We start from the raw sequence: 108,155 nt of genomic DNA, 5'->3' as shown, positions 1-108,155 counted from the left end.
CGGCGCCTCATGGATCGCGGAGTACGGCGACCCGGAACTGCCCGACGAGTGGGAATTCATCCGGACCTTCTCGCCCTACGAGAACGCCCGGGCCGGCACGCCCTACCCGCCCGCCCTTTTCACCACCTCCACGCGCGACGACCGCGTGGGGCCCGTGCATGCGCGCAAGATGCACGCGAAGCTGCTCGCACAAGGGCACGACAGCAGCTTCTACGAAAACATGGAAGGCGGCCACAGCGCCGCCGCGGACAACAAGGCGTCCGCCTTCATGGATGCGCTCGGCTACGCCTACCTCTGGCACCACATCGGGAGACCGACATGAACAGCAGCAGCACCGGGACAACCACCCTCGAACTGATCGGCGCGCCGACCGACATCGGCGCCAGCGTGCGCGGCGCGGGCATGGGCCCCGACGCGCTGCGCGTGGCCGGCCTGGCCGAGGCGCTGGCGGGCCAGGGCTTCACGGTGCTCGACCGCGGCAACCTCGCGGGCCCGGCCACGCCGTGGGCACCACCGGCCAACGGGCTGCGCCACCTCACCGAGGTAATCGCGTGGAACCGCTCGGTCTACGCCGCCGTCGACACCGCGCTGGGCGCCGGCCACGTGCCGGTGATGCTGGGCGGCGACCATTGCCTGGCGATCGGCTCGATCAGCGCCGTGGCCTGGCATGCGCGCCAACGCGGCAAGAAGCTGCGCGTGCTGTGGCTCGACGCGCATTCCGACGTCAACACCGAGACCACGAGCCCCAGCGGCAACCTGCACGGCATGCCGGTGTCGTGCCTGCTGGGCCACGGGCCGGCGGACCTCACGGGCTGGAGCGGCGAGCCCGCGGCACTGGCGCACGACGCCATCCGCTTCATCGGCATCCGCAGCGTCGACGCCGACGAGAAGGAAGCGATCCGCACACTCGGTCTGCACGTGTTCGACATGCGTCACATCGACGAGAACGGCATGCGCACCACCATGACCGAGGCGCTGCAGGACGTGGACGAAGACACCCACCTGCACGTGAGCTTCGACCTCGATTGCCTCGACCCGGCCGACGCGCCCGGCGTGGGCACGGGCGTGCGCGGCGGGCCGACCTACCGCGAGATGCAGCTGTGCATGGAAATGATCGCCGACACGGGCCGGCTCGGCTCGGTCGACGTGGTGGAACTCAACCCCGCGCTCGACGTGCGCAACCAGACGGCCGAGGTGGCGGTGGAGCTGATCGAGAGCCTGTTCGGCAAGTCGACGCTGGTGCGCTGAGCGCGAAGCCTGTTCAGCCGCGGTTGGGCGACGGCGCCACCGGGAAGGTGGTGGCCGCGGGGCGCGTGGCGGGCTTCGGTGCGTCCTCAGCATCGGCCGGCATGTCGGGGCCGCCGCCCTGCAGGAAGCGCTCGACCAGTGTGAAGAAGCGGTCGTAGAAACGTTCGTCGCTGAGCGTCTCGCTCGCCACCTTGACCATCGCCTCGTTGCTGCCGCCGAAGGGCAGCGAGAGCGAGCCGATGGCGCCCACGCCCAGGCTGGCCGAGTTGCTGCCCTTCTTCAGGCCGTAGCGGTCCTGCAGCGCGGTCGCGAAGGCCACGGTGCTGCGTCCGGCCGAGGCGCTGCCAGTACCCATTTCTCTCGCGCAGACCACGCGGAACTCGACCTCGACGTGCGTCTCGGCCGCGGGCTGGAAGCTCTTGCGCGCGGTCACCAGGTCGGCGTTGGCGGCCGTGACCATGTAGCCCTGGCTCAGCAGCGCGCGGCGCGCCGCCTCGCAGGTCTGGGCCTCGCTGGCGGCGTAGTTGCGCGTGTGGGTGGTGGTCGAGTCGAAGTCTTCGGGCTCGTAGGTCTGGCGCGTGCCCAAGGTGCCGCAGCCGGCCAGCACGAGCACCGACAGCAGGCTCGGGAACAGAAACGCCGGCACGCGGGCCGGCGAAGAGAAGAAGGCAGCAGAAGAGGTGAGGGGCATGGCAGGGCGGGAAGGACACCGGATGCTAACCAACCGGCGGCCTCGCTTCGAGCCCCCGGCAGGCCGGGGGTTCCCGAAAGGCCCTGCAAGCCCCGGAGATCGCGTCAGGGGTACAGACCGCGTTCCTGGCGCGCCATCAGGATGCGCTCGCAGGCGACCGCGTAGGTGGCGGTGCGCAGCGGGATCTTGTGCTTGTCGGCCGTGTCCCAGATCTGGTTGAGCGCGTTCATCATGATGCGATCGAGGCGCACGTTGATCTCGTCCTCGTCCCAGAAGAAAGACGAGAAGTCCTGCACCCATTCGAAGTACGAGACCGTCACGCCGCCGGCGTTGCAGATCACGTCGGGCACGACCAGCACGCCGCGCTCGGCCAGGATGTCGTCGGCCTCGGGCACCGTCGGACCGTTGGCGCCTTCGAGCACCAGCTTGGCGGTGGTCTTCTTGGCGCGTTCGGCCGTGAGCTGGCCTTCGAGGGCGGCCGGGATCAGGATGTCGCAGGCCACGTCCCAGAAGTCTTCGTTCGGCACGATGTCGCCGCCGGCCTTGAAGCCGACCACGCCGTCGGTGCGCGAGATGGGCACCAGCTGGGTCAGATCGAGGCCGTTGGTGTTCACGATGGTGCCGGTGTGGTCCTGCACCGCGACGATCTTGGCGCCTGCTTCGACGAAGAGTTCGGCCGCGACCGAGCCCACGTTGCCGAAGCCCTGCACCGCGATGCGCGCGCCGCGCAGGTCCATGCCCAGGCGGCGGGCCGCTTCACGGCCGGTGACGAACACGCCGCGGCCGGTGGCCTTCACGCGGCCCAGCGATCCGCCCAGGTGCAACGGCTTGCCGGTGACCACGCCGGTGGCGGTGCCGCCGACGTTCATCGAGTAGGTGTCCATCATCCACGCCATGATCTGCGCGTTGGTGTTCACGTCGGGCGCGGGGATGTCGGTGTGCGGGCCGATGATGATGCCGATCTCGCTGGTGTAGCGGCGCGTGACCTTCTCCAGCTCTTGCAGCGACAGCTTCTTCGGGTCGACGCGGATGCCGCCCTTGGCACCGCCGTACGGCAGGTTGACGGCGGCGGTCTTGATGGTCATCCAGGCCGACAGCGCCATCACTTCTTCCAGCGTGACGTCGGGGTGGAAGCGCACGCCGCCCTTGCCCGGGCCGCGGCTCATGTTGTGCTGCACGCGGTAGCCCTCGAAGTGGGCGATGGTGCCGTTGTCCATCTCGATCGGCACGTCGACGATCAGCGCACGCTTGGGGCGCTTGAGGGTTTCGACCCAGCGCGCCAGCGGGCCGAGGTACGGCACGACGCGATCGACCTGCGACAGGTAGGTGCCCCAGGGGCTGTTGGCCGTCGGATTGACGAAGGAGAGTTTCTCGTTCATGGAAGATTCCCTTGGTTGGAATGGATGGGCGCAACGATATTCCGACTGAGGGCCGCGCGCCATGGCTTATGCATGCCGCGATGGCGGTTATGCAAGAGAAGTTGGAAGGCCCCTTGCGGTCCCTCTCGGCGCGGCCCGATGCAGGTGGATACGCACATGACAAAACCGTCATCCAGACGTTATCGGTCGCGTGGATGCGCTTCGTACAGTCGTTCTCACCAACCAAGCAACCACCTCAAGGAGTGAACGAACATGAAGCTGTCTGCCACCACCCGCCTGCTGAACACCGCCGCCGTCGCCGCCCTGCTGGGCCTGGCCGCCGCGCCGAGCTTTGCCGGCAACTACGCCGAAGGCGACCCGCGTCCCGCGCCCTTCGCGTCGTCGACGACGCGCGCCGCCGTGACGGCCGACGCCCAGCAGTGGCTGAAGACCGCGCCCACCCAGGGCTACAACGAGAACATGGGCCAGGAGCCGGTCGTGGTGTCGGCCAACAGCCGCGCCGCCGTGGCCGCCGACACGCAGCTGTGGATCCGCTCGGGCCTGGCCGCCCAGCAGTCGGGCGAAGCCGGCGCCGACACGTCGCGCCCCGGCTACCGCGAAGCCCAGGCTGCGTACACCAAGCTGCGCGAAGGCCCGGCCTACGGCGCGCTGGTCGACCAGCTCTCGGGCCGCCAGGCTGCCGCACCGGGCTCGACCACGTTGCGTTGAATGCGGTGACCCACGGCTTTCGGTAGTTCAAACGACTGCGAAAGGGTAGTCCAACGGCATTTCCTTGGTTCTATCTCCTATGGCCGTGGCAAATAGGCCGCATTTCTTGCAGCCGATCGATGTGTGCGCCGGATAATTCTCGAATGCTTGATCTGGACCGCATCGATCTGCGCCTGCTGAAGATCCTTCAGGAAGACGGCCGCATCACCAACCTCAAGCTGGCGGAGGCGGTCGCGCTGTCCCCCACCGCCGTGCTGGCGCGCGTGCAGCGCCTCACGCGCGACGGCTTCATCCTGGGCTACGAGGCCCGCCTCGACCCCTACAAGCTGGGTCGCGGCTTCACCGTGTTCGTCGAGGTCCTGCTCGACCGCACCACCGCCAACGTCTTCGACCAGTTCAAGGCCGCCGTGCAGGTGCGCGACGAGATCATGGAATGCCACATGGTCGCCGGCGGCTTCGACTACCTCCTCAAGACCCGCATGGCCGACATGGCCGCCTACCGCGAGTTCGCGGGCACGGTGCTGTGGCAGCTGCCCGGGGTGCGCGAGACGCGCACGTATGCGGTGATGGAAGAGGTCAAGAGCAGCGCGCGCTTGCCGCTGGGGGTCTGAGGCGCACGCCCGCCTGGGGCGTTTGGGTCGGCGGTATTGCATGCGACAATTAAATTTTGTCGACAATATGTCGTCCCACGCCACGTGGGCGGCACGCCCCCGAAGAAGCAAACCATGGAAAACGAGCCTGGAAAAACGCTGTCCCAGACCATCTCGGACCGCCTGGCCGAGGAAATCGTGCTGCGCCGTTTCCAACCGGGCGAGCGCCTGGACGAACAGACGATCGCGACACGCTTCGGCGTCTCGCGCAGCCCGGTGCGCGATGCACTGCGCCAGCTGGCCTCGACCCGGCTGATCGAGCACCTGCCGCGCCGCGGCTTCTCGGTGGCGACGATGGCGCCCGCCGACCTCGACGGCCTGTTCGAAGCCTCCGGCGAACTGGAAGCCCTGTGCGCCAAGCTGTGTGCGCTGCGCGCCGCGCCGTCGGAGCGCAAGCGCATCGAGTTCGTTCATCAGCAAGCCGGACGCGCCGCGGCAGAGGGCGACGCGAAAGCGTACGCCGCGCTGAACGAGGAATTCCACGCGCTGATCTACGCCGGCGCCCGCAACAAGACGCTGCAGGACCTCGCACTGAGCCTGCGGCAGCGCCTCGCCCCCTTCCGCTCGCAAGGCTTCTTCACGACGGAAAACCGCCTGCAGCATTCCCATGTCGAGCACGAGGCCCTCGTTGCCGCCCTGCTGGCGCACGACGGTGACGCCGCCGCCGCCGCCATGCACAGCCATGCGGCCAACTCGGCGATGAACGTGCTGCAGCACTTCGACGGCAGCGCCTCCCGCACCCCGTCTTCCAGCGCCGCCGCCTGACGCGGCTGCCGCGCCCTCTCCCTCCCTCCCGTTTCCGCTGCCCGCCCCGGCCCGCCGCTCCCGGCGCAGGCCGGCCGCGGCATGCGTCCGCACGCCCGTTTCAGGCATGCCGCGACAAACCCTTGACGTTCGTGAACACCAAAACATAAAATTGCACACAATTCGCAGACACTGAATGCAAAACACCCGTCGCGGATTCCAACCCACCTACAAAAGAGGAGTCAATCGAATGTCTTGGATCGCGCTCGCCACTTACCGCCGCGCCGGCGGGCTTGCCCCCGCCCTGGTGATCGACAGCCAGCTGTACGACCTGGAGGCGGCCCGCGCGGCCGGCCTGCCACCGCTGCCCGAAACCTGGGTCACGCAAGGCGTCGAAGCCATGCTGCGCGACTGGGCGAACGCGCAGACCTGGCTGCGCGACGCCACGCCCATCGCCGCCGCGCTGGCCGCCTCGGGCGCGATCCGGCCGGTGGCCGACGGCGCCGCGGCCGTGGCTGCGCCCTTCGTGCCCAGCCGCATCTTCTGCGCCGCCTCGAACTACGCCTCGCACGCCAACGAGATGGGCACGGTGCTGGCGGCCAAGTCGCAGAGCAAGCCGTACATGTTCCTGAAGCTCTCGAACACGGTGATCGGCAACGGCGAGACGATCCAGATGCCGCCCGAGACCAGCAAGCTCGACTGGGAGGTCGAACTCGCCGCCGTGATCGGCAAGCGCTGCCGCCGCATCTCGGTCGAAGACGCGCTGGACGCCGTGGCCTGCTACACGATCGTCAACGACATCTCCGCGCGCGACCTCAACATCCGCGGCGACTACCCGTTCAAGCACGACTGGTTCCAGGGCAAGTGCCACGACACCTTCGCGCCCATCGGCCCGTGGCTGGTGCCCGCCTGGCAGATCCCCGACCCGCAGGCCGTGCAGATGCGCCTGGACGTGAACGACGAGCCCATGCAGCAGGACAGCACGGCCAACATGATCTGGACGGTGCGCGAGCAGATCGCCTACCTGTCGACCATCGTCACGCTCGAACCCGGCGACGTGATCGCCACCGGCACGCCCACCGGCGTGGGCATGGGTCGGGGTATCTACCTGAACGCAGGCGACCGGCTGGTGGCGAGCATCGAAGGCATCGGACGGCTGTCCAACCAGGTGCAGGCAGAGCGCCTCTGAGCGTCCGCACGGCGGGGCCACGGCCCCGTTCTTTCGAATCACGAACAACAAGGTATGGAGACAAAGACATGCAACCCACCCGCAGAGGATTGGCCGCACTCGCGCGCGCGCTGACCGGCATCGCCTGTTGCAGCGCGCTGCTGCTGCCCGCGGCGCCCGCGCTCGCCCAGCAGAAGGTCACCTACAACATGGCCTGGCTGCCGCAGGGCAGCTCGGTGGGCGTGATCGTCGCGCAGGCGCAGGGCTTCTTCCGCGAGCTGGGCCTGGACACCGCCATCGTGCGCGGCTACGGCGGCAACCGCACCGCCAACGAGCTGGACCAGGGCCAGTTCGAGTTCGGCTACGTCGACCCGATCAGCCTCGTGCTCAACCGCGCCAACGGCGGCAAGATCCGCATGATCGGCGCCATCAACACGCGCTGGCCCGCGGGCATCTGCTTCGACACCAAGCGCCACCAGCCGAAGACGCCGGCCGACATGAAAGGCCTGCGCCTGGGCGGCGGCTCGGCCTCGCCGGTGCACAACGTCGTGCCCGCCTGGCTGGAGCTGAACCGCCAGCCCAAGGACAGCATCCGCCTCCTGCGCATGGACCCCGCCGTGGTCGACGCCTCGCTGATCGAAGGCAAGGTCGACCTGGCCGAATGCTGGCGTGGGAGCAACCGCGCCGTCACGCAGAAGCAGGCCCAGGCCGCGGGCGTGACGCTCGGCTGGATCGAGTACAGCGACTTCGGCCTGGACGCCTACGGCAGCGGCTTCGCGGCCAGCGAAGACCTGATCAGGAAGCGCCCCGAGGTGGTGAAGAAGTTCCTGCGCGCCTCGTACCGCGGCTACGAGTTCGCCATGGCCAACCCCGAGCAGGCGGCCGACCTCATGGTGAAGATGTTTCCCACCACCGACCGCGCCGTGGCGCTGGCGCAGATCAAGGACGTGAACGACCTGCTGGTCGACCCGGCGGCCAAGGCCAAGGGGCTGGGCCATCTGCGCGATGACCGCATGCGCGCCACCGTGCAGTTCGTCGACAAGGCCTTCGGCCTCGGCGGCAAGGTGAAGCCGCAGGACGCGTACAGCAACGACCTGCTCGCACCATGAGCGCGGGAGCAACACCGATGGTTCAACGCCCCCGTCCCCAGCGCCTCGGGCACGTCGTGCTCAACGTGCGCGACCTCAAGGCCTCCGTGCGCTTCTACACCGAGATCGTCGGCCTCGAGGTGTCCGACCACATCGAGGACCAGATGGCTTTCCTGCGCTGCGGGAACGACCACCACGACCTGGCGCTGGCGCAGATTGCGCCCGGCGACCCGCAGCATGCTGCCACCTACGTGCCGGGACGGCCCGGGCTGGAGCACTTCGCCTACCAGCTCGGCTCGCTGGCCGAGATCGAGGACGCCGCGCGCTACCTGCAGGCGCAGGGCATCGACATCGTGCGCGGCATCGGCAAGCACGGGCCCGGCGAGAACCTGTTCCTCGTGTTCAAGGACCCCGACGGCAACTACTGCGAGTTCTACGCGGAGATGGTGCAGATCACGCCCGCGCAGCCCTACACGCCCCGCGTCTGGAAGAACGACCTCGCGGCCTTCGACCAGTGGCATTTCGACCGGTTCGTGGTGCCGCCGCCCGAGTGGGGGCCGCGCAGGGCACAGGACACCAAAGGCGAAGACAGCGACGACCCGAAGCGCTGAACGCCCACCACGCGACAAGACAAGACACGACACAAAAAAAGATCCGGAGACAAGACACATGCACCCCGCCCCTTCCTCGCGCGCCGAATCGTGGCGCCGCTTCACCGACCCCGCCCTGCTGTTCCTCGCACTGGGCCTGCTGTGGGAAAAATCGGTCGACGTGTTCGGCATCAAGCGCTACCTGCTGCCGCCGCTGTCGCAGGTGCTCGACAGCCTGTGGACGAACCGCATGGCGCTGCTCGTGCAGTCGTGGGTCACGACGCAGGAGGTGCTGGCCGGCTTCGCGCTGGCGGCCATCGGCGGCGTGCTGCTCGGGCTCGCGATCCACGCCGTCCCGGTGGTGCGGCGGTCGCTGTACCCGCTCATCGTGGTGTTCCAGGGCCTGCCCAAGATCGCACTGGCGCCGCTCATGGTGATCTGGTTCGGCTACGGCGACACCTCCAAGGTGCTGATGGCTTTTCTCTTCGCCTTCTTCCCGGTGGTGATCGCCACCATGGGCGGACTGGCGGGAACGCCGGCGCACCTGGTCGAACACTTCCGCGCCATCCGCGCCTCGTCGTGGACCACGTTCCGCCGCCTCTACGTGCCCTCGGCCTTGCCGTCGATCATGGACGGCCTGCGCTCGGCGATGCCGCTGGCCGTGATCGGCGCGATCGTGGGCGAGTTCGTCGGCTCCGAGCGCGGGCTCGGCCACCTCATCCTCGAGGCCAATGCCAACGCGCGCACCGACTACCTGTTCGCCGCGCTGGTGGTGATCTCGGTGGTCGCCGGCCTGCTGTACCTGCTGGTCGAGCTGGCCGCCAAGCGCATCTGGTGGCGCGGGCTCTGAGCCTTCACCCCTCTTTCTCTTTCGTCCTTTCAAAGATTTCAACTCAGGAGACATCCCCATGGCCAAACTGCGTCACATCGCCCTTGCCGTTCCCGATCCCCAGAAGGCGGCCAAGTTCTACAGCGAGGTCTTCGACCTCACCATCGTCGAGCCCACGCACTCGCCCATCGCCGACGGCGTGTACCTCACGGACGGCACCATCTGCCTGGCGCTGCTGAACTACAAGACCGACGAGGCGGCAGGCATTGAAAAGGGCAAGGACTGGATCGGCACGCATCACTTCGGCTTCTGGGTCGACGACCTGGACGCGCAGCGCAAGGCCATCGAGGACAACGGCGGCACCTTCTTCATGGACCTGCCGCACGACAAGAAGAGCCTGTACTACGAGATGAAATTCCGCGACCTCGACGGCGTGGTCTTCGACATCTCCGAAGGCGGCTGGGTGGGGGCCCGCAAGTGAAGCCTGGGACTGTGGCCACCGGCGAGGCGACGGTGCGCGCCCCCGGAGCCATCGACACAGCGATCGGCGTCAGCCGCGTCGCCAAGACCTTCGACGCGCGCCACAGCGTGCGCGCGCTGGAGCAGGTCGACTTCACGGTGCAGCGCGGCGAGTTCGTCTCGATCCTCGGACCGAGCGGCTGCGGCAAGAGCACCCTGCTGCGCATCGTGGCCGGGCTGATCCAGCCCGACGCGGGCGGCGAGGTGCGCGTGCTCGACCACCTGCAGACGCGGATGTCCGACGACGTGGGCGTGGTGTTCCAGACCCACAACATGCTGCCGTGGGAAACCGTGGAAGCCAACATCCGCCTCGCGGCCGAGGTGCGCAAGCTGCCGAAGAAGGACATCGACGAACGCGTGGAAGCGCTGCTGCCGATCCTCAAGCTGGAGAAGTTCCGCCGCAACTACCCGCACGAGCTCTCGGGCGGCATGCGCCAGCGCGCGGCGCTCGGGCAGATCCTCGTGATGCGGCCCCAGGTGCTGCTGCTGGACGAGCCCTTCGGCGCGCTCGACGCGCTCACGCGCGACCAGCTCAACGTCGAGCTGTTGCGCCTGTGGCAGGAGATGCGCCAGACGGTGATCCTCATCACCCACAGCATCTCGGAAGCCGTCTTTCTTTCGGACCGCGTGCTCGTGATGTCCGAGCGGCCGGGGCGCATCGTCGAGGACATCCGCATCGACCTGCCGCGCCCGCGCGACCCGCGCACCACCAAGGAAGCGGCCGCCTTCGGCCACTACGTGGTGCAGCTGGGCCACCTGATGGGCGTCGACTGACGCCGCCCGTCGCCCCCTCTTCGTTCTTCTTCCGGAGCTCTCTTTGAACCTCTCGAAATTCCACGGCGTGGTGCCCGCCATGGCCACGCCTTTCACCGCCGACCACCGGCTCGACGAAGCCCGCGTCGGCGAGCTGATCGACAGCTACATCCACGCCGGCGTGCACGGCATTTCCGTCGCCGGCAGCCAGGGCGAGTTCTTCGCCCTGGAGCGCGACGAGCACATCCGCCTGCTGGAGCTGTCGATGCGCGCCATCGACGGCCGCGTACCGTTGTATGCCGGCACCGGCGGCGCCACCACGCGCGACGCCATCGCGCTCACGCAGGCCGCCGAAGCCCTGGGCGCCGATCTGGCGCTGGTGATCACGCCGTACTTCGTGCAGCCCACGCAGGACGAGCTGGTGGCCCACTACACCGCCGTGGCGCGCGCGACGAAGCTGCCGGTGATGCTCTACAACAACCCGCCGCGCACCGCCGTCAATGTGCTGCCCGCCACGCTCGCGCGCTGCATGCAGGCGGCCGACAACATCGTGGGCATGAAGGACTCGGGCGGCGACCTCACGCAGTCCATCGAGTACCTGCTGACCGCGCCGCGCCCCGCGCTGCTGTTCTCGGGCCGCGACACCATAGCGCTGTCGATGATGTTCCACGGCGCGCAAGGCACCATCTCGCCCGCCGCCAACGTGTTCCCCGAGCTCATGGTGCGCATGTACGACGCGCTGCGCGCCGGCCGCCACGACGAGGCGCTGCGCGTGTCGAACATCTTCGCGCCGCTGCGCGCGGCTTGGGCCTGGGGCTCGTTCCCGGTCGTCATCAAGGAAGCGATGACGCTCGCGGGCCGCAGCGCCGGGCCGACGCGCCCACCGGTCGCGGCGCTGCCGGAGAAGGTGCGCGCCGACCTGCGGGCCGTGGTCGAGCGCATCGGCGCCAGCGCGTAACCCGCCATGCCGCCGAACCCCACGGCCGGCGACGGCGAGCGCCGCTACAACGCGCGCCTGGCCGTCCCGCACTACCAGGACATCTTCGACGGCTGGGCACGCGCGTCCGCCGCGGTGCGCGAGCGCGCCCGCGCGCGGCTCGACATCGCCTGCGGGCCGCACGCGGCCGAGCGCCTCGACCTGTTCCTGCCCGAGGGCCGCCCGCGCGGCACGCTGATGTACATCCATGGCGGCTACTGGCGCTCGCTCGACAAGAGCGACGCCTCGCTGGTTGCACCGCCCTTCACCGCCGCGGGCTACGCGGTGGCGGTGGTCAACTACGCGCTGTGCCCCGCAGTGAGCGTGGAGACCATCGTCGCGCAGATGCGCAGCGCGGCAGCCTGGCTCGCCGCGCACCACGCGCAGTGGGACGCACCGCCCGGACGCCTGTTCGCCTGCGGCCATTCGGCCGGCGGGCACCTGGCAGCGATGCTGCTGGCCACCGAACCCGAAGTGAAAGCCGCCGTCTGCATCAGCGCGTTGTACGACCTGCGCCCGCTGCTCGACGTGCCGTCGGTGATGGAGGCCACGCGCTTCACGCCGCACAGCGCAGCAGTCCTGAGCCCAGCCCTGTTGCGACCGGTCTCTGCCGCACCCCTGCTCACCGCGCTGGGCAGCGAGGAGAACGCCGGCTTTCACGAACAATGCGGGATCATCCAGCGCCAGTGGCACGACGTGCACGCTGGCCACATCGACTGCCCCGGCCACGATCACTTCTCGATCCTCGACGCATTGACGCAGGCCGACGGCGCCATCGCCATCGCGGCGCTTCGCCTGATGCGGTCCTTCGACGACACACCTTCCCCATGATTCCAGACAGCGCCCTCGACACCCTTTTCCGCCAGGCCCGCTCCCACAACGGCTGGCTGCCCCGACCGGTCAGCGAAGCGCAACTGCGCCAGATCCACGAGCTCGTGAAATGGGGGCCGACCTCGGCCAACTGCTCGCCGATGCGCGTGGTCTTCGTGCGCACCGACGAAGGCCGCGAACGCCTGCGGCCCCTGCTCTCGCCCGGCAACGTCAACAAGACGATGACGGCGCCCGTCACCGCGATCCTCGGTTTCGACACGGCCTTCTACCGCGAGCTGCCACGGCTCTTTCCGCACCGGCCGTCGATGCAGGACGACTTCACGGGGCCCGACAAGGAGGCGCACGCGATGCGCACGGCCTTCCGCAACGCGAGCCTGCAGGCGGCCTACTTCATGCTCGCAGCCCGCGCCATCGGGCTGGACTGCGGGCCGATGTCGGGCTTCGACGCGGACGGCATGGACGCCGCCTTCTGGCACGGCACCTCGGTGCGCACCAACTTCCTGTGCAACCTCGGCCACGGCGACCCCGCCAAGCTGTTCGAGCGCCATCCGAGACTCGCGTTCGAAGAAGCCTGCCGCTTCGCCTGAGGGTCGCGCAATGCTTGTCGATGCGACGTTGATCGCCGCAGCCTTCGTGGCGGGCGCCCTGAACGCAGTGGCCGGGGGCGGCAGCTTCCTGACGCTGCCGGCACTGGTGTTCGCCGGCGTGCCAGCCGTCAGCGCCAACGCCACGGGCACGCTCGCGCTTCTGCCCGGCTACCTGTCGGCGGCCTGGGGCTTGCGCGGCGACACCCAACCGCCGCCCGGGCTGTCCATGCGGACGCTCGTGGTGCTTTCGCTGATCGGCGGCAGTACCGGCGCGCTGCTGCTCCTGCTGACGCCCGATGCCACCTTCCGCCGCGTCGTGCCCTGGCTGCTGCTGCTCGCCACCTTGCTGTTCGTGCTGGCACCGCGCCTCACGGCGTCTCGACAGTCGGGCGCGCACCGGCCGGCGGTCGCGATGGTCTCGGTGCTCGCCGTCACGGTCTACGGCGGCTACTTCAACGGCGGGCTGGGCATCCTGCTGCTGGCACTGTTCGGCTTGCTCGGCCAGACCCGCCTGCTGGCGGCCAACGGGCTCAAGAACCAGGTGTCGGCGCTGCTCACGCTGATCGCGGTCGCCCTCTATGCCTGGGGCGGCCTGATCGCCTGGCGCGAGGCCGCGATCATGGCGGGCGCCGCGCTGCTCGGCGGCTACCTCGGCGCCCGGGGCGCGCGGCGCCTGCCGCCGGCCTGGCTGCGCGCGGGCATCGTTGCCACGGGGCTGACGATGAGCTTGCTGTTCTTCCTGCGCTAGGGGCCTATGACTTCAGGCGGGCTTGCGCGCCCGCCCGCCGAAGATCGCCGTACCGACCCGCACCATCGTGCTGCCGGCGCTGACCGCCGCTTCGAGGTCGCCACTCATGCCCAACGACAGCGTGTCCAGCGCGATGCCCGCCGCGCGGATCGATTCGAACAGCGCGTGCGCGCGCAGGCACAGTTCGCGCTGCGCCGCGAAATCCGCCGCCGGTTCGGGGATCGCCATGAGCCCGCGCAGCGTCAGCTGTGGCAAGACCGCCACAGCGCGCGCGAGCACCAAGGCCTCTTCCGGCGGCACGCCAGACTTGTTTGCACCGCCGTCCACGTTGACCTGCAGGCACACCTGCAGCGGCGGCAGATGGGCCGGCCGCTGGGCCGACAGGCGCTCGGCGATCTTCAGGCGGTCGATGCTGTGGACCCAGTCGAACTGCTCGGCCACGGGCCGCGTCTTGTTGCTCTGCAGAGGGCCGATGCAGTGCCATTCGAGCCCCGCGCGCAGATCGGCCAGCGCGGCGATCTTGTCCAGGCCCTCCTGCACGTAGTTCTCGCCGAAGGCCGCCTGGCCGGCCGCGTGCGCCTCGCGCACGGCCTCCGGCCCGAAGGTCTTGGACACCGCCAGCAGGCGCACCGCCGACGGGTCGCGCCCGGCGTCTGCACAGGCCTGGTCGATCCGGGCCCTTACTTGCTGGAGGTCGTCGCCAATCATCGTCATAATCTTCCGAATTCGTATCAAAACGTCACTAAAGCCTGCCCGAGGAGCCCCGTGGACATCACCCAACTGCTGGCGTTCAGCGTCAAGAACAAAGCCTCCGACCTGCACCTGTCGGCCGGCCTGCCGCCGATGATCCGCGTGAACGGCGACGTGCGCCGCATCAACGTCGATGCGCTGGACCACAAGGCCGTGCATGCCATGGTGTACGACATCATGAGCGACACGCACCGCAAGCACTACGAAGAGTTCCTGGAGGTCGACTTCTCGTTCGAGATCGACGGCCTCGCGCGCTTTCGCGTGAACGCCTTCAACCAGGCGCGCGGCGCGGCCGCGGTGTTCCGGACCATTCCCTCGAAGATCCTCACGCTCGAGCAGCTCAACGCCCCGAAGATTTTCGGCGAACTCGCGCTCAAGCCGCGCGGCCTCGTGCTGGTGACCGGCCCCACGGGCTCGGGCAAGTCGACCACGCTGGCCGCGATGGTGAACTACCTCAACGAGAACGAGTACGGCCACATCCTCACGGTGGAAGACCCGATCGAGTTCGTGCACGAATCCAAGAAGTGCCTGATCAACCAGCGCGAAGTGGGGCCCATGACGCTGTCGTTCGCGAACGCGCTGCGCTCCGCCCTGCGCGAAGACCCGGACGCGATTCTGGTGGGCGAGTTGCGCGACCTCGAAACGATCCGCCTCGCGATGACCGCGGCCGAAACGGGCCACCTGGTGTTCGGCACGCTGCACACCTCGTCGGCCGCCAAGACCATCGACCGGATCATCGACGTGTTCCCGGGCGAAGAGAAAGAAATGATCCGCGCGATGCTGTCGGAGTCTTTGCAGGCCGTGATCTCGCAGACGCTGTGCAAGACCAAGGACGGCCAGGGCCGCGTGGCGGCGCACGAGATCATGCTGGGCACGCCGGCCATCCGCAACCTGATCCGCGAGGCCAAGGTCGCGCAGATGTACTCCACCATCCAGACCGGCCAGGGCTCGGGCATGCAGACGCTCGACCAGAACCTGACAGAGCTGGTGCGCCGCAATACGATCTCTGCCGCCGAAGCGCGCGGCAAGGCCAAGATCCCAGAAAACTTCCCCGGCTGATTCGAACAGCCACCCGGAGCACAGACATCATGGAACGCGATCAAGCCAGCCAGTTCATCAACGACCTGCTCAAGCTCATGGTGAGCCGCAACGGCAGCGACCTGTTCATCACCGCCGACTTCCCGCCGGCCATCAAGGTCGACGGCAAGGTCACCAAGGTGTCGCAGCAGGCACTGGGTGCGCAGCACACGCTGGCGCTCACGCGCTCGATCATGAACGACCGCCAGACGGCCGAGTTCGAGCGCACCAAGGAGTGCAACTTCGCGATCTCGCCGACGGGCATCGGGCGCTTTCGCGTCAACGCGTTCGTGCAGCAGGGCAAGGTCGGCATGGTGCTGCGGACCATTCCCGCCAAGGTGCCGACCATCGACGGCCTGGGCATGCCGCAGGTGCTGAAAGACGTGGCGATGACCAAGCGCGGCCTGACCATCCTGGTGGGCGCCACGGGCTCGGGCAAGTCGACCACGCTGGCCGCGATGATCGACTGGCGCAACGAGAACTCCTACGGCCACATCGTCACGGTGGAAGACCCGGTCGAGTTCGTGCACCCGCACAAGAACTGCGTGGTGACGCAGCGCGAAGTGGGCATCGACACCGACAGCTGGGAGGCGGCGCTGAAGAACACGCTGCGCCAGGCGCCCGACGTGATCCTGATGGGTGAAATCCGCGACCGCGAAACCATGGAGCACGCCGTGGCCTTCGCCGAAACCGGCCACCTGTGCATGGCCACGCTGCACGCCAACAGCGCCAACCAGGCGCTGGACCGCATCATCAACTTCTTCCCCGAAGAGCGCCGCGCGCAGCTCCTGATGGACCTGTCGCTGAACCTGCGCTCGCTGGTCTCGCAGCGCCTGGTGCCCACCGAAGACGGCCAGGGCCGCGTGGCGGCGGTCGAGGTGCTGCTGAACACGCCGCTGATCTCCGACCTCATCTTCAAGGGCGAAGTGGGCGAGATCAAGGAAATCATGAAGAAGAGCCGCAACCTGGGCATGCAGACCTTCGACCAGGCCCTCTTCGACCTGTTCGAAAGCCATTCGATCACCTTCGAGGACGCCATCCGCAACGCCGACTCGGCCAACGATCTGCGTCTGCAGATCAAGCTCAACAGCCAGCGCGCGCGCAGCACCGACCTCGCAGCGGGCACGGAGCACTTCGCGATCGTCTGAGCGGGCTGCGGGGTGGTTCCGGGGGCTCGTCGCGAGTCCTGGGCCAATGGCTTTAAGCTCTCGCCCCATGAGCAGCATCAACACCCGCACCTACGAATCCATCCCCGCCCAGACGGTGGCCTTTCTCGGCCTCGGCGTCATGGGCGGGCCGATGGCCGGCCACCTGGCCAAGGCCGGCCACAGGGTCACGGTCTACAACCGCACAGCCGTCAAGGCAGAGGCCTGGGCCGCCGAATTCGGCCCGCCGGGCCGCCATGCCGCCACCCCACGCGAAGCGGCGGCGGGTGCCGACATCGTTTTCTGCTGCGTCGGCAACGACGAGGACCTGCGCTCGGTGGTGCTGGGCGACGACGGCGCCTTTGCCGGCATGAAGAAGGGCGCGGTGCTCGTCGACCACACGACCGCCTCTGCCGACGTGGCGCGCGAGCTGTCCAAGGCGGCCCAGGCGCTGGGCCTGCACTTCATCGATGCGCCGGTGTCCGGCGGCCAGGCCGGCGCGCAGAACGGCGCACTCACCGTGATGTGCGGCGGCGACGCAACTGTCTTCGAACGCATCAAGCCGGTGGCCGCGGCGTTCTCACGCGCGGTCACGCTGCTGGGCGAAAGCGGTGCCGGCCAGCTCGCAAAGATGGTCAACCAGATCGCCATCGCAGGCCTGGTGCAAGGCCTTTCGGAGGCCATCGCCTTCGGCCAGCGCGCGGGCCTGGACATGGAAGCCGTGCTCGGCGTCATCGGCAAGGGCGCGGCCCAGAGCTGGCAGATGGACAACCGCGGCAAGACCATGATCGAGGGCAAGTTCGACTACGGCTTCGCCGTCGACTGGATGCGCAAGGACCTGGGCCTGGTGCTTGACGAGGCCAAGCGCAACGGGGCGCGGGTGCCGGTGACGGCGCTGGTCGACCAGTTCTATGCCGACGTGCAGCAGGCCGGCGGCAGGCGATGGGACACCTCGAGCCTGATCATCAGGCTCAAATGAAAAAAGCCCGCGGAAGCGGGCTTTTTGGTTTCAGCGGACCGGCGAGGTCGTTGCACCGCCGGCCGGCGCGGGCAGCGGCTCCATCGGCGGCAGCGGCACGCGCGAACCCGAGGAGGAAGCACCCGGCGTCGATGGCGTCGCATTGCTCACCGGTGCGGGGCCCGTGCCGCCGCGCTGCGCGGCCGACTGGTTGGCCGCCTGGCTCGCGGCCAGGTCGGCTTCGCTCACCACCTCGACCACGCGCACGACCTTCGCCACGCCCGTCACGCCGCGCGTGATCTCGGTGGCGCGGTCGGTCTCGCGACGCGTGGCGATGCCCATCAGGTAGACCGTGCTGCGCTCGGTCACGACCTTGAAGGAGTTGGCGAAGATGTCCTTGGCGTCGAGCAGCGAGGCCTTCACCTTGCCGGTGATGTACAGGTCGTTCGAGCGGTCCTGGAAGGTGCTCGGGGCGCCGATGGTGAGTTCGTTCACCACCGAGCGCACGTTGACCACGCGGCTCACCTCGTCCTCGACGCGGCGGCGGTCGGCGTCGTTGCCGACGGCGCCGGTCAGCAGCACCTGGCGGTTGAAGCTGGTGACGCTCACGTACATGTTGTCGTTGGCGATGTCGCGCACGCGGGCCGCGGCGCGCAGCTCGATGCCCTGGTCGTCGAGCTGGGCGCCCGAGCTGCGGCGGTCGGTCGCCACCATGCCCACGCCCACCACCGCGGCGCCGCCCACGACGAGCGGCACGCAGGCGGACAGTCCGGCCACCAGGGCCGCGCCCAGGGTGAGCGCCAGGGCGAAACGTTGGGTCGAGGCCTTGGTCAGGGTCGTCATGGTCATGAGGAAACTTCCTGTTCTCCGAGTAACTGGGCATCCACGCCGTCGCACAGGCAATGCAGCGCGAGCAGGTGGATTTCGTGAATGCGCGCCGCACGCTCGTGCGGCACGCTGATCTGTACATCGGTTTCGCGCAGCGCGCGGCCGATGGCGCCGCCGGTGCCGCCGACGCCGGGCGCCGCGGTGGCCAGCCCCGTGGCGGCGTTGCCGAGCAGCGCCACCACCGTCATGTCGCGCTCATGCGCGGAAAGCACGGCAGCCAGCACCGCGGATGACTGCCCGCTGGCGCTGAGCACCAGCAGCACGTCGCCGGCCTGGCCGAGCGCGCGCACCTGGCGCGCGAAGCGGTCGGCATCGGCGGCCTGCGGGCTGTCGGCCGCCGGGTCGGTGGTGTCGCCGGGCAGCGCGATCGCGCCCAGCTCGGGCCGCTCGCGTTCGAAGCGGCCCACGAAGTTCGACGCGAACTGCGCGGCCAGCAGGCCCGACACGCCGGCCCCGCAGGCCAGCACCTTGCCGCCGCTGGTCACGCAGGCCAGCAGGGCCTGCATCGCTTGAGAGATGGGTTTGCTGAGGACCGGGCCGGTCTGGTATTTGAGGTCGGCACTGTCGATGAAGTGCTGCTGAATCCGTTGCTCGAGCATGGGGCGCGATGATAACTGGGGGTCGTGAAACAAGACGTTTGAGTGGTGGAGCCTTCAGCAAGGCTTCAGTTCCCTGGCGGGTGCGTCAGCCGGCGTCGAAGGCGGCTTTCAGCCAGGTGATTTTCTCCTCGATCAGCACCACATCGAAACGGCACGGCGGCAGCGACCGCAACCGGCCCAGATAATGCCGCGCGGCCAGCACGATGCGCTGCTGCTTGCCCGCCGTGATGCTGCCGCCCGCGCCGCCATGCGAGCCCGCGCTGCGCTGTCGCACCTCGACGAACACCAGCGTGCCGTCGCGCGGATCGCGCATGATCAGGTCGACCTCGCCGCCGCCGCGCCCCGGCGTCCGATAATTGCGCGCGACCGGCACGAGGCCGGCCTGGCGCAGGTGGTCGAGCGCGGCGTCTTCCGCCGCATCGCCGCGATGCTTCGTCGTCGTGGTGCTTGTCGTCATGGCTCCCTGCCCTGTTTTTTGTTTTCGCTGCCCTACGGAGAAACCCCTTGGCTTCACTCGCCCCTGCTTCCTTCGGCGCGGCCCTGCCGGCCGCGCTCGACGCCGCGGGCGCGCAGCATTATCCGCAGGGCACGCTGTATGTCGTCGCCACGCCGATCGGCAACCTGGCCGACATCACGCTGCGCGCGCTGCATGTGCTGCAACTGGTGGACGTGATCGCCTGCGAGGACACGCGCCACACACAGACGCTGCTGCGCGCCTACGGCATCGACCGCCCCGGCGCACGGCTGCTCGCGGTGCACCAGCACAACGAGGCCGAGGCCGCACAGGCCGTGGTCGCGCGGCTCGCGCAGGGCGAGCGCATCGCCTACGTGAGCGACGCCGGCACGCCCGGCGTGAGCGACCCCGGCGCGCGCCTGGCCGCCGCCGTGCGCGCCGCCGGCCAGCGCGTGCTGCCGCTGCCGGGCGCCAGCAGCGTCGTCACGCTCGTGAGCGCGGCGGGGCTGGTGGCCGACGGCGGCGAGAGCAATGCGCACAACAGCAGCGCCTTCGTGTTCGCGGGCTTCCTGCCGAGCAAGGCCGGCGAGCGCGACACCGCCGTCCAGGCCCTCGCGCAGGAGCCGCGCGCCGTGGTGCTGCTGGAAGCGCCGCACCGCATCGAAACCCTGGCCCGCGCACTCGCCGTGCTGGGCGAGCGCCGCATCACCGTGGGCCGCGAGCTCACCAAGCAGTTCGAAGAGATCGCCACCGTGGCCGCCAGCGCGCTGCCCGACTGGTTCGGCGCCGACCGCGACCGCACGCGCGGCGAGTTCGCATTGGTGCTGCACCCCGTGGCGGTGAGCGGCGACGGCGGCGCGGAAGGCGAGCGCGTGCTGCGCCTGCTGCTGGCGGAACTGCCGGTGAAGACCGCCGTGAAGCTGGCCGCCGAGATCAGCGGCGCGCCGCGCAACACGCTGTACGAGCTGGCGCTGCGCATCCGCAACGAAGCCGGCGACGACGAATAGCCCTCAGCCATCCAGCTCGGCATAGCGCCGAAAGATCCCATCCTCGTTGAACGCGATGCGGCGCGGACTGCGCAGGTAGTCGTGCACGCGCTGGCGTCGCCGGATGTTCGCGTGCAACTTCACGACCGCGGGCGTGGCGGCGAGCGCTCGCGCAGCGGCCTTGGGAAAGGCGTACTGCAGGCCCTCCACCAGCTGGAACAGCGACAGGTCGGCATAGGTCAGCACGTCGCCGACCAGGTGCAGGTCGCCCGAAGGGTTGCGCTGCAGCACCTGCTCGAACCAGTTCAGGAATTTCGGAATGCGCGCCTCGCGAAAGGCACGCGCACGCTGCAGGGCTGCGTCGCGCTGGTCTTCGTAGTAGTCGCCGGTCGAGATCGGGTGATGGGTGTCGTGCGCCTCGGCCACCGCGTCGGCGATGGTGAGCTGCAGCTGGTGGGTCCACAGCCCGTCGGATTCGCCGATGCCGGCCAGCCCGAGCTTGGGGCCGAGGTACAGCAGGATCGCGGCGGTCTGGCCGACCACGATGTCCCCGTCGACGAGGAACGGCGGTGCGAACGCGGCGCGCGGGTTGTCGGGATCGCCGAGCCGTCGGCCCAACGCGGACTCACCACCGCCTTGCGAGGCGGGCAGCCGCGCGACATCGACGTAGTCGGCGCCCGCGGCCTCGAGTGCGAGCCGCACGAATTCGCCGCGGCCCTGGATCGTGGGCCAGTAATGCAGTTGGTATGCCATGCGGCCATGGTGGCAGGGCCGGCGGGGCGCTGCAACCGGCGGCCGGCGGCGAGAAAGCTCAGATCAGGCGGCGAAGGCGCGCGGCCGGCTCACCAGAACTTCCACCACGGGCGCGGCGGCTGGCGCAGGGCCAAGGGGCGGGTGTCCAGGTCGGCGCTCTGGCTCGGCGGAATCGAATCGCCGAAGCGGCGGCGCATCTCGGCCTCCAGGGCATGTGCGATGCCGCGGGCCTGTTTCTCGCCGCGCAGCGCGCGCCGACGCCATTCGGCGGCGTGTGCTGCGAGGCTGGTTTCGTCCAGTTCGGAGAGCTCCATCATGCGGGGAATTTTTACATGCGTGCGTCCGGGTGACGGGGTGCAACGGCGTGTCACGGCCCGGTCGCGCGGATCTCCGGATCGGCCTTGTCTTGCAAGGCCGCGCCGGGTCGGGGAAGAAGTGAAAAAACCGGAAGCCCTTGCGGAATTTCCGGTCTTGAAGGTGGTCCCGCCGCCAGGAATCGAACCTGGATCTCAGCCTTCGGAGGGCCGAATTCTATCCGTTGAAATACAGCGAGAGAGGTGCTCCGCAAAGCACCGGAGCCACACATTATGGCCTATCAGGCCGCGGCGGTTTCCGCGTCGTGCGCCGTCGGGACGCCACCGGCCGGCGTGCGCGGGAAACCGAGCCCGGCCAGGTAGACGCGGAAGGTGCGCCGACCGGTCGACACGAGGTCGAAGGCCGCGGGATCGAGCAGCCAGTTCTGGATCAGCCCGCCCATCAGGGCGTGCATGCCCTGCGCCGCGACCGCGCCCGGCAACGGCAGCCGGATGCGGGCGCGCCGCGCGGCCAGCCGCAGGGCCTTTTCGAAATCGACCACGCAGGCGTTGCGCGCGTCCAGGTGGCGCTGCTGCACCGAAGCCATGTCGTGCGTGTACTCGACCTTGTGGGTCGCGATGTCGAACACGCGCCGCACCTGCGGGTCGGCGACCATGAGCGTCAGCGCGTGGATCAGGCCTTCCTCGATCTCGACCAGCGGGTCATCGCCGGGGATGTCGCTCTTGGGCGGCGTCTCCAGCGGCAGGATCACGCGCTCCATCATGGCGTTGAACAGATCGGCCTTGTCCTTGAAGTGCCAGTAGATGGCGCCCCGGGTCGCGCCGGCCTGCTGCGCGATCTGCTGCAGCGTGGTCTGCGAAACACCTTGCGCCTGAAACAGCAACTCCGCGGCATCGAGCAATCGATTCCGCGTCGCCAGTGCTTCTTCCTTCGTACGACGTGCCACCAAGTCTCCTGATTTGTAAAGCGAACGCCCTTTGCGTATCGTGGGGCCATTGCATGGCTGTCACTATACATCCATGAATGTATGTAAACTAGCGCGCTTCTCGGATGGCCCACCTGCCCGTGCTGGTTTACGGATCTCTCCCGCAAACGCGCCATCTCCCGTCTTCGCATCAAAGGAATCACATGCCTCTTCTGCATGTCTCGCGTCAACCGTCCTTGTCGTTTTCGCCGCGTCTCGCGACCGTGGCCCTCGTCTCCCTCCTGTTCCTGGCCGCCTGCGGCAAGGGCGAGGCCCCGGCCGGTCCGGGCGGCGGTGGCGGTGGCGCCCGTCCGGCGCCTGAAGTCGGCGTGGTGACGGTCAAGCCCACCGACGTGGGCCTCGTGACCGAGCTGCCCGGCCGCCTGGAAGCCTCGCGCATCGCCCAGGTGCGCGCCCGCACGCCGGGCATCCTGCTCAAGCGCGAGTTCCGCGAAGGCAGCGACGTGAAGGCCGGCCAGCTGCTGTTCCGCATCGACCCCGCACCGCTGGTGGCCGCCACGCAGAACGCCCAGGCCGCACTGGCGCGCGCCGAAGCCAACGCCGTGCAGGCCAAGGCGCTGGCCGACCGCTACAAGCCGCTGGTCGAAGCCAACGCCGTGAGCAAGCAGGAATACGCGACGGCCGTGGCCTCCGCCAAGACGGCCGACGCCGACGTGGCCGCCAACCGCGCGCTGCTGCAGACCGCCAAGATCAACCAGGGCTACGCCGATGTCACCTCGCCCATCGCGGGCCGCATCGGCCGCGCGCTGGTCACCGAAGGCGCACTGGTCGGCCAGGGCGACGCCACCGAGCTGGCCGTGGTGCAGCAGATCAACCCGCTGTACGTGAACTTCACGCAGTCGGCCTCCGACGTGCTCAAGCTGCGCCGCGCCGTGGCCGCCGGCCAGTACAAGCGTGCCAGCGGCGAAGAAGCCGCGAGCATCCGCGTGGTGCTCGAAGACGGCACCGACTACGGGCAGGACGGCAAGCTGCTGTTCTCCGACCTCACGGTCGACCCGACCACGGGCCAGGTCACGCTGCGCGCCGAGATCCCGAACCCCAAGGGCGAGCTGCTGCCCGGCCTGTACGTGCGCGTGAAGCTCGAGCAGGCCCAGGTGACGAACGCGATCACGGTGCCGCAACAGGCCGTCACGCGCACCCAGCAGGGCGACCACGTGACGGTGGTCAGCGCCGACGGCAAGCTGAGCCAGCGCACCGTGAAGATCAGCGCCGCCAAGGACAACCAGTGGGTGGTGCTCGACGGCCTGAAGGCCGGCGAACAGGTGATGGTCGACGGCTTCCAACGCCTGCAGATGATGCCGCCCGGCACGCCCGTGAAGGCGGTGCCGTGGCAGAAGCCGACGCCGAACGGCGCGGCTGCACCCGCGGCACCGGCAGCGTCTGCTGCCGCAGCGGCACCCGCCGCCAGCCCGGCTTCGGCCCCGGCTGACAAGAAGTAATCAGGAGCGCCTCGCATGGCCAAATTCTTTATCGACCGACCTATCTTCGCGTGGGTGATCGCACTGTTCATCATCGTGGTGGGCGGCGTCGCCATCACGCAGTTGCCGATCTCGCAGTACCCGCCGGTGGCCCCGCCGGCCATCGTGATCAACGTCGCGTACCCCGGTGCCTCCGCGCAGACCCTCGAGGACAGCGTGCTGTCCGTGATCGAGCGCGAGATGAACGGCTCGCCCGGCCTGATCTACATGGAATCGGTGGCCCAGGCCGACGGCACCGGCGCCATCACCATCAGCTTCGAGGCCGGCACCAACGAAGACCTTGCGCAGGTGGACGTGCAGAACCGGCTCTCGCGCGCCACGCCGCGGCTGCCCTCGGCCGTGACGCAGCAGGGCGTGCGCGTGGACAAGTCGCGCAACAACTTCCTGCTGTTCGCGATGCTGTCCTCGGACAACCCCGACTTCGACCCGGTGGCGCTCGGTGACTACGCCGCGCGCAACATCGTGCCGGAACTGCAGCGGATCGACGGCGTGGGCCAGGCCCAGCTGTTCGGCTCCGAGAACGCGATGCGCATCTGGATCGACCCGGCGAAGCTGCAAGGCTTCAACCTGTCGGCCAACGACGTCAATGCCGCGATCCGCGCGCAGAACGCCCAGGTGGCGTCGGGCACGCTCGGCGACCTGCCGAACATCCCCGGCCAGGCGATCTCCGCCACGGTCACGGTGAACGGCCAGCTCAACAGCGTCGAGCAGTTCCAGAACATCGTGCTGCGCGCCAACACCGACGGCTCGACCGTGCGCCTGAAGGACGTGGCGCGCGTCGAACTCGGTGGCCAGAACTACGCCACCTCCGCGCGCCTGAACGGCGTGCCCGCGGTCGGTATCGGCGTGCAGCCCACGCCCACCGGCAACGCGCTGAAGTCGGCCAAGGCCGTGCGCGCCAAGATGGCCGAGCTGGAGCGCTACTTCCCCAAGGGCGTGAAGTGGGACATTCCTTATGACAGCTCGCGCTTCGTGCAGATCTCGATCTCCGAAGTGGTGAAGACGCTGTTCGAGGCCATCGCGCTGGTGTTCCTGGTGATGTTCCTGTTCCTGCAGAACTGGCGCTACACGATCATCCCGACGATCGTGGTGCCCATTGCACTGCTGGGCACCTTCGCCACGCTGCTCGCATTGGGCTTCTCGATCAACGTGCTCACCATGTTCGGCATGGTGCTGGTGATCGGTATCGTGGTGGACGACGCCATCGTGGTGGTGGAGAACGTCGAGCGCATCATGAGCGAAGAGGGGCTGTCGCCGCTCGACGCCACGCGCAAGGCGATGCAGCAGATCTCGGGCGCCATCATCGGCGTGACCGTGGTGCTGATCTCGGTGTTCGTGCCGCTGGCCTTCTTCGCGGGTTCGACCGGCAACATCTACCGCCAGTTCTCGGCGGTGATGGTGGCCTCGATCGGCTTCTCGGCCTTCATGGCGCTGTCGCTCACGCCGGCGCTGTGCGCCACGCTGCTCAAGCCGGTGGAAGCCGGCCACCACCATGAGAAGCGCGGCTTCTTCGGCTGGTTCAACCGCGGCTTCTCGCGCACGGCCAAGGGTTACGAAGGCGTGGTCGCGCGCATCCTGCGCCGCGCCGCACGCTACCTCGTGATCTACGCCGCGATCATCGGCGCCGTCGCGTACTTTTATACGCACCTGCCGAGCTCGTTCCTGCCCGAGGAAGACCAGGGCAACATCATCGTGAACGTGCAGCTGCCCCCGGGCGCGACGCAGGAGCGTTCGCTGTCGGTGATGCAACAGGTCGAAGGCTTCATCCTGAAGCAGCCTGAAGTGCAGAGCATCGTGAGCGTGATGGGCTTCAGCTTCTCCGGCCAGGGCCAGAACGCGGGCCTTGCCTTCGTGACGCTGAAGGACTGGGAAGAACGCAAGGACCCGGCCAACTCGGCCAGCGCGCTGGCCGGCCGTGCCTTCGGTGCGCTGTCGGGCATCCGCGACGCCTTCATCTACCCGCTGAGCCCGCCGCCGATTCCCGAGCTGGGCAACGCCAGCGGCTTCAGCTTCCGCTTGCAAGACCGCGCGGGCGCGGGCCACGAGGCACTGATCAACGCGCGCAACCAGCTGCTGGGCATGGCCTCGCAGAGCAAGATCCTCGCGCAGGTGCGCCCTGACGGCCTGGAAGACGCGCCGCAGCTGGAGATCGACATCGACCGCGACAAGGCCAACGCCCTGGGCGTGAGCTTCGACGCGATCAACAGTGCGCTGTCGACCTCTCTGGGTTCGAGCTACATCAACGACTTCCCGAACCGCGGCCGCCTGCAGCGCGTGGTGGTGCAGGCCGATGCGCCGGCACGGATGCAGCCGGACGACCTGCTGCGCCTGAACGCCGTCAACACCAAGGGCCAACCGGTGCCGCTGTCGGCTTTCGCGACCACCAAGTGGGTCTCGGGCGCCACGCAGACCGTGCGCTACAACGGCTACCCTGCCATCCGCATCAGCGGTGACGCGGCGCCGGGCCAGAGCACGGGCGCGGCCATGGCCGAGATGGAAAAGCTCGCCGGCCAGCTGCCGCAAGGCTTCGGCTTCGAGTGGACCGGCCAGTCGCGTGAAGAAAAGCTCGCCGGCTCGCAGGCCATGATCCTGTACGGCTTCGCGATCCTGGCGGTGTTCCTGTGCCTGGCCGCGCTGTACGAGAGCTGGTCGATCCCGCTGTCGGTGATCCTGGTGGTGCCGCTGGGCGTGCTGGGTGTGCTGGTGGCGACGATGCTGCGCGCCTATTCCAACGACGTGTACTTCCAGGTGGGCCTGATCACGATCATCGGCTTGTCCGCGAAGAACGCGATCCTGATCATCGAGTTCGCGAAAGACCTGCAGGCGCAGGGCCGCGGCGTGGTCGAGGCCGCGCTCGAGGCCGCGCACCTGCGGTTCCGCCCCATCATCATGACCTCGCTGGCCTTCGGCCTGGGCGTGCTGCCGCTGGTCCTGGCTTCGGGCGCAGGCTCGGCGAGCCAGCGTGCCATCGGCACCGGCGTGCTCGGCGGCATGGTGACCGGCACGGTCCTGGCCGTGATCTTCGTGCCGGTGTTCTTCGTGGTGGTGCGCACGCTGTTCAAGGGCAGCGCGCGCCAGCACGAGGCCGACAAGCGGCATGCGGCAGCTGCCGGCATCACGGGAGATACCACACACCATGACTAAGAAACCTCTGATCCCCACCGTGCTGGCCGCCGCGATGCTGCTGGCAGGCTGCTCGCTGATTCCGACCTACGAGCGCCCCGCGGCGCCGGTGCCGACGACCTACCCGGGCGACCCGGCGCAGCCGTCGGGCCCCGCCGCGGCCGCCCTGCCCTGGCAGGACTTCTTCACCGACCCGCGCCTGGCGGGCCTGATCCAGACGGCGCTGGCGAACAACCGCGACCTGCGCGTGTCGGTGCTCAACATCGAGCAGGCGCGTGCGCAGTTCCAGATCGAACGCTCGGCGCTGTTCCCGGCGCTCGGCCTCACGGGCACGGGCTCGCGCTCGAGCCCCAACGCCTACCAGGCGATCGATCCCAGCCAGGGCAGCGTGGCCTCGCAGTACGCCGTCAACTTCGGCTTCACCGCGTGGGAGCTCGACTTCTTCGGCCGCATCCGCGCGCTGAAGGACCAGGCGCTGTCGCAGTACCTGGCCACCGAAGAGTCGCGCAAGGCCGCGCAGATCAGCCTGATCGCGGCCGTGGCCAGCGGCTGGCTCACGCTGCTGGCCGACGACGAGCTGCTCGAGATCACGCGCCAGACCATGGTCACGCGCGACGAATCGGTGCGCCTGACCAAGCTGCGCTTCGACAACGGCGTGTCGTCCGAGATCGACTTCCAGGCCGCGAACTCGCAGGCCGAGACCGCGCGCGCCGCCTATGCGCAGCAGCAGCGTGCCCGCCTGCAGGACGAGAACGCGCTCGCCCTGCTGCTGGGCGCGCCGGTGCCGGCCGAGGCCACCGCCGGTGGCACCAAGGGACTCGCGGGCATCCGCCCGATGCCCGACGTGCCGGCCGGCCTGCCCTCTGACCTGCTGACCGAGCGGCCTGACATCCGCGCGGCCGAGCAGCAGCTGATCGCGGCCAACGCCAACATCGGTGCGGCGCGCGCGAACTTCTTCCCGCGCGTGTCGCTCACGAGCTCGATCGGCACCGCGAGCAGCGAGTTCTCGAACCTGTTCGACCGCGGCACCAAGGCCTGGAGCTTCGCGCCCACGGTCACGCTGCCGATCTTCGATGCGGGCCGCAACATCGCGGGGCTCAACTCGGCCAAGGCCGGGCGCGAGATCGCGGTGGCGCAGTACGAGAAGTCGGTGCAGACGGCGTTCCGCGAAGTGGCCGACGCGCTCGCGGGCCGCGCCACGCTGGGCGAGCAGGCGCGCGCGCAGACCGCGCAGGCCGACGCCGAGGCGGTGCGCTACAAGCTGTCCGACCTGCGCTATCGCAACGGCATCGCCAGCGCGCTCGACCTGCTCGACGCACAGCGTTCGCTGTTCACGGCGCAGCAATCGGCGGTGGCCACGCGCCTGCTGCAGCTGCAGAACCAGGTCACGCTGTACAAGACGCTGGGTGGCGGCTGGGCCACACGCAACAACGGTTGAGACACCTGCGCGTCCGATATGGAGAGGTCAATTGCCCGCGCGGGCAAAGGGCCTCTCTATAATCGCCGGTTGGTTAGAAAAAGCCCCCGACGAGCCCCCCGTTATTGAGGACGCCATGAGCGCAGACCCGCACAACCAGGCCACAGAAGAAGCCCATACCGGCCCGATCAAGAACCCGAAGCAACTGCTGCTCGCGGTATTTTTCTCTTTCATCATTCCGATCCTGATCATCGTGGGCCTCGTGTCCTATGTGGTCTCGGGCACCAAGCCCGCCGGTACCGCGGAGGGCGACAACATGGCGCTCTACGGCGTGACCAAGGAATCGCGCGACCGTGAAGTGGCCGAGCGCCTCAAGAAGGTCGGCTCCATCGAGATCCGTGACGCCAACCGGCCGCTGGCCGCTGGCGACGCCGTGTTCAAGGCCCAGTGCGTGGCCTGCCACGGCGCACCCGGCATCCCCGGCGCCCCGCACCTGAACGACGCCGCAGCCTGGGGCCCGCGCATCGGCCAAGGCTACGCGACGCTGCTCGAGCACGCGCTCAAGGGCAAGGGCGCCATGCCCGCCCAGGGCGGTGGCGACTTCGAAGACATCGAAATCGGCCGTGCCGTGGTGTACCTGGCCAACGCCGGCGGCGCCAAGTTCCCGGTGCCGGACCGTCCGGCAGCGGCCGCCGCGCCGGCCGAAGGTGCATCGGCTGCGGCCAGCGCGCCTGCCAAGTAAGCGATCGACGGCGCCTCGCGCCCATGAAAAAACCGGCTCTCAGGCCGGTTTTTTTACGCCCGGACGATCCGAATTGCTATCTTTTCAGTAGCTATATAGCCACGCCTGCATGGCGTTCTACCGGGCTCAGCACATGGCCGAAGCGCCCCGGCAGGTCGGCCGCGCGCACCGGCTCCGGCGTCCAGACGCCCTGCTCCACGGCCTCGGCGGCGATGCCCACGTCCTGCGTGTGCACCAGCCCGAGCCCCGCCGGCGCGACCAGATAGAGCCGGCCCTCTTCGTCAAGCAGGCAGCCCGACACCTCGGCCGGCACGCCCGTGTGGGCCGTGACCGGGAACGTGCCCACGCCCTGCTGCGCCACGCGCCACACCAGCGGCGCCGCCTCCAGCTCGACATACACGCGCTGCGGCCCGTTCTGGAAGAACCACTGGCCGTCGGCGTCGTGCTCGTAGTTGCGGTGGATGAAGTCGATCAGCTTGTCGTGCCGCAGCATCGAGCCCTTGGCGCTGCGAAACGGGCCCTGCGCCTGCGTGCGGTCGTCGCGCATGTACCAGTTGCCGCGCGCGTCCAGGCCGAGCCAGCCGTAGCAGTGCGGCACGTTCGGCCACTTGGCCAATGCCTGTTTGACGATGTCATCCATGGGCCGTATTTTGCGCCCGCGTCGACGAGAGGTGGTGGGCCAGCCACCCTCCTACGCGCTCGGGCATTCCGCCCACATGCCCCGGCGGCAGGCCGAGCGGAAAGCCCACGTGGCCGCCACCCGCGGGCTGCCACAGCGTGACGTGCGACCCGACCTCGCTGGGCGCCGGCAGGCTGCGGGCCGGAATGAAGGGATCGTTGCGGGCGTTCACCACCAGCGCGGGCACGCGGATCGCGCCCAGCAGCGGCTTGGACGAGCCGCGCGCCCAGTAGTCGTCGGTGTTGCGAAAGCCGTGCAGCGGCGCGGTGAACACGTCGTCGAAGTCATACAGGTCGCGCGCGGCCATCAGCCGGTCGCGGTCGAACAGGCCCGGGAACTGCGCCAGCTTGGCCAGCGCCTTGGGCTTCATGGTCGCGAGGAACATGCGCGTGTAGACCAGCCGGTTGAAGCCGCGCCCGATCGCCTCGCCGCCCGCCGCCAGGTCGAGCGGCGCGCACACCGACGCCACCGCATCGACCGAGGCCCGCGCGCTCTCGCCCGCCTCGCAGGCCCAGCGCAGCAGCGCATTGCCGCCCAGCGAGACGCCGGCCGCCAGCACCGGCCCGCCGCCGCCCTGCACCACGTGCTGCGCGTGCATGCGCCGCAGGATCCAGTCGATCTCCTCGTGGTCGCCCGAGTGGTAGGCGCGCGGCGCGAGGTTCAGCTCGCCGCTGCAACCGCGAAAGTGCGGCACCGCGAAGGCCATGCCGCGCGCGGCGGCAAAGGCCGCGAAGGCCTCGGCGTAGTGGCTGCGCGACGAGCCCTCGAGCCCGTGGAACAGCACCAGCAGCGGCCGGGGGCCGGGCTGCGGCGCATCGGCGAAGTCGACGTCGATGAAGTCGCCGTCCGGCGCGGTCCAGCGCTCGCGGCGGTACACCGGCGCGGGCCCGTCGAAGCGGCGCGCGCACAGCGCGGCCCAGATGGTCTGCAGGTTGCCGCCGGGCAGCCAGCGCGGGGCGTCGTAGCCCATTGCGTCGTATGCAACGGGCGACGCGGAATCCGGTGAGAAAGAGGAAGAAGGAAAGGGAGAGGCCATCGCTCGAAGCAGGACTCAGTGCAGGACCTGCGGTGGATCGTTCGCGTCGTCCGGCTCGCGCGCGCTGCCCGGGCTCGCGTGGTGCGCCACCATGCGCCAGCCCTGCGCGGTCTTGTGATACACGTTGGTGGCCAGCACGAAGGCATGGCGCGGCCCCTCGGCCGTGAGCACCTCGATGCGCTCCAGCACGTTGTGCACGGCGCTCGCCAGCGACTCGATCTTGCGCACGCGCGCCGGCGTCGCATGGATGGCGCCGTTGGCGAACATCTGCTCGAAGGCCGCGCGGATCGCCACCGCGCCCACCAGCCGCGGGCCGCCCGGGTGGACGCAGAACACCTCGTCCTCGTCGGCCCAGCAGGCCATCAGCGCATCGACATCGCCGCGTTGCAGCGCTTCGTAGAAGGCGGCCTCGACATCGTCGGCAGTGCCGCCGATGGCCGCGGCGGCGCGGAAAGGGGTCTTGGGCATGGCGGTGAAGGGCGAGAGCGAAGGGGGTAGGCCGGATTTTGCCCTGCCCATGTCACGGCCATGTGGCAGCAGGCGACCCGGCCGTGGGTGCTTCGGGCGCGGACGCGGGAATCAGCCACGCGCGCGCCGCCGCCTCGGTGGCGCCCTGCGCGGCTTGCCACACCATCTCGGGCGCGGCCACGTGCACGCCGGGCGGCGCCACGCGCAGCGCCAAGTCGACCAGCTCGGCCATCTTGGGCGCGCGCACCGGCTGCTCGTTGGCCGGCACCATGAACCGCATGATCGACAGCATCCAGGCCGCGAGCCGCTCGCCGAGGTTGGCCAGGCGCACGTCGGCCGGCTTGCGCGCCGAGCGCAGCAGGATCAGGCGCTCGAAGTCGCAGGCGACCACGGCCTGCTCGTCCAGGCTGGCCAGCCCGCGCTTGAGCGCCTCGGGCAGCCGGCCGCGGTCGTGCGGCTGCACGATGGCCAGCGTGCGCACGCCGCTGGCGCGCAGCCAGCGCGCCAGTTCGGGCAGGTCGGCGGGCTCGGGGTGCCACAGCGCGCGCTCGCGGCCGTGGTACAGGCGCGGCGGATCGAAGGCGACCACCGCCACGTCGGCCGCCACCAGCGGCCACTGCGCGATCGGCAGCGCCGGGCACTGCACGGTCTCGACGCCCGGCAACCCGTCGTGCATGGGCTCGCGCGCCAGCACGCGCGTGTGCTGGAAGCGGTGGCGGCCCGCGAGCCGGTGCAGCAGCTCCTGGCCGAGCGCGCCGGTCGCGCCCGCGATCAGCAGCGTGCCGGCAGGCGGCGCGGCAGTGGGCGCCGCCGCGCGGTTCGCGGCCTGCAGGGCGTGGAGGGGATCGAGGGCCATGACCCCATCTATGCTAACTTCGGCCTCCTTCTGCGGAGGTAATGCAAATGATGATGAAGCGCTGGTTCCTGATTCTCGCGGCCGTCCTGTCCCTCAGCGGATGCGGCTACAACCAGTTCCAGTCCCTCGACGAGGCCAGCAAGTCGGCCTGGAGCGAGGTCCTCAACCAGTACCAGCGGCGTGCCGACCTCGTGCCGAACATCGTCGCCACCGTGAAGGGCGAGGCCAGCTTCGAGCAGGACACGCTCACCAAGGTGATCGAGGCGCGCGCCAAGGCCACCTCGATCCAGGTGACGCCCGAGACGCTCAACAACCCCGAGGCCTTCAACAAGTTCCAGCAGGCACAGGGCGAGCTGTCGTCGGCGCTGTCGCGGCTCATGGTGGTGGCCGAGCGCTACCCCGACCTCAAGGCCAACCAGGCCTTCCGCGACCTGCGCGTGACGCTCGAGGGCACCGAGAACCGCATCACCGTGGCGCGCAACCGCTACATCGAGAGCGTGCAGGAGTACAACGTGCTCGCGCGCAGCTTCCCGACCAACCTCACGGCCATGGTCTTCAGCTACAAGCCGAAGGCGAATTTCTCGGTGCAGAACGAAGCCCAGATCTCGACGCCGCCGACCGTCGACTTCAGCACTCCCAAGAAGTAAGAAGCGGCGCCGATGGCCGCAGCCCTGATCCGCCGCGCACTGGCAGCGATCTTCATCGCGGCCCTCGCATGGGCCGGCCTGCCCGCGCTGGCGCAGGGCCTGCTGCCGATCCCCACGCTCACGGCGCGCGTGATCGACCAGACCGGCACGCTCGACGCCGCGCAGCGCTCGGGCCTCGAAACCAAGCTCGCGGCCTTCGAGCAGCGCAAGGGCTCGCAGATCGTGGTGCTGATGGTGCCGACCACGGCGCCCGAAGACATCGCGAGCTACGCGCAGCGCGTGGGCGACGCCTGGAAGATCGGCCGCAAGGGCGTGGGCGACGGCCTCCTGGTCATCGTCGCCAAGGACGATCGCAAGATGCGCATCGCCACCGCCAAGACGCTCGAAGGCGCGGTGCCCGACCTCGCGGCGGTGCGCATCATCGACGAGGAGATGAAGCCGCGCTTTCGCAACAACGATTTCGCGGGCGGCCTGAACGCGGCGGTGGACCGGCTCATCGGCCTGGTCGACGGCGAGCCGCTGCCCGAGCCTTCGCGCGGCAACAGCGGCAGCTCAGGCGGCAATGACGGCTTCGACTGGGAGAACCTCGCGATCTTCCTGTTCGTCGGCGTCTTCGTCGGCGCCCCGATCGCGCGCGCCATCCTGGGCAAGACGATGGGCTCGGTCGCCATGGGCGGCGGCATCGGCGTGGTCGCGTTCTTCCTCACGACCAGCACGGTCATCGCGGTGATCGCCGGGCTGATCGCGCTCATGGTCTCGCTGTTCTCGGGCCTTGCCGGGTTCGGCCCCGGTCGCGGCGGCCGAGGCGGTGGCGGCGGGGGTGGCTGGAGCAGTGGTGGCGGTGGCGGCGGCTGGAGCAGCGGCGGCGGAGGTGGCGGCGGCGGATTCAGCTCCGGCGGCGGTGGCAATTTCGGCGGCGGCGGCGCTTCGGGAGACTGGTGAACCTCATGGCAACTGCAGACCCCACGCTCTTCTCGAAGCTGGGCCGCATCTGGCGGCATCGCTGGACCGACGAAGCCGCCGTGCGCCGCGTGCTGCCGGCCGACGCGATGCAGCGCCTGGCCGGCCGCGTGGCCGCGAGCGAACGCCGCCACAGCGGCGAGATCCGCATCTGCGTCGAGGCCGGCCTGCCGATGTCCTACCTGTGGCGCCACGCGCCGCCCCGGGAACGCGCCGTGACGCTGTTCGGCAAGCTGCGCGTGTGGGACACCGCGCACAACAACGGCGTGCTGATCTACCTGCTGCTGGCCGAGCACGCCATCGAGATCGTGGCCGACCGCGGCATCGACGCCCACGTGGGCTCCGCCGAATGGGCCGCCATGACGCAGCGCATGGCCGTGGCCTTCCGCGAAGGCCGCTTCGAAGACGGCATCACGCTGGCGCTGGAAGAGGTGTCGGCGCTGCTGATGGCCCACTTCCCACTGGCCGACGACCAGCCCGACACCAACGAGCTGCCCGACGCGCCCGTGGTGCTCTGAGGCGCGGCGCCCTCGGCGCGCGCGCCTTGCAATCCGCGCACACGGCCCCTATTTTTCGGGCATGACCGAATCCGAATCGCTGCACATCGTCTGCCCGCACTGCCACACGACCAACCGCGTGCGCACGGCGCAACTGGGCAGCGCGCCCGACTGCGGCAGCTGCCACCGCCCGCTGTTCACCGGCCACTCCACCGCACTGCCCGACGCGGCCACCTTCGATCGCCACATCGCGCGCAACGAGATCCCGGTGCTGGTCGATTTCTGGGCGCCCTGGTGCGGCCCCTGCCGCCAGATGGCGCCGGCCTACGAACAGGCGGCGGCCCAGCTCGAACCGCAGGTGCGGCTGGCCAAGGTCGACACCGAGGCGGTGCAGGCGCTGGGCGCGCGCTTCAACATCCGCAGCATCCCGACGCTGGCCCTGTTCAAGGGTGGTCGCGAGGTCGCGCGGCAGGCCGGTGCGATGGGCGCGGCCGACATCGTGCGCTGGGTCAAGGCCAACGGCGCGGGCTGATCCGACCACCGGCCGCGATCACTTCCGCGGCGGCATCTTCGCCATCGCGTCGAGCATGTTCATCTTCATGCCGTTGCCCATGACCATGTCGCCCGGCTTCTGGCCCGGCTTGCAGGGGCCGACCCACCTGGCGTCGACGACGCTCGTGCCCTCGGTCCGGCCCATCAGCGGCGGGCTGTAGGTCGACTTGCTTTCGACACGGTAGGCGCTGCTGAAGTCGCCGGTCATCACGGCACGCGAGGTCGCGGTGGTGGGGCCGATCTTGCAGACCGAGTCGATGACCAGCTTCACGCCTTCGAGGCGCAGGTCCTGCTTCGAGCACATGTCCTTGCCCATGCCCTGGCCCATCTCGCGCATCGCCTTGTCGGTGGCCGCGTCGATGCATTGCTGGATCGTCTGGCCCGGCGCCTTGGCCGTGGCCGCGCCGCCCTCGCCGGTCTGGATTTCCCACAGCCCCGGCTTGCGCGCCGGGTAGTCGATGGCCAACGCGGGGCCGGCGAGAAGACAGGCGACGGCAGCGAGGGAGAACAGGCGACAGGTCATGGCGGGCTCGGTGGACGGCGATGCCGCTTTGTACCGTCGGCGCCCGCGCGGCGGAATACCGCGATCGGTCTACGCCGCGCGCGCCGCGACCGGGGCCAAAGCCGCCGATGGGCGCTCGCGCAACGCGAAGCCCATCGCCAGGCCCAGCCCGAGGCCGCCCAGCACGTCGATCAGCACATGCTGGCGCACCGCCATCGTCGAGTACACGATGGCCACCGCCCACGCGAGGTTGAGCAGCCGCAGCCAGCCCGGCGCGCTGGCCTCGCGCAGCTGCCGCGCCAGCACCATGCAGGCGAACACCGAGAACGACACATGCAGCGACGGAAAGGCGTTGCCCGCCGCGTCGAAGGTCTTGAGGAAGTGCAACGACGAACCCGGCGCGGCCTCGATCGCGAAGTTCGGGATCGCCGTCGGCATCCACCAGAACACGGCCAATGCGATCGCCGTCATCACCGCGCAGCCGATGGCGATGGTGTTCAGCTCGCGCCGGTCCCTGGCCAGCAGCACCGGCAGTGCGATGTAGGCCCACAGCGTGAGGTACACCGGCAGCATCGCCGGCCAGAACGCGATCAGCCGGTCGACGGCCGTGAGCGGCAGCACCCACGCCGGCCCGGCGTGGTGCATGACCCAGAAGTACAGCGGGAAGAAACCCAGCGTGGCGACGGTGTTGCCGGCCAGCTTGAGCAGCCACAGCGTGCGGCAGCGCTGCCAGAGGGCGCGCGGCCATGAAGGCTGAGGCGAAGGGGCGTCGAAAGAAGATGAGGAGGAGTGCGTCATGGCGGCCGCTGGTGCCGCGGCCTCGCCTCGTTTCAACGAGGCCCGTGCGCGGCTACCAGGGCGTCCACTTTAATTCGCTTCCAGCCGACGCCACCGTGCGCTCGATGAAGCGCACGCCGCGCGCCCCGTCTTCCACGCGCGGATAGTCCGCCGCCAGCGGATCGGCCACCTGCCCCGCCAGCCGCGCGCGGATGTCCGCCGCCACGCCCGCATAAACGTTCGCAAACGCCTCGATGAAGCCTTCGGGATGACCGGCCGGCAGGCGGCTCGCGCGCCGCGCCGACTCGCACAGCCAGGGCGCGCCGCGCGTGAGCACGCGCCGGGGCCCGTCGTGCGGCAGGTGCACCAGCTGGCTCGGCTGCTCCTGGCGCCATTCGAGCGTGCCCAGCGTGCCGGAGACGCGCAGGCGCAGGTCGTTCTCCAGCCCGGTGTTGATCTGCGAGGCCACCAGCACGCCGCGCGCGCCGCCCTGGAAGCGCAGCAGCAGGCTGCCGTCGTCGTCGAGCAGGCGGCCCGGCACCAGCGCGCCGAGGTCGGCGCACAGGCTCTCGATCTCCAGGCCGGTGACGGTGGCCACGAGGTTCTCGGCATGCGAGCCGATGTCGCCGATGGCGCCGGCCGCGCCGCTGCGCGCGGGGTCGGTGCGCCAGTCGGCCTGCTTGTTGCCGCCCGCGGCTTCCACGTGGCTGGCGAGCCAGCCCTGGTTGTATTCGACGACGACCTTGCGGACCTCGCCGATCTGGCCCGTGCGCACCATCTCGCGCGCCTGCCGCACCATCGGGTAGCCGGTGTAGTTGTAGGTCACGCCGAACACCGTGCCCTGCTTCGCCACGGTGGCGACCAGCGCATCGGCCTGCGCGCGCGTGTGCACCAGCGGCTTGTCGCACACCACATGAAAGCCCGCCTCGGCGAAGGCCTGTGCCACCGGGTAGTGCACATGGTTGGGCGTGACGATCGAGACGAAGTCGATGCGCTCATCGGCCGGGCGCTTCAGTTCGTCGGCCAGCAGCGCCTGCCAGTCGCCGTGGTTGCGGTCGTCGGCCAGGCCGAGGTCGCGGCCCGAGGCGCGCGCCTTGTCCGGGCTCGACGACAGCGCGCCGGCGACCAGCGCGATCTGGCCGTCGAGCGCCATGGCCTTGCGGTGCACGGCGCCGATGAAGGCGTCGCGACCGCCGCCGACCATGGCGCAGCGCAGGGGACGTGAAGCGATCTCGGTCACCTTAGAACGGCGAATTGGGATGGTAGAAATCCTTGGCGTTTTCTTTGGTGATCAGCACCGACGGAATGATCGTGGTCGCCGGCAGCTTCTCGCCCTTCAGGCGTGCCTCGGCCGTGAGCTTGATTGCGTCGTAGATGAACTTGGGCGAGTAGCTCACGTCGGCCGTGATGCGCTTGTCCTTGCCGTCCATGATGGTCTTGACCATGTCCTTGGCGCCCGCGCCGCCGAACACGATCTTGATGTCGTCGCGCTTGGCCTGCGAGATGGCCTTGAGCACGCCCACGGCCATGTCGTCGTCGGCGGCCCAGATGGCGTCGATCTGCTTGAAGCGCGTCAGGTAGTCCTGCGTGACCTTGAAGGCGTCGTCGCGGTTCCAGTTGGCGTACTTGGCGTCGAGCAGCTTGATGTCGGGGCTGCCCTTGAGCACCGCGTTGAAGGCGTCCATGCGCTCGTTGTCGAGCGTGGTCGCGATGCCGCGCAGGGCGACCACGTTGCCCTTGCCGCCGAGCTGCTTGACGATGTACTCGGCCGGGATCTTGCCGAAGGCCGTGTTGTCGCCGGCCACATACGCATCTTGCGCGCTGGTGTCGGTCAGGCCGCGGTCGACCACGGTGACGTACGCGCCCTTGGCCTTGACCTGCGCGACCGGCTTGGTGAGCGCGGCCGATTCGAACGGGAACACGACGAGCGCGTTGATCCTGGTGACCGTCGACAGGTCCTGCAGCTGGTTGGCCTGCTCGGGCGCGTTGGCTGCGGTCTTGATCGTGATCTTCAGGTCCTTGTGCTGCTTCTCGAGGTCCTTCTTCGCCTGGTTGGCCCAGTAGTTGATGCCGCCCATGAAGCTGTGCGTGGCCGCGGGAATCGACACGCCGAGGTTGACCTTGTCCGCGGCAAGCGCGGGCAGGCTGGCGGCGAACGCTGCGGTGGCAACCGCCGTGAGCGCGAGGCGTCGGGTGAAAGTCGTCATGCTGGATGTCTCCTCTTTGGTGGTGGAACGGAACGAACGGAAAACTAGCGCCGGCCTCTTTGGAGGAACGCGACGACGATGATCACGAAGCCCTGGACGGCTGCGTTGAGGTACACGCTGATGATGCTGGTGAGGTTCAGGATGTTGCTGATGACCGAGAGCAGGATCGCGCCCACCACCGTGCCGGTGATGCTGCCCGCGCCGCCCTTCAACGCGGTGCCGCCGACGATCACCGCGGCAATGGCTTCGAGCTCCCACAGCAGGCCCGTGGTCGGCGAGGCCGAGCCCAGGCGCGGCACGTACAGCAGCGTGGCAATGCCGACGCACACGCCGAGCAGCACGTAGGTGAGGATCTTCACGCGGTCGACGTCCACGGCCGCATAGCGCGCCACCTGCTCGTTGGAACCGATGGCCTGCACGTAGCGCCCGTAGGCGGTGCGGTTGAGGATGACGCCGCCGATGACCGCGACGATCACGAACACCCACACCGGCACCGGGATGCCTGCGAGGCTCGCGTAGTACACGGGCGCATAGAGATCGGACAGCTCGTTGTCGAGCGTGAGCGCGCCGCCGTCGGCAAAGTACGTGAGGTACGCGCGGAAGATGCCCAGCGTGCCCAGCGTCACGATGAAGGGCTCGATGCGTCCCTTGGTGATGAGCAGGCCGTGCGCCAGGCCGAACAGCGCGCCCAGCACCACGGCGAGCACCGCGCCCATCATCACCGCCATCAGCGGCGAGCCCGAGGCGGGGCCGGCCCAGTTGATGAACATGATCACGCTGCCCGCGATGAGCGCGGCCATCGAGCCCACCGACAGGTCGATGCCGCCCGAGATGATCACGAAGCACATGCCCACCGCGATGATGCCGATGAAGGCGGTGCGCGTGAGCACGTTCATCGCGTTGTCGACGGTGGCGAAGTCGCCGTTGAGCAGCGTGCCCGCGATGCACAGCAGCACGAGGCCGATGACCGGGCCGAGGCCGTGCAGGCGCTCGGTCCAGCGCGGCTTGCCTTCGCTGCGGTGTGGCTGCTGAGCGGCGTCAGGCTGCGTGGGTGTCTGCGGTTCCGGTGGCATGAGCGATGAGCTCCTCTTCAGTCAGGTGGGTCGCGTCGAGCGTGGCAACGAGCCGGCCCGCACGCATCACCGCGACGCGGTGGCACAGGCCGATCAGCTCCATCAGTTCGGACGAGACGACGATCACCGCGAGGCCTTCGCGGGCGAGTCGCTGGATCAGGAAATAGATGTCGCGCTTGGCGCCGATGTCCACGCCGCGCGTGGGCTCGTCCAGCACCACCACCTTGGGCTGTGGCTGCAGCACCTTGGCGAGCGCGAGCTTCTGCTGGTTGCCGCCCGACAGCGACGAGGCCCGCACGTCGAGCGAGCCGGTGCGGATGCCGTAGTCCTTCACCGCCTCGCCGAGCGCCGCGCGCTCCGCGTCGGGCTTCAGCCAGGGCTGCGCGTAGCGCTCGAGCGCCATCAGCGTGAGGTTCTGGCGCAGGCCGAAGTGCACGTGCAGGCCCTTGCCCTTGCGGTCTTCGCTGAGGTAGGTGAGGCCGTGTTTCGCCGCGTCGCGCGGGTTGCGCCAGCCCTTGCCGTGCGGCACGGGCTCGCCACGCATCTCGACGGTGCCGCTGGCCGGGCGCAGCCCGAGCAGGCCTTCGAACAGCTCGGTGCGGCCGGCGCCGACGAGGCCCGCGAAGCCGAGGATCTCGCCGGGGCGCACCTCGAAGCTCGCGTCCTGCGCCCAGCCGGGCACGCTGAAGTTGCGCACGCGCAGGGCCGGCTTGTCGGCGGACACGACGAGGTCGCGCGGCGGGTACAGGTCGGCGAGTTCGCGGCCCACCATGAGGTTGGCCATCTGCTGGCGCGAGACCTCGGGCGTGGGTGCGCGCGCCACGAAGCGGCCGTCGCGCATCACGATCACCTCGTCGGTGACCTGCTCCACCTCGTCGAGCTTGTGCGAGATGTAGACGATGGTCACGCCGTCGGCGCGCAGTTGGGCGATGAGCTTGAACAGGCGCTCGGTCTCGCCGGGCGTGAGCGTGGCGGTGGGCTCGTCCATGACGAGCAGGCGCGCGCGACGGGCGATGGCCTTCGCGATCTCGACGAGCTGCTTCTCGGCGACGATGAGGCGACGCACCTTGGTGCGCGGGTCGATGGCCAGGCCCACGGCGGCGAGCGCGGCGGCGGCATCGCGCTCCATCGCGGCGTCGTCGAGCAGCCAGCCCTTCTTCTTTTCGTGGCCCAGGAAAATGTTCTGCGCCACGCTGAGGTCTTCGGCGAGGTTGAACTCCTGGTGGATCAGCACGATGCCCAGCGCCTCGGCATCGCGCGAGCTCGTGAAGCTTTGCGGCTGGCCGTTGACGCGCAAGGTGCCGCTGGTCAACGACTCGTAGCCCGACAGGATCTTCATCAGCGTGGACTTGCCCGCGCCGTTCTCGCCCAGCAGGCCGTACACGCGCCCCGGCGCGAGCGCAAAGCTCACGCCATGCAGCACCTGCACGGGACCGAAGGCCTTCACCACGCCGTCGAACTCGACGGCCACGCTGCCCTTGGTTGCCACGGTATTCGTCATGGCGCTACCCCTCGGGCCTTGAGCGTTTCCTGCATCGCCAGCACGCCCGCGCCGACGAGGCCGCCCTGCGTGCCCAGCGGCGTGTACTGGATTTCCAGGTGTCGCGTCGACAGCGCGAGCGAGCGCTGGTACACGCTCTGGCGCACCGCAGCAAGAAACAGCGGCCCGATGCGCGTGATGCCGCCGCCGATGAACACGTGCGAGGGATTGAAGAAGTTGACGACCGACGCGAGCATCTGCCCGATCAGGCTGCCCGCGCGCTGGATGATGGCGTTGGCCGCCGGGTCGCCGCCGCGGCTGGCCTGCCCCACGTCGAAGGCATCGATGCGCCCGCGTGTGCGCAGGCATTCGGCGAGCGTCGCGCTTTCGCCGGCTTCGGCCGCCTGCATCGCCATGCGCGTGATCGCGGGGCCGGCCGCCATCGCCTCGACGCAACCCAGGTTGCCGCAATGGCAGCGCGGGCCTTCCTGGTCGACGCAGATGTGACCCACGTCGCCGGCCGAGCCGGCCGCGCCGCGGTACACCTCGCCGTGGCAGACGATGCCGCAGCCGATGCCGGTGCCGATCTTGATCACGAGGAAATTGGAGAGCGAGCGCCGCAGCCGCCACAGCTCGCCGAGCGCCATCAGGTTGACGTCGTTGTCGACGAACACGGGCGCCGCGTAGTCCTCGCGCAGGTAGTCGCGGATCGAGAAGCTGTCCCAGGCCGGCATGAGCGGCGGGTTCACGAGCTGGCCGATCTCGAAGTTGACGGGGCCGGGCACGCCGATGCCGATGCCCAGGACGTTCCGTGGGCCCTGCCCGCAGCGGGCCAGCAGCTCGCGCATCAGCACGCGCACGCGCGCCAGCACCACGGCCGGGCCTTCGCGCACGTCGGCGGCTTCCTCGTGCTGGGCCAGCACCGTGAGGTCGGGACGCAGCACCGCGACATCGAGGCTGGTGGCGCCGATGTCGATGCCGACGAGCACGCCGAGTTCGGCATTGAGCTGGAGGTTTTCGGCGCGGCGTCCGCCCGAGGAGCGCTGCAGGCCGGCCTCGGCGAGCAGGCCCTGGTCGACGAGGCCGGCGATCAGGCCGTTGGCCTTGCTCTTGGAGAAGCCGAGCTGTTCGGCCATGGCATGGCGCGAGCCGCCGGCCGACCAGAAGGTCGATTCCAGCAACCGCATTTCGTCGGTCGTGATGCCGCTCCAGGGTGCCACGCGTTTGTCTCCGCTCTTCTTGTGGGAAAGGCGCCGGTCAAGAAAGCACCGGTCGCCGGGCGAAGGCGAATACTAGGAGGGCATCTTCAGCCGGGCAAGGCTTAACTTCGACCTATTTCAGATCGAACACACCTTCGTCCTGGCGAGGAGGGACGAAAAAAAGCCGCCCGGAGGCGGCTTTTTTCTTTGCTTCTGCCCGAAGGCAGCGGCATCGATTACTTCTTTTGGCGGTACTTGCGCAGCGCAGCGATCTGCGCAGCCATCACGGCCAGTTCCGACTGCGCCATCGCGATGTCGATGTCGCTCTTCGCGTTCTTCAGCGCTTCCTCGGCGGCCGCCTTGGCCTTGTTGGCCTTCTCGTCGTCGAGGTCCTTGCCGCGGATCGCGGTGTCGGACAGCACGGTGACGGCGTCGGGCTGCACTTCGAGGATGCCACCGGCCACGAAGACGAACTCTTCGCCGCCGTCGGCCGTCTCGATGCGCACGGCGCCGGGACGGATGCGCGTGATCAGCGGCGTGTGACGCGGATAGATGCCGAGCTCACCGGCTTCACCGGGCAGCGCGACGAACTTGGCTTCGCCCGAGAAGATCGACTCTTCCGCGCTGACCACGTCGACGTGAATGGTGTTTGCCATCTGAGTTCCCATGCCGCCTTAGGCGACCTTCTTGGCTTTTTCGAACGCTTCGTCGATGGTGCCGACCATGTAGAACGCTTGTTCCGGCAGGTGGTCGGCTTCGCCGTTCACGATCATCTTGAAGCCGCGGATAGTTTCCGACAGCGGCACGTACTTGCCCGGCGAACCCGTGAACACTTCGGCCACGTGGAACGGCTGCGACAGGAAACGCTGGATCTTGCGAGCGCGGGCCACGGCGAGCTTGTCGTCGGGAGCCAGTTCGTCCATGCCCAGAATCGCGATGATGTCGCGCAGTTCCTTGTAGCGCTGCAGCGTGCCTTGCACGGCGCGGGCCACGTTGTAGTGCTCTTCGCCGACCACGTTCGGGTCGAGCTGGCGCGAGGTCGAGTCCAGCGGGTCCACGGCGGGGTAGATACCCAGCGAAGCGATGTCACGCGACAGCACCACGGTCGAGTCCAAGTGGGCGAAGGTCGTGGCAGGCGACGGGTCGGTCAAGTCGTCCGCAGGGACGTACACGGCCTGGATCGAGGTGATCGAGCCGACCTTGGTCGAGGTGATCCGCTCTTGCAGGCGGCCCATTTCTTCGGCCAGCGTCGGCTGGTAGCCCACGGCGGAAGGCATGCGGCCCAGCAGAGCCGACACTTCGGTACCGGCCAGCGTGTAGCGGTAGATGTTGTCCACGAAGAACAGCACGTCACGGCCTTCGTCGCGGAACGACTCGGCGATGGTCAGGCCGGTCAGGGCCACGCGCAGACGGTTGCCCGGGGGCTCGTTCATCTGGCCGTAGACCATGGCGACCTTGGAGTCTTCGAGCTTCTCGAGGTTCACGACGCCGGAGTCGGCCATCTCGTGATAGAAGTCGTTGCCTTCACGGGTACGTTCGCCCACACCAGCGAACACCGACAGACCCGAGTGAGCCTTGGCGATGTTGTTGATGAGTTCCATCATGTTCACGGTCTTGCCCACGCCGGCACCACCGAACAGGCCCACCTTGCCGCCCTTGGCGAACGGGCACACCAAGTCGATCACCTTGATGCCGGTTTCCAGCAGGTCTTGCGACGGCGACAGTTCGTCGTACGCGGGAGCCTTGCGGTGGATGGAGGCGGTCAGCGTCTGGTCGACCGGACCACGCTCGTCGATGGGCGCGCCCAGCACGTCCATGATGCGGCCCAGCGTCGCCTTGCCCACGGGCACGGTGATGGGGGCTTGCGTGTTGGTCACGATCAGGCCGCGGCGCAGGCCGTCGGAAGAACCCAGCGCAATCGTGCGGACCACGCCGTCGCCGAGCTGCTGCTGGACTTCGAGCGTCAGTGCGCTGCCTTCGAACTTGAGGGCGTCGTAGATCTTGGGCATCTTGTCGCGCGGGAATTCCACGTCGACCACAGCGCCAATACACTGAACGATCTTGCCTTGAACTGCTTCTGCTTGAGCCATGTCTGCTCCGATAAAAATTTAAATCTGTTGAGGTCCGAAGGGCTCAGACACCGGCGGCCGCCGCAGCGCCCGAAACGATTTCCGAGAGCTCCTTGGTGATGCCGGCCTGGCGGGTCTTGTTGTAGACCAGCTTCAGCTCGCTGATCACATTGCCTGCGTTGTCGGTGGCAGCCTTCATGGCCACCATCCGCGCCGAATGCTCGGACGCCATGTTTTCTGCCACGCCCTGGTAGACCAGCGACTCGACATAGCGGACCAGCAGCTCGTCGATCACGCTTTGCGCATCGGGCTCGTAGATGTAGTCCCACGAGTGCTGGCCTTCCTCGACTTGCAGCGAGTCCGCGGCCAGCGGCAGCAGCTGCTCGACGAGCGGCTCCTGCTTGATCGTGTTGATGAACTTCGTGTAGCACAGGTACACGGCCGAGAGCTTGCCTTCCGCGTAAGCGTCCAGCAGCGTCTTGACCGGGCCGATGAGCTTGTCCAGATGCGGCGTGTCACCCAGGTGGGTGACGTGCGCCACCACGCGGGCACCGATGCGGTTCAGGAAGCCCAGGCCCTTGCTGCCGATGGCGACCGACTCGATGGCCACGCCGGCCGACTGCGCTTCGCGCAGCTTGGCCGTCACGGCGCGCAGCAGGTTGGTGTTCAAGCCACCGCACAGGCCCTTGTCGCTCGTCACGATGATGAAGCCGATCGCCTTGGCGTCGTTCTTCTTCATGAAGGCGTGCGTGTACTCGGGATTCGCCTTGCCAAGGTTCGCCGCGATGTTGCGGATCTTCTCGCTGTAGGGGCGTGCGGCACGCATGCGCTCTTGCGCCTTGCGCATCTTGGAAACCGAGACCATTTCCATGGCCTTGGTGATCTTCTTGGTGTTCTCCACCGATTTGATCTTGCCGCGGATTTCCTTACCAGCTGCCATATGAGCTCCTTCTTGCGTCGGTCAAAAGGTCGCTCAGGCGAACGACTTCTTGAACGAGGTGGCTGCTGCCAGCAGTTCGGCTTCGGCGTCCTGGCACACCTTCTTGAAGGCCTGCTTTTCCGCGCTGTCGTCCGGCTTGGCCGGCTTGACGTCCCACTTGGCACCATGCTTTTCCATGGTTTCGAGCAGGGCGGCGTGGCTCGTCTTCAGCAGCTGGTGGAAGCCGTGTTCGAACGGGAGCACCTTCTTGACGTCGATGTCGTCCATGAAGCCCTTGTTCACTGCGAACAGCGTGGCATTCATCAGCGAGATCGGCAGCGGGCTGTACTGGGTCTGCTTGAGCAGTTCCGTCACGCGCGCACCGCGGTCGAGTTGCTTGCGGGTCGCTTCGTCGAGGTCGGAAGCGAACTGCGCGAACGCGGCCAGTTCACGGTACTGGGCCAGGTCGGTACGGATACCGCCCGACTGGTTCTTGATCAGGTTGGTCTGCGCCGACGAACCCACGCGCGACACCGAGATACCGGCGTTGATGGCGGGACGGATGCCGGCGTTGAACAGGCTGGTTTCCAGGAAGATCTGGCCGTCGGTGATCGAGATCACGTTGGTCGGAACGAAGGCGGACACGTCGCCGGCTTGCGTTTCGATGATCGGCAGTGCCGTCAGCGAACCGGTCTTGCCCTTGACCTCACCCTTGGTGAAGGCTTCGACGTAGTCGGCGTTCACGCGGGCTGCGCGCTCGAGCAGACGGCTGTGGAGATAGAACACGTCGCCGGGGTAGGCTTCGCGGCCTGGCGGGCGGCGCAGCAGCAGCGACACCTGGCGATAAGCCACGGCTTGCTTGGACAGGTCGTCATAGACGATCAGGGCGTCCTGGCCGCGGTCGCGGAAGTACTCGCCCATCGTGCAGCCCGAGTAGGCCGACACGTACTGCATGGCAGCCGATTCGGAGGCCGAAGCAGCCACGACGATGGTGTAGTCCATCGCGCCGGCTTGTTCCAGCGAGCGCACCACGTTCTTGATCGACGAAGCCTTCTGGCCGATCGCAACGTAGACGCAGGTCATGTTCTGACCCTTCTGGTTGATGATCGCGTCGATCGCCACGGCGGTCTTGCCGGTCTGGCGGTCGCCGATGATCAGCTCGCGCTGGCCGCGGCCGACGGGCACCATGGAGTCGATCGACTTCAGGCCGGTCTGCATCGGCTGGTCGACGGACTTCCGTGCGATCACGCCAGGTGCAACCTTTTCGATCACGTCGGTCATCTTGGCGTTGATCGGACCCTTGCCGTCGATCGGCTGGCCCAGTGCGTTCACCACGCGGCCGATGAGCTCGGGGCCCACGGGCACTTCCAGGATGCGGCCCGTGCACTTGACGGTGTCGCCTTCGGAGATGTGCTCGTACTCGCCCAGAATCACGGCGCCGACCGAGTCGCGCTCGAGGTTCAGCGCCAGGCCGAACGACGGCGTGCCGTCAGCCGTGGGCGGGAATTCCAGCATTTCGCCTTGCATCGCGTCCGACAGGCCGTGCACGCGCACGATGCCGTCGGTCACCGAGACCACGGTGCCCTGGTTGCGGATGTCGGCGCTGACGCCAAGGCCTTCGATGCGGCTCTTGATCAGTTCGGAAATTTCTGCGGGATTGAGTTGCATGACTCTTTCCTTCTTTCAATAAATAGGGCCAACCGCGGCTCGCCGCCTCAGGCGGTGAGCGCTGCTTTCATTTGTTCGAGACGCGCCTTGACGGAGGTGTCGAGGACTTCGTCCCCCACCACCACACGGATGCCGCCGATCAGCGAAGGATCGGATTCCACACGCGTGTTCAGCGGGCGACCGAAACGGCGCTGCAGTGCCACGGCGACCTCGGCGAGGCTCGCCGCGTCGATCGGGAAGGCGCTGTAGATCACCGCGTCGGCCGTGCCGCCCTTGGCGTTCTTGAGCTCGCGGTACTGGGCCGCGACTTCAGGCAATGCAGCAAGCCGGCCGTTGTCGATCACCGTGCGCAGGAAGTTCTTGCCGGTGTCCGGCAAGGCTTGCGGCAGCAGACCGGAGATCAGATCGAAGATCTGTTCCGGCGACACCTTCGGGTCGGCAGCGAACTGCAGGAGCTGCGGATCGGCAGTGATGGCGGCCAGCTGGCCGATCCATCCGGCCGTGCCTTCGAGGTCGCTCGAAGTAGCCCCGAAGAGCGCGTCCGCGTAGGGGCGGGCAATGGTCGCAAGTTCGGCCATATCGTCCTCAGAGCTCGGTCTTCAGGCGCTGGAGCAGGTCGGCGTGGACACCGGCGTTGACTTCCTTGCGGAGAATCTGCTCGGCACCCTTGACGGCCAGTGCAGCAACCTGCTCACGCAGGGCTTCACGGGCACGCACGGACTGCTGTTCGGCTTCGGCGTGCGCGTCGGCCACGATCTTGTTGGCCTCCACCGTTGCACGGCCCTTGGCCTCTTCGATGATCTGCTGGGCGCGGCGCTCGGCATCGGCCAGGCGGCTGGTGGTCTCGTTGCGAGACTGAACCAGTTCCTGCTCGACGCGCTGGTTGGCGGAAGCGAGTTCAGCCTTGGCCTTCTCGGCGGCCGCCAGGCCCGCAGCGATCTTTTGTGCGCGTTCATCCAAAGCCTTCGCGATGGGCGGCCACACGAATTTCATCGTGAACAGCACCAGCAGCAGGAAGACGATGGCCTGAACGAACAGGGTCGCGTTGATACTCACGGCAACACCTTTCTGGAGTGGCGTTGAACCGGCTTACTTGGGCAGGTTGGCCAGCAGGGTCGCGGCGAACGGGTTGGCGAAGGCGAACAGCAGGGCGATGGCCACGCCGATCAGGAAGGCCGCGTCGATCAGACCAGCCAAGATGAACATCTTGGTCTGCAGGTCGTTCATGAGCTCAGGTTGACGGGCCGACGATTCCAGGAACTTGCCACCCATCAGCGCGATGCCGATGGAAGCACCGATGGCGCCGAGACCGACGATCAGACCACAAGCGAGAGCGACGAGACCGAGAATGTTTTCCATGATGACTCCTTAGAACAGATTTAAAGCAAACGAAAAGAAAAAGGGAAACTCAATGCGCCTCATGCGCCTGGCCCAGATAGATCAGGGTCAGCATCATGAAGATGAAAGCCTGCAGCGTGATCACCAGGATGTGGAAGATCGCCCAGACGGTGCCGGCAATGATGTGCCCGATGGGCAGCATCACACCGGAGAACGAGGCCGCCATGGCACCGCCCATGAGGGCGATGAGCATGAAGACGAGCTCGCCCGCATACATGTTGCCGAACAACCGCATGCCGTGCGAGACCGTCTTGGCCAGGTACTCGATGACCTGCATCAGCAGGTTGACGGGCCACAGCAGAGGGTGGGCACCGAAGGGCGCGGTGATCAGCTCGTGGCCCCAGCCGCCCAGGCCCTTGACCTTGACGCTGTAGAAGAGGCACAGGAGCAGCACGGAAGTCGAAAGACCGAGCGTGGTCGAGAGGTCGGCGGTCGGCACGGCGCGCATGTAGGCGTGGTGCGGATCGTGGCCCAGTGCCGAGTAGACCTGGGTCCAGATGGCCGGCAGCAGGTCGACCGGCAGCATGTCCATCGCGTTCAGCAGGAAGATCCAGACGAACACGGTGAGCGCCAGCGGGGCGATGAACTTGCGGCTCGCAGCGTTGTGCACGTTGGCCTTGGCCTGGTTGTCGACCATCTCGACCAGGATCTCGACCGCCGCCTGGAAACGGCCGGGCACGCCGGGCGTTGCCTTGCGGGCAGCCAGCCACAGCACGAAGCAGCCCAATGCGCCGATGATCAGCGCGTAGAGCACCGAGTCGAGGTTGATGACGTTGAAGTCAACAATGGCGGATTGAACGACGGGCTTGAGGCTCCAGTCGACTTGCCAGTGCTGGAGGTGGTGAACGATGTATTCACTCGCGGTCGGGGCGTGTCCTTCGGCGGCCATCTTTCAGCGTCTCTCTTCCAAAACAGTCAAATCCGGTTCAAAAATTTGGGCCGCACCAACAGTGCCACCCAGTACATCTTCATGGCGACCACCACGCCAGCCACCATGGCCAGCCAGACGAGCCCCCCGATCAGCCACGGCGCCGCGGCCAGCAAGGCAACGGTCAGCGCGATCTTGATCATCTCCCACACAAAAAACCTCAACATGACAGCCTGCGACGGCATGCCCGGTTTGCGCCGGACACCGCGGACAAACAAGGCCGCGGGGATCGCTACTGTCATGGCTCCGTAAAACGCCGAGATTGCAGCCTCGGATCGCGCCGTCCAGATCCACGCCAGGCAAGCTACCACCACGCCTGCAGCCACTTGGGCTGCGATCACCCACCAGGGTGACAGCTCGGGGTTTTGCTCGCGCAACTTCTGGGCCTCTTCGGCCGTGAGTGGCTTGAAATCGGATTCTTCGGCGTCAACCTCAGGGACAGGGGCGTTGGTTGTCATTCGAATGCACCCCGTGTTTGTCCCCGGAGAATTTTACAAAGCCATTGATTATAAGTAAAACCTAGCGGGGTCCCGCCATAACGTGACACTTCGTCGACAGTTCTGCACCGAGTGTGGCGTCCGCCCATAATTTGCGGATGCAAGACATCACCTCGGCACTGCCCGACACGCCGTGCTTTCTCAACGGCGAATTCACCCCCCTGCGCGACGCGAAGATCAGCGTCCTCGACCGCGGCTTCATCTTCGGCGACGGCATCTACGAAGTGATCCCCGTCTACTTCGGCGTGCCCTTCTGCTTCGACGAGCACATCGCGCGCCTCGAGCGTTCGCTGGCCGAGCTGCAGATCGACAACCCCTACTCGCGCGACGAGTGGCGCGCCATCGCGACGCAGCTGGCCGCACCGCAGGGCAAGGCACCGCAGGCGATCTACTTCCAGGTCTCGCGCGGCGTGGCGCCGCGCGACCACGTGATGGTGCGCGGCCTGCGCCCCACCGTGTTCGCGATGGTGAACCCCCTGCCGCCGGTGGCGGATGCGGTGCGCGCCAAGGGCGTGGCCTGCGTTACCGCCGACGACTTCCGCTGGCAGAAGGCCCACATCAAGAGCACCAGCCTGCTGGGCGCGGTGCTCGCGCGGCAGATCAGCGTCGAGGCCGGCGCCACCGAAACCGTGATGTTCCGCGGCGACTCGCTCAGCGAGGCCTCGTCGAGCAACGTGTGGATCGTGAAGGACGGCACGCTCATCGGCCCACCGAAAGACAACCTCGTGCTGACCGGCATCCGCTACGGCCTGCTCGAGCGCCTGTGCCAGGACAGCGGCATTCCCTTCGCGCTGCGGCGCGTGTCGCGCGACGAGGTGTTCGGCGCCGACGAGCTGCTGCTGTCCTCGGCCACCAAGGAAGTGTTGCCCGTTGTCACACTCGATGGCCAGGCCATTGGCAATGGCCGTCCCGGCCCCATCTACCAGAGCTTGTATGCCGCCTACCAACAGGCCAAGCAACGCAACGCCGACGCGCCAGGAGCCACCGCATGACCGACACCCCGACCCCTACCGACACCGCATCGATCCCCGATCCGCGCAAGGAATCGCTGATCGAGTACCCCTCGCAGTTCCCCATCAAGGTGATGGGCGCGAAGGTCGACGGCTTCGTGCACGCGATCACGCAGATCGCCGAGCGCTTCGACCCGGCCTTCGACGCCACCACGGTCGAGCTGCGCGACAGCAAGGCCGGCAACTACCTGGGCGTGACCATCACCGTCACCGCCACCAGCCGCGAGCAGCTCGACGACCTCTACCGCGCGCTGTCCGCGCACCCGATGGTGAAAGTCGTTCTTTGACGCCCCTCGAAGCGCAGTGGCTCGGCCGGGCCGACTACCTCGCCACGTACGCGGCGATGCAGCGCTTCACGCAGGAGCGCACGCCCGAGACGCCCGACGCGCTATGGATCTGCGAGCACGACCCCGTGTTCACGCAGGGGCTGGCGGGCAAGACCGACCACATCCTGGCCCCCGGCCCGATCCCGGTCGTGCAGACCGACCGGGGCGGGCAGGTCACCTTCCACGGCCCGGGCCAGGTGGTGGCCTACCCGCTCATCGACCTACGGCGCGCGGGCTACTACGTCAAGGAATACGTCTACCGCATCGAGGAATCGGTGCTGCGCACGCTCGCCCACTTCGGCGTGACGGGCCACCGCGTGGCGGGCGCGCCGGGCATCTACGTGCGCCTGGACGACCCGTTCTCGCACGCCGCCCTCACCGGCCCGATGCCCGGCGCCGACCCGTTCCGGGGCCTGGGCAAGATCGCCGCGCTGGGCATCAAGGTGAGCCGCCACGCCACTTACCACGGTGTGTCGCTCAATGTCGCGATGGACCTCGAACCCTTCTCGCGCATCAACCCTTGCGGCTACGCGGGGCTGCAAACGGTCGACCTTTCTACAATCGGCGTCCAAACCACATGGGAAGAAGCCGCCAAAGTGCTGAGCCAAAAGCTCGGCGCTTTCCTGGCTCCTTGACACACCAATGAGCACCACCGAAGTCGTCCGCGACGCCCAGAGCGCCGAAACCTACAACCCGCTGGCCAAGCAGAAGGCCGCGGCCAAGCTCTCGCGCATCCCCGTCAAGGTGGTGCAGACCGGCGAAGTGCTCAAGAAGCCGGAATGGATCCGCGTGAAGGCCGGCAGCCCCACCACGCGCTTCTACGAGATCAAGCAGATCCTGCGCGAAAGCAACCTGCACACGGTCTGCGAAGAAGCCTCGTGCCCGAACATCGGCGAATGCTTCGGCAACGGCACGGCCACCTTCATGATCATGGGCGACAAGTGCACGCGCCGCTGCCCGTTCTGCGACGTGGGCCACGGCCGCCCCGACCCGCTGGACAAGGACGAGCCGCTCAACCTGGCCAAGACCATCGCCAAGCTGCGCCTGAAGTACGTGGTGATCACCAGCGTCGACCGCGACGACCTGCGCGACGGCGGCAGCCAGCACTTCGTCGACTGCATCAGCAACATCCGCGAGCTCTCGCCGATGACGCAGATCGAAATCCTGGTGCCCGACTTCCGCGGCCGCGACGACCGCGCACTGGAAATCCTCAAGGCCGCGCCGCCCGACGTGATGAACCACAACCTGGAAACCGCGCCGCGCCTGTACAAGGAAGCGCGCCCGGGCAGCGACTACCAGTTCAGCCTGAACCTGCTGAAGAAGTTCAAGGCGTTGCACCCCAACGTGCCGACCAAGAGCGGCATCATGGTCGGCCTGGGTGAGACCGATGAAGAGATCCTGCAGGTGATGCGCGACATGCGCGCCCACGACATCGACATGCTGACCATCGGCCAGTACCTGTCGCCGTCGGGCTCGCACCTGCCGGTGCGCCGCTACGTGCACCCCGACACCTTCAAGATGTTCGAGGAAGAGGCCTACAAGATGGGCTTCAGCCACGCGGCCGTGGGCGCGATGGTGCGCTCCAGCTACCACGCCGACCAGCAGGCGCACGCCGCCGGCGTCTGACGGCACCGCCCGGCCGCCCGCCCTGCGCGGGCGTCGGCGCCCTCCCTCCTCTCCCCCCTGACCTCGCACCACGGCCGTTTTCGAACGGCCGCGGCGGTCGTGCGCGCGCGCCGCGCCATCCAAAAAACTGATTAAAACCTCGGGGGTAAATAACCTTGGGTATCAAAAAATTTGCAGCCGCATTCGCTTGCGTGCGCCAAATCCATCCCCTACGCTGACCTCCTGATTTCGCCCGACCCGGAACTAAAAACCCGGAGCCGACGCGCTTTCAGGTTCCCTCGGAGGCTTTGACAAGGAAATTGAACCATCAATTTCCAAGGCATTGTTTTGTCCGAAATTAGCCAGTACCGCATCGCATAAAGAATTCAGTCGCCACGGCCCGCGCGTTTCCATCTCACGGAGAAACCGGAATGCATGCCCTGCTCGAAGCCATCGATTCACCCCATTCGCTGCGCCAGCTCGGCATTGCGCAATTGCCGGGCCTTGCGGATGAATTGCGATCCTTCATCGTCGACAGCGTGTCCCGCACGGGCGGCCACTTCGCCTCCAACCTCGGCACGATCGAGCTGACGGTCGCCCTGCACTACGTGTTCGACACCCCGCGCGACCGCATCGTCTGGGATGTCGGCCACCAGAGCTACGCCCACAAGATCCTGACCGGCCGGCGCCAGGCCATGCCCACCTTGCGCCAATTCGGTGGAATTTCCGGATTTCCGAGGCGCGCCGAATCCGAACACGATCATTTCGGCACCGCGCATTCCAGCACCTCCATTTCCGCCGCCCTTGGATTTGCGCAGGCCGCCCGCATTTCCAATTCAACCGACCACGCCATTGCGGTGATCGGCGACGGTGCCTTGAGCGCCGGCATGGCCTTCGAGGCCATGAACAATACGCAGGCCTGCGGCCGCCTATTGGTGATATTGAACGACAACGACATGTCGATTTCGCCACCCGTCGGCATGCTTCGCCTTTATCTGGGCGGATTGATTTCAGAACGCGCCTATGCCAGCGCCAATGAAGCCAGCCGGCAAAGATTGCGCGCCATGCGCCCGACGCTGGCCCCCTGCGAGCCCTCGGAGCTCGGCCTGTCGCCCGCCACCCTGTTCGAGCAGTTCGGCTTCCACTACACCGGCCCCATCGACGGCCACGACCTGGGCGCATTGATTCCGGCCCTGCAGAAGCTGCAGGCGCAGCCAGGCCCGCAGCTGCTGCACATCGTCACCCAGAAGGGCCACGGCTACCGCCCGGCCGAGCAGGACCCGGTCCTGTACCACGGCCCCGGCAAGTTCGACCCCGCCGCAGGCATCAAGACCGCCCCCGCGTCAGCCCCCGCCAAGCCGACCTACGCCCAGGTCTTCGGCGACTGGCTCTGCGACGAGGCCGAGGCCGATGCGCGCGTGGTCGCCATCACGCCGGCCATGCGCGAGGGCTCGGCCCTGATGGACTTCGAGCGCCGCTTTCCCGAGCGCTACTTCGACGTCGGCATCGCCGAGCAGCACGCCGTGACCTTCGCCGCAGGCCTCGCGGCGGCGGGGATGCGGCCCGTGGTCGCCATCTACTCGACCTTCCTGCAGCGCGCCTACGACCAGCTGATCCACGACGTGGCCTTGCAGAACCTGCCGGTCGTGTTCGCGGTCGACCGCGCCGGCATCGTCGGCGCCGACGGCGCGACGCACATGGGCGCCTTCGACGTCGCCTACCTGCGCTGCATTCCGAACATGGTCGTGATGGCCGCGTCCGACGAAGACGAGTGCCGCCAGATGCTGCACACCGCCCTGCGCCACGACGGCCCGGCCGCCGTGCGCTACCCGCGCGGCGGCGGGCCCGGCGCGCTGCCCGTGCGCGCGCTGCAGCCGCTGCACATCGGCCGCGGCCAGGTGCGGCGCGAATCGACGCAGCCCATGGGCGCGCGCATCGCCATCCTGGCCTTCGGCACCATGGTCGCACCCAGCCTGGCCGCCGCCGAACGGCTCGACGCGACGGTCGCCAACATGCGCTTCGTCAAGCCACTCGATGCCGACCTGGTGCTGTCGCTCGCCGAGACGCACGACGTGCTCGTGACCGTCGAAGAAGGCTGCGTGATGGGCGGCGCCGGCGCGGCCTGCCTCGAATCGCTGGCCGCGCAGGGCGTGTTGATTCCGTCGCTGCACCTGGGCCTGCCCGACGAGTTCGTCGAGCACGGCGATTGCGCCCGATTGCTTGCGGCCCACGGCCTGGATGCCGACGGGCTGGTGCAGTCGATCCAGGCGTTCTTCGATGCCAACGCCCCCGCGTTCCGCACGGCTCGCATGAGCCTCGTTTCCTGAAACCCACCGTGACCGCCAGCCACAGGAGAACCCGATGAGCACAGCCACCGCACGCCGCATCGACGCGCCCGCCCCGCCTTCGCTTCAAGTGATCCGGGGTGCCGAGGCCAACCCGTACCACGCCAAGGTCGAGTACACCTACCAGGACGACCCCGAGGACTGGCGCAAGGCCATCGGCGAGGACCTGATGTTCCAGTTCGGCGTCTACGACGATCCGCGCTCGGTGCCGCCGATCTCGCTCAACGAGTCCGGCCTGCGCTACTTCGACCAGCAGATGGAGATCGCGGGCCTGGACCAGCCGCCGCCCTTCCCCATCCGGCGCATCCTCGACGTGGGCTGCGGTTGGGGCTTCGGCCTGCGCTACCTCGCGGAGCACTTTCCGCAATGCCGCCAGCTCGACGGCATCAACATCAGCGAGACGCAGCTCGCGCACTGCGCCCGCTACCACGCCCAGCAGCACCTGAGCGACCGCGTGAACCTGTACCTGTGCGATGCGCAGGACGTCGCCCTGCTGCCCAACCCCGACACGCCCTACGACCTGGTGACGATCCGCGGCGTCATCTCGCACTTTCCCAACGACCTGTACGAACGCTCGATGAAGCAGGTGGCCGCGCGCATGCGCCCGGGGGCCAAGGTCGTCATCTCCGACAACCTCTACAACATCCCGCTGGACAACTACCGCTCCGACATCGAGGACGAGGTCGACCGCCTCGCCTGCAAGCACCGCAAGACGCCGGCCTACTTCCGCCGCGTGCTCGAGGAGAGCGGCTTCGTGGTGGAAGACATGCGCGTGCTCCCGCGCAACATCGACGTGGCGCGCTGGTTCACCGACGTGAAGGAAAACATCGAGAAGAACTTCACGCCGGACACCATCCCGCCGCCGCTGGAAGAACTGCGCGTGATGGCGGTCAGCCTCTCGGTCGCGCTGATCAAGGACAAGTTCTCGACCTACAGCGTCATCGCGCGACGCCTCTGAATTCCCCCCACCAGGAGCGCCCACACCATGCAAGCATCCGCGCAAGCCGTCGGCATCGACGTCATCCACAGCCGCAGCCTCGACCACTACCAGGACAAGATCGAGCAGGTCTATGCCGACACGCCCGACCAGTGGCGCAAAGCGATCGGCAACGAGCTCTGGTACCAGTACGGCGTGTTCGACGACAAGATGGACCCGCACGACCTCCCGCTCGACGCCTCCGGCCGGCGCCACATGGAGCACCAGTTCGAGCTCGCCGAGCAGGCCGGCGCCGACCTCTCGCCGGCCACCGTGCGCCGCGCGATCGACATCGGCTGCGGCTGGGGCCCGGTGCTGAAGTTCATCGCGCAGCGCTACCCGCAGTGCGCGTGCATCGACGGCGTGAACGTGAGCCGCCCGCAGCTGGAGTGCGCGCGCGAGCTCATCGCGCACGAGGGCCTGGCCGACCGCGTGCGGCTGTACCAGTGCAACGCCAAGGACATCGGCGAGCTGCCCGACGCGCAGGTGCCCTACGACCTGGCCATCCTGCGCGGCAGCCTGATCCACTTCACGCCCGAGGTGCTGGAGCAGGCCATGGCTTCGCTGTCGGCGCGCATGCGCACGGGCGGCACGGTCATCATTTCGGAGAGCCTCTACAAGGTGGACCTGGCGACCTACAAGTCACACATCCCGGACAAGGTCGACCGCGCCGCGTCGGGCTACCGCAAGACGCCCGACGGCGTGAAGCAGGTGCTCGAGCGCCACGGCTTCGCGGTGCTCGACCAGCGCGTGCTGCCGTCGAACGCGGAGGTGATCCGCTGGTACGGGCTGGTCAAGGACAACCTGGACGCGCACCACCCGACCAGCAAGACCGCCACGTTCACCGAGCTGCGCGACATTGCGGTGAGCTTCTCGGACGCGCTGTTCAAGGACAAGGCCTCGTCGTTCAGCTTCATTGCGCGGCGGACCTGAGTCCCGCGCACCGACCCGACCCCACCCCGGGAAGACCTGAGTGAACCAAGAAGCTCCGTGGCAGGACGAGGCACGCGCGGTCCCGCGCACCGGCATCGAACCCGCCGGTGCCTTCGACGCGTGGATGCAGGGCACCACCCGCCGCATCGAAACTGCCCTCGGCCTGCACCTGCCGCCGCCCGACACCCGGCCCACGCGCCTGCACGAGGCATTGCGCTATGCCGCGCTCGGCGGCGGCAAGCGCATCCGCCCCTTGTTGTGCCAGGCGGCGGGCGCCCTCGCCGAAGCGCCGCCCGATGCGCTCGACGCCACGGGCGCCGCCATCGAGATGGTCCACGTCTACTCGCTCGTGCACGACGACCTGCCCGCGATGGACGACGACGACCTGCGCCGCGGCAAGCCCACCGTGCATGTGGCCTACGACGAAGCCACCGCGATCCTCGTGGGCGACGCGCTGCAGGCGCAGGCCTTCTTCACGCTGAGCGAACTGCCGCTGCCGGCCGAGCGTCGCATCGCGCTGGTGCGCGAGCTGGCGCAGGCCGCCGGCTCTCGCCACCTCGTGGGCGGCCAGGCCATCGACCTGCAAAGCGCGGGCCGGTCGCTGAGCCAGCCGGCGCTCGAACAGATGCACCGCATGAAGACCGGCGCGCTGATCCGCGCCGCCGTGCGCATGGGCGCGCTGTGCGGCCTGGCCGACGTGCCGGCCAACGCCGCGCTGTACCGCGCACTCGACGACTACAGCAGCGCCATCGGCCTGGCCTTCCAGGTGGTCGACGACATCCTCGACGCGACCGCCGACACGGCCACGCTGGGCAAGACCGCCGGCAAGGACGCCGACGACGACAAGCCGACCTGCGTGTCGATGCTCGGCCTGGCGGCCTCGCGCGCGCTGGCCGGCGAACTGCGCGAACGCGCCCACGCCGCGCTTGCACCGCTCGGGCCCGGGGCCCGGCGTCTCGGCCAGCTGGCCGACCTGGTCATCCAGCGCGCGCACTGAGCCGCCCGCGCACAGGTGCGTCCCCCCGCCTTCGAACAAGGAGCCTCGGCCATGACTGAACCCTCGACCCGCCTCATGACCGGCCCCCACGCCGGCGAGCACGCCCCGCGGCTCGTGAGTGCCCGCAAGCCGCTGCTGCACACGCGCAGCGCCTCGGGCGACACGCGCATGCCGCTGCCCTACACCAACGGATGGTTCGCCGTGTGCTTCAGCCACGAAGTCAGGCCGGGCGCATTGATCACCGTCCCGTTCATGGGACAGGACCTGGTCGTCTACCGCACGGCGTCGGGCCTGCTTCGCGTCATCGAGCCGTACTGCCCGCACCTGGGCGCCCACCTCGGGCACGGCGGCACGATCGACGGCGAGCACCTGACCTGCGCGTTCCACGGCCTGGTGTTCGGTCCCGATGGCGCGTGCGTGCGCGCCTGCCCGGGCCAGACCCCGCCGCGCACAGCGCTGACGAGCCGCTACGCCAAGGAAGCGAACGGCGTGGTCATGGTGTGGCGCCACAGCGAGGACATCCCGCCCGAATGGGACTTTCCGAGCCTCGACCTCGACGACCGCATCTACCCGCAGTACGGACAGCGGGAACTCGACGGCTACGGCGACGCCGTGGGAGAGAACAGCGTGGACATGATCCATTTCGGATCGCTTCACGGCCTCACCGAGGCCGCGATGACGCACGAGATGGAGCAGCACACGCTCACCGTCTCGATCAGCGCGCGCTGGAAGGGCAAGCGGCTGAACATGCGCCTGACCAACTTCGGCCTCGGGCACACCCGGGCGGAAAACGAGATGCCGGAGTTCGGCCTGCGGGTCACGACGCTGGTCTATGCCACGCCCATCGCACCGCTGCGCTGGACCTTCCGCTGGATCGACATCCCCAGCGTCGCGCGGTTCGACGGTTGGCCCTCGCCCGCCAGAAAGCTCGCCTACCGCGTGCTCAACCCCATGGCGCATCGCTGGCTGATCTCGTTCTCCAGCGAGGACATGCCGTTCTGGCGCACCCGCGCCTTCCTCAAGCGCCCCGCCCTCATGGCGGGCGACCGCTCCATCGCCGCCTTCCGCCGCTGGTCCGCGCAGTTCTATCCCGCCACCCCGCCCGGCGACGCGGACACCGAGCCGGTCCTGAGAGCGTCGGCGGAACGATGAACCACCCCCACCAGGAGCTCCCACCATGCGCGTCATCCTTGCCCAGCCCCGAGGCTTCTGCGCCGGCGTCGTGCGGGCCATCGACACGGTGGAGCACGCGCTGCGGCGCCACGGCACACCGGTGTACGTGCGCCACGAGATCGTCCACAACAAGCACGTCGTCGACGGCCTGAAGGCGCAGGGCGCGGTGTTCGTCGAAGAACTCGCCGAGGTGCCCACCGACGCGGTCGCGATCTTCAGCGCGCACGGCGTGAGCCGCGCGGTGGAAACAGAAGCCCGCGCGCGCGGCCTGCGCGCGATCGATGCCACCTGCCCGCTGGTCACCAAGGTGCACGAGCAGGGGCGCCGCTATGCCGCCAAGGGCTATGCGCTGATCCTCATCGGCCACGCCGGGCACCCCGAGGTGACCGGCACGCTGGGGCAGATTCCCGCGCCGGTCACGCTGGTGCAGACCGAGGCCGACGTGGACACACTGGTGCTCGATGCCGACACGCCGCTGGCCTACATCACGCAGACCACGCTGTCGGTGGACGACACGCGCGGCATCATCGACGCGCTGCAGCGGCGCTTTCCGCAGATCGTCGGGCCCGACACGCGCGACATCTGCTACGCCACGCAGAACCGGCAGACGGCCGTGCGCGAACTGAGCCAGCAGGTCGACGTGGTGCTGGTGGTCGGCGCGCAGAACAGCTCCAACTCGCAGCGCCTGCGCGAGATCGCGGCGCAGGCCGGCGTGCGCAGCTACCTCATCGCACAGGGCAGCGAGCTCAAGCCCGACTGGGTGCGCGACGCCGGCGCGGTGGGCGTCACCGCGGGCGCCTCGGCGCCCGAGACCATGGTGCAGGACGTGGTCGCCGCGCTGCGCCGGCTGGCCGAGGTGGAACTGCTGACGCTGCCCGGGCGCGAGGAGCACGTGGTGTTCCGGCTGCCGGCCGAACTCGCCGCGGAGGCCGCCGCCGCCGAGGTGGCCACGCCATGACGCCGGGTGCGCGCATCGCCGCGCCCGCGCACGCCCACCGTCAACGGAGAAGATGATGACGAGAACTGCAGCCCTCCCCCAGGCCACGGCCAGCGACGTCGCCCCGCCCGCATCCGGCGGCATGCCATCGAACAGGCGCAGCACCGTGGGTGAAACACGCGCACCGCTGCCCTACCCCGACGGCTGGTTCTCGGTCTGCTTCAGCCGGGACCTCCCACCGGGCACCGTGCGCACCGTGCCCTTCATGGGCCAGGACCTGGTGCTGTACCGGACGGCCGCGGGGCGCGCCTGCGCCATCGACCCCTACTGTCCGCACCTGGGGGCCCACCTCGGCGTGGGAGGCAAGGTGCAGGGCGAGGAACTGGTCTGCCCGTTCCATGGCCTGGCGTTCAGCCCCGAGGGCGGCTGCGTGCGCACCGGGCAGGGCACCACGCCTCCCGATGCATCGCTCACGCTGCGCTACACGAAGGAAGTCAACGGCGCGGTGATGGTGTGGGCGGACCACGAGAACCGGCCGCCGAACTGGGAGGTGCCCGAGCGCGACCTGAGCGCGTTCGCATCGCCGCCGCAGCACAGCAGCCACGAGATGCGCGGCTATCCCCAGGACACTGGCGAGAACAGCGTCGACCAGGTGCATTTCGGCTGGCTCCACGGACTGACGGACACCGCCGCGACCTACGAGGTGGGCGACTGCTGGATGGAAACGCTGCTGACCGCGCGCTGGCACGGGCAGCCGATGCGCATGCGCATGCGGCAGTTCGGCATGGGCCATGTGCAGGCGGAAAGCGAGATGTCCCGCATCGGTTTTCGCGTGATCACGATGCTGTACTCCACGCCCACCGCGCCCATGGAATGGACCATGAGCTGGATCGACACCTTTGAGCTCGCGCTCTTCGAACGCCTGCCCCGGCCGCTGCGACGGGCCGCCTATGCGCTGCTGGGTCCGGTGGCCAAGCGCTGGCTGGCCAGCTTTGCCCAGATCGACTTTCCGATCTGGAACGCCCGCGCCTTCCTCGGCCGTCCCAAGTTGCTCCGGGGCGACCGCGGGATTGCGGAGTTCCGGCGCTGGTCTGCCCGGTTCTATCCGCCGTCGTCCACCGACAAGCGCGTCTTTCCCATCCGCCCGGTGCCGCCGGTCTCGTCGGCGGCCTCGGGTGCGGGCGCAGCCGGTGCATCGGCAGAGCCCCTCGCGCCTGTTTCCTGACCCACGGCCCACCCCAAGACCACCGGAACCCCACCATGAACTACCCCGACCGCATCGTCTTTCCCGAAGTGAGCTTCCATATCCCGGAGATGTTCTGCAGCGTGCCCCCGAAGATCCACACCGACTACCCGGTGATCGACGAGCGCAATGCCGCCTGGGGCCGCGAGTTCCTGCCGTTTCCGGACGAAGCGACGCGGCTGAAATTCCTGCGCCTGCACCTTCCGATGTGGGATTGCCTGCTGTTTCCGATCGGCTCGGCCGACCGCATCTTCCTGACCTCGTGCGTGACGGGCCTCATCCTGGCCATCGACGACATGCCGCTGGGCCGGCACGCGGTGTGCGGCGACGGCGACGTCGCGCTGCTGGAAGGCCACCCGCTGGCACGCGCGGCCGCGGACATCTTCGGCCGGCTCAGGCAGTCCATGTCGCCGCAGGTCTACCGCCGCTATTGCCTGGAGTGGAAGGCCTGGTTCGACAGCGTGGAAGTGGAGGCCGGGCTGGTGGCCGAAGGCAAGGTGCTGCCGTACGACGAGTTTCTTGCGCTGCGCCATCCCAACACGGGGCTGCTGCCCTACTTCCCGGTCTCCGAGTTCATCTACGACCTGGACCTGACCGAGCTGCTGGCGCAGGACGCCGACCTGCAGCGCGCCATCCTGGCCACCAACGAGCACGTCGCGCTGGTCAACGACCTGCTCTCCCATCACAAGGAGCATGCCGTGGGCGTGACCCTCAACGCGATGGAAAGCCTGCGCATGGCGCACGGCCACAGCCCGCAGGAGGCCGCGGACATCCTCTGCCAGCGCATCCGCGAGGCCGACCGCACGCGCGTCGACGCCTGCGAGCTGCTGCGCCGCCGCTACGCCCATCGCCCCGACGCCGATCGCTTCGGCCTGTACCTGGACAGCTTCGGCCTGATGTGCGCCGGCAACCTGCGCTGGATCCTGGAGAACGACCGCTACGTGGACAGCCGCGGCAACGGCTGGGACTGGACGCGCTCGCGCCACGTCGTGCTCGACCGCCCGTAGCGCCAGGGTGCCGCCACGATGGACCAAGGAGCCTCGACCATGCTCGGATCATCAACGCGCGTCGGCAAGGCCACGCCATGAAACCGCCCGTCGCACGCCGCCGCTCGCGGCAGGTGCGCGTCGGCACCGTGCGCATCGGCGGCGACGCGCCCGTGGCCGTGCAGGCCATGACCAACACCGACACCGCCGACGCGGCCGCCACCGTGGCACAGGTCGCCGCGCTCGCGCGCGCGGGGGCCGAGCTGGTGCGCCTCACGGTCAACAACGAAGAGGCCGCCGCGCAGGTGGCGCCGATCCGCGACGCGCTCGCGCGCCAGCAGGTGCACGTGCCGCTGGTGGGCGACTTCCATTTCAACGGCCACCGCCTGCTCGCGCAGTACCCCGACTGCGCGCAGGCGCTGGCCAAGTACCGCATCAACCCCGGCAACGTCGGGCGGGGCGACAAGCGCGACGCGCAGTTCTGCCAGCTCATCGAGATCGCCTGCCGCCACGGCAAGCCGGTGCGCATCGGCGTGAACTGGGGCAGCCTCGACCCCGCGCTGCTGGCGCGCCTGATGGACGCGAATGCGCAGGCGGCGCAGCCGCAGCCGGCCGACGAGGTGATGCGCCAGGCGCTCATCGTCTCGGCGCTGGAGAACGCCGCGCGCGCCGAAGACGTCGGCCTGCCGCCCGATCGCATCGTGCTGTCGGCCAAGGTGAGCCAGGGGCAGGACCTGATCGCCGTGTACCGCGAGCTCGCCGCGCGCTGCGACTATCCGCTGCACCTGGGCCTGACCGAAGCGGGCATGGGCTCCAAGGGCATCGTGGCCTCGGCCACCGCGATGGGCGTGCTGCTGCAACAGGGCATCGGCGACACCATCCGCGTGTCGCTCACGCCCGAGCCGAACGGTGACCGCACGCGCGAGGTGCTGGTGGCGCAGCAGATCCTGCAGTCGATGGGCCTGCGCGCCTTCACGCCCAGCGTGACCGCCTGCCCCGGCTGCGGGCGCACCACGAGCACCTTCTTCCAGTCGCTGGCCAGCCAGATCGAAGGCTGGCTGCACGCGCAGGCGCCGGCCTGGCGCGTGCGCTTTCCGGGCGTGGAAGACATGCACGTGGCCGTGATGGGCTGCGTGGTCAACGGCCCCGGCGAGAGCCGCCTCGCGCACCTGGGCATCTCGCTGCCGGGCTCGGGCGAGCAGCCGGTGGCGCCGGTGTACATCGACGGCGAACGCGCGCTGACGCTCAAGGGCGAGCACATCGCCGACGACTTCACGCGACTGGTCGAGACCTACGTGGCCGCGCGCTACGGCGCCGATGCCGAAGCGCGCGAGCGGCTCGGTGCGTGGATGAAGCCGTCTTCGCGCGAGCGCGTCGTGCCGATCGCTGCCGTCTGAAGGCATCGCCATGGCCACGCAACGCCTCACGCTGCTCGGTGCCACCGGGTCGATCGGCGACAGCACGCTCGACCTCGTCGCGCGCCACCCCGACCGCTTCACGGTGCATGCGCTGACGGCGCACCGCAACCTCGACAAGCTGTTCACGCATTGCGTCGCCTTCCGCCCCGAGGTCGCGGTCGTCGGCGATGCGCAAGACGCCATGCAGTTGCAGAACCGTCTGCGCGCGGCCGGCCTGCGCACCGAGGTCATGCACGGCCCGCAGGCGCTGTGCGAGGTCGCGCAGTCGGCGGGCTGCGACACGGTGGTGGCGGCCATCGTCGGCGCGGCGGGGTTGCTGTCGTCATTGGCGGCGGCGCGCGCGGGCAAGAAGATCCTGCTGGCGAACAAGGAGGCGCTCGTGATGTCCGGCGCGCTGTTCATGCGCGCGGTGGCCGCGCACGGCGCCACACTGCTGCCGCTGGACAGCGAGCACAACGCGATCTTCCAGTGCCTGGCGGGCGCACCGGCCGGCGGCGCGGGCGTGCAGCGGCTGGTGCTGACCGCGTCGGGCGGGCCATTTCTGCATCGGCCGCTCGAGGCGCTGGACCGGGTGACGCCCGACGAGGCCTGCGCGCATCCCACCTGGCGCATGGGCCGCAAGATCTCGGTCGACTCCGCGACGATGATGAACAAGGGCCTCGAGACCATCGAGGCGCGCTGGCTGTTCGCGATGCCGCCCGAGCGCATCGAGGTGGTGATCCACCCGCAGAGCGTGATCCATTCGATGGTGGCCTATGCCGACCAGTCGGTGCTGGCGCAGCTGGGCCGCCCCGACATGCGCACGCCGATCGCGCACGCGCTGGCCTGGCCCGAGCGCATCGACTCGGGCGTGGCGCCGCTGGACTTCCTGCAGCTCGCCCACCTGAGCTTCGCCGCGCCCGAGCTGAAGCGCTTTCCCTGCCTGCGCCTGGCGCTGGAGGTGCTGCGCGAGGGGTGCGCGGCCAGCGTGACGCTCAATGCGGCGAACGAAGTGGCGGTCGATGCCTTCCTGAACGGGCGCCTGCGCTACACCGACATCGCGCACGTGGTGGAAGACTGCCTGCAGCACTCACCCTCGTCCGCGCACGAGAGCCTGGACGACATCCTCGCGGCCGATGCGCATGCGCGCGTGCTGGCGGGTCAGGCGATCCAGCGTGCGGCGTTGCGGTCTGCATCGCCTGCGGTCGCGCTGTCCGCGTCGGTCACCTTGGACGAAGGCACGGGCGCGCGGCTGTAGCGCGACAGCCATTTGGCCGCCACGGCCAACGCCATCGGCGGCGGGGTTTCACGCACGGCGCGCGACGCGCCATGCGCCTCGTGCGCCGCGCCGCTCACCATGGCAGCGAGTAGGTCTTGGTGTTGGTGAAGCTCTTCATGGCCTCGAGCACGCCTTCCTTGTAGCCCAGGCCCGAGTCCTTGATGCCGCCGAAGGGCGTGAGCTCCAGGCGGTAACCCGGCACCTCGCGCACATTGACGCTGCCCACGTTCAGCTCGCGGATGAAGCGCGTGATGTAGTCCAGGCGGTTGGTGCAGATCGAGGACGACAAGCCGTAGGCCGTGCCGTTGGAGATGCGGATCGCCTCGTCGATGTTCCTGAAGCGGATGACGGGCGACACGGGGCCGAAGGTCTCGTGCTTGGCGACGGTCATCTCGGGGTCGACGTGGTCGAGCACCGTCGGCGAGTACAGCGCGCCGCGGCGTTCGTTGCCGTACAGCAGCTTGGCACCGGCGGCGATGGCTTCGTTCACGACAGCCTCGAACTGCTTGGCAGCCGCCTCGTCGATCACGGTGCCCATGTCGGTGTCCGGGTCCATCGGGTCGCCGTACTTCAGCGCGCGGGTCTTCTCGAACAGCAGTTCGACGAAACGATCTGCGACCGACTCGTGCACCAGCATGCGCTTCACCGCCGTGCAGCGCTGGCCCGAGTTCTTGTAAGACCCGTTGGCGGCCAGCGTCGCCGCCTCCTCGATGTCCGCGTCTTCCATCACGATGATCGGGTCATTGCCGCCCAGCTCCAGAATCTGGCGCTTGTAGGTGGCCTTGCCCGCGATGTACTTGCCGATGGGCACGCCGCCGGTGAAGGTGACGAGGTCGACGTCGGCGTTGGTCAGCAGTTCGTCGGCGATCTCTTTCGGATCGCCCGTGAGCACCGACAGCATCTGCGGCGGCAGGCCGGCTTCGTACAGGATGTCGGCCAGCAGGAAGGCCGTGAGCGGTGTCTTCTCGCTGGGTTTCAACACGATGCGGTTGTTGGTCGCAATGGCCGGCGCCACCTTGTGGATCACCTGGTTCAGCGGATGGTTGAACGGCGTGATGGCGGTGATGGCGCCCAAGAGCGGCTCGCGCATCGTGTAGACCTTGCGACTCTTGCCGTGGTGCGTGAGGTCGCAGGAGAAGACCTGGCCGTCGTCCACCAGCGCCTGGTTGGCGGCGAACAGCAGCACGTCGGAGGCGCGGCCCACTTCGTACAGCGAGTCCTTGCGCGACAGGCCCGATTCGAGCGTGATGGTGCGCGACATCTCGTCCAGGCGAGAGGCGATGATCTCGCCGGCGCGCATGAGGATCTTGTAGCGCTCGTAGCGCGTGAGCGTGGGCTTGTAGTCGCGGGCGATGCGCAGGGCGTTGCGCACGTCGTCCAGCGTGGCCTTGGGCACGGTGGCGATCACCTCGCCGGTGTACGGGTAGGTGACCTCGATGGTGCGGTCGCGGTGGACTTTCTCGCCGGCGATGCGCAGGGCCTCGCGGTACACGGTGCCGGGCTTCAAAGCGGCGTGGTCAGACTTGCTCATGGAATGCTCCGTCAAATAAGTTCAGGCGACGGCCACCAGCGGGCCTTGGGCGTGGTTCAGTGCGAGGTCGAGTGCGTCGAAGTTGCGCAGCCGGCGCGTGCTCGCCACGCCCGCGACGGGGCGGTTGCAGATCAAGGGCACCTTCTGCTCCGACACACCCCCGTGCGAACGCAGCGGCACTTCGAGCGCCGTGAGGTCGTGGCGCGTGGCCGAGGTGCCGATGACGGTGCTCTGCTCGCTCACCACCACGATGTCGCCGATGCGGTCGGGTGGCAGCTCGAAGCGCTGCGCGGCCTCCTTGCGAGAGAGCACGAGTTGCATGCCGGGGATGCGCTGGATGCGGTCGATCCAGCCGGGCACCTCGTTCTCGTTCGGCACATACACGGTGGCGAACGAGCCGAGCGCGCCGTGGTGCACCACGTACGGATCGGTGATCGGCAGGATCACGCGCGCGCGGTCCGGGCCGTACCAGCCGTCGAGCACGTCCTGCAGGTAGATGACGTTCGGCGAACCGTCGGCACCATGCTTGTCGTTCATGCCGTGGTCGGCCGTGAGCACGATGGTGGCGCCCAATGCATCGAGCTGCGCGAGGTAGCCGTCCATCATCTTGTAGAAGGCATTCGCGGCGGGGCTTCCCGGCGCGGCCTTGTGCTGCACGTAGTCGGTGGTCGACAGGTACATCAGGTCGGGGCGGCGCGATTCCATGAGCTTCACGCCGGCGGCGAACACGAACTCCGACAGCTCCGCGCTGTACACCGAGGGCACCGGCATGCCGACCATGTCGAGCACGTTGTCGATGCCGTTCTCTTCCATCGTCACCTGGTCCGACTTCTCGGACGAGAAGCAGATGCCCTTCATCTTGTGCCCCAGCAGCTTGCGCAGCTTGTCTTTCGCCGTGACCACCGCGAGCTTGGCGCCGGCATCGGCAAACGCGGCCAGCACGGTGCCGGCGCGCAGGTACTTGGGGTCGTTCATCATCACTTCCTGGCCCAGCTCGCGGTCGAAGAAGTAGTTGCCGCAGATGCCGTGCACGGCCGGCGGCGCGCCGGTCACGATCGACAGGTTGTTGGGGTTGGTGAACGAGGGCACGACGCAATCGGCCAGCAGGTCGGCGCCGCCTTTGCGCATGGCCTCGAGGTACGGGGCCACGCCGGCGGCAATGGCCGCGTCGAGGTACGCGGGCTCGCAGCCGTCGACGCAGACGACGACCACCGGGCGGACCATCCAGCGGTAGCTGCGGCCGTTCACTTCGAGTCGATCGGATTTCATGAAGAGATGCTCCTTGGCAAGTTGGGTGTGTCGGTGCGCGGGCTTCAGCGGCGGATGAACAGCGCGATGAAGGCACTGATGAGGCAGCTGGCCGCGACGATGGGGAACACCACCGAGGTGCTGCCCGAGTGGTCCAGCATCCGGCCGATCAGCGGTTCGCCCAGGCCGGCCAGCAGGTACGAGAAGAAGTTCATGACACCGGTGGCGGTGCCGGCGCGCTTGGCGCCCACGAGGTCGGGGCACAGGGCCCAGAACGACGAGGCCGGGCCGTAGACGAAGAAGCCCGCCAGGAACAGCAGCCCCAGGCCGAGGATGCTGGTGGGCAGCAGGTACATGCCCATCGAGGCGATGGCGCCCAGCAGCATGTACAGCACGATGGCCTTGTAGCGCTTGGAGCCGAACACCTTGTCGGAGATCCAGCCGTTGGTGAGCGCGCCGAAGGCCATGCCCACGGGCAGCGCCACCGAGATCCAGGCCGGGTCGATCATGCCGTCGGCGGCCTTGGCCCAGTCCTTGCCCAGGAAGTGCACGGGCACCCAGACGATGAGGCCGTAGCGTGCGGCATTCTGGAAGCCGATGGCCAGCGCGGCGATCATCAGCTTGGGGTTGCTGAGCACGGCCTTGTAGCGCGACCAGGAGCTTTCCTGCGGCTCGCCGTCGGCCACGCCGGCCTTCTCGGCTTCCTGCGGGTTGTTGTTGGCCACGCCGGTGTCGGGCGACTTGAAGCCCAGGTCTTCCGGCCGCTCACGGGCGATCAGATAGAAGGCAATGCCGCCCACCAGCATCAGCAGCACGGGGAGCCGGAAGATCCAGCGCCAATCCAGGTGCAGCACGTTGACGACGATGATCGAGGTCACGAACGACAGCACCGAGGCGCAGCCGGCGGCGAACACATAGAAGCCGTAGACCTTGCCGCGCTCGCCCGCGCCCCACCAGTTCGACAGCAGCCGGCTGCCAGGCGCCCAGCCCAGGGCCTGGAAGTAGCCGTTGATGCCCCACGGAATGGCCAGGCTCTTGAAGCCGACCGCGAAGCTCACGACCCAGTTGGCGGCGCACGAGAGGATGGCGCCGGCGGTCATCACGCGGCGTCCGCCGAACTTGTCGCCCAGGTTGCCGTTGATGGCCTGCCCGACGGCATAGCACCACAGCAGCGAGGTCGAGGCCCAGCCGAGCATTTCCTTGGAGAGGCCGAACTCCTTCTGGATGCCGGGGATGGCGAAGCCGAAGGTCTGGCGCCCCGTGTAGAAGAAGAAGTAGCAGAACATGGCCGCCAGCAGCATCCGCCACTGCGCCTTGCGGAACGAATTGTCGAGGGGGCGGGCGTAGGTGCCCGCCTGCAGGATGGGATTGGCCGCTTGCATGGTATGTCTCCTTGTCTTGACGGGCGTGGGGCCCGTGGGGCCGGCTCGATGGCCGGCATGCTGTCTGTCTCGTCTGGCTGTCTCTGTCTTGTCTCGCTGCGCAGTCCCTGCCTGTCAGGCCAACGCCGCCGCGCCGATGAAGTTCTTGCCGCGCGCCCCGTCCATGGCGCGCGCGATCATGGCCGCCGCTTCGCTGTCCGCCACGCCATAGTCGGCAAACTCGGTCTTCACGCCAAGCCCCTGCAGGAAAGCCCGCAGTCGCTGCGTGGCGGTCGCCAGGTCGGCGCCGAACAGCAGCTGCAGCGTCCGGTCGCGGTCGGGCGAGCGGGCCCAGGCTTTCTCCAGCACGAGGGGCAGCGTGAACGAGCACGCGATGCCGTGGGCCAGGCCGTGGCGCAGCGTCATCTCGTAGGAGATGGAATGCGCCAGCGCCGTCTTGGTGTTGGAAAACGCCATGCCGGCCTTCAGCGCGGCCAGCGCCATGCGCTCGCGCAGGTCGAGGTTGCCCAGGTCTTTGAGCAGCGCCGGCAGGCAGTCGAAGATGTCGCGCACGGCCGAGACGGCGAAGGTGTCGGAGACCGGGTTGGCGTTGACGTTCCAGATGGCTTCGAGTGCATGCGACAGCGCATCGAGCCCCGTCGAGACGGTGGTGCCCGCCGGCACCGAGAGCATGAGCTCGGGGTCGACGATGGCGGCCTCGGGCCAGGTGGCGTCCAGGTGCAGCGAGTATTTCTTCTGGTTGCCGGCGTCCCAGATGGTGGCCCAGGGAGTCACCTCGCTGCCGGTGCCGGCGGTGGTCGGCACGGCGATCAGCGGCTTGACGCTGGCAGGCACGAAGGGCTTGCCGGTAGCCAGCAGCGCAACGAGTTCGTCGAACTGCCCGTTGGCCGTGCCCACCATCAGGGCCTTGGCCGTGTCGATGGCGCTGCCGCCGCCCACCGCCACGATGGCGTCGCAGGGCGCGTCCGATTGCCAGAAGGTGTTGTACAGGTCGCGCAGGTGGGCGACGTCGGGGTTGGGACGCACGTCGTCGATCACGGTGACGAGCGCGTCGCCCAGCAGCGCCTGCAGGCGATCGACCAGGCCGAGACCGCGGGCCTCGGGGAAGGTGACGAGCGCGACGCGGCGCCCCGCCAGGAGCGCGGGCAGCCGAGCGAGGCTGCCTCGCCCGGAATGAATGGACACGGGGTTGCGGTAGGCGTGGGGCATGTTTTTTGTCTCCGGTTTCTGTCTGGGCCGCAGTGTCGAAGCGGCGCACCGGGGCGTCCAATCGCATTTCGCGCGTGCACTCGGTCCAAAACCGATGGATGCCTTCGGGAAAGCCTGCATAGGCGCCGGCGCCGCATCTGAGGGAGGCTCGGCGCACGCCCCTCACGATCGCCTCATGTTTCACCAGTACTACAAGTGGATCCGCTGCTTCCACGCCGTCGCCAAGACCGGCGGCTTCACCACGGCCGCGCGCTACCTGCACATCGGCCAGCCCACCGTGACCGACCAGGTCAAGGCGCTGGAAGAGCGCTTCAACGTCGAGCTGTTCCTGCGCAGCGGGCGCGCCGTGCGGCTCACGGCCGCGGGCGAGCAGCTGTATGCGATCACGCAGGGCCTGTTCGGGCAGGAGGAAGAGGCGATGCAGTTCCTGCAGCGCGCTCACAAGCTGCGCACGGGGCTGGTGCGCGTGGGCGCGGTGTCGCCGCCCATCGCGCTGGAGCTGGCGCGCAGCTTCAAGCGCAGCCACGCCGGGCTCGACCTGACGGTGTCGATCGGCTCCGAAGCCTCGACGCTCGGCGGGCTGCAGGACTTCGACATCGACGTGGGCATCCTCGTGGAGCCGCCCGAGATCGAAGGCCTGCACCAGGTGCCTTACCGCGTGGAGCGCATCGTGGCCGTGGTGCCCGCGAAGCACCCGTGGGCCAAGAAGCGCACCATCGCCACGCGGGACATCGCGGGCGAGCCGGTGATCCTGCGCGAGCCCGGCTCCAAGACGCGCCACCGCGTGGAGCGCGCCTGCGCGCAGCAGGGCGTACAGATGAATTGCGTGATGGAGATCAACAGCCGCGAGGCCATCCTGCACGCCGTGGCCAACGGCATGGGCGTGGGCTTCGTGACGCAGATCGAGTGCATTCCGCTGCCCGGCCTGAAGATGGTGGAGATCGACGACGCCGAGCTCTCGATCAGCTACTCGCTGTGCTGTCTGGCGGTGCGCAAGGACCGGCCGCTGATCCGCGCGCTGTTCGAGGTGGCGCAGCAGGGCGACGACACGGCGGACTGAGCAGGGTTTCGTCGCGGGCGGCACACCCCGCGGCGGGCTTCTTCGCTATCCTGCCGTCTGGCCCCAGACGAAGGATCGACCTTGAACTTGCACCCCGCCCTCCAGGACGCCGCCGCGCGCGACTTCGGCACCCTTGCCGACCTGGTCCGCCTCCACGCCCAGCACACCCCCGAGCGCCCCGCGCTGGCCGACGCCCAGCAGACGCTGGACTACCGCGCGCTCGACGCGCTCATGGACCGCATCGCCGCCGCCCTGCAGCGCGACGGCCTGCGCGCCGGCGACGCCATCGCCGTCTGCGCCGCCTCGTCGGTGCCCTACGCCGCCGTGTTCCTGGGCGCGCTGCGCGCGGGCGTCGCGGTGGCCCCGCTGGCCCCCGGCTCGGCGCCCGCCAGCCTGGCGCGCATGATCACCGACGCCGACGCGCGCCTGCTGTTCACCGACGCCTCGGCCGCCGAGGTGGTGGGCGCCGCGCAGGCCACGGGCCTGCCGCACATCGCGCTCGACGGCTCCAACGTCGGCCGCGCGCTCGACGACTGGCTCGCGGCGCCCGGCGCGAAGCCGGAACCCGTCGAGGTGCAACCCGACTGGGCCTTCAACATCATCTATTCGTCGGGCACCACCGGCGAGCCCAAGGGCATCGTGCAGGGCCACGGCATGCGCTGGTCGCACATCCAGCGCGGCGCCAAGTACGAGTACGGGCCCGAGACGGTCACGCTGCTGTCGACGCCGCTGTACTCCAACACCACGCTGGTGGTGTTCTTCCCCACCCTCGCCTTTGGCGGCTGCGTGGTGCTGATGCCCAAGTTCGACGCGCTGGGCTACCTGCAGCTGGCCGTGCAGCACCGCGTGACGCACACCATGCTCGTGCCGGTGCAGTACCAGCGCCTGATGGCGCACCCGCGCTTCGACGCGCACGACCTCTCGACCTTCCGCCACAAGTTCAGCACCAGCGCGCCCTTCAACGCGGCGCTCAAGGCCGACGTGCTCAAGCGCTGGCCGGGCGGGCTGGTCGAGTTCTACGGCATGACCGAGGGCGGCGGCACCTGCATCCTGGAGGCGCACCTGAATCCGACCAAGCTGCACACCGTGGGCCAGCCCGCGCCGGGCAGCGACATCCGACTGATCGACGAGGAAGGCAACGAGCTGCCGCGCGGCGACACCGAGGTGGCCGGCGAGGTGGTGGGCCATTCGGCCGGCATGATGACCGGCTACCACCGCCAGCCCGCGAAGACGCGCGAGGCCGAGTGGTTCGACGCCACCGGCAAGCGCTTCATCCGCACCGGCGACGTGGGCCGCTTCGACGCCGACGGCTTCCTCACGCTGTTCGACCGCAAGAAGGACATGATCATCAGCGGCGGCTTCAACATCTACCCCAGCGACCTCGAAGGCGTGCTGCGCGGCCATGCGGCGGTGGCCGACGTGGCGGTGGTCGGCATTCCGTCCGAGCAGTGGGGCGAGACGCCCGCGGCCTTCGTGGTGCGCCGCGAGGGCGACGCCACCACCGAAGAGGCGCTGCTGCAGTGGGCCAACGCGCAGGTCGGCAAGACCCAGCGGCTGGCGCGCCTGCGCTTCATCGACGAGTTGCCGCGCAGCGCGATCGGCAAGGTGCTCAAGCGCGAGCTGCGCGACCTGAGCGCCTGATCGAGTGAGCGCCTCCCCGACTGCTGACACCGCCGCCCCGCCCGAACACGGCGGAGGCAACGGCCTGCTGTGGGTGCTCGTGGCCGTCGCGGTCGTGTTCGCCTTCGTGCGCCCGCGCGCGCCGATGGACTGGCTGCGGCTGGTCGACTGGCAGACCGTGGGCGCGCTGGCGGGCCTGCTGGCCATCACGCAGGGCGTGGAGAAGAGCGGCATGCTGCAGGCCGCCGCGCGGCGCCTGCTGGCGCACACGCACAGCCAGCGCGGCCTGGCGATGGCGCTCACGGCCACGGCCGCGCTGCTGTCGGCGCTGGTGACCAACGACGTGAGCCTGTTCCTGCTGGTGCCGCTCACGCGCGTGCTGGCCGTGCAGGCGCACCTGCCGCTGGCGCGGCTGGTGGTGCTGCAGGCGCTGGCCGTGAACGCCGGCTCGGCGCTCACGCCCATCGGCAACCCGCAGAACCTGTACCTGTGGCACCGCTCGGGCGAGAGCTTCTTCGGCTTCATGGCCATGATGGGCCCGACCGTGGCGATCATGCTGTTCTGGCTCTTCGTGGCCGTGTGGTGGCTGGTGCCGCGCACGCCGATCGCGCTGCGCGAGGAGACCGAGACCGCGCCCGTGCAGCCGCGCCTGCTGGCGCTCGCCGGCGTGCTGTTCGTCGGCTTCGTGGTCGCGCTCGACCGCCACTGGCTGCTGCCCGGCCTGGGCGCGGTGTTCGGCGTGCTGCTGCTCACCTACCCGCGCGTGCTGCGCGGCATCGACTGGGCCTTGCTGGCGATCATTGCGCTGATGTTCGTCGACCTGCGCCAGGCCGCCGAGCTGCCCGCCGTGGCGGCGCTGCTGGGCCACTGGCCCATCGGCGAGGGCTGGCGCGCCTACCTGGCGGCCATTGCGGCCTCGCAGGTCATCAGCAACGTGCCGGCGGCGATCCTGCTCGACCGCTACGTGCACGACCTGCCCGCGCTGGCGGCCGGCGTGAGCGTGGGCGGCTTCGGCTGCGTGCTGGGCTCGCTGGCCAACCTGATCGCGCTGCGGCTGGCCAAGCTGCCGCACGGGCTGCGCGAGTTCCACCGCATCAGCATTCCGTTCTTGCTGGTGTGCGCGGCCTCGGCGCTGCTGCTGCGGCTGGGGTGATGACAGGCGGCAGGGCGGCGCGGACAATCGCTCCCGCCATGCACACGCCCGCCCCCGTCCTCTCGCTGCGCGACTACACCCCATCGCGCGGCAGCCATGCGCACGACCACTTCCAGGTGCTGCTCGGGCTCGACGGCGTGCTCGAGATCGAAGTCGAAGGCCGCGGCTCGGGCATCGGCACGGGCCAGGCCCAGGTGGTCGCGCCCGGCGACCGACACGACTTCGAGGCCCGGCGCGGCGGCAGCGTCTGCCTCGTGCTCGACACCCCGCACGCCCCGTGGGCGCGTTGCGTCGAACAGCCGCCGGCCGATGCGCCCCGGCTGCACGCGCTGGCCCGCTACCTTGCGCACTGCCTGCAGCAACCGCAGCACGCGGCGCTCGCCCTGCAGCACGGCCCGGCCCTGCTGCTCGAGGCCTGGGGCGCCGCGCCTTCGGTCGCCGACACGCGCCGCCGCCGCATCGACTGGCCGGCCCTCGCGGCCTGGGCGCAGGCGAACTGGCACCGGCCGCTGGGCGTCGCCGACCTGGCCGAGGTCGCCTGCCTGAGCCCCAGCCAGTTCGCGCAGCGCTGCCGTGAAGAGCAGGGCCAGAGCGCGATGCTCTGGCTGCGCACGCTGCGGCTGGCCCATGCGCGCGAACTGCGGCTCGAAGGCCTGAGCGTGGCCGAGACGGCGCGCCGCACGGGCTACCGGTCGCCGTCGGCGCTCACGGCCGCGCTGCGCCGCTGACACCGTCGTTGCGCGACGACGCACCGTCGGGCCGCGACGAGCGCCGCGCGTAGCCTCGGCGTCCATGCCCGCCACCTTCTACGCCCTGCTCGCCATCGCGCTGTGGGCCACGCTCGCCACCTTCGGCACCGCGCTGTCGCACCTGCCGCCCTTCCTGCTGACTGGGCTGGCGCTGATCGTCGGCAGCGTGCCGAGCTGGCCGCTGGTGCTGCGCGACCGCCGCGCCTGGCGCGTGCCGCCGCGCACGCTGGCGCTCGGGGTGTACGGGCTCTTCGGCTTTCACTTTCTGCTGTTCATCGCGCTGCGACATGCGCCGCCGGTCGAGGCCAACCTCGTGAACTACCTCTGGCCGCTGCTGATGGTGGTGCTGGCGCCGGTGCTGCTGCCGGGCGTGTCGCTGCGCCCGCTGCACGTGGTGGCGGCGCTGCTGGGCTTTGCGGGCGCGGCCATCGCGATCCTCGGCGCGCGCGGCGGCAGTGCGGCGCTTTCCGGCGCGCCCGCCACGTACTTGGGCTTCCTGCCGGCGGCCGGCTCGGCCTTCATCTGGGCCAGCTATTCGCTGTGGACGCAGCGTGTCACGCCCTTCCCGACCTCGGCCATCGGCCTGTTCGGGCTGGTGTCGGGCGCGCTCTCGCTGGCCTGCCATGCGCTGCTGGAGCCGGCGGTGGCGCTGTCGGCCAAGGACGGCCTGCTGGTCGCGCTGTGCGGCCTGGGCCCGCTGGGCGCAGCTTTCTTCGTGTGGGACATGGCGCTCAAGCGCGGCGACGCGCGGCAGATCGGCATCCTGAGCTACCTCACGCCGCTGGCCTCCACCGCGCTGCTGCTGGCCGTGACCGGCCGGGCGCTCACGGCCAGCATCGCGCTGGCGGCGGCGCTGATCATCTCGGCCGCCGTGATGGGCACGCGTGCGAAATGAGACAAATCAGGGCGATGCCCGACAGAGCTTGTCGTTTTTTGTGGCTAGAGTGGAGGCTCAGGAAAAAGGAGTCACCCCCATGGATCAGAAGAACAACAAGACCGAGGATTTCGAGATCACGCCCAAGCTGGTGTTCGACATGAACCTGGCGCTGTACCTCGACCTGGTGGCCGCGCTGGAGGGCGCGGGCGCCGTCACCTACCGGCAGATGGCGGCGCGGGTCCTGAACATCAGCATGGACGCCCGCACCGACGGCGACACCAACCTGTCGACCGTGCTCGAAGGCATCGCCCAGGGCTTCGCCGGCCACGGCGACGGCCTCTCGATCGAACTGCTGAAGGCCGCGCGCGGGCTGCGCGAGGACGATGCGATGGGCGACATTCCGATGCGGCCCACCGACGATTGAGGTTCGGGGCGCCGCGGCGCCCCTTTGGTTATTCCTCGGCGACCTGCAACACCAGCTTGCCGAAGTTCTCCCCAGCGAACAGCTTGTTCAGCGACTCGGGGAAGGTGTCGAGGCCCTTCACGACGTCTTCCTTGCTCTTCATGCGGCCGTCCTTCAGGTAGCCGGCCATCTCGGCGATCGCGATCGGGTAACGGTCGGCGTAGTCGAACACCACGATGCCTTCCATGCGCGCGCGGTTCACGAGCAGGCTCAGGTAGTTCTTCGGGCCGGCGGCCGGCATGCTGTTGGCGTTGTTGTACTGGCTGATGGCGCCGCAGATGATCACGCGGGCCTTGCGCGCCAGGCGTGCCAGCACCGCATCCAGAATCTCGCCGCCGACGTTGTCGAAGTAGATGTCCACGCCCTTCGGGCAGTGGGTTTTCAGGCCTTCGCGCACCGCGCCCGCGCCGGCCTTGTAGTCGATGCAGGCGTCGAAGCCCAGCTCTTTCACCACCCACTCGCACTTGGCGGCGCCGCCGGCGATGCCGACCACGCGGCAGCCCTTGATCTTGGCCAGCTGGCCCACGGTCTGGCCCACGGCGCCGGCCGCGCCGGAAACGACCACCGTTTCGCCTGCCTGGGGCATGCCCACGTCCATCAGGCCGAAGTAGCCGGTCATGCCGGGCATGCCCAGCACGTTGAGCCACTGGGTGATGGTGCCCACGCGCAGGTCGACCTTCACGAGGCCGTTGCGCTTGATCTGGTCTTGCGGGATCAGCATGTATTCCTGCACGCCGAGCGTGCCGTACACGGTGTCGCCCACGGCGAACTGCGGGTTCTTCGAGGCCACCACGCGGCCGATGCCGCCGGCGCGCATCACCTCGTCGATGGCCACGGGCGGGATGTAGCTCTTGGCGTCGTTGAGCCAGCCGCGCATGGCGGGGTCGAGCGACAGCGACAGCGTCTTGACCAGCACGCCGCCCTCGTCGGGCTGGGCCACGGGCTCGGTGCTGAAGCGCCAGTGCTCGCGCGTGGCCGTGCCCTCGGGGCGCTTGGCAAGACGGACCTGGTGGTTGGTGAGGGCGCTGCTCATGGTGTCTCCTTGATGGGTGAATGTGCCGGGCATCGGCGACGCAGCCGCATCGTAGTCGCGGGCCAAGACCCCGCGCGTAGCGCAGGCGACAGCCCGCGCGCGCCCTCCGGGCACCCTGCTATGGAAGCAGGAGCAGCCCGTACGCCGCCGCCGTGGCGACGCCCAGCACGGAGGCCACGGCGCCGACGCGCCGCGCCCAGCCGGGCCGGTAGCTCACGAGGCCGACCACCACGAGCGCGGCGGCCGTGAGCGCGCCCAGCCACAGCACCCAGCCCATGGCGGGCCCGCGCAGCCGGAGTGCTGCGACCAGCGAGAGGAGAAGCAGCGCCGCACCACCCAGCTGCTGCCAGGGCCGCGACGGCCCCGGCGTGCGGCCGCGCCCGTGGGCGTCTTCGTAATGCCGGTCCATCGCCAGGCTCAGCGTGACGAAGCCGCCGAGCGCCGACGCGAACAGGGCGCACACCAGCGCGAAGGTGCTCATGGGCAGCACCCCCGCGCCGGAAGCCCCGCCCTCACCGGACGACGAAGCTCAGCGTGGCGACGTGGCGCGTCTGCGTGTAGGGCTTGCCGTCCCAGCTGCCCTTGCCGCCCTTGTCGGTGTGGTTCACCTCGACCACGTACTGGCCGGGCCAGGGCGTCTGCAGCGTGACCTGGCCGGCGTCGTCGGTGGTGAACTTCTTCTCCCACTTGGGCGGGCCGAACACGACCACCTCGGCCTTGGGCAGCGGCTTGCCCGCGAGCAGCAGCGTGAAGCTGTTGCTGTTGGCGGCCTGCGGCACGAGCTCGAGCGTGTGGCGCGCGACGGTTTCGGTGCGGCCGGTGCGTGCCTGGTACAGGCTCGCCACGCCCTTGTCGCTGACGTAGGCACCCACGAGCCGCGCGTCGCCGCTGGCGTCGGCCTTGACCACGAAATGGTCGGCATGGCGCGTGGCCGGCGTCTGCTTGCCGTCGGCGGCGATGCCGCGCGGCGCGCTGACCAGCTTCAGGTGACCGGCCTCGGTCTCGCGCAGGTCGTCGGCCCATTCGCCGAAGTAGGCCTTGGCCTCGCCGCCCGCGGCGGGTTCGAGCCAGACGAAGTGGGCGTGCGCGGCGCCCGAGAAAACGAACGCGGCCGCCGCGAGGGTGGCAAGGGAGAACAGGGGTTTCTTCATGGTCGATGCTCCAGGTAGTGATGGCATGGTTGAGACGGAATGGAAGGCGGCTTGTTCAGAACTTGGCGCGCAGGGTCAGGCTCACGTTGCGCGGCTCGCCCCAGAACACGCTGTCGTAGAAGCCCACGTTGCGGTAGTACTTCTTGTCGAAGACGTTGCGGATGTTCAGCTGCGCCGTGACGTTCTTGTTGATCTCGTAGCTGGCCATGAGGCTGAACACCGCGTACGCCTTCTGCGAGATGCGCGGCAGCGGGTCCTTCATGCTGAACAGCGGCGGCTGGCCATACCACGACTCGCCGTAGATGCCGCTTTGCGCCGTCATGTCGCCGCCGACCTTCAGGCCGCGCCAGGCGCCACTGAAGCGGTAGGCGGTCGACAGGCGCAGCAGGTGCTTGGGCTGGTTGGGCACGGCACGCGCGCCCTTGGCGGTCTTGGCATCGAGATACGTGTAGCCGGCGGCCACGTTCCAGTCGGGCGTGATCTGGCCCGACACGTCGAACTCGAGGCCGCGCGCGGTCACGCCGTCGCCGCTGGCCACGTAGGCCTGGCCGCCGTCGGGCAGCCGGAAGCCCGCGGGCACGCTGCGGTCGAGCTCGGCCAGGTTCTTCTTCTTGACCTGGAACACGGCCGCCGACGCATTGAGCGCACCGCCGAAGTACTCGCCCTTCACCCCCAGCTCGGCGCTGGTGCCGGTCTCGGGTGCAAGGTACTGGTCGTTGCGATCCTTCGAGCTTTGCGGGTTGAACAGCGTGGTGTAGCTGGCATACAGCGAGTGGCGCTTGTCCAGGTCGTAGACCAGGCCGACATACGGCGTGACCTCGTCCTTCGCTTCCGACTTGCCCGTGGTGCGCGTGTACTGCAACGCCGTGTTGTAGGCGTGCGTGTATCTGCGGTAGTTGCTCACGCGCGCGCCGACGATCACGCTCAGCGGGTCGGTGATGCTGAAGCGGCCCGCCACGTAGCCGCCGTTGAGCTGCGTGAAGCCCACGGTCTTGGAGCCGTCGGCCAGGAAGATCGGGCGCGGGATGTTGCCGGTCCACGTGCGGTAGTCGGGAATCGACGCCGAATACGGCACGATCGAGCGGCCACCCGGCGACGTGTAGGTCTGGTTGCCGCCGTTCCATCCGGCGATGAAGGTGTGACGCCGCCCGAACAGGTTGAAGGGGCCGGTGGCATAGAGGTCGAAGTTGTCGTTGACGTACTTGCCTTCGCCGTAGTTGCCGGTCCACAGCGACATGCCCTGGCCCGTGAAGCGGTTGGGGTAGCCGGCGCCGCCGTAGGCCACGGTGGTGTTGTTGGCGCTGGTGGTGCGCGCATAGCCCAGGTGCACCTTCCAGTCGTTGTCGAAGCGGTGCTGCAGCGAGACGAAGGTCGTGTGCTGCTTGTTGGCCCAGGTGCTCCAGGGCGTGCTCAGGCTGGTGTTGCGCGGCAGGTTGGCGAGCGAACCGTCGTGGTTCCAGTACGGAATGGCGCCCCAGGTCGCGCCCGTGGGCTTGTTGTCCTGGAAGTCGATGCCGGCGGTGAGCAAGGTGGAGCGCGTGAGGTCGGCCTCGACGATCACCATGCCCACGGTTTTTCGCTCGTGGTACATGTCCATGTGCGAGTCGCGGTCCTGCCAGGCCAGCGCGGTGCGCGCGCGGATGCGGCCGTCGGCGGTGAGCGGCACCGACAGGTCGACCTCGGCGCGCTTGTGGTTCCAGCGCCCGTAGCTGAGCGAGGCGCTGCCCTGGAACTCGCGCGTGGGGCGCTTGCGCACCGAGTTGATGGTGGCCGACGGATCGCCCGTGCCGCCCATGAGGCCGGTGGCGCCGCGGATGACCTCGATGCGGTCGTACAGCACGGTGTCGGACAGCGGCGCATTCGGGCCGCGCGGCATGCCGTCGATCTGGAAGTTGTTGATCGAGAAACCGCGCGCCGAGTAGTTCACGCGCTCGCTGTCGGCCTGCCCGACCATGATGCCGGTGGTCTGGCCCAGCACGTCGTCGATGCGGGCGCTGCCCAGGTCGTCCATGCGCTCGCGCGTGATCACGGTCACCGACTGCGGCGTCTCGCGGATCGACAGGTCCATGCGGGTCGCGGTGGAGGCCTGCTCGGCGGTGTAGGAGCGGCTGCCCTCGGTGCGGCCGCTGCGGTCGCCCGAGACGGTGACCTCGGACAGCGCCGCGCCGCTGGCGGCGGGCTGTTGTTGCGCGCCGGCTGCGCCGCACAGGAGCAGGGCGACGAGGGCCACGGGAGACCGCCGGAAGCGGGCGCGTGAAAACGAATGCTGGTTCATGGCATGAAGAAAGGGGGCGGCCCGACCCGTGAGATCGGCAACGCCCGTTGGCAGAAGATGGCTAGCGACGCACCCGGCCGCGAAGGGACCGGCAGCGACCTGGCTGCGGAGAAAAAACGCGGTGCGTCAGTAGGTGCCGCGCAAGGTCACGAGCAGGTGGCGCGGGGCGCCGTAGAAGCTGCTGCTGGTGCTGGTGCGGTAGCGCGTGTCGAAGACGTTGTTCAGCGCCACCGACACGGCGAGGTGCTTGTTGATGGGGTAGCGCGCCATGAGGTCGAGCGTGGTGTAGGCCCGCTGCGTGAAGCGCGCGTGGCCCGAGGGACCGAGGCCGGTGCTGTAGGTGTCGCTCTGCCAGTTCAGGCCACCGCCCACCGTGAGGCCGTTGCCGATGCCGGCGATGCGGTAGCTGGTGAAGAGCTTCAGCAGGTTTTTCGGCACCTGCGTGTTCAGGCGCTGGCCGGCCGCGTCGCGTGCCACGCTGTGCGCAAAGCCGCCGCCGACCTGCCAGCCGGGCAGCAGCTCGCCGGCCACTTCGAATTCGTAGCCGCGCGTGGTCGTGCCCTTGGCGGCGCGGTAGGCGGCCGAGCCGTCGGGCGCGAATTCGTTGTCCAGGCGCACGGCGAGGTTGTCCTGCTTCACCTGGAACACGGCGGCGCTGAGGTTGAGCCGGTCGTTGTGGAAGGCGCCCTTCACGCCCGCTTCGTAGGCGTGCCCTTCGAGCGGGTCGAGGTAGGTGCCGCTGCGGTCCTTGCTGGCCTGCGGCTTGAAGATGCTGGTGTAGCTGGCGTAGGCCGACCAGTGCCTGTCGAGGTCGACCACCACGCCCGCGTACGGCGTGACGACGCCCTTCTCGCTGCGCGTGGTGAGGGTGGCGGCGCGCTGCAAGGGGACGGTGCGCGTCACGTCCTTCCAGTCGCTCGCGCGTGCGCCGACGATCACCGAGAGCGCATCGGTCGGCCGCAGCCGCACCGTGGCATAGGCGCCCGACTGGCGCGTGGCGGTTTCCTGGCGGCCGGTCACGGGCTGCTGCGGCTGGGCGGGCAGGTCGCCGGTCCAGCTGTTGAAGTTCGCGATCCACGGATCGAAGCCCGCCACGTTCCAGCCCGCGTACAGCGGCGCGTCGCTGTGCGTGCGCGAGGCGTTGTAGCCCAGCACCAGTTCGTGGCGCCGGCCGAAGAGTTCGAAGGGGCCGCTGGCGTACAGGTCGAATGCGTTCTGCACCGGCACCGCGTTCCAGCGGTTCGTCCACAGGCCGAGCCCCGCACCCGTGGCGCGGTTCATGTAGCCGCGCAGCGCGTAGCCGATGACGTCGTCGTAGGCGCGGCGCGAGCGGTTGAAGGCGGCGTGCACGGCCCAGCCGTTGTCGAAGCGGTGGTCGAGCGCGGCGAAGTACTGGCGCTGGTCCTGGTACGAACGGGCCCAGCGCGCGGCAGCGCTGCGCGAGCGGCCGTAGGTGGCCTCGCTGCCGTCGCTGAAATGCAGCGGCAGGCCGGCGCGCGCCACACCGTCGTTGTCGTGCCGCTGCAGCTCGAAGCCGGCGCTCAGGCGCGTGCTGCGCGCGAGGTCGGCTTCGACGATGCCGTAGAACAGACGCTTCTTTTCGTGATGGCGCTCGATCCACGAGTCGCCGTCCTGCACGGCCGCGACCACGCGCGCGCGCACGCGGCCGTCGGCGGTGACGGGCCCGCCGATGTCGAGTTCGGCGCGCTGCCGATTCCAGGTGCCCGCGCTGAACGAGGCGCTGGCCTGCAGCGCGTTGCCGGGGCGCTTGCGCACGAGGTTGACGGTGGCCGCCGGCGTGCCCACGCCGTTGAGCAGACCGGTGGCGCCGCGCACCACCTCGACGCGGTCGTAGAAAGCCAGGTCACCCGTCTGCAGCAGCCAGGTGCCGGCCTGCGGGATGCCGTCGACCTGGTAGTTCTCGACCTCGAAGCCGCGCGCATAGACGGCGTTGGCGTCGGTGCCGGCGTTGCCGCTCTGCACGAAGCTCAGGCCGGGCGCCTGGCGCAGCACGTCGCTGATCTGGCCCAGGCCCTGGTCGTCGATGCGGTCGCGCGTGAGCACGCTGACCGACTGCGGCGTCTCGCGCAGGCTGAGTTCGAGCCGCGTCGCGGTGCCGATCGCGCCGTCGGTGGTGTAGGAGCCGGTGCCTTCGGTGACGGTGCCGGTGTCGCGCCCGCCGGTGACCGTGACCTCGCTGAGCGCACCGCCTGCCGCGGGCGCTTCGGCCTGTGGCTTCGGCCCCGGCGGGCGCTGCGCCGCGACGCGCAGCGCGTAGCCGCCCGAAGCGCCGCGCACCGCTTCGAGGCCGCTGCCTTCGAGCAGCTGCAACAGCGCCTCGCGCGCCGTGTAGCGGCCCTGCAGCGCGGGCGCGCGCTTGCCGCGCACCACCTCGGCATCGACGCCGAGCAGCAGCCCCGTGCGCACGGCGAGCGCGGTCAGCGCGCTGCTCAGCGGCTGCGCGGGCTGGTGCCACTCGAAGGCCGCATCGGCAGGCGGCGTTTGCGCGGCGGCCGGCACGGCGAGCAGCACCAGGCTCGCGAGCGCGAAGGCACGGCGCAGGCGATGCCAGCGCTGCGCGGTCTCGGTCGGGTCTGCGGGTCCTGTCATGGTGTGGTGAATCTCTTTTCACCACCTATGACAAGCGGGCACGGGAAACGGGTAGCGGTGTGCGCGAAAAAGTTCGACCGCCCGGTCACGGCGGCGCCGTGGTGGTCACGCGTACGAGCCACGGCGACAGCGTCGACACGCGCAAGCTCGGCAGTGCGCTGGCGAGCAGCGCGAGCGCGGCGTCGCTCTGCTGGATCGGCAGCACGCCGGTGAAGCGCAGCGCGCCCAGGGCCTCGTCGTCGGCCAGCAGCAGGCCGGGCCGGTGCTGGCCGAGCTGGCGCAGCACCTCGGCCACCGGCGCGTCGTCGAACACCAGCCGGCCCTGCGGCCAGGCCAGGCCGCCGGGCGCGGCGGGCACGGTGTCGGTGGTGACGCCGCGGCGGTCGAAGCGCACCTGCTGCCCCGCCTGCACGTCGACCCAGCGGTCGTCGCCGCCCTCGAGCGGCTGCACGCGCACGCGCGATTCGGTGACGGTGACGAGCGTGTCGCTCGCCTCGCGCCGCACGGCATAGCGCGTGCCCAGCGCCTGCGCGCTGCCGTCGCGGTCGACCACGGCAAAAGGCTTGTCGCCGTGCGCGACCTCGACGAAGACCTCGCCGCGCAGCAGCTGCACGCGGCGCACGCTGCCCGAGAAATCGATGTCGATGGCCGAATCGCTGTTCAGCGCCACGCGGCTGCCGTCCTCGAGCGTGAGGTGGCGGATCTCGCCGACGCCGGTGCGTTCATCCGCCAGCCAGGCCTGCCACGGCATCGCGGCGCCCGCCACGAGCAGGCAGGGCAGCAGCACGAGCGCGCCCAGCGCCTGGCGCGACAGGCCGCGGCGCGCGGGTTGCGGCGCGGGGGTGTCGGGCGTGACCGACTCCCACATGCGGCGCATCTCGGCCAGCAGCCGCGCATGGCGCTCGTCGAGCGCGCACCACGCCGCGCAGGCGGCGCGCGTGGCGTCGTCCACGCTGTCGTCGGCGAGGGTCACGGCCCACAGCGCCGCCTCCTCGCGCAGGCGCTCGGCGGCCGCGTCAGGCATGGGCCGGGGCGTCGGCGCTTTCCGCTTCGGGCACGGCCGCGGCCATGCGGCCGTGGCAATGCGCCAGCACCTTCGCGAGGTACTGCTTCACGCGCGTCTCGGACACGCCCAGTTCGGCCGCGATCTCACGGTACGAGCGGCCTTCGACGCGCGCCATCAGGAAGGCGGTGCGGCTCTTCACGTCGAGCTCGGTCGCCAGCAGCGCGAGCACCTGGCCCAGCAGCTCGCGTGCGCAGGCCTTGTCCTCGGCGCTCGGCGCGCAGGCGTCCTCGGCCATCAGCGCCACGGTGCGCAGCACCTCGGCCTCGACCTGCATGCGGCGAAAGCGGTTGATCATCAAACGACTCGCCACCACCTGCAGGAAGGCGCGCGGCTGGCGCAGCACCGGCTGCTGGGGCAGCTCGATGAGGTTGAGGAAGGTGTCGTGCGTGAGATCGGCCGCGGTGAAGCCGCAGCGCAGGCGGCCCAGCAACCAGCTGCGCAGCCAGCCCTGGTGGTCGACGTACAGCTGCCGGACTTCCGGATGGGACATGGTGTGAAGGGGCATCGCGGGCAGCGACGCAATTGAGAGTTATTCTCATTATAGATTTGTAAAGTTTGTCCTGTCCCCCGAAACGTCTCATTCCGCATGAGGCACCGCGCGGGCTACCCGTTTCCGCGCCTCGCACGTCTTAGCTGCATGACCCTCGCTTTCTTCTGCAGGGACGCCCGGTGACGGCGCCCGCTTCCCGTTCGCGCGCCGGCACACGCCTGCGCATCGCCGCCTTCGCGGCGCTGGCCCTGGCCGCCGCCGCGGTGGCCTACGTTTGGGCGAGTCCGCGCGACCCCGGCTGGGACACCGCCGTGCTGCGCCGCGGCGACATCGAAAGCAGCGTGACCGCCATCGGCACGCTGCAGCCGCGCCGTTATGTGGACGTGGGCGCGCAGGTGTCGGGCCAGATCCTGCGGCTGCACGTGCAGCCCGGCGACCCGGTGAAGAAGGGCCAGCTGATGGTGGAGATCGACCCCAGCGTGCAGCAGGCCACGGTGGACGCCGGCCGCGCCTCGCTCGCTGGCCTGCGCGCGCAGCTGGCCGACCAGCACGCGCAGCACCGGCTGGCGCGCCAGCAGTTCGCACGCCAGCAGCAGATGGCCGCCGAAGGCGCCACGCGCGCCGAAGACGTGCAGACCGCCGAAGCCACGCTGGCCTCGGCCGCCGCGAAGATCGCGCACCTCGAAGCCCAGATCGCCCAGACCCAGGCCACGCTCAAGGCCGACGAGGCCCGCCTGGGCTACACGCGCATCTACGCGCCGATGGCCGGCAGCGTGGTCTCGGTGCAGGCGCGCGAGGGCCAGACGCTCAACGCCACCTACCAGACGCCCGACATCCTGCGCGTGGCCGACCTGTCGAGCATGACGGTGTGGACCGAGGTCTCGGAAGCCGACGTGCGCCGCGTGAAGCGCGGCATGGCCGTGTACTTCACCACGCTCGGCGCCGACCGCCGCCGCTGGGAAGGCACGGTGCGCCAGGTGCTGCCCTCGCCGCCCGTGCCCGCGGGCAAGAGCGGCGGCGACGCGCCGCAGGCGCCCGCCGCCAGCAAGGTCGTGCTCTACACCGTGCTGTTCGACGTCGACAACGCCGACGGCGAGCTCATGCCGCAGATGACCGCGCAGGTGAGCTTCGTCGCCGCGTCGGCGCGCAACGTGGTGGTGGCGCCGCTGCCCGCGCTCACGGCCGTGAAGGGCCAGGCCGGGCGCTTCACCGCGCGCGTGCTCGGCCCCGACGGCCAGCCCGTGCCGCGCGAGGTGCGCATCGGCGTGCGCGACCGGCTCTCGGGCGAGGTGCTCGAAGGCCTGGCCGAGGGCGAGCGCCTGATCACCGGCGAGCGCGCGGCCGGTGGCGGCACGCGGAAGTTCCAGCTGTGAGTGCGACCGAGACGGACACGCCCCCGCTGATCGCGCTGCACGACCTGCGCAAGTCCTACGGCGGCCACGACGGCGCGCCGGCCGTCGAGGTGCTGCGCGGCATCACGCTCGAGTTGCACGCGGGCGAGTTCGTCGCCATCGTCGGCAGTTCGGGCTCGGGCAAGTCGACGCTGATGAATCTGCTGGGCTGCCTCGACCGCCCGACCGGCGGGCGCTACCTGTTCGCCGGCCAGGACGTGGCCGGCATGGACGCCGACGCGCTCGCGCGGCTGCGGCGCGAGGCCTTCGGCTTCGTGTTCCAGGGCTACCACCTGATCTCCACCGAGTCGGCGCAGGAGAACGTCGAGATGCCCGCCATCTACGCCGGCGCGGCGCCCGCCGAGCGCGCGTCGCGCGCACGCGGGCTGCTCACGCGCCTGGGCCTGGGCGATCGGCTGGGCCACCGGCCGCACCAGTTGTCGGGCGGCCAGCAGCAGCGCGTGTCGATCGCGCGTGCGCTCATGAACGGCGGGCGCATCGTGCTGGCCGACGAGCCCACCGGCGCGCTCGACTCGCGCAGCGGCGAAGAGGTGATGGCGCTGCTCGACGAGATGGCCGCCGCCGGCCACACCGTGATCCTCATCACGCACGACCGCGAGGTGGCGCAGCGCGCGCGCCGCGTGATCGAGATCCGCGACGGCTGCATCGTGTCGGACAGCGGGCGCGCGCCCGTCGCAGCGCCGCCAGAGCCACTTCCGCTGCTCTCGGCCACGCACACGGCCGACGCCGCCGACACGCCGCGCGCCCTGCTCTCCGAACTGCACGAGGCGCTGCGCGCGGCCTGGCGCGTGATGTGGATCCACCGCTTTCGCACCGGCCTCACGCTGCTGGGCATCGTGATCGGCGTGGCCTCGGTCATCGTGATGCTCGCGGTCGGCACCGGCTCGCAGGAGGCGGTGATGAAGCAGATCTCGCTGTTCGGCGCCGACAAGATGTACGTGGCCGCCATTCCCGACAGCGCGCGCGGGCGCGGCGGCAAGCTCACGCTGGCCGACGTCGACACCATCCGCCGGCTGCCCAACGTGCGCGTGGCCATGCCCTACATCGAGGGCTTCGTGGTGGCGCGGCGCGGCAACGTGGACCACCGCACCGAGGGCGGCGGCGCCACCACCGACTTCGAGCAGGCGCTGAAGTGGCCGACCGCGCGCGGCATCTTCTTCGACGAGAGCGACGAGCAAAGCCTGGCCAAGGTCGCGGTGATCGGCGAGCGCGTGCAGGCCGCGCTGTTCGCCGACGGCACCGACCCGGTGGGCCAGCGCATCCTGCTGGACAACGTGCCCTTCGACGTGCTGGGCGTGCTCGCCGCCAAGGGCGCGGGCGGCGGCCAGGCCAGCGAGGACGAGCGCGTGATCGTGCCCTTCTCCACCGCCGCCGCGCGGCTGTACGGCAGCAACCATCCGACCTGGGTGGCGGTGGCCGTGCACGACGTCGACAAGGCCTCCGAGACGGCGGCCGAGATCGTCGAGGTGCTGGCCGCGCAGCGCCACGTGCGCGACGTGCAGGTGTTCAACCAGACCGAGTCGATCAAGGCGCGCGCGCAGACCCAGCGCACCATGACCGTGATGCTCGGGCTGATCGCGGCGGTGTCGCTCGTGGTCGGCGGCATCGGCGTGATGAACGTGATGCTCATGACCGTGCGCGAGCGCACGCGCGAGATCGGCATCCGCATGGCCACGGGCGCACGCCAGCGCGACATCCTGCGGCAGTTCCTCGTCGAGGCGGTGCTGGTCACGGTGACCGGCGGCGTCGCGGGCGTGGCGGGCGGTCTGCTGTTCGGCACCGCGCTCATGGTGGCGGACGTGCCGGTGATCTTCTCCCTCACGGCCATCGCGGGCGCCTTCGGCTGCGCCGTGCTCACCGGCCTGGTGTTCGGCTTCATGCCGGCCCGCAAGGCCGCCGCGCTCGACCCGGTCGCGGCCCTGTCTTCCGAATGACGACTGCCATGACGCGCCTTTTCTTCTCTCCCGCCGCGCTGGCCCTGGCGGCGCTGTTGCTGCTCGCGGGCTGCGCGACGCCATCGGCCGATGCGCCCGCCACTGCAGCCCCCGTCGCAGACCCGTGGTGGGGCGGCTTCGGCAGCACCGAGCTGCCGGCCTTCGTCGCCGCGGTCGATGCCGGCAACCCCGACGGCGATGCCGCCGAAGCGCGTCTGCGCCAGGCCGAGGCGCAGGAGCGCATCACCGGCGCCTCGGCCTGGCCCGAGTTGTCGGCCACCGCCGACGTGCAACGGCAGGGCCGGCTCGGCGGCGATGCGAACGTGAGCGGCAACCGGCGCGCGCTCGGGCTCGATGCGCGTTACGAGGTCGACCTGTGGGGCCGCCTGCGCGCACAGCGCGACAGCACCGGCGCCTCGCGACGCGCCAGTGCCTTCGACCGCGACGCGGTGCGGCTCGCGCTGCGCGCGGGCGCGGGCGCGGCCTGGCTCGAAGCGCTGGGCCTGCGTGAGCGCACGGCCATCGCACGCCGCAGCCTGGACGATGCCGAACGGCTGCTGCAGCTGGTCGAGGCCCGTGCGCGCGCGGGCGCGGCCTCGCCGCTCGAGCTTGCACAGCAGCGCGGCATCGTCGCGTCGCAGCGGCGCACGGCCGCCACGCTGCACCAGCAGTCGCGCGCGGCGGACATCCGCATGGCGCGCTGGCTCGGCCAAGCCGGCAGCGAGGTGCGGATCACGGCCACCAGCCTGCAGCAGCTCACGCTGCCCGCGGTCGACGCCAGCCTGCCGGCCGACCTGCTCGCGCGCCGGCCCGACATCGCACGCGCCGAGGCCGCACTGGCCGCGGCCGATGCCGACGTGGCGGCGGCGCGCGCGGCGATGTTCCCCACGCTCACGCTGAGCGCCGGCCTCGCGGCTGCGGGCCCGCGTTTCGGCACGCTGTTCGACCACCCGGTGTACAGCCTGGCCGCGGCGCTCGCGGCGCCGGTCTTCGACGGCGGCCGGCGCGCCGCGGCGCGCGACCTGTCGGCCGCACGGCGCGAAGAGTTGCTCGCGAACTACCGCGCCGCCACCGTGGCCGCCTTCACCGACGCGCTGACCGCGCTCGAGGCCGTGGCCGCGTTCGACACGCAGCGCGCCGCGCAGGACGAGGAACTGACACAGGCCGAACGCGCGCGCACGCTCGCCGAGTCGCGCTACCGCGCGGGCGCCGAGACCTTGCTCACGCTGCTCGATGCGCAACGCACGCTGTTCGCCGCGCAGGACGCACGCGCGCAGTTGCTGCAGGCGCGGTTGCAGGCGAGCGTGGCGCTGTACCACGCGCTCGGCGGGGGATGGTCCGCCGACGCATCGGCCACCACACGCCTCAGCCGAACCGCACGCTGATCTGCAGGCCGGGGTGCGCGTTGCGCACCGTGAGCCGGCCGCCGTGGGCTTCGGCGATGAGCCGGCACAGGTACATGCCGAGGCCGACACCACCGGTGGCGCGCGCCCGCGCGCCGTCGGTGCGATAGAAGGGCTCGGTCAGGCGTTCGAGCTGCGCGTCGTCCACGCCGGGACCGAAGTCGCGCACTTCCAGCTCGGCACCGCCGTCGGCCGGTGCGCGCAAGCTCACGGTCGGCGGCTGCGGCGCGCCGGCGCTGTAGCGCAGCGCGTTGTCCAGCAGGTTACGCACCATCAGGCGCACGCGCATGCGGTCGACGGGCTGCGGCGCCAAGCCGTCCGCGAGGTCGAGCTGCACCGCCTGCGCGCCGGGCATCTCGGCCACGATCTCGCGCACCAGCGCGGCCAGGTCGACCGGCTCGCGCTGCAGCGCGGCATGCGGACTCGCGAGGCGTTCGCTCTCGAGCAGGTCGCTGATCAGGTCGCGCATCTCGTTGAGGTCGCGCAGCAACGCCTCGCGCTCGGCCTCGCCTTCGGGCGTGGCGGGCAGCAGCTCGGCGTTGAGCCGGGCCCGCGTGAGCGGCGAGCGCAGCTCGTGGCTCAGCGCCAGCAGCAGGCCGCGCTTGGCATCGAGCATGGCCTGGATGTCGCTGGCCATGGTGTTGACGCGCTGCGCGAGGTCGCCCAGGTCGTCGTTGCGGCGGATCGGAATGGGCTGCGTGAACTCGCCGCGGCCGAAGCGCTGCGCGCCCTCGCGGATGTCGATCAGCGGACGCAGCAGCCGGCTCACCAGCGCGTAGGCCACAACCACGAGCAGCAGCAGCACGCACAGCGTGGTCCAGCCCGCCGCGCGCGGCGCGAGCTGCCACAGCCGGGGCGCCCAGCCGAAGATGACCTTGTGCCCGTCGGCCGTGGGGCGCACGAACCAGCGCTCGGTGGAGAACATCGACTCCTCGCGGTCGCGGTCGTAGAACCAGCCGCCGCGCGCGTGCATGTCGTTGCCGGGGTTCGACTCCCAATTCACGCTGGGCCCGGTGATGCGGATCGTGATCGGGAGCCGGTCGACCAGCGCCTGCGCGCGCACCGTGTCGGGCGGCGTGCCGAGTTCTGCGACGAGGCGGTCGGCGTAGTCCATCAGCATCGGCTGCGCAGCCTCGGCCCAGGTGCTGGAGAACGACCGCTTCATGCCGCCCACGAACACCGCCGCCATCACGAGCGCGAGCACCACGAACATCATCACGATGCGCACGCGCACCGAGCTGCGCCAGCGCTGCTGCATGTGCGCGTGCATGCGCGCGTGCCAGTGCCGGCGGCGCTCCTTGCCGGGGCACAGGCCTTCGTTGTCGGCGGGCACGGCGCCTGCACGCCTGCGGGGAAATCTCATGAAGAAGGCTCGCCCGGCGCCACGGCCAGCGCGTAGCCGGCGTTGCGCAGCGTCTTGATGCAGTCGAGCGGCTCGAGCTTCTTGCGCAGCCGGCTCACCACGATGTCGACCGCGCGCGTGAAGAGCTCGGCCTCGTGGCCGCGCAGTCGGTTGAGGATGTCGTCGCGGCTGAACACCTTGCCCGGCTCGCCGGCCAGCAGCGCGAGCAGGTCGAACTCGGTGCCGGTGAGTTCCACGCGCTCGCCGTGGCGCAACACCTGGCGCCGGTCGAGGTCGATCGACAGGCCGTCGAACACGCGCAGTTGCGCATTGGCGGCAACAGCAGCCGGCGCGCTGCGCTGGCGGCGCAGGATGGTCTGCACGCGCGCCACCAGTTCGCGCGGCTCGAAGGGCTTGGGCACGTAGTCGTCGGCGCCGAGTTCGAGGCCGACCACGCGGTCCATCACCTCGCCGCGCGCGGTGAGCATCACGATGGGGATGTCGCTTTCCTTGCGGATCTCGCGGCACAGTTCGAAGCCGTCCATCTCGGGCAGCATGACGTCGAGGATGGCCGCGTCGTAGTGCCCGGCGCGCAGCTTGGCAATGCCCTCGCTCGGGCGCTTGGCGCTGTCGAGCGTGCAGCCGAAACGTGCGAAGTAGGTGGTCAGCGGCGCGGCGAGGTGTTCGTCGTCGTCGATCAGCAGGATGCGCGGCATGGCGGGATTGTGCCTCCTGGCAAAGAGAGCGCGAATGGCAAGGCTTGCAATCAATCCGGCCGGCATCGCACCGTCCAGACCAAGCCGGCGCTGAGGCCGGCGAGCAAGAGCACGTGGTAGACCACGTCGGGCACCGTGCGCGGGCCGATGCCCGCGACGATGGTGCCCAGGCCGACCAGCGTGCCCAGCAGGGCAAAGCCCTGTCCGGCGATCGCCGCCGTGCGGGCATGCGCGGGGCGGCGCCAGGTTTCGAGCGCCGCGAGCACCAGCACGGTGGCGATCACGGCCTCGGCGGTGCGCGCCTGCGGATGCGCGTGGCCGGCCCCGAGCCAGCCGCCGTGCACCGCCGACGCGGCGGCGAGCGTGAACGCCTCGCCCAGCATCACGGTGCGCGCGAGCGCGGGGCGTATCGAGGGACGCGAACGGGCCACGGCACTCACCACGGATCGGCGCGGCCGATGCGGCCGAGGTGGGTGGACGCAAAACCGGTCGCGTACTTCAGGCCGAAGCCCAGCGCATGGTCGAGCCCGACGCGGGCCAGCCAGATCAGGCCGCCGGCCACCGCCCACGGCTGCGCCGCGAACACGCCGAGCGCCAGCAGCAGCACCGGCCCGATCAGCGCGTGCGCCGCGTTGTACAGCGCCGCGCCGACGCGCGGCCCCGCGAGGTAGCCGAGCAGCGAAAGGTCGGGCGCGAACAGCCAGAGCGCGAACACGCCCCAGCCCATGCCGAACTGGGCATAGCCGACCAGCGCCACCGCGAGCACCACCGCGCCTTCGAAGCGCAGCACGGTGCGCACGCCGTCCACGGCCGGCACTACCGCCAGTTCGCGAGACGCCGCGGAACCCACGTGCTGCTGCGGCGCCCGCAGAGCGGGTCGATGCAGCGACACGAAGCGCCCCCAGCCCGGGGGCGAGCCCATTTCAGCCATGACGGTTCCAGCGGCGGCCACCGCGGTCCATGAAGTCACGCACCTTCTGTTGCTGGGCGGGGTTCAGGTGGTCGAAGAAATCGGCCGCGGCGGCGATGACCTCGGGGCTGCCGGTGCGCACCACGGCGGTCTTCTCTTCGATCAGGCGCGCGGCGCCGGCCTGGTCGAGCGTGTTGCCCGCGAACAGGGCCTTGAACTGCGAGCGCGGATCGCCCGAGCCGCCCGCACCGCGCATCGCCTGGCGCTGCGCCTGCAGCTTCTCGGCCAGCACGGTGAGCTTCTGCTTCTGCGCGGCGTCGAGCTCGAGCTTGCTGCCGACGCGCTCGACCATCTTGGCGCGGAACTCGGCGCTGTCGCCGCCCCAGCCGTGGCGATGGCCGGCACAGCCGGCGATGCTGCCGGCGACGACGGCCAGGCCGGCGAATCCGAACAGGGTTCGTTTGATCCAGTGCTTCATGGGGTGCTCCTTCATGCGCCCCTGCGCGGGGCTGCTTCAGTGATGAACGTGGCGACGGCGGCGACGCATGCGCCGTAGTGGCTCAGAGGCGATTGCCGCTGTCGCGCGCGGCGGCGGCACGCGCGTCGACGGGGTTCTGCATCGTCGAGATGACCTTGCTGTTCACGCGCGAGCCGGAGGTCACGTTCTGGTCGGGTGCGGCGGCGGTGCGCACGGCTTCGGCGATGACGCGGGCGCGGTCGGTCGACACGGCCACGGTCTCGGGGCCACGCGAACCGCGCACGACGTTCTGGTCGGGGGCGGCGGCGGCGCGCACGGCTTCAGCGTTGACATCGGCGCGGCTCATGGCCGACACGGGCGCGTGGACGCCCTCGTAGCTTTCAGCCTTGGCGCCGGCGGCGGCGAGCATGGCGAAGGAACCGACAGCGACGAGCTGCGCGAGGGAGAAGGACGACTTGACGATCATGATGCAGGCCTTTCTTTCAGGGGTTGGAAGAGGAGACCTGATGGTGCGCGTCAAGGCGCGGCGAGTCCTTTCACCGCCGTATCGCCATATTTCGGTTTGTTTCGTCCGGCCCGCAACCCACCGTTTTCACGGTGCATCACGAAGACAAAGGTATGCGAAAGCGCGGGCTCAGCCCGCGAGTGCTGCGGCGGGATCGTCCGCGTCGAGCACGCCCTGCGCCCAGGGTTCGAGCTTGCCGGTGTCGGCGCGCAGCACTTCCTGCTTCACGGCCAGGATGCGCGAGGGGTGCATGGAGAAGCTGCGCAGGCCCAGGCCCAGCAGCAGGCGCGTGAACGCGACATCGCCCGCCATCTCGCCGCACACCGACACGCCCTTGCCCTGGCGGCGGCACTCGGTGATGGTGTCGGCCACGAGCTTGAGCACCGCGGGGTGCGCGGGGTCGTAGAGGTGGGCGACGGCCTCGTCGGCACGGTCGATGGCCAGCGTGTACTGGATCAGGTCGTTGGTGCCGATCGACAGGAAGTCGAAGTGCTTCAGGAAGGTCTTGAGCGTGAGCGCGGCGGCCGGGATCTCGATCATGGCGCCGAGCTTGACCGGGCCGTACACCGCGCCGCGGTTGTCGAGTTCGGCGCGCGCGAAGTCGATGAGCGACAGCGTCTGGCGGATCTCGCTGGCGTGCGCGAGCATCGGAATGAGCAGGTGGATCTCGCCGTGCGCCGCCGCGCGCAGGATGGCGCGCAGCTGCGTGAGGAACATCGCCGGATCGGCCAGGCTCCAGCGGATGGCGCGCAGGCCGAGCGCGGGGTTCAGGTGTTCCTGCTTGCTGCCCGACTTGCCGTCCAGCGGCTTGTCGGCGCCCACGTCGATGGTGCGGATGGTGACGGGCATGCCCTGCATGCCCTCAACCGCGCGCTTGTAGGCCTGGTACTGCTCTTCTTCGTCGGGCAGGCGCGTCTGGCGCGCCGAGTTCTCGCGGCCCATGAAGAGAAATTCGCTGCGAAAGAGGCCCACGCCCACGGCGCCGGCCTTGACGGCGCCGGCCGTGTCCTCGGGCATCTCGATGTTGGCCAGCAGGTCGACGCGCTGGCCGTCGAGCGTGACGGCGGGCTTGTGGCGCAGCCGCGCGAGCCGCCCGCGCTCGAGGTCGCCCTGGCGCTGCTTGAAACCGTACTCGGCCAGGATGATCGGCGACGGGTCGACGATCATCACGCCAGCCTCGCCGTCGATGATCACCCAGTCGTCCTGGCGCACCAGCTGGCTCGCGGAACGCGCGCCGACGATGGCCGGGATGTCCATGCTGCGCGCGACGATGGCGGTGTGCGAGGTGCGCCCGCCCACGTCGGTCACGAAGCCCGCGAACACGCTCTTCTTGAACTGCAGCATGTCGGCCGGCGAGAGGTCGTGCGCGATGAGCACCAGCGGCACGTCGAAGCCGTCGCCCGCGGTGGGGTCGTCGTCTTCGTCGTCGTGCGCGGCGGCGGCGCGCTTGCGCCGCGGCGGGCTCGGAGCGAGCACGGCAGCCGTGCCCTTCATGCGATGCAGCATGCGCTCGACCACCTGCTCGAGGTCGGCCTTGCGCTCGCGCAGGTACGGGTCCTCCATCTCGTCGAACTGGCGCGCGATGATCTCGAGCTGCGTGGTCAGCGCCCATTCGGCGTTGTACAGCCGCTCGCTGATCCAGTGCTTCACGCCGCCGCTGAGCACGTCGTCCTGCAGCAGCATCTGGTGCACCTCGAGCAGCGCCGCGAGCTCGTGCGGCGCGTCGTTGGGGCCCATCTGCGCCACGCTGGCCTGCAGCTTGGTGAGCTCGTCGGCCACCGCGTTGCGCGCGGTGCGCACGCGGTCGATCTCGGTCTCGATCTCCTCGGGCTTGATGAAGTAGTGCGCCACGTCGATGCGGCTGGACACCACCAGCACCGCGCGGCCGATGGCAATGCCACGGGCGACCGGGAGACCGTGGACTGCGAAGGTCATGCGCGGGTCCTTATTCGCCTTCGCCGAACTTGTCGTCCATCAGTTGGACGATGGCGTTCATGGCTTCATCTTCCTGCGGGCCGTTGGTTTCGAGCTCGACGGTCACGCCGAGGCCGGCGGCCAGCATCATGACGCCCATGATGCTCTTGGCGTTGATGCGGCGGTCGCCGCGCGACAGCCACACCTCGCAGGGGAAGCTGCCGGCGAGCTTGGTCAGCTTGGCCGACGCGCGTGCGTGCAGGCCCAGCTTATTGCTGATGGTCACGGATTTCTTGATCACTGTGCTTTCTTTTCGCCTGGTTCTGGGGAGCCGCCACCGCCACCTGCATCACGCCGGCGGTGCCGCCCGCGAGGGCCCGCTGCACCAGGGTGTCGAGCGGTTCGTGGCGGTAGGTGACGGCGCGCAGCAGCATCGGCAGGTTGACACCGGCCACGAGCCGCGAGCGCACGCCGTCCACCAGCTTCTGCGCGACGTTGCAGGGCGTGGCGCCGAACACGTCGGCCAGCACCAGCACCTGCGAGCGCGGGGCATGCAACTGCTGCGCGAGCGTGATGCGCGCGGCGGCCAGCGTTTCCTCGGGCGACACGTTGGGCAGCACGTCGAGGGCCACGACCGCCTGTTCGCAGTCGGGGAACACATGCAGCGCGCACTGCCGCAGCGCCTGTGCGAACGGGGAGTGGGCAATGATGAGGATGCTGTTCATGCGGCTCGGAGGACGACGCGTCGATTATGCGGGGGCGCCCAAAGGAAGTAGAGACATCGAGGACACAACGCGGCAGCCGGGGAAGGCGGCCATGGCGGGCGCGTGACCGGGGGGTCGATTCGCGCGGCGGCAACAGCTATGAAAACGATAGCTGGCCCGCGCATCGCGGCCCGCCGGCCGGCCCTCGCTCATGGCAGGCGCAGGCCCTCGAAGAAGGTCTTGGTCGCCTCGGGCGAGGACGGGCGGCCGAGCACGGTGGCCTGGTAGAGCGACACGCTGCCGTCTTTCTGCGACTGCGCGAACCAGAGCACCTGGACCGGCGCCACGCCCTGCTGCGCCGATTGCCCGTCGAGCCGCCACGGTGCGGGAACGGCCGTGGCGCGCGGCAAGGTGGCCGGCCCCTGGATCACCTGCGCGACGCCCAGCTGGCCGTGCGTGGCCGTGCGCCAGGCCGTGAGCCAGGCCTCGGCCTGCGCCGGGCTGGTCGCGGCGGCATGGGCCACGGCGAAGGTCGCGCCGCCGGCTTCGCAGCCGGTCATGTCGACCTGCACCGACTCGGCACCCAGCGGCACCGCGCGCTGGGCGCGGTCGGCCTTGCAGGGCAGCAGCGCGACCAGGCCGGCGTCGGCGATCGGCACTTCGCGCCAGTTGAAGGTGGGGCTGCAGGCGCCCAGCGCGGCGGCCAGGGCCAGCACGGGCCAGGAGGGGGAAGGAAGCGAGGGCATCGGAGGACGATTATCGAGCGGCCTTCGGGGAATGAAGCGCGTGCGCCGGCGCGTTCCGGCACGCGGAACTAAAATCGCGCCGCCTCTCTCATTCAGGTGCCCATGAAAAAATACATCGCTGCCGCCGCCGTCGTGATCGCCCTGGCCGCCGGCGTGGGCGTGTATCTCGGTTCGGGCAGCACGGCCGCTCCGGCCTCGACCTTCGTGCTGCTCGACGGCACCACCAAGAGCACGGCCGACCTGAAGGGCAAGGTCACGCTGGTCAACTTCTGGGCCACGAGCTGCGTGACCTGCGTGGCCGAGATGCCCAAGGTGATCTCGACCTACGACAAGTACAAGGCCAAGGGCTACGACACGCTGGCGGTGGCCATGAGCTACGACCCGCCGAGCTACGTCGTCAACTTCGCCGAAACCCGCAAGCTGCCGTTCAAGGTGGCGATCGACAACACCGGCAGCGTGGCGCAGGCCTGGGGCGACGTGAAGCTCACGCCGACCACCTTCATCGTCAACAAGAAGGGCGAGATCGTGAAGCGCTACGTGGGCGAGCCCGACTTTGCCGAGCTGCACAAGCTGATCGAAAAGCTCCTGGCGGAAGCTTGACTCGCCCCCAGGCTGCGCGCACTTCGAACCCCCTACCGGGGGCGATACCAGCGGCCCGGCAAAGCCGGTTCCGCGGTATCCCTGGAACGAAAAAGGCGCTCCTTGCGGAGCGCCTTTTTCATTGCGAAAGCCCGCGGCTTACTGGTTGCGGAAGCTGTCGTGGCAGGCCTTGCAGCTCGCGCCGGTCGGGCCGAACTGGGCCTTGAGGGCGTCGATGTTGCCGGCCTTGGCGGCAACCACCAGCTTGCCGGTCTCGGCGATCACCTTGTCCTGGTGTTCCTTGAACTTCGCGGCTTCCTTCCAGACTTCGGGCTTGGCCTTGCCGCCTTCGGTACCGGCGCCGAAGCCGGCCCAGGGCAGCTTGGCCATGTCGGCGACGATCTCGGCGTTGGCGGCAGCGGCGGCAGCGTCGTAGGGCGCCCGGCCGTTGGCCATGGCGCCGAGGCGGCCGAAGTGCTGGGCCATCACGAACAGCGCGCTCTGGCGGTACTTGATGGCATCTTCGGGCTTGGCAAACTGTGCCGCGGCGGGCAGGGACATCGCAGCGCAGGCGGCTGCAAGGGCGAACGAAGCAAAACGGGTCATCGTGGGTCCTTGTGTGGGGGTTTGGGCACCGTCGAACGCGGTGCTGCAGGCAGTGTAGGGGCTGCCCGTGTCGGGCGCATAGCAACAACCCGGTGGAAGGACCGGGCCGGACTTTGCTAATCTGCGCCTTCCGCAGCCTCGCGCCCCGGCGCCTTTTTCGATGACCGACACCCTTTCGGTGGCCCGCACACGCGTCTGGGACCTGCCGACCCGCCTCTTTCACTGGGCGCTCGCCTTCGCCGTGATCGGCCTGATCGTGACGGGCCTGAACGGCATCATGGAATGGCATTTCCGCCTCGGCTACACCGTGCTGGCGCTGCTGCTGTTCCGGCTGATCTGGGGGGTCGTGGGGGGGCGCTGGTCGCGCTTCGCGGCCTTCATCTATGCGCCGGGTTCGGTCATTGCCTACCTGCGCGGCAAGTCGCACCCCGACCACCTGATCGGCCACACGCCGCTGGGCGCGCTGTCGGTGTTCGCGGTGCTGGCGCTGTTGATCCTGCAGGTCGCCACCGGGCTGATGGCCGACGACGAGATTTCCGCCTCCGGGCCGCTGACCCGCTTCGTGTCGGGCGCGATGGTGAGCCTGGCGACGGGCTGGCACAAGGCGCAGGGCAAGTGGATCGTGATCGCCCTGGTGAGCCTGCATGTGCTGGCGGTGCTGTTCTATGTGCTGGTCAAGCGGCACCGGCTGGTCGGGCCGATGCTGTCGGGCGACAAGCTGGTGGTCGCGGGCGCGGCCTCCAACGGGAACGGCAATGGCAACGGCGTGGCACCGAGCCGCGACGATGCGGTGTCGCGTACGCTGGCGCTGGTGCTGTTCGCGCTGTGCGCGGGCGTGGCGTTCTGGGTGGCTTCGTTGCGCGTATGAGCGGCTTTTCCGTCTCCCGCCCGCTGCCGCTGTCGGACACACCGGCTGTGGTGCTGCTCACGCCCGACGAACCGCACGAAGTCGACGCCGTGCGCGCCATCTTCCGCGACTACGCGGGCTCGCTGGCCATCGACCTCGACTTCCAGGACTTCGACGGCGAGCTGGCCGGACTGCCCGGCGAGTACGCCGAGCCGCGCGGCACCTTGCTGCTGGCGCTGGTCGATCCCGCCCACGTGAACGAAGACGCCGGCCGCGCCGCGCCCACGCTGAAGCGCGCCGACGGCACGATCGCCCACGTGGCGGGCTGCTGCGCGCTGCGCCCGATCGACAGCACGGACTACGCGAACGCGGCGGAAATGAAACGGCTGTATGTGCGCCCCGGGTTCCGGGGGCTCGGGCTCGGCCGGCAGCTGGCCGAGGCCATCCTCGATGCGGCCCGCAGCGCAGGCTATGCCTGCGTGCTGCTCGACACCCTCGACGACATGGAGTCGGCGCGCGCCCTCTACGAAGACCTGGGCTTCGCGGAGGTGCCGCCCTACTATCACAACCCCGTCGCCGGGGCTCACTACCTCAAAGTAGAGCTCTAGGCTCGCCCCCAGGCTGCGCGCACTTCGTGTCGCTTCTCCAACCCCCTACCGGGGGCGGGCCGGCCGCTTCGGGCGGCCGTGCGCGGCGGCCCCCACGAAAGATCCGGGTTCAGCCGCGGGCTTGTGCGAGAAGCGTGTCGGCGTCGCTCACTTCGAACTTGCCCGGGCCTTCGACGTTCAGCGTCGCGACCTTGCCGTCCTTCACGAGCATCGAGTAGCGGTTGCTGCGCAGGCCCATGCCGCGGCCGGTCAGGTCGAGCGTGAGGCCGGTGGCCTTCGCGAAGTCCGCGCTGCCGTCGGCCAGCATGCGCACCTTGGCGCCGGTCTTCTGGTCGCGCGCCCAGGCGCCCATCACGAACGCGTCGTTCACGCTCACGCACCAGATCTCGTCCACACCGGCGGCCTTGAAGTCGTCGAAGTGCTGCACGTAGCCCGGCACATGCTTGGCCGAGCAGGTGGGCGTGAAGGCGCCCGGCAATGCGAACAGCGCGATGGTCTTGCCCGCGGTGGCCTTGGTCACGTCGACCGGGTTCGGGCCGATGCTGCAGCCCTCGCCCTCCACTTCGGAATATTCCTGCAGGGTGGCCGAAGGAAGGGTGTCGCCGACTTTGATCATGTGAATTGCTCCTGAAAAAGAAAACGGCCCACATTGTGGGCCGTTTCCGGATGGGTTGCCTCGAGGGCGACCGAGTGCCTGATCAGACCAGGACGGCCTTCTCGACCAGACGGGTCACGACCCAGTTCTTGGTCTTCGAGATCGGGCGGCTTTCCGTGATCTCGATGGTGTCGCCGAGGTGGTACTCGCCCTTTTCGTCATGGGCGTGGTACTTGCTCGTCTTGGCCACGATCTTGCCGTAGAGCTCGTGCTTCACACGGCGCTCGACCAGCACGGTCACGGTCTTGGCACGCTTGTCGCTGACCACCTTGCCGATCAAGGTGCGCTTGAGGGATTTTTTAGCTTCCGTCATGTTCACTCCTTACTTGGCGGCTTGGGTCTCTTGCTCTTTCTGAGCAAGAATGGTCTTGGCGCGAGCGATGTCGCGACGCGTCACGCGCAGCGTCGTGGTGTTCGACAGCTGTTGCGTGGCCTTCTGCATGCGCAGGCCGAAGTGGGCCTTCTGCAGATCCTTGATTTCGGCTTGCAGGCCTGCGACGTCCTTCGTGCGCAGGGTTGCGGCCTTCGTCACCTTGGCCGAAGCCGCGGTTTCTTTCTTCTTACGTGTTGCCATGGATGTTCTCCTCTCAGGCGCCGAGCTGGCGAGCGACGAACGTCGTGCGCAGCGGAAGCTTGGCGGCGGCCAGGCGGAACGCTTCGCGGGCGAGTTCTTCGGGCACGCCGACGATCTCGAACACGATCTTGCCAGGCTGGATTTCAGCGACGTAGTACTCGGGGTTGCCCTTACCGTTACCCATCCGCACTTCAGCGGGCTTGGTAGAGATCGGCTTGTCCGGGAACACGCGGATCCAGATACGGCCACCGCGCTTCACGTGACGCGAAATCGCGCGACGAGCGGCTTCGATCTGGCGCGCCGTGAGGCGACCGCGGTCGGTGCATTTGAGACCGAAGTCACCGAACGCAACCGAGTTACCCGTGGTTGCGATGCCGGTGTTGCGGCCCTTTTGTTCCTTGCGGAACTTTCTGCGTGCAGGTTGCAGCATGTTTTGTTACTCCGTGAGGGCCCCAGGCACTTGCGTGCCCGGGAGCGACCGATTACTCGGTCTTGGCACCGTCCGCTGCTGCAGCGGGCGCGGCTTTGCGGACGCGCTTAACGGCGGGTTTCGAGTCTGCACCGGCACCGCCGGTTGCTTCTGCGGGCTTGTCGCTGCCATCGGCCGGAGCGGTGTTGCCACCGATCGGACCACGGGCACCGGCACGGGGGCCGGGACCACGACGGTCGCCACCCGGACGGTCGCCAGGGCGACCATCACGGCGGGGACCACGCGGGCGGCGCTCTTCGTCCGGACGCGGCGTTTCGACGGCCGGCAGGTCGTTGCGACCCAGCGTGTCGCCCTTGTAGACCCAGACCTTGACGCCGATGACGCCGTAGGTGGTCTTGGCTTCCGAGGTGCCGTAGTCGATGTCGGCGCGCAGGGTGTGAAGCGGCACGCGGCCTTCGCGGTACCACTCGGTACGTGCGATTTCGATGCCGTTTAGGCGGCCAGCCGACATGATCTTGATGCCCAGGGCACCCAGACGCATGGCGTTCTGCATGGCGCGCTTCATGGCGCGGCGGAACATGATCCGCTTTTCGAGCTGCTGCGTGATGCTGTCGGCGATCAGCTGCGCATCGATTTCGGGCTTGCGCACTTCTTCGATGTTGACCGCAACCGGCACGCCGAGCTGCTTGCCCAGTTCGCGCTTGAGGTTCTCGATGTCTTCGCCCTTCTTGCCGATCACGACGCCCGGACGAGCCGAGTAGATCGTGATGCGTGCGTTCTTGGCGGGACGCTCGATCATGACGCGCGACACCGAAGCGTTCTTCAGCTTCTTCTTCAGGTATTCGCGAACCTTGATGTCTTCGGCCAGCATGCCCGCGAAATCGCGGTCGCTTGCGTACCAACGGCTGGACCAGTTACGGGTGACCGCAAGGCGGAACCCGGTTGGGTGGATTTTCTGTCCCATATTTCTTCCAGGCCTTCTTAGTTGCCAACCGTCACGTACACATGGCACGTGGGCTTGCTGATGCGATTGCCGCGACCCTTGGCGCGCGCCGTGAAGCGCTTGAGCGTTGCACCTTGCTCGACGTAGATGGTCTTGACCTTCAGCTCGTCGATGTCGGCACCGTCGTTGTGCTCGGCGTTGGCAATCGCCGACTCGAGCACCTTCTTGATGATCACAGCGGCCTTCTTCTGCGTGAATTGCAGAACGTTGAGCGCTTGATCGACCTTCTTGCCGCGGATCAGGTCCGCGACCAGACGGCCCTTGTCGACCGACAGGCGGACACCGCGGAGGACTGCACGTGTTTCAGACATGGTCGTTCCTTACTTCTTCTGGACTTTTTTGTCCGCGGGGTGCCCCTTGAACGTGCGCGTGAGCGCAAATTCGCCGAGCTTGTGGCCGACCATCTGGTCGGTGATGTACACGGGCACGTGTTGCTTGCCGTTGTGCACAGCGATGGTCAGACCGATGAACTCGGGCAGAACCATCGAGCGGCGCGACCAGGTCTTGATCGGCTTCTTGTCCTTGTTCGTCACGGCCTTGTCGGCCTTGGCCACGAGGTGGTGGTCGACGAAAGGACCCTTTTTGAGAGAGCGAGTCATTGGCTATCCCTTACTTCTTGCGACGCGACACGATGAAGACCTGCGTGCGCTTGTTGTTACGGGTGCGATAGCCCTTGGTCAGATTGCCCCACGGGTCGACAGGATGGCGGCCTTCGCCAGTCTTGCCTTCGCCACCACCGTGCGGGTGGTCGACCGGGTTCATCACCACGCCGCGAACGGTCGGGCGAATACCCATGTGACGCTTCACACCGGCCTTGCCGAGCTGGCGCAGGCTGTGTTCTTCGTTGGCCACTTCACCGATGGTCGCGCGGCATTCGATGTGAATGCGACGGACTTCGCCCGAACGCATGCGGACCTGGGCGTAGACGCCTTCACGGGCCAGCAGCGTGGCCGAGGTACCGGCCGAACGTGCGATCTGCGCGCCCTTGCCGGGTTGCAGTTCGATGCAGTGGATCGTCGAACCCACGGGGATGTTGCGGATCGGCAGGGTGTTGCCGGCGCGGATCGGGGCTTCGGCGCCCGACATCAGGGTTGCACCGGCTTCCAGACCGCGCGGGGCGATGATGTAGCGGCGCTCGCCGTCGGCGTAGCAGACCAGAGCGATGTGGGCGGTGCGGTTCGGGTCGTACTCGATGCGTTCGACCTTGGCCGGGATGCCGTCCTTGTTGCGCACGAAGTCGACAATGCGGTAGTGGTGCTTGGCACCACCGCCACGATGGCGGATCGTGATGTGACCGTTGTTGTTACGGCCGGCCTTCTGGAACTGGGGTTCCAGCAGGGCTGCGTGAGGCGCACCCTTGTGCAGGTGGTCACGCGAAATCTTCACCGCGCCGCGTTGGCCCGGCGAAGTGGGTTTCATCTTGATGACGGCCATGATTAAGCGCCTTCCCCGACGAGGTTGAGCTCTTGACCGGCCTTCAGCGTCACATAAGCCTTGCGCACGTTGTCGCGGCGGCCGATGGACTTGCCAAAGCGCTTGGTCTTGCCCTTGGTGTTGAGCACCGACACACCCTGGACTTCGACCTTGAACATCAGTTCAACAGCGGCCTTGATCTCGGGCTTGGTGGCGTCTTGCAGCACCTTGAAAGTGACAGCGTTCGACTTCTCGCCGACCATCGTGGCCTTTTCGGACACGATCGGTGCGACCAGCACGTTCATGAGACGGCCTTCGTCGAACTTACGTTGTGCAGGGGTGGGGTTCACGCGGCTCATGCGAACATCTCCTTGAGCTTGTCGACGGCACCCTTGGTGACCAGCACCTTCTTGTAGTGAACCAGCGACACCGGATCGGCGTAACGGGGTTCGACCACGAGGATGTTGACCAGATTGCGCGAGGCAAGGTACAGGTTTTCGTCGACTTCTTCGGCGATCACGAGCACGGACTCGAGATTCATTGCCTTGAAACGGGCTGCCAGCGGCTTCGTCTTGGGCGAATCCACGGTCAGCGAATCGACCACGGCCAGACGGCCTTCGCGAGCGAGCTGCGAGAAGATGGAGGCCATGCCGGCGCGGTACATCTTCTTGTTGATCTTCTGCGAGAAGTTTTCGTCAGGCATGTTCGGGAAGATCCGGCCGCCTCCGCGCCACAGGGGCGAGGACGTCATACCGGCGCGGGCGCGGCCCGTTCCCTTTTGCTTGAAAGGCTTCTTGGTCGAGTGCTTGACCTGTTCGCGGTCCTTCTGGGCGCGCGTGCCTTGACGGGCGTTGGCCTGGAATGCAACGACGATCTGGTGGACCAGGTCTTCGTTGTAGTCACGGCCGAACACGGTCTCGGGGGCGTCGTACTTCGACGCGGCCTGGCCTTGTTCGTTCAGGAGTTCGAGTTGCATTACTTCGCTCCTTCAGCCGCTTGCGGCTTGGCCTTGATGGCGGGACGCACGGTGACGAAGCCACCCTTCGAACCCGGGATCGCGCCCTTGATGAGCAGCAGCTGACGTGCTTCGTCGATGCGGAACACGTCGAGGTTTTGCGTCGTGCGGGTGACGTCGCCGAGGTGGCCCGTCATGCGCTTGCCGGGGAACACGCGACCGGGGTCTTGTGCCATGCCGATCGAGCCGGGCACGTTGTGCGAACGGCTGTTACCGTGCGACGCGCGCTGCGAGCTCATGTTGTGACGCTTGATCGTGCCGGCGTAGCCCTTGCCGATGGTCGTGCCTTGCACGTCCACCTTCTGGCCCACGGAGAACACGCTGCTTGCCGCGATCACGCCGCCAGCCTTGTGCTGACCTGCGGTATCGGCGGTGACGCGGAATTCCTGGATGATTTCACCAGCTTCGACACCTGCCTTGGCAAGGTGGCCGGCTTGGGGCTTGGTCACGCGCGATGCTTTGCGCGAACCGAACGTCACCTGCAGGGCGACGTAGCCATCGGTCTCTTGGGACTTGATCTGGGTCACACGGTTGTTGGACACATCCACCACCGTGACAGGAACTGCGTCCCCGTCATCGGTGAAGAGACGCATCATCCCCACCTTGCGGCCCAGCAACCCGAGGGAGTTGCTCAGACTCATTTGTTTTCTCCAAAAATGGAAGACTTCCTTCGCCGCTGCCACTTCAATTGGCGACAGCGTTTGGCTGGTTTCCCGGCCTGCGAGAGAAGGTTGATAAATCTCTGCCAGAACGGCGACCGAACGGACGCAACAAGGGCAGAGCCAGAGATTATAGCCCGCAGTCGAACCGGGGCGCAAGTGGCCCTTTCCGGTCCGGATTCAGGGGCTTCCGGCCCCGTTTCGGGTGGCTTTCGGGCCTATTTCGCGGGCAGCGAGATGATGTTGTCGCCGCCTGGCAGCGACTTGATCTCGCCGTTGGCCTTCATGGCGGGCGCCGCCGCGCCGGTCTGGATCGGGATGGAAATGGCACTGGTCCGACCAGCCTGCTTGATGAACACATTCAGGTAGGCCAGACCGTCACCCTGGCTGATCACCGTGACGGAAGTGTCGGAGCGCTGTCCCGGCGGCAGGCTCAGCGACGCGCTGCCGGACAGCGTCAAGCCCGCATCGACCGTCAGCGTCACGCTGGCGCCCGCGGGGTCGCTGACGCCGTCGAACTGAAGAACGACGACCGTCGGCTTGCCGGCCTGAGGCGCGCCGTCCAGCCGGTACTGCAGCTTGACGCCGGAGTCATTGGGTTTTCTCGATGCGGTCACCCAGGGGGTGGCGGAGCCCTTCAGGCCTGCAGGCGACAACTTCGCGGTGGTGCGCGTCGGCGGCATCCCGTCAGCCAGGGCGCAGGCCGAGAGCGCGGACAGTGCAAGTCCCGCCGTCAGTGCGGCAGCCAGAGAGAGGCGAGTGTTCAGGATCATCGCGAGCCTTCCCTTCCTTATTGAACGAGCACGGTGAGGCACACCGGCGTAGCAGAGGAGCTCGTCATTGCGGCATCCCGCACCGCCAGAACGTACTCACCCGCGCTCAGGCTGACCCGGCTGCCCGATCGGGCGATCTCTCCACCCCGGAAGACGTCGAAGTCCGGCACCGCGGCGTTCCCGACCGTGACCTGGTAGTCCCGGTTCGCCGGCGCGGTGAAACGCAGGTAGGCAATGTTGCCGAGCTTGTTGCCCGTGCCCGCCACGCTGGAGACACAGACGTTGTTGACCACCGCACCAACAGCCAAGGCCCGGTACATCGGCAGCACGCCGGGCACGCTGGGCAACCCGCCGTCGTTCGATTCGCCCGCACCGAATGCATCGCTGGAGGTGATGTTCTGCGCGGTCAGCAGGCTGTTCAGCGCCGAGGCGTTGCCAGGCGACGTCGCATTGAACGCGGCGGCGAAAGCGTGAATCGACGTGACCGGCGCGCCGCTTCGGAACTGGAAGCCGGTCAAGGTGTCGTGGATGGGCTTGAAGCCGGCCTGCCGGTTGAGGTTCCACAGGATGGCCTGGACAGATGACTCGCGGGACCAGCCGGGATTGCTTGTAGGACCACGCGAGAGATCCAACGGGCTGCCCCCCCTTTGCTGCGGCAGCTTTGAGTCGACATAGTTGCTTCGCTCCAGGGCAATGCCTGACCACGCATTACCCCAACCCTCGGAGAAAGCAAGTCGCCGATCGAGACGATCGTCCATCGAATGCCCGCCTCCGATCGAGTCATCTCGACTGAAGGCCGATTGGTAGTAGTGCCCCCATTCGTGCGCGATCACCGGCGCATCGAACTCGTCGGTGTCCACATCCTCCTTGCCCAGCACGTAGATCTGCCGACCGTTGCTTCCGCTGTTGAAGAAGAAGGTCGTGCCAATCTGCCCCGCCGAAAGATTGATTCCGTCCGACGGCGCGTTGTTGACGCTCCAGAAAACCTTCAACGAAGGAAACGCCGAAGCCGGCGCCACCGACAGCACCTTCTGCATGGAGGTGTAGACCGTATCGAGCACGGCGAACGGCGCCGCGACCCGCGTCCCGCTGTAGCGCGAACCATCCCAGCCGCTGTCCGCACGCAGGTCGCGCGTCAATGCCACGCTTCCCGAAGAAAAGCTCGCCGACTGCATCGAGTACAGCGCATCGCTGCGCGTGTTGTCGCGCACCGTGACATCCCAGGTCGCCCCCGGGCCAGTCCGGGTCAGCTGGGCCCGGACGCGCACGGTGATGTTCGTGTTCGCCGGCACCGAGACCGCGTAATTGCCACCGTCATCCGTGGTGGTCAACGCGAGCTGCGCCGATGTGGTGGCATCGAGCACCTCTACCGTGGCGCCGCGCACGGGCTTGGCTGTGGTGTTCGCGTACAGGAGGGGCCCGCTGTTGTTCGGCACCGAGTCGTAAGTGGCTTTCCCGCTCAGGGTGACCGGGTTCAGCACGATCGGCAGGCCGATGGGAAACCCACCGCCGCCTCCGCCACCACCACCTCCCCCACCGCAACCTGCCAGCAATGCCGCCGCGATGCACGCCGCACCGAATGCAAAAGAGAACTTCTGGCTCATCACGTGTGCTGCCCTCGTTTCAGCCCCGGCGCACTGCGTCCCGCAGGCCGGTGCGCGAGGATGCCACACTTGAGAAACAAACGTGAAGCACAAAAAAGCCCGCCTGCATTTCTGCAGGCGGGCTGTGCTCGGAATGCGACGCGAGGTCGAATTACTGCAGCTTGATCTCGACGTCGACGCCGGCCGGCAGGTCGAGCTTCATCAGCGCGTCCACGGTCTTGTCGGTGGGGTCGACGATGTCCATCAGGCGCTGGTGCGTACGGATTTCCAGCTGGTCGCGCGACGTCTTGTTGACGTGCGGCGAACGCAGGATGTCGAAACGCTTCATGCGGGTCGGCAGGGGCACCGGGCCCTTGACGATCGCGCCGGTGCGCTTGGCGGTGTCCACGATTTCAGCGGCCGACTGGTCGATCAGCTTGTAGTCGAATGCCTTCAGGCGGATGCGGATCTTTTGCTTGGTAGCCATGGTGATTCCTTTGCGTCCGGCTTAGATGTCGAGGATCTTGGCCACGACGCCCGAACCCACGGTACGGCCGCCTTCACGGATGGCGAAGCGCAGGCCTTCTTCCATCGCGATCGGGTTGATCAGCTTCACGGTGATGCTGACGTT

Annotated in this window: 119 protein-coding genes and 1 tRNA gene (1 of these 120 running past the window's edge); 53 read left to right on the top strand and 67 right to left on the bottom strand. The window is 68.7% G+C overall.

Annotated features, from left to right (window positions below; translation table 11 throughout):
- Together VHAB30_RS30640 and rocF are read left to right on the top strand one after the other, a co-directional pair.
- Positions 1–322: the end of a prolyl oligopeptidase family serine peptidase gene (locus VHAB30_RS30640; protein WP_159279675.1), read on the top strand. Its footprint begins 1,730 nt before the window's first position; the window shows 322 of its 2,052 coding nt (coding positions 1,731–2,052); the start codon falls outside the window, past its left edge; it ends in the stop codon at positions 320–322.
- Positions 319–1,248, top strand: coding sequence for an arginase (rocF, locus tag VHAB30_RS30635; RefSeq protein ID WP_159279674.1), 930 nt, complete (start codon positions 319–321; stop codon positions 1,246–1,248). The genes VHAB30_RS30640 and rocF overlap by 4 nt, the downstream gene beginning before the upstream one ends.
- A gap of 13 nt (positions 1,249–1,261) precedes the next feature.
- Here rocF and VHAB30_RS30630 read toward each other — a convergent pair whose 3' ends face one another.
- The gene (locus tag VHAB30_RS30630; RefSeq protein WP_159279673.1) at positions 1,262–1,939 is read right to left on the bottom strand and encodes a DUF2242 domain-containing protein; all 678 of its coding nucleotides are present in this window, start codon (positions 1,937–1,939) and stop codon (positions 1,262–1,264) included.
- A gap of 104 nt (positions 1,940–2,043) precedes the next feature.
- Positions 2,044–3,318 (bottom strand): Glu/Leu/Phe/Val family dehydrogenase, encoded by a 1,275-nt coding sequence (locus VHAB30_RS30625; protein ID WP_062478443.1) that lies wholly within the window; start codon positions 3,316–3,318, stop codon positions 2,044–2,046.
- 252 nt (positions 3,319–3,570) lie between these two features.
- Between VHAB30_RS30625 and VHAB30_RS30620 the strand changes: the two genes are divergently transcribed.
- From VHAB30_RS30620 to VHAB30_RS30560, 13 genes are all read left to right on the top strand, one after another.
- The gene (locus VHAB30_RS30620) at positions 3,571–4,026 is read left to right on the top strand and encodes a hypothetical protein (protein ID WP_159279672.1); all 456 of its coding nucleotides are present in this window, start codon (positions 3,571–3,573) and stop codon (positions 4,024–4,026) included.
- 143 nt (positions 4,027–4,169) lie between these two features.
- Entirely contained in the window at positions 4,170–4,637 is a 468-nt protein-coding gene (locus VHAB30_RS30615; RefSeq protein WP_062478450.1) for an Lrp/AsnC ligand binding domain-containing protein, read from the top strand.
- 114 nt (positions 4,638–4,751) lie between these two features.
- Positions 4,752–5,441, top strand: coding sequence for a GntR family transcriptional regulator (locus tag VHAB30_RS30610; RefSeq protein ID WP_099793338.1), 690 nt, complete (start codon positions 4,752–4,754; stop codon positions 5,439–5,441).
- A gap of 229 nt (positions 5,442–5,670) precedes the next feature.
- Positions 5,671–6,609: a fumarylacetoacetate hydrolase family protein gene (locus VHAB30_RS30605; protein ID WP_159279671.1), complete on the top strand. Its 939-nt coding sequence runs from the start codon at positions 5,671–5,673 to the stop codon at positions 6,607–6,609.
- A 68-nt stretch (positions 6,610–6,677) separates the two neighbouring features.
- Complete coding sequence (locus tag VHAB30_RS30600) at positions 6,678–7,697, top strand: ABC transporter substrate-binding protein (protein WP_159279670.1); 1,020 nt, start codon at positions 6,678–6,680, stop codon at positions 7,695–7,697.
- A 17-nt stretch (positions 7,698–7,714) separates the two neighbouring features.
- Complete coding sequence (locus VHAB30_RS30595) at positions 7,715–8,287, top strand: VOC family protein (protein WP_159279669.1); 573 nt, start codon at positions 7,715–7,717, stop codon at positions 8,285–8,287.
- A 58-nt stretch (positions 8,288–8,345) separates the two neighbouring features.
- Positions 8,346–9,116, top strand: coding sequence for an ABC transporter permease (locus VHAB30_RS30590; protein WP_159279668.1), 771 nt, complete (start codon positions 8,346–8,348; stop codon positions 9,114–9,116).
- Positions 9,117–9,174: 58 nt separating this feature from the next.
- Entirely contained in the window at positions 9,175–9,576 is a 402-nt protein-coding gene (locus tag VHAB30_RS30585) for a VOC family protein (protein ID WP_159279667.1), read from the top strand.
- A complete protein-coding gene (locus VHAB30_RS30580; RefSeq protein ID WP_235926969.1) occupies positions 9,573–10,388 on the top strand; it encodes an ABC transporter ATP-binding protein in 816 nt (271 codons plus the stop codon). Before VHAB30_RS30585 ends, VHAB30_RS30580 begins: the two co-directional genes overlap by 4 nt.
- A gap of 43 nt (positions 10,389–10,431) precedes the next feature.
- Positions 10,432–11,325, top strand: a complete 894-nt coding sequence (gene dapA / locus VHAB30_RS30575; RefSeq protein ID WP_159279666.1) for a 4-hydroxy-tetrahydrodipicolinate synthase — start codon at positions 10,432–10,434, stop codon at positions 11,323–11,325.
- Positions 11,326–11,331: 6 nt separating this feature from the next.
- The gene (locus VHAB30_RS30570) at positions 11,332–12,174 is read left to right on the top strand and encodes an alpha/beta hydrolase (RefSeq protein ID WP_159279665.1); all 843 of its coding nucleotides are present in this window, start codon (positions 11,332–11,334) and stop codon (positions 12,172–12,174) included.
- Positions 12,171–12,761 carry a malonic semialdehyde reductase gene (locus tag VHAB30_RS30565; protein ID WP_159279664.1) on the top strand — a complete coding sequence of 197 codons (591 nt, stop codon included), beginning with the start codon at positions 12,171–12,173 and terminating at the stop codon, positions 12,759–12,761. The genes VHAB30_RS30570 and VHAB30_RS30565 overlap by 4 nt, the downstream gene beginning before the upstream one ends.
- Positions 12,762–12,771: 10 nt before the next feature.
- The gene (locus VHAB30_RS30560; protein ID WP_159279663.1) at positions 12,772–13,509 is read left to right on the top strand and encodes a sulfite exporter TauE/SafE family protein; all 738 of its coding nucleotides are present in this window, start codon (positions 12,772–12,774) and stop codon (positions 13,507–13,509) included.
- Between the two features lie 12 nt (positions 13,510–13,521).
- Here the strand turns inward: VHAB30_RS30560 and VHAB30_RS30555 are convergent, their stop codons facing one another.
- Complete coding sequence (locus VHAB30_RS30555; RefSeq protein ID WP_159279662.1) at positions 13,522–14,223, bottom strand: YggS family pyridoxal phosphate-dependent enzyme; 702 nt, start codon at positions 14,221–14,223, stop codon at positions 13,522–13,524.
- A 51-nt stretch (positions 14,224–14,274) separates the two neighbouring features.
- Between VHAB30_RS30555 and VHAB30_RS30550 the strand changes: the two genes are divergently transcribed.
- From VHAB30_RS30550 to VHAB30_RS30540, 3 genes are all read left to right on the top strand, one after another.
- Positions 14,275–15,318, top strand: coding sequence for a type IV pilus twitching motility protein PilT (locus tag VHAB30_RS30550; protein ID WP_062482334.1), 1,044 nt, complete (start codon positions 14,275–14,277; stop codon positions 15,316–15,318).
- Positions 15,319–15,347: 29 nt separating this feature from the next.
- Positions 15,348–16,484, top strand: coding sequence for a PilT/PilU family type 4a pilus ATPase (locus VHAB30_RS30545; RefSeq protein WP_159279661.1), 1,137 nt, complete (start codon positions 15,348–15,350; stop codon positions 16,482–16,484).
- A gap of 67 nt (positions 16,485–16,551) precedes the next feature.
- Positions 16,552–17,460, top strand: a complete 909-nt coding sequence (locus VHAB30_RS30540) for an NAD(P)-dependent oxidoreductase (protein WP_159279660.1) — start codon at positions 16,552–16,554, stop codon at positions 17,458–17,460.
- A gap of 30 nt (positions 17,461–17,490) precedes the next feature.
- Here the strand turns inward: VHAB30_RS30540 and VHAB30_RS30535 are convergent, their stop codons facing one another.
- The 3 genes from VHAB30_RS30535 to VHAB30_RS30525 form a co-directional block, all read right to left on the bottom strand.
- Positions 17,491–18,288: a BON domain-containing protein gene (locus VHAB30_RS30535; RefSeq protein WP_095950095.1), complete on the bottom strand. Its 798-nt coding sequence runs from the start codon at positions 18,286–18,288 to the stop codon at positions 17,491–17,493.
- Positions 18,285–18,926 carry an SIS domain-containing protein gene (locus VHAB30_RS30530; protein WP_062482322.1) on the bottom strand — a complete coding sequence of 214 codons (642 nt, stop codon included), beginning with the start codon at positions 18,924–18,926 and terminating at the stop codon, positions 18,285–18,287. Before VHAB30_RS30530 ends, VHAB30_RS30535 begins: the two co-directional genes overlap by 4 nt.
- 85 nt (positions 18,927–19,011) lie before the next feature.
- Complete coding sequence (locus VHAB30_RS30525; protein ID WP_062482319.1) at positions 19,012–19,383, bottom strand: YraN family protein; 372 nt, start codon at positions 19,381–19,383, stop codon at positions 19,012–19,014.
- Between the two features lie 47 nt (positions 19,384–19,430).
- Between VHAB30_RS30525 and rsmI the strand changes: the two genes are divergently transcribed.
- On the top strand, positions 19,431–20,387 hold the full coding sequence (rsmI, locus tag VHAB30_RS30520) for a 16S rRNA (cytidine(1402)-2'-O)-methyltransferase (RefSeq protein ID WP_159279659.1): 957 nt from the start codon (positions 19,431–19,433) through the stop codon (positions 20,385–20,387).
- 3 nt (positions 20,388–20,390) lie between these two features.
- Here the strand turns inward: rsmI and VHAB30_RS30515 are convergent, their stop codons facing one another.
- From VHAB30_RS30515 to VHAB30_RS30500, 4 genes are all read right to left on the bottom strand, one after another.
- Positions 20,391–21,119 carry a glutathione S-transferase gene (locus VHAB30_RS30515; RefSeq protein ID WP_159279658.1) on the bottom strand — a complete coding sequence of 243 codons (729 nt, stop codon included), beginning with the start codon at positions 21,117–21,119 and terminating at the stop codon, positions 20,391–20,393.
- Between the two features lie 89 nt (positions 21,120–21,208).
- Complete coding sequence (locus VHAB30_RS30510; protein ID WP_062481748.1) at positions 21,209–21,436, bottom strand: hypothetical protein; 228 nt, start codon at positions 21,434–21,436, stop codon at positions 21,209–21,211.
- Between the two features lie 161 nt (positions 21,437–21,597).
- Positions 21,598–21,672, bottom strand: a tRNA-Arg gene (locus VHAB30_RS30505).
- A 42-nt stretch (positions 21,673–21,714) separates the two neighbouring features.
- Positions 21,715–22,383: a TetR family transcriptional regulator gene (locus VHAB30_RS30500; RefSeq protein WP_159279657.1), complete on the bottom strand. Its 669-nt coding sequence runs from the start codon at positions 22,381–22,383 to the stop codon at positions 21,715–21,717.
- A gap of 179 nt (positions 22,384–22,562) precedes the next feature.
- Here VHAB30_RS30500 and VHAB30_RS30495 point away from each other — a divergent pair, with 179 nt between their 5' ends.
- The 4 genes from VHAB30_RS30495 to VHAB30_RS30480 all read left to right on the top strand — a co-directional run bounded on the left by VHAB30_RS30495 (position 22,563) and on the right by VHAB30_RS30480 (position 29,179).
- Positions 22,563–23,858 (top strand): efflux RND transporter periplasmic adaptor subunit, encoded by a 1,296-nt coding sequence (locus tag VHAB30_RS30495; RefSeq protein ID WP_062481754.1) that lies wholly within the window; start codon positions 22,563–22,565, stop codon positions 23,856–23,858.
- A 15-nt stretch (positions 23,859–23,873) separates the two neighbouring features.
- A complete protein-coding gene (locus VHAB30_RS30490) occupies positions 23,874–27,041 on the top strand; it encodes an efflux RND transporter permease subunit (protein WP_062481757.1) in 3,168 nt (1,055 codons plus the stop codon).
- Positions 27,034–28,458, top strand: coding sequence for an efflux transporter outer membrane subunit (locus VHAB30_RS30485; RefSeq protein WP_070063806.1), 1,425 nt, complete (start codon positions 27,034–27,036; stop codon positions 28,456–28,458). Before VHAB30_RS30490 ends, VHAB30_RS30485 begins: the two co-directional genes overlap by 8 nt.
- Positions 28,459–28,573: 115 nt before the next feature.
- Positions 28,574–29,179: a c-type cytochrome gene (locus VHAB30_RS30480; RefSeq protein WP_062481762.1), complete on the top strand. Its 606-nt coding sequence runs from the start codon at positions 28,574–28,576 to the stop codon at positions 29,177–29,179.
- A 91-nt stretch (positions 29,180–29,270) separates the two neighbouring features.
- Here VHAB30_RS30480 and VHAB30_RS30475 read toward each other — a convergent pair whose 3' ends face one another.
- From VHAB30_RS30475 to VHAB30_RS30460, 4 genes are all read right to left on the bottom strand, one after another.
- Positions 29,271–29,819, bottom strand: a complete 549-nt coding sequence (locus VHAB30_RS30475; protein ID WP_159279656.1) for a DUF2946 family protein — start codon at positions 29,817–29,819, stop codon at positions 29,271–29,273.
- Positions 29,812–30,828 (bottom strand): YheT family hydrolase, encoded by a 1,017-nt coding sequence (locus tag VHAB30_RS30470; protein WP_159279655.1) that lies wholly within the window; start codon positions 30,826–30,828, stop codon positions 29,812–29,814. Before VHAB30_RS30470 ends, VHAB30_RS30475 begins: the two co-directional genes overlap by 8 nt.
- Before the next feature lie 81 nt (positions 30,829–30,909).
- Entirely contained in the window at positions 30,910–31,362 is a 453-nt protein-coding gene (locus VHAB30_RS30465) for a YybH family protein (protein WP_062481770.1), read from the bottom strand.
- Between the two features lie 52 nt (positions 31,363–31,414).
- Positions 31,415–32,218, bottom strand: coding sequence for a hypothetical protein (locus VHAB30_RS30460; RefSeq protein ID WP_159279654.1), 804 nt, complete (start codon positions 32,216–32,218; stop codon positions 31,415–31,417).
- Between the two features lie 47 nt (positions 32,219–32,265).
- Here VHAB30_RS30460 and VHAB30_RS30455 point away from each other — a divergent pair, with 47 nt between their 5' ends.
- The 4 genes from VHAB30_RS30455 (at position 32,266) to trxC (ending at position 34,854) form a co-directional block, all read left to right on the top strand.
- The gene (locus VHAB30_RS30455) at positions 32,266–32,865 is read left to right on the top strand and encodes a LemA family protein (protein WP_172438430.1); all 600 of its coding nucleotides are present in this window, start codon (positions 32,266–32,268) and stop codon (positions 32,863–32,865) included.
- 12 nt (positions 32,866–32,877) lie between these two features.
- Positions 32,878–33,807 (top strand): TPM domain-containing protein, encoded by a 930-nt coding sequence (locus VHAB30_RS30450; protein WP_159279653.1) that lies wholly within the window; start codon positions 32,878–32,880, stop codon positions 33,805–33,807.
- A gap of 5 nt (positions 33,808–33,812) precedes the next feature.
- Positions 33,813–34,343 carry a TPM domain-containing protein gene (locus tag VHAB30_RS30445; protein ID WP_070063861.1) on the top strand — a complete coding sequence of 177 codons (531 nt, stop codon included), beginning with the start codon at positions 33,813–33,815 and terminating at the stop codon, positions 34,341–34,343.
- 61 nt (positions 34,344–34,404) lie between these two features.
- Positions 34,405–34,854 (top strand): thioredoxin TrxC, encoded by a 450-nt coding sequence (gene trxC, locus VHAB30_RS30440; protein ID WP_159279652.1) that lies wholly within the window; start codon positions 34,405–34,407, stop codon positions 34,852–34,854.
- An 18-nt stretch (positions 34,855–34,872) separates the two neighbouring features.
- Here trxC and VHAB30_RS30435 read toward each other — a convergent pair whose 3' ends face one another.
- The 16 genes from VHAB30_RS30435 to VHAB30_RS30360 form a co-directional block, all read right to left on the bottom strand.
- Complete coding sequence (locus VHAB30_RS30435) at positions 34,873–35,397, bottom strand: DUF3617 domain-containing protein (protein ID WP_159279651.1); 525 nt, start codon at positions 35,395–35,397, stop codon at positions 34,873–34,875.
- 69 nt (positions 35,398–35,466) lie between these two features.
- Positions 35,467–36,174, bottom strand: coding sequence for a phosphatase PAP2 family protein (locus VHAB30_RS30430; RefSeq protein WP_159279650.1), 708 nt, complete (start codon positions 36,172–36,174; stop codon positions 35,467–35,469).
- 52 nt (positions 36,175–36,226) lie between these two features.
- The gene (locus VHAB30_RS30425) at positions 36,227–37,357 is read right to left on the bottom strand and encodes a Gfo/Idh/MocA family protein (protein ID WP_174250317.1); all 1,131 of its coding nucleotides are present in this window, start codon (positions 37,355–37,357) and stop codon (positions 36,227–36,229) included.
- 37 nt (positions 37,358–37,394) lie between these two features.
- Positions 37,395–38,360, bottom strand: a complete 966-nt coding sequence (locus VHAB30_RS30420) for a substrate-binding domain-containing protein (RefSeq protein ID WP_159279648.1) — start codon at positions 38,358–38,360, stop codon at positions 37,395–37,397.
- Positions 38,361–38,404: 44 nt separating this feature from the next.
- The gene (locus VHAB30_RS30415) at positions 38,405–39,433 is read right to left on the bottom strand and encodes an ABC transporter permease (protein WP_062480191.1); all 1,029 of its coding nucleotides are present in this window, start codon (positions 39,431–39,433) and stop codon (positions 38,405–38,407) included.
- The gene (locus VHAB30_RS30410) at positions 39,399–40,934 is read right to left on the bottom strand and encodes a sugar ABC transporter ATP-binding protein (protein WP_062480189.1); all 1,536 of its coding nucleotides are present in this window, start codon (positions 40,932–40,934) and stop codon (positions 39,399–39,401) included. Before VHAB30_RS30410 ends, VHAB30_RS30415 begins: the two co-directional genes overlap by 35 nt.
- Positions 40,931–42,100: an ROK family protein gene (locus VHAB30_RS30405; protein WP_062480207.1), complete on the bottom strand. Its 1,170-nt coding sequence runs from the start codon at positions 42,098–42,100 to the stop codon at positions 40,931–40,933. Before VHAB30_RS30405 ends, VHAB30_RS30410 begins: the two co-directional genes overlap by 4 nt.
- A 248-nt stretch (positions 42,101–42,348) precedes the next feature.
- A complete protein-coding gene (locus VHAB30_RS30400; RefSeq protein WP_062480186.1) occupies positions 42,349–42,768 on the bottom strand; it encodes a F0F1 ATP synthase subunit epsilon in 420 nt (139 codons plus the stop codon).
- A gap of 18 nt (positions 42,769–42,786) precedes the next feature.
- Positions 42,787–44,202 (bottom strand): F0F1 ATP synthase subunit beta, encoded by a 1,416-nt coding sequence (atpD, locus tag VHAB30_RS30395; protein WP_062480184.1) that lies wholly within the window; start codon positions 44,200–44,202, stop codon positions 42,787–42,789.
- A 43-nt stretch (positions 44,203–44,245) separates the two neighbouring features.
- Positions 44,246–45,121 (bottom strand): F0F1 ATP synthase subunit gamma, encoded by an 876-nt coding sequence (gene atpG / locus VHAB30_RS30390; protein WP_062480182.1) that lies wholly within the window; start codon positions 45,119–45,121, stop codon positions 44,246–44,248.
- Between the two features lie 33 nt (positions 45,122–45,154).
- On the bottom strand, positions 45,155–46,768 hold the full coding sequence (gene atpA, locus VHAB30_RS30385) for a F0F1 ATP synthase subunit alpha (RefSeq protein WP_062480180.1): 1,614 nt from the start codon (positions 46,766–46,768) through the stop codon (positions 45,155–45,157).
- 47 nt (positions 46,769–46,815) lie between these two features.
- Entirely contained in the window at positions 46,816–47,346 is a 531-nt protein-coding gene (locus VHAB30_RS30380; RefSeq protein ID WP_062480178.1) for a F0F1 ATP synthase subunit delta, read from the bottom strand.
- Between the two features lie 7 nt (positions 47,347–47,353).
- The gene (locus VHAB30_RS30375) at positions 47,354–47,824 is read right to left on the bottom strand and encodes a F0F1 ATP synthase subunit B (RefSeq protein ID WP_062480176.1); all 471 of its coding nucleotides are present in this window, start codon (positions 47,822–47,824) and stop codon (positions 47,354–47,356) included.
- A gap of 33 nt (positions 47,825–47,857) precedes the next feature.
- Complete coding sequence (gene atpE, locus VHAB30_RS30370; protein WP_056576471.1) at positions 47,858–48,127, bottom strand: F0F1 ATP synthase subunit C; 270 nt, start codon at positions 48,125–48,127, stop codon at positions 47,858–47,860.
- 49 nt (positions 48,128–48,176) lie between these two features.
- Positions 48,177–49,055 (bottom strand): F0F1 ATP synthase subunit A, encoded by an 879-nt coding sequence (gene atpB, locus VHAB30_RS30365; protein ID WP_062480174.1) that lies wholly within the window; start codon positions 49,053–49,055, stop codon positions 48,177–48,179.
- 26 nt (positions 49,056–49,081) lie between these two features.
- On the bottom strand, positions 49,082–49,552 hold the full coding sequence (locus tag VHAB30_RS30360) for an ATP synthase subunit I (protein ID WP_056576477.1): 471 nt from the start codon (positions 49,550–49,552) through the stop codon (positions 49,082–49,084).
- Between the two features lie 137 nt (positions 49,553–49,689).
- On the opposite strand from VHAB30_RS30360, the gene VHAB30_RS30355 reads away from it, so the two are divergent.
- From VHAB30_RS30355 to ispC, 14 genes are all read left to right on the top strand, one after another.
- The gene (locus tag VHAB30_RS30355) at positions 49,690–50,583 is read left to right on the top strand and encodes a D-amino acid aminotransferase (protein ID WP_159279647.1); all 894 of its coding nucleotides are present in this window, start codon (positions 49,690–49,692) and stop codon (positions 50,581–50,583) included.
- Positions 50,580–50,888 (top strand): YbeD family protein, encoded by a 309-nt coding sequence (locus tag VHAB30_RS30350; protein ID WP_159279646.1) that lies wholly within the window; start codon positions 50,580–50,582, stop codon positions 50,886–50,888. The genes VHAB30_RS30355 and VHAB30_RS30350 overlap by 4 nt, the downstream gene beginning before the upstream one ends.
- Positions 50,885–51,562: a lipoyl(octanoyl) transferase LipB gene (gene lipB, locus VHAB30_RS30345; RefSeq protein ID WP_062480168.1), complete on the top strand. Its 678-nt coding sequence runs from the start codon at positions 50,885–50,887 to the stop codon at positions 51,560–51,562. The genes VHAB30_RS30350 and lipB overlap by 4 nt, the downstream gene beginning before the upstream one ends.
- A 7-nt stretch (positions 51,563–51,569) precedes the next feature.
- Entirely contained in the window at positions 51,570–52,553 is a 984-nt protein-coding gene (gene lipA / locus VHAB30_RS30340) for a lipoyl synthase (RefSeq protein ID WP_062480166.1), read from the top strand.
- A 410-nt stretch (positions 52,554–52,963) separates the two neighbouring features.
- Positions 52,964–54,859, top strand: a complete 1,896-nt coding sequence (gene dxs / locus VHAB30_RS30335) for a 1-deoxy-D-xylulose-5-phosphate synthase (RefSeq protein WP_159279645.1) — start codon at positions 52,964–52,966, stop codon at positions 54,857–54,859.
- Positions 54,860–54,893: 34 nt separating this feature from the next.
- Positions 54,894–55,835: an SAM-dependent methyltransferase gene (locus VHAB30_RS30330; protein WP_062480112.1), complete on the top strand. Its 942-nt coding sequence runs from the start codon at positions 54,894–54,896 to the stop codon at positions 55,833–55,835.
- Between the two features lie 27 nt (positions 55,836–55,862).
- Positions 55,863–56,786, top strand: coding sequence for an SAM-dependent methyltransferase (locus VHAB30_RS30325; protein ID WP_159279644.1), 924 nt, complete (start codon positions 55,863–55,865; stop codon positions 56,784–56,786).
- Positions 56,787–56,910: 124 nt separating this feature from the next.
- Positions 56,911–57,783: a polyprenyl synthetase family protein gene (locus VHAB30_RS30320; protein WP_159279698.1), complete on the top strand. Its 873-nt coding sequence runs from the start codon at positions 56,911–56,913 to the stop codon at positions 57,781–57,783.
- 51 nt (positions 57,784–57,834) lie between these two features.
- A complete protein-coding gene (locus tag VHAB30_RS30315; RefSeq protein WP_083259397.1) occupies positions 57,835–58,935 on the top strand; it encodes a Rieske 2Fe-2S domain-containing protein in 1,101 nt (366 codons plus the stop codon).
- A gap of 25 nt (positions 58,936–58,960) precedes the next feature.
- A complete protein-coding gene (gene ispH / locus VHAB30_RS30310) occupies positions 58,961–59,914 on the top strand; it encodes a 4-hydroxy-3-methylbut-2-enyl diphosphate reductase (RefSeq protein WP_159279643.1) in 954 nt (317 codons plus the stop codon).
- 55 nt (positions 59,915–59,969) lie between these two features.
- Complete coding sequence (locus VHAB30_RS30305) at positions 59,970–61,118, top strand: Rieske 2Fe-2S domain-containing protein (protein WP_216360110.1); 1,149 nt, start codon at positions 59,970–59,972, stop codon at positions 61,116–61,118.
- Positions 61,119–61,153: 35 nt separating this feature from the next.
- Positions 61,154–62,143, top strand: a complete 990-nt coding sequence (locus VHAB30_RS30300) for a terpene synthase family protein (protein WP_070063787.1) — start codon at positions 61,154–61,156, stop codon at positions 62,141–62,143.
- A 77-nt stretch (positions 62,144–62,220) separates the two neighbouring features.
- On the top strand, positions 62,221–63,519 hold the full coding sequence (ispG, locus tag VHAB30_RS30295; protein WP_159279642.1) for a flavodoxin-dependent (E)-4-hydroxy-3-methylbut-2-enyl-diphosphate synthase: 1,299 nt from the start codon (positions 62,221–62,223) through the stop codon (positions 63,517–63,519).
- A 10-nt stretch (positions 63,520–63,529) separates the two neighbouring features.
- Positions 63,530–64,777 carry a 1-deoxy-D-xylulose-5-phosphate reductoisomerase gene (gene ispC, locus VHAB30_RS30290; protein ID WP_159279641.1) on the top strand — a complete coding sequence of 416 codons (1,248 nt, stop codon included), beginning with the start codon at positions 63,530–63,532 and terminating at the stop codon, positions 64,775–64,777.
- A gap of 94 nt (positions 64,778–64,871) precedes the next feature.
- On the opposite strand, the gene phnY is transcribed toward ispC, so the two are convergent.
- The 4 genes from phnY to psrA all read right to left on the bottom strand — a co-directional run bounded on the left by phnY (position 64,872) and on the right by psrA (position 70,168).
- Complete coding sequence (gene phnY, locus VHAB30_RS30285; protein ID WP_159279640.1) at positions 64,872–66,329, bottom strand: phosphonoacetaldehyde dehydrogenase; 1,458 nt, start codon at positions 66,327–66,329, stop codon at positions 64,872–64,874.
- A 21-nt stretch (positions 66,330–66,350) separates the two neighbouring features.
- Complete coding sequence (gene phnA / locus VHAB30_RS30280; RefSeq protein WP_159279639.1) at positions 66,351–67,598, bottom strand: phosphonoacetate hydrolase; 1,248 nt, start codon at positions 67,596–67,598, stop codon at positions 66,351–66,353.
- Positions 67,599–67,642: 44 nt separating this feature from the next.
- Complete coding sequence (locus VHAB30_RS30275) at positions 67,643–68,959, bottom strand: MFS transporter (protein WP_095747023.1); 1,317 nt, start codon at positions 68,957–68,959, stop codon at positions 67,643–67,645.
- Positions 68,960–69,073: 114 nt separating this feature from the next.
- A complete protein-coding gene (gene psrA, locus VHAB30_RS30270) occupies positions 69,074–70,168 on the bottom strand; it encodes an iron-containing alcohol dehydrogenase PsrA (RefSeq protein ID WP_159279638.1) in 1,095 nt (364 codons plus the stop codon).
- Between the two features lie 175 nt (positions 70,169–70,343).
- On the opposite strand from psrA, the gene VHAB30_RS30265 reads away from it, so the two are divergent.
- The 6 genes from VHAB30_RS30265 (at position 70,344) to VHAB30_RS30240 (ending at position 76,051) form a co-directional block, all read left to right on the top strand.
- Positions 70,344–71,228, top strand: coding sequence for a LysR substrate-binding domain-containing protein (locus VHAB30_RS30265; RefSeq protein WP_159279637.1), 885 nt, complete (start codon positions 70,344–70,346; stop codon positions 71,226–71,228).
- 87 nt (positions 71,229–71,315) lie between these two features.
- Complete coding sequence (locus tag VHAB30_RS30260; RefSeq protein WP_070061921.1) at positions 71,316–72,869, top strand: class I adenylate-forming enzyme family protein; 1,554 nt, start codon at positions 71,316–71,318, stop codon at positions 72,867–72,869.
- A gap of 4 nt (positions 72,870–72,873) precedes the next feature.
- Positions 72,874–74,001: an SLC13 family permease gene (locus tag VHAB30_RS30255; protein WP_159279636.1), complete on the top strand. Its 1,128-nt coding sequence runs from the start codon at positions 72,874–72,876 to the stop codon at positions 73,999–74,001.
- A 38-nt stretch (positions 74,002–74,039) separates the two neighbouring features.
- A complete protein-coding gene (locus tag VHAB30_RS30250; protein ID WP_159279635.1) occupies positions 74,040–74,729 on the top strand; it encodes a helix-turn-helix domain-containing protein in 690 nt (229 codons plus the stop codon).
- Positions 74,730–74,793: 64 nt separating this feature from the next.
- Entirely contained in the window at positions 74,794–75,645 is an 852-nt protein-coding gene (locus VHAB30_RS30245) for a DMT family transporter (RefSeq protein ID WP_159279634.1), read from the top strand.
- Positions 75,646–75,724: 79 nt separating this feature from the next.
- Positions 75,725–76,051 carry a hypothetical protein gene (locus VHAB30_RS30240; RefSeq protein WP_062482731.1) on the top strand — a complete coding sequence of 109 codons (327 nt, stop codon included), beginning with the start codon at positions 75,725–75,727 and terminating at the stop codon, positions 76,049–76,051.
- 28 nt (positions 76,052–76,079) lie between these two features.
- Here VHAB30_RS30240 and VHAB30_RS30235 read toward each other — a convergent pair whose 3' ends face one another.
- The 7 genes from VHAB30_RS30235 to VHAB30_RS30205 all read right to left on the bottom strand — a co-directional run bounded on the left by VHAB30_RS30235 (position 76,080) and on the right by VHAB30_RS30205 (position 84,715).
- Positions 76,080–77,123 carry an NADP-dependent oxidoreductase gene (locus tag VHAB30_RS30235; RefSeq protein WP_159279633.1) on the bottom strand — a complete coding sequence of 348 codons (1,044 nt, stop codon included), beginning with the start codon at positions 77,121–77,123 and terminating at the stop codon, positions 76,080–76,082.
- A 118-nt stretch (positions 77,124–77,241) separates the two neighbouring features.
- Positions 77,242–77,604, bottom strand: a complete 363-nt coding sequence (locus tag VHAB30_RS30230; protein WP_143599174.1) for a DUF3325 domain-containing protein — start codon at positions 77,602–77,604, stop codon at positions 77,242–77,244.
- A gap of 31 nt (positions 77,605–77,635) precedes the next feature.
- Positions 77,636–78,274: a DUF4198 domain-containing protein gene (locus VHAB30_RS30225; protein WP_159279632.1), complete on the bottom strand. Its 639-nt coding sequence runs from the start codon at positions 78,272–78,274 to the stop codon at positions 77,636–77,638.
- Between the two features lie 55 nt (positions 78,275–78,329).
- Positions 78,330–80,504 carry a TonB-dependent siderophore receptor gene (locus VHAB30_RS30220; protein WP_159279631.1) on the bottom strand — a complete coding sequence of 725 codons (2,175 nt, stop codon included), beginning with the start codon at positions 80,502–80,504 and terminating at the stop codon, positions 78,330–78,332.
- A gap of 171 nt (positions 80,505–80,675) precedes the next feature.
- On the bottom strand, positions 80,676–83,159 hold the full coding sequence (locus VHAB30_RS30215; protein ID WP_159279630.1) for a TonB-dependent siderophore receptor: 2,484 nt from the start codon (positions 83,157–83,159) through the stop codon (positions 80,676–80,678).
- Positions 83,160–83,244: 85 nt separating this feature from the next.
- Positions 83,245–84,183: a FecR family protein gene (locus VHAB30_RS30210; RefSeq protein ID WP_159279629.1), complete on the bottom strand. Its 939-nt coding sequence runs from the start codon at positions 84,181–84,183 to the stop codon at positions 83,245–83,247.
- Positions 84,176–84,715, bottom strand: a complete 540-nt coding sequence (locus VHAB30_RS30205; protein WP_174250314.1) for a sigma-70 family RNA polymerase sigma factor — start codon at positions 84,713–84,715, stop codon at positions 84,176–84,178. The genes VHAB30_RS30210 and VHAB30_RS30205 overlap by 8 nt, the downstream gene beginning before the upstream one ends.
- A 179-nt stretch (positions 84,716–84,894) precedes the next feature.
- Here VHAB30_RS30205 and VHAB30_RS30200 point away from each other — a divergent pair, with 179 nt between their 5' ends.
- The 3 genes from VHAB30_RS30200 to VHAB30_RS30190 are packed head-to-tail and all read left to right on the top strand — an operon-like array spanning position 84,895 to position 89,446.
- Positions 84,895–86,088 carry an efflux RND transporter periplasmic adaptor subunit gene (locus VHAB30_RS30200; RefSeq protein WP_390904085.1) on the top strand — a complete coding sequence of 398 codons (1,194 nt, stop codon included), beginning with the start codon at positions 84,895–84,897 and terminating at the stop codon, positions 86,086–86,088.
- Positions 86,085–88,061, top strand: a complete 1,977-nt coding sequence (locus VHAB30_RS30195; protein WP_235926968.1) for a MacB family efflux pump subunit — start codon at positions 86,085–86,087, stop codon at positions 88,059–88,061. The genes VHAB30_RS30200 and VHAB30_RS30195 overlap by 4 nt, the downstream gene beginning before the upstream one ends.
- Before the next feature lie 8 nt (positions 88,062–88,069).
- Positions 88,070–89,446, top strand: coding sequence for an efflux transporter outer membrane subunit (locus VHAB30_RS30190; RefSeq protein WP_159279628.1), 1,377 nt, complete (start codon positions 88,070–88,072; stop codon positions 89,444–89,446).
- Here VHAB30_RS30190 and VHAB30_RS30185 read toward each other — a convergent pair.
- From VHAB30_RS30185 to VHAB30_RS30140, 10 genes are all read right to left on the bottom strand, one after another.
- Complete coding sequence (locus VHAB30_RS30185) at positions 89,427–90,827, bottom strand: sensor histidine kinase (RefSeq protein WP_095950133.1); 1,401 nt, start codon at positions 90,825–90,827, stop codon at positions 89,427–89,429. The two genes, VHAB30_RS30190 and VHAB30_RS30185, sit on opposite strands and share 20 nt — an antisense overlap.
- Complete coding sequence (locus VHAB30_RS30180; protein WP_159279627.1) at positions 90,824–91,522, bottom strand: response regulator transcription factor; 699 nt, start codon at positions 91,520–91,522, stop codon at positions 90,824–90,826. The genes VHAB30_RS30185 and VHAB30_RS30180 overlap by 4 nt, the downstream gene beginning before the upstream one ends.
- Positions 91,523–91,572: 50 nt before the next feature.
- Complete coding sequence (locus tag VHAB30_RS30175) at positions 91,573–91,953, bottom strand: hypothetical protein (protein ID WP_235926967.1); 381 nt, start codon at positions 91,951–91,953, stop codon at positions 91,573–91,575.
- Positions 91,954–91,958: 5 nt separating this feature from the next.
- The gene (locus tag VHAB30_RS30170) at positions 91,959–92,453 is read right to left on the bottom strand and encodes a DUF4260 domain-containing protein (RefSeq protein ID WP_159279626.1); all 495 of its coding nucleotides are present in this window, start codon (positions 92,451–92,453) and stop codon (positions 91,959–91,961) included.
- Positions 92,446–92,910 (bottom strand): Spy/CpxP family protein refolding chaperone, encoded by a 465-nt coding sequence (locus VHAB30_RS30165; RefSeq protein ID WP_159279625.1) that lies wholly within the window; start codon positions 92,908–92,910, stop codon positions 92,446–92,448. The genes VHAB30_RS30170 and VHAB30_RS30165 overlap by 8 nt, the downstream gene beginning before the upstream one ends.
- An 82-nt stretch (positions 92,911–92,992) precedes the next feature.
- A complete protein-coding gene (locus VHAB30_RS30160) occupies positions 92,993–93,376 on the bottom strand; it encodes a hypothetical protein (protein WP_062478905.1) in 384 nt (127 codons plus the stop codon).
- 168 nt (positions 93,377–93,544) lie between these two features.
- Positions 93,545–95,350, bottom strand: coding sequence for a phosphoenolpyruvate--protein phosphotransferase (gene ptsP / locus VHAB30_RS30155; RefSeq protein WP_139700413.1), 1,806 nt, complete (start codon positions 95,348–95,350; stop codon positions 93,545–93,547).
- 10 nt (positions 95,351–95,360) lie between these two features.
- Positions 95,361–95,630, bottom strand: coding sequence for an HPr family phosphocarrier protein (locus VHAB30_RS30150; protein WP_062478901.1), 270 nt, complete (start codon positions 95,628–95,630; stop codon positions 95,361–95,363).
- The gene (locus tag VHAB30_RS30145) at positions 95,599–96,054 is read right to left on the bottom strand and encodes a PTS sugar transporter subunit IIA (protein ID WP_062478898.1); all 456 of its coding nucleotides are present in this window, start codon (positions 96,052–96,054) and stop codon (positions 95,599–95,601) included. The genes VHAB30_RS30150 and VHAB30_RS30145 overlap by 32 nt, the downstream gene beginning before the upstream one ends.
- Positions 96,055–96,242: 188 nt before the next feature.
- Positions 96,243–96,779: a hypothetical protein gene (locus VHAB30_RS30140; RefSeq protein ID WP_159274724.1), complete on the bottom strand. Its 537-nt coding sequence runs from the start codon at positions 96,777–96,779 to the stop codon at positions 96,243–96,245.
- 102 nt (positions 96,780–96,881) lie between these two features.
- Here VHAB30_RS30140 and VHAB30_RS30135 point away from each other — a divergent pair, with 102 nt between their 5' ends.
- Complete coding sequence (locus tag VHAB30_RS30135; RefSeq protein WP_101493873.1) at positions 96,882–97,379, top strand: TlpA disulfide reductase family protein; 498 nt, start codon at positions 96,882–96,884, stop codon at positions 97,377–97,379.
- A 138-nt stretch (positions 97,380–97,517) separates the two neighbouring features.
- Here the strand turns inward: VHAB30_RS30135 and VHAB30_RS30130 are convergent, their stop codons facing one another.
- Positions 97,518–97,964 (bottom strand): c-type cytochrome, encoded by a 447-nt coding sequence (locus VHAB30_RS30130; RefSeq protein ID WP_062478890.1) that lies wholly within the window; start codon positions 97,962–97,964, stop codon positions 97,518–97,520.
- 160 nt (positions 97,965–98,124) lie between these two features.
- On the opposite strand from VHAB30_RS30130, the gene VHAB30_RS30125 reads away from it, so the two are divergent.
- On the top strand, positions 98,125–98,832 hold the full coding sequence (locus VHAB30_RS30125; protein WP_062478887.1) for a cytochrome b/b6 domain-containing protein: 708 nt from the start codon (positions 98,125–98,127) through the stop codon (positions 98,830–98,832).
- Positions 98,829–99,419 (top strand): GNAT family N-acetyltransferase, encoded by a 591-nt coding sequence (locus VHAB30_RS30120; RefSeq protein ID WP_159279624.1) that lies wholly within the window; start codon positions 98,829–98,831, stop codon positions 99,417–99,419. The genes VHAB30_RS30125 and VHAB30_RS30120 overlap by 4 nt, the downstream gene beginning before the upstream one ends.
- Before the next feature lie 109 nt (positions 99,420–99,528).
- Here VHAB30_RS30120 and VHAB30_RS30115 read toward each other — a convergent pair whose 3' ends face one another.
- The 15 genes from VHAB30_RS30115 to VHAB30_RS30045 all read right to left on the bottom strand — a co-directional run.
- On the bottom strand, positions 99,529–100,035 hold the full coding sequence (locus VHAB30_RS30115; RefSeq protein ID WP_070061892.1) for a peroxiredoxin: 507 nt from the start codon (positions 100,033–100,035) through the stop codon (positions 99,529–99,531).
- 82 nt (positions 100,036–100,117) lie between these two features.
- Positions 100,118–100,387, bottom strand: a complete 270-nt coding sequence (gene rpsQ, locus VHAB30_RS30110; protein WP_062478880.1) for a 30S ribosomal protein S17 — start codon at positions 100,385–100,387, stop codon at positions 100,118–100,120.
- A gap of 9 nt (positions 100,388–100,396) precedes the next feature.
- Positions 100,397–100,606 carry a 50S ribosomal protein L29 gene (gene rpmC, locus VHAB30_RS30105; RefSeq protein WP_056577224.1) on the bottom strand — a complete coding sequence of 70 codons (210 nt, stop codon included), beginning with the start codon at positions 100,604–100,606 and terminating at the stop codon, positions 100,397–100,399.
- 55 nt (positions 100,607–100,661) lie between these two features.
- On the bottom strand, positions 100,662–101,078 hold the full coding sequence (gene rplP / locus VHAB30_RS30100) for a 50S ribosomal protein L16 (RefSeq protein WP_007838137.1): 417 nt from the start codon (positions 101,076–101,078) through the stop codon (positions 100,662–100,664).
- Between the two features lie 52 nt (positions 101,079–101,130).
- On the bottom strand, positions 101,131–102,042 hold the full coding sequence (gene rpsC / locus VHAB30_RS30095; protein ID WP_062478877.1) for a 30S ribosomal protein S3: 912 nt from the start codon (positions 102,040–102,042) through the stop codon (positions 101,131–101,133).
- Between the two features lie 17 nt (positions 102,043–102,059).
- Positions 102,060–102,392, bottom strand: a complete 333-nt coding sequence (gene rplV / locus VHAB30_RS30090) for a 50S ribosomal protein L22 (RefSeq protein WP_007838134.1) — start codon at positions 102,390–102,392, stop codon at positions 102,060–102,062.
- Between the two features lie 9 nt (positions 102,393–102,401).
- Positions 102,402–102,680 carry a 30S ribosomal protein S19 gene (gene rpsS / locus VHAB30_RS30085; RefSeq protein ID WP_062478874.1) on the bottom strand — a complete coding sequence of 93 codons (279 nt, stop codon included), beginning with the start codon at positions 102,678–102,680 and terminating at the stop codon, positions 102,402–102,404.
- 10 nt (positions 102,681–102,690) lie between these two features.
- A complete protein-coding gene (gene rplB / locus VHAB30_RS30080; RefSeq protein WP_056576555.1) occupies positions 102,691–103,515 on the bottom strand; it encodes a 50S ribosomal protein L2 in 825 nt (274 codons plus the stop codon).
- A 2-nt stretch (positions 103,516–103,517) separates the two neighbouring features.
- On the bottom strand, positions 103,518–103,853 hold the full coding sequence (rplW, locus tag VHAB30_RS30075; RefSeq protein WP_056576559.1) for a 50S ribosomal protein L23: 336 nt from the start codon (positions 103,851–103,853) through the stop codon (positions 103,518–103,520).
- Positions 103,850–104,470 (bottom strand): 50S ribosomal protein L4, encoded by a 621-nt coding sequence (rplD, locus tag VHAB30_RS30070; RefSeq protein WP_062478869.1) that lies wholly within the window; start codon positions 104,468–104,470, stop codon positions 103,850–103,852. Before rplD ends, rplW begins: the two co-directional genes overlap by 4 nt.
- Positions 104,470–105,150 carry a 50S ribosomal protein L3 gene (gene rplC, locus VHAB30_RS30065; protein ID WP_062478866.1) on the bottom strand — a complete coding sequence of 227 codons (681 nt, stop codon included), beginning with the start codon at positions 105,148–105,150 and terminating at the stop codon, positions 104,470–104,472. The genes rplD and rplC overlap by 1 nt, the downstream gene beginning before the upstream one ends.
- Positions 105,151–105,386: 236 nt before the next feature.
- The gene (locus VHAB30_RS30060) at positions 105,387–105,941 is read right to left on the bottom strand and encodes a hypothetical protein (RefSeq protein WP_159279623.1); all 555 of its coding nucleotides are present in this window, start codon (positions 105,939–105,941) and stop codon (positions 105,387–105,389) included.
- 17 nt (positions 105,942–105,958) lie between these two features.
- Positions 105,959–107,545, bottom strand: a complete 1,587-nt coding sequence (locus tag VHAB30_RS30055; protein WP_159279622.1) for a hypothetical protein — start codon at positions 107,543–107,545, stop codon at positions 105,959–105,961.
- A gap of 151 nt (positions 107,546–107,696) precedes the next feature.
- Complete coding sequence (rpsJ, locus tag VHAB30_RS30050; protein WP_007838118.1) at positions 107,697–108,011, bottom strand: 30S ribosomal protein S10; 315 nt, start codon at positions 108,009–108,011, stop codon at positions 107,697–107,699.
- A 21-nt stretch (positions 108,012–108,032) separates the two neighbouring features.
- Positions 108,033–108,155: EF-Tu C-terminal domain-related protein (locus tag VHAB30_RS30045; RefSeq protein ID WP_455342413.1), on the bottom strand; the 123-nt coding region annotated here is incomplete at its 5' end.

This window comes from Variovorax boronicumulans (genome assembly GCF_009811375.1).
Classification (GTDB): domain Bacteria; phylum Pseudomonadota; class Gammaproteobacteria; order Burkholderiales; family Burkholderiaceae_C; genus Variovorax; species Variovorax boronicumulans.
The sequence above is the reverse complement of the archived record's forward strand: the minus strand, read 5'-3'. Positions and strand labels throughout refer to the sequence as shown.

What these genes read in the sequence shown, in the direction of transcription:
- rocF (WP_159279674.1), top strand. Translation starts at nt 319, where the DNA reads ATGAACAGCAGCAGCACCGGGACAACCACCCTCGAACTGATCGGCGCG.
- VHAB30_RS30630 (WP_159279673.1), bottom strand. Translation starts at nt 1,939, where the DNA reads ATGCCCCTCACCTCTTCTGCTGCCTTCTTCTCTTCGCCGGCCCGCGTG.
- VHAB30_RS30625 (WP_062478443.1), bottom strand. Translation starts at nt 3,318, where the DNA reads ATGAACGAGAAACTCTCCTTCGTCAATCCGACGGCCAACAGCCCCTGG.
- VHAB30_RS30620 (WP_159279672.1), top strand. Translation starts at nt 3,571, where the DNA reads ATGAAGCTGTCTGCCACCACCCGCCTGCTGAACACCGCCGCCGTCGCC.
- VHAB30_RS30615 (WP_062478450.1), top strand. Translation starts at nt 4,170, where the DNA reads ATGCTTGATCTGGACCGCATCGATCTGCGCCTGCTGAAGATCCTTCAG.
- VHAB30_RS30610 (WP_099793338.1), top strand. Translation starts at nt 4,752, where the DNA reads ATGGAAAACGAGCCTGGAAAAACGCTGTCCCAGACCATCTCGGACCGC.
- VHAB30_RS30605 (WP_159279671.1), top strand. Translation starts at nt 5,671, where the DNA reads ATGTCTTGGATCGCGCTCGCCACTTACCGCCGCGCCGGCGGGCTTGCC.
- VHAB30_RS30600 (WP_159279670.1), top strand. Translation starts at nt 6,678, where the DNA reads ATGCAACCCACCCGCAGAGGATTGGCCGCACTCGCGCGCGCGCTGACC.
- VHAB30_RS30595 (WP_159279669.1), top strand. Translation starts at nt 7,715, where the DNA reads ATGGTTCAACGCCCCCGTCCCCAGCGCCTCGGGCACGTCGTGCTCAAC.
- VHAB30_RS30590 (WP_159279668.1), top strand. Translation starts at nt 8,346, where the DNA reads ATGCACCCCGCCCCTTCCTCGCGCGCCGAATCGTGGCGCCGCTTCACC.
- VHAB30_RS30585 (WP_159279667.1), top strand. Translation starts at nt 9,175, where the DNA reads ATGGCCAAACTGCGTCACATCGCCCTTGCCGTTCCCGATCCCCAGAAG.
- VHAB30_RS30570 (WP_159279665.1), top strand. Translation starts at nt 11,332, where the DNA reads ATGCCGCCGAACCCCACGGCCGGCGACGGCGAGCGCCGCTACAACGCG.
- VHAB30_RS30565 (WP_159279664.1), top strand. Translation starts at nt 12,171, where the DNA reads ATGATTCCAGACAGCGCCCTCGACACCCTTTTCCGCCAGGCCCGCTCC.
- VHAB30_RS30560 (WP_159279663.1), top strand. Translation starts at nt 12,772, where the DNA reads ATGCTTGTCGATGCGACGTTGATCGCCGCAGCCTTCGTGGCGGGCGCC.
- VHAB30_RS30555 (WP_159279662.1), bottom strand. Translation starts at nt 14,223, where the DNA reads ATGACGATGATTGGCGACGACCTCCAGCAAGTAAGGGCCCGGATCGAC.
- VHAB30_RS30545 (WP_159279661.1), top strand. Translation starts at nt 15,348, where the DNA reads ATGGAACGCGATCAAGCCAGCCAGTTCATCAACGACCTGCTCAAGCTC.
- VHAB30_RS30540 (WP_159279660.1), top strand. Translation starts at nt 16,552, where the DNA reads ATGAGCAGCATCAACACCCGCACCTACGAATCCATCCCCGCCCAGACG.
- VHAB30_RS30535 (WP_095950095.1), bottom strand. Translation starts at nt 18,288, where the DNA reads ATGACCATGACGACCCTGACCAAGGCCTCGACCCAACGTTTCGCCCTG.
- VHAB30_RS30530 (WP_062482322.1), bottom strand. Translation starts at nt 18,926, where the DNA reads ATGCTCGAGCAACGGATTCAGCAGCACTTCATCGACAGTGCCGACCTC.
- VHAB30_RS30525 (WP_062482319.1), bottom strand. Translation starts at nt 19,383, where the DNA reads ATGACGACAAGCACCACGACGACGAAGCATCGCGGCGATGCGGCGGAA.
- VHAB30_RS30515 (WP_159279658.1), bottom strand. Translation starts at nt 21,119, where the DNA reads ATGGCATACCAACTGCATTACTGGCCCACGATCCAGGGCCGCGGCGAA.
- VHAB30_RS30510 (WP_062481748.1), bottom strand. Translation starts at nt 21,436, where the DNA reads ATGATGGAGCTCTCCGAACTGGACGAAACCAGCCTCGCAGCACACGCC.
- VHAB30_RS30495 (WP_062481754.1), top strand. Translation starts at nt 22,563, where the DNA reads ATGCCTCTTCTGCATGTCTCGCGTCAACCGTCCTTGTCGTTTTCGCCG.
- VHAB30_RS30490 (WP_062481757.1), top strand. Translation starts at nt 23,874, where the DNA reads ATGGCCAAATTCTTTATCGACCGACCTATCTTCGCGTGGGTGATCGCA.
- VHAB30_RS30485 (WP_070063806.1), top strand. Translation starts at nt 27,034, where the DNA reads ATGACTAAGAAACCTCTGATCCCCACCGTGCTGGCCGCCGCGATGCTG.
- VHAB30_RS30480 (WP_062481762.1), top strand. Translation starts at nt 28,574, where the DNA reads ATGAGCGCAGACCCGCACAACCAGGCCACAGAAGAAGCCCATACCGGC.
- VHAB30_RS30475 (WP_159279656.1), bottom strand. Translation starts at nt 29,819, where the DNA reads ATGGATGACATCGTCAAACAGGCATTGGCCAAGTGGCCGAACGTGCCG.
- VHAB30_RS30470 (WP_159279655.1), bottom strand. Translation starts at nt 30,828, where the DNA reads ATGGGCTACGACGCCCCGCGCTGGCTGCCCGGCGGCAACCTGCAGACC.
- VHAB30_RS30465 (WP_062481770.1), bottom strand. Translation starts at nt 31,362, where the DNA reads ATGCCCAAGACCCCTTTCCGCGCCGCCGCGGCCATCGGCGGCACTGCC.
- VHAB30_RS30460 (WP_159279654.1), bottom strand. Translation starts at nt 32,218, where the DNA reads ATGGCCCTCGATCCCCTCCACGCCCTGCAGGCCGCGAACCGCGCGGCG.
- VHAB30_RS30455 (WP_172438430.1), top strand. Translation starts at nt 32,266, where the DNA reads ATGATGATGAAGCGCTGGTTCCTGATTCTCGCGGCCGTCCTGTCCCTC.
- VHAB30_RS30450 (WP_159279653.1), top strand. Translation starts at nt 32,878, where the DNA reads ATGGCCGCAGCCCTGATCCGCCGCGCACTGGCAGCGATCTTCATCGCG.
- VHAB30_RS30445 (WP_070063861.1), top strand. Translation starts at nt 33,813, where the DNA reads ATGGCAACTGCAGACCCCACGCTCTTCTCGAAGCTGGGCCGCATCTGG.
- trxC (WP_159279652.1), top strand. Translation starts at nt 34,405, where the DNA reads ATGACCGAATCCGAATCGCTGCACATCGTCTGCCCGCACTGCCACACG.
- VHAB30_RS30435 (WP_159279651.1), bottom strand. Translation starts at nt 35,397, where the DNA reads ATGACCTGTCGCCTGTTCTCCCTCGCTGCCGTCGCCTGTCTTCTCGCC.
- VHAB30_RS30430 (WP_159279650.1), bottom strand. Translation starts at nt 36,174, where the DNA reads ATGACGCACTCCTCCTCATCTTCTTTCGACGCCCCTTCGCCTCAGCCT.
- VHAB30_RS30425 (WP_174250317.1), bottom strand. Translation starts at nt 37,357, where the DNA reads ATGGTCGGCGGCGGTCGCGACGCCTTCATCGGCGCCGTGCACCGCAAG.
- VHAB30_RS30420 (WP_159279648.1), bottom strand. Translation starts at nt 38,360, where the DNA reads ATGACGACTTTCACCCGACGCCTCGCGCTCACGGCGGTTGCCACCGCA.
- VHAB30_RS30415 (WP_062480191.1), bottom strand. Translation starts at nt 39,433, where the DNA reads ATGCCACCGGAACCGCAGACACCCACGCAGCCTGACGCCGCTCAGCAG.
- VHAB30_RS30410 (WP_062480189.1), bottom strand. Translation starts at nt 40,934, where the DNA reads ATGACGAATACCGTGGCAACCAAGGGCAGCGTGGCCGTCGAGTTCGAC.
- VHAB30_RS30405 (WP_062480207.1), bottom strand. Translation starts at nt 42,100, where the DNA reads ATGCGGTTGCTGGAATCGACCTTCTGGTCGGCCGGCGGCTCGCGCCAT.
- VHAB30_RS30400 (WP_062480186.1), bottom strand. Translation starts at nt 42,768, where the DNA reads ATGGCAAACACCATTCACGTCGACGTGGTCAGCGCGGAAGAGTCGATC.
- atpD (WP_062480184.1), bottom strand. Translation starts at nt 44,202, where the DNA reads ATGGCTCAAGCAGAAGCAGTTCAAGGCAAGATCGTTCAGTGTATTGGC.
- atpG (WP_062480182.1), bottom strand. Translation starts at nt 45,121, where the DNA reads ATGGCAGCTGGTAAGGAAATCCGCGGCAAGATCAAATCGGTGGAGAAC.
- atpA (WP_062480180.1), bottom strand. Translation starts at nt 46,768, where the DNA reads ATGCAACTCAATCCCGCAGAAATTTCCGAACTGATCAAGAGCCGCATC.
- VHAB30_RS30380 (WP_062480178.1), bottom strand. Translation starts at nt 47,346, where the DNA reads ATGGCCGAACTTGCGACCATTGCCCGCCCCTACGCGGACGCGCTCTTC.
- atpE (WP_056576471.1), bottom strand. Translation starts at nt 48,127, where the DNA reads ATGGAAAACATTCTCGGTCTCGTCGCTCTCGCTTGTGGTCTGATCGTC.
- atpB (WP_062480174.1), bottom strand. Translation starts at nt 49,055, where the DNA reads ATGGCCGCCGAAGGACACGCCCCGACCGCGAGTGAATACATCGTTCAC.
- VHAB30_RS30360 (WP_056576477.1), bottom strand. Translation starts at nt 49,552, where the DNA reads ATGACAACCAACGCCCCTGTCCCTGAGGTTGACGCCGAAGAATCCGAT.
- VHAB30_RS30355 (WP_159279647.1), top strand. Translation starts at nt 49,690, where the DNA reads ATGCAAGACATCACCTCGGCACTGCCCGACACGCCGTGCTTTCTCAAC.
- VHAB30_RS30350 (WP_159279646.1), top strand. Translation starts at nt 50,580, where the DNA reads ATGACCGACACCCCGACCCCTACCGACACCGCATCGATCCCCGATCCG.
- lipA (WP_062480166.1), top strand. Translation starts at nt 51,570, where the DNA reads ATGAGCACCACCGAAGTCGTCCGCGACGCCCAGAGCGCCGAAACCTAC.
- dxs (WP_159279645.1), top strand. Translation starts at nt 52,964, where the DNA reads ATGCATGCCCTGCTCGAAGCCATCGATTCACCCCATTCGCTGCGCCAG.
- VHAB30_RS30330 (WP_062480112.1), top strand. Translation starts at nt 54,894, where the DNA reads ATGAGCACAGCCACCGCACGCCGCATCGACGCGCCCGCCCCGCCTTCG.
- VHAB30_RS30325 (WP_159279644.1), top strand. Translation starts at nt 55,863, where the DNA reads ATGCAAGCATCCGCGCAAGCCGTCGGCATCGACGTCATCCACAGCCGC.
- VHAB30_RS30320 (WP_159279698.1), top strand. Translation starts at nt 56,911, where the DNA reads ATGCAGGGCACCACCCGCCGCATCGAAACTGCCCTCGGCCTGCACCTG.
- VHAB30_RS30315 (WP_083259397.1), top strand. Translation starts at nt 57,835, where the DNA reads ATGACTGAACCCTCGACCCGCCTCATGACCGGCCCCCACGCCGGCGAG.
- ispH (WP_159279643.1), top strand. Translation starts at nt 58,961, where the DNA reads ATGCGCGTCATCCTTGCCCAGCCCCGAGGCTTCTGCGCCGGCGTCGTG.
- VHAB30_RS30305 (WP_216360110.1), top strand. Translation starts at nt 59,970, where the DNA reads ATGACGAGAACTGCAGCCCTCCCCCAGGCCACGGCCAGCGACGTCGCC.
- VHAB30_RS30300 (WP_070063787.1), top strand. Translation starts at nt 61,154, where the DNA reads ATGAACTACCCCGACCGCATCGTCTTTCCCGAAGTGAGCTTCCATATC.
- ispG (WP_159279642.1), top strand. Translation starts at nt 62,221, where the DNA reads ATGAAACCGCCCGTCGCACGCCGCCGCTCGCGGCAGGTGCGCGTCGGC.
- ispC (WP_159279641.1), top strand. Translation starts at nt 63,530, where the DNA reads ATGGCCACGCAACGCCTCACGCTGCTCGGTGCCACCGGGTCGATCGGC.
- phnY (WP_159279640.1), bottom strand. Translation starts at nt 66,329, where the DNA reads ATGAGCAAGTCTGACCACGCCGCTTTGAAGCCCGGCACCGTGTACCGC.
- phnA (WP_159279639.1), bottom strand. Translation starts at nt 67,598, where the DNA reads ATGAAATCCGATCGACTCGAAGTGAACGGCCGCAGCTACCGCTGGATG.
- VHAB30_RS30275 (WP_095747023.1), bottom strand. Translation starts at nt 68,959, where the DNA reads ATGCAAGCGGCCAATCCCATCCTGCAGGCGGGCACCTACGCCCGCCCC.
- psrA (WP_159279638.1), bottom strand. Translation starts at nt 70,168, where the DNA reads ATGCCCCACGCCTACCGCAACCCCGTGTCCATTCATTCCGGGCGAGGC.
- VHAB30_RS30265 (WP_159279637.1), top strand. Translation starts at nt 70,344, where the DNA reads ATGTTTCACCAGTACTACAAGTGGATCCGCTGCTTCCACGCCGTCGCC.
- VHAB30_RS30250 (WP_159279635.1), top strand. Translation starts at nt 74,040, where the DNA reads ATGCACACGCCCGCCCCCGTCCTCTCGCTGCGCGACTACACCCCATCG.
- VHAB30_RS30245 (WP_159279634.1), top strand. Translation starts at nt 74,794, where the DNA reads ATGCCCGCCACCTTCTACGCCCTGCTCGCCATCGCGCTGTGGGCCACG.
- VHAB30_RS30240 (WP_062482731.1), top strand. Translation starts at nt 75,725, where the DNA reads ATGGATCAGAAGAACAACAAGACCGAGGATTTCGAGATCACGCCCAAG.
- VHAB30_RS30235 (WP_159279633.1), bottom strand. Translation starts at nt 77,123, where the DNA reads ATGAGCAGCGCCCTCACCAACCACCAGGTCCGTCTTGCCAAGCGCCCC.
- VHAB30_RS30230 (WP_143599174.1), bottom strand. Translation starts at nt 77,604, where the DNA reads ATGAGCACCTTCGCGCTGGTGTGCGCCCTGTTCGCGTCGGCGCTCGGC.
- VHAB30_RS30225 (WP_159279632.1), bottom strand. Translation starts at nt 78,274, where the DNA reads ATGAAGAAACCCCTGTTCTCCCTTGCCACCCTCGCGGCGGCCGCGTTC.
- VHAB30_RS30215 (WP_159279630.1), bottom strand. Translation starts at nt 83,159, where the DNA reads ATGACAGGACCCGCAGACCCGACCGAGACCGCGCAGCGCTGGCATCGC.
- VHAB30_RS30210 (WP_159279629.1), bottom strand. Translation starts at nt 84,183, where the DNA reads ATGCCTGACGCGGCCGCCGAGCGCCTGCGCGAGGAGGCGGCGCTGTGG.
- VHAB30_RS30205 (WP_174250314.1), bottom strand. Translation starts at nt 84,715, where the DNA reads ATGTCCCATCCGGAAGTCCGGCAGCTGTACGTCGACCACCAGGGCTGG.
- VHAB30_RS30190 (WP_159279628.1), top strand. Translation starts at nt 88,070, where the DNA reads ATGACGCGCCTTTTCTTCTCTCCCGCCGCGCTGGCCCTGGCGGCGCTG.
- VHAB30_RS30185 (WP_095950133.1), bottom strand. Translation starts at nt 90,827, where the DNA reads ATGAGATTTCCCCGCAGGCGTGCAGGCGCCGTGCCCGCCGACAACGAA.
- VHAB30_RS30180 (WP_159279627.1), bottom strand. Translation starts at nt 91,522, where the DNA reads ATGCCGCGCATCCTGCTGATCGACGACGACGAACACCTCGCCGCGCCG.
- VHAB30_RS30170 (WP_159279626.1), bottom strand. Translation starts at nt 92,453, where the DNA reads ATGGCTGAAATGGGCTCGCCCCCGGGCTGGGGGCGCTTCGTGTCGCTG.
- VHAB30_RS30165 (WP_159279625.1), bottom strand. Translation starts at nt 92,910, where the DNA reads ATGAAGCACTGGATCAAACGAACCCTGTTCGGATTCGCCGGCCTGGCC.
- VHAB30_RS30160 (WP_062478905.1), bottom strand. Translation starts at nt 93,376, where the DNA reads ATGATCGTCAAGTCGTCCTTCTCCCTCGCGCAGCTCGTCGCTGTCGGT.
- ptsP (WP_139700413.1), bottom strand. Translation starts at nt 95,350, where the DNA reads ATGACCTTCGCAGTCCACGGTCTCCCGGTCGCCCGTGGCATTGCCATC.
- VHAB30_RS30145 (WP_062478898.1), bottom strand. Translation starts at nt 96,054, where the DNA reads ATGAACAGCATCCTCATCATTGCCCACTCCCCGTTCGCACAGGCGCTG.
- VHAB30_RS30140 (WP_159274724.1), bottom strand. Translation starts at nt 96,779, where the DNA reads ATGCCCTCGCTTCCTTCCCCCTCCTGGCCCGTGCTGGCCCTGGCCGCC.
- VHAB30_RS30135 (WP_101493873.1), top strand. Translation starts at nt 96,882, where the DNA reads ATGAAAAAATACATCGCTGCCGCCGCCGTCGTGATCGCCCTGGCCGCC.
- VHAB30_RS30130 (WP_062478890.1), bottom strand. Translation starts at nt 97,964, where the DNA reads ATGACCCGTTTTGCTTCGTTCGCCCTTGCAGCCGCCTGCGCTGCGATG.
- VHAB30_RS30125 (WP_062478887.1), top strand. Translation starts at nt 98,125, where the DNA reads ATGACCGACACCCTTTCGGTGGCCCGCACACGCGTCTGGGACCTGCCG.
- VHAB30_RS30120 (WP_159279624.1), top strand. Translation starts at nt 98,829, where the DNA reads ATGAGCGGCTTTTCCGTCTCCCGCCCGCTGCCGCTGTCGGACACACCG.
- VHAB30_RS30115 (WP_070061892.1), bottom strand. Translation starts at nt 100,035, where the DNA reads ATGATCAAAGTCGGCGACACCCTTCCTTCGGCCACCCTGCAGGAATAT.
- rpsQ (WP_062478880.1), bottom strand. Translation starts at nt 100,387, where the DNA reads ATGACGGAAGCTAAAAAATCCCTCAAGCGCACCTTGATCGGCAAGGTG.
- rplP (WP_007838137.1), bottom strand. Translation starts at nt 101,078, where the DNA reads ATGCTGCAACCTGCACGCAGAAAGTTCCGCAAGGAACAAAAGGGCCGC.
- rpsC (WP_062478877.1), bottom strand. Translation starts at nt 102,042, where the DNA reads ATGGGACAGAAAATCCACCCAACCGGGTTCCGCCTTGCGGTCACCCGT.
- rplV (WP_007838134.1), bottom strand. Translation starts at nt 102,392, where the DNA reads ATGTCTGAAACACGTGCAGTCCTCCGCGGTGTCCGCCTGTCGGTCGAC.
- rpsS (WP_062478874.1), bottom strand. Translation starts at nt 102,680, where the DNA reads ATGACTCGCTCTCTCAAAAAGGGTCCTTTCGTCGACCACCACCTCGTG.
- rplB (WP_056576555.1), bottom strand. Translation starts at nt 103,515, where the DNA reads ATGGCCGTCATCAAGATGAAACCCACTTCGCCGGGCCAACGCGGCGCG.
- rplW (WP_056576559.1), bottom strand. Translation starts at nt 103,853, where the DNA reads ATGAGCCGCGTGAACCCCACCCCTGCACAACGTAAGTTCGACGAAGGC.
- rplD (WP_062478869.1), bottom strand. Translation starts at nt 104,470, where the DNA reads ATGCAACTCGAACTCCTGAACGAACAAGGCCAGGCCGCGTCGAAGTAC.
- rplC (WP_062478866.1), bottom strand. Translation starts at nt 105,150, where the DNA reads ATGAGTCTGAGCAACTCCCTCGGGTTGCTGGGCCGCAAGGTGGGGATG.
- VHAB30_RS30060 (WP_159279623.1), bottom strand. Translation starts at nt 105,941, where the DNA reads ATGATCCTGAACACTCGCCTCTCTCTGGCTGCCGCACTGACGGCGGGA.
- VHAB30_RS30055 (WP_159279622.1), bottom strand. Translation starts at nt 107,545, where the DNA reads ATGAGCCAGAAGTTCTCTTTTGCATTCGGTGCGGCGTGCATCGCGGCG.
- rpsJ (WP_007838118.1), bottom strand. Translation starts at nt 108,011, where the DNA reads ATGGCTACCAAGCAAAAGATCCGCATCCGCCTGAAGGCATTCGACTAC.